At 40.6% G+C, this 115,343-nt stretch carries 93 protein-coding genes and 1 tRNA gene (1 of these 94 running past the window's edge); 43 read left to right on the top strand and 51 right to left on the bottom strand.

All coding sequences use genetic code 11. The features are described from left to right. From FLL46_RS00460 to FLL46_RS00425, 10 genes are all read right to left on the bottom strand, one after another. A protein-coding gene (locus FLL46_RS00460) for an AAA family ATPase (RefSeq protein WP_142891453.1) crosses the window boundary here: on the bottom strand, positions 1–2,277 show its 5' portion. 81 nt of this gene lie to the left of the window's left edge; only the first 2,277 of its 2,358 coding nucleotides appear in the window; the start codon lies at positions 2,275–2,277; the stop codon falls past the left edge of the window. Positions 2,278–2,495: 218 nt separating this feature from the next. After that, the gene (locus FLL46_RS26880; protein ID WP_168203976.1) at positions 2,496–2,651 is read right to left on the bottom strand and encodes a hypothetical protein; all 156 of its coding nucleotides are present in this window, start codon (positions 2,649–2,651) and stop codon (positions 2,496–2,498) included. Positions 2,652–2,775: 124 nt separating this feature from the next. After that, positions 2,776–3,081, bottom strand: coding sequence for a hypothetical protein (locus FLL46_RS00455; protein WP_142891452.1), 306 nt, complete (start codon positions 3,079–3,081; stop codon positions 2,776–2,778). Then, positions 3,068–3,619, bottom strand: a complete 552-nt coding sequence (locus FLL46_RS00450; protein WP_142891451.1) for a DUF6232 family protein — start codon at positions 3,617–3,619, stop codon at positions 3,068–3,070. The genes FLL46_RS00455 and FLL46_RS00450 overlap by 14 nt, the downstream gene beginning before the upstream one ends. A 68-nt stretch (positions 3,620–3,687) precedes the next feature. Further along, entirely contained in the window at positions 3,688–3,978 is a 291-nt protein-coding gene (locus tag FLL46_RS00445) for a hypothetical protein (RefSeq protein WP_142891450.1), read from the bottom strand. 104 nt (positions 3,979–4,082) lie between these two features. Then, entirely contained in the window at positions 4,083–4,304 is a 222-nt protein-coding gene (locus FLL46_RS00440) for a hypothetical protein (protein ID WP_142891449.1), read from the bottom strand. A gap of 38 nt (positions 4,305–4,342) precedes the next feature. After that, the gene (locus tag FLL46_RS26875; protein WP_168203975.1) at positions 4,343–4,510 is read right to left on the bottom strand and encodes a hypothetical protein; all 168 of its coding nucleotides are present in this window, start codon (positions 4,508–4,510) and stop codon (positions 4,343–4,345) included. A gap of 108 nt (positions 4,511–4,618) precedes the next feature. Next, complete coding sequence (locus tag FLL46_RS00435; RefSeq protein ID WP_142891448.1) at positions 4,619–6,736, bottom strand: winged helix-turn-helix domain-containing protein; 2,118 nt, start codon at positions 6,734–6,736, stop codon at positions 4,619–4,621. A 324-nt stretch (positions 6,737–7,060) separates the two neighbouring features. Continuing rightward, positions 7,061–8,176, bottom strand: a complete 1,116-nt coding sequence (locus FLL46_RS00430; RefSeq protein ID WP_142891447.1) for a hypothetical protein — start codon at positions 8,174–8,176, stop codon at positions 7,061–7,063. A 248-nt stretch (positions 8,177–8,424) separates the two neighbouring features. After that, positions 8,425–8,754 (bottom strand): gamma-glutamylcyclotransferase family protein, encoded by a 330-nt coding sequence (locus tag FLL46_RS00425; protein ID WP_142891446.1) that lies wholly within the window; start codon positions 8,752–8,754, stop codon positions 8,425–8,427. Positions 8,755–9,184: 430 nt separating this feature from the next. Here FLL46_RS00425 and FLL46_RS00420 point away from each other — a divergent pair, with 430 nt between their 5' ends. Next, on the top strand, positions 9,185–10,240 hold the full coding sequence (locus FLL46_RS00420; RefSeq protein WP_210418556.1) for a sensor domain-containing diguanylate cyclase: 1,056 nt from the start codon (positions 9,185–9,187) through the stop codon (positions 10,238–10,240). Between the two features lie 35 nt (positions 10,241–10,275). Here the strand turns inward: FLL46_RS00420 and FLL46_RS00415 are convergent, their stop codons facing one another. From FLL46_RS00415 to FLL46_RS00395, 5 genes are all read right to left on the bottom strand, one after another. Continuing rightward, entirely contained in the window at positions 10,276–11,583 is a 1,308-nt protein-coding gene (locus FLL46_RS00415) for a sensor histidine kinase (protein ID WP_142891445.1), read from the bottom strand. Between the two features lie 4 nt (positions 11,584–11,587). Continuing rightward, a complete protein-coding gene (locus FLL46_RS00410) occupies positions 11,588–12,313 on the bottom strand; it encodes a response regulator (protein WP_142891444.1) in 726 nt (241 codons plus the stop codon). A 15-nt stretch (positions 12,314–12,328) separates the two neighbouring features. Then, entirely contained in the window at positions 12,329–12,766 is a 438-nt protein-coding gene (locus FLL46_RS00405) for a DUF3019 domain-containing protein (RefSeq protein ID WP_168203974.1), read from the bottom strand. Positions 12,767–12,779: 13 nt separating this feature from the next. Further along, positions 12,780–13,640 (bottom strand): MipA/OmpV family protein, encoded by an 861-nt coding sequence (locus tag FLL46_RS00400; protein WP_142891442.1) that lies wholly within the window; start codon positions 13,638–13,640, stop codon positions 12,780–12,782. Between the two features lie 223 nt (positions 13,641–13,863). Beyond that, positions 13,864–14,733 (bottom strand): hypothetical protein, encoded by an 870-nt coding sequence (locus tag FLL46_RS00395; RefSeq protein WP_142891441.1) that lies wholly within the window; start codon positions 14,731–14,733, stop codon positions 13,864–13,866. Between the two features lie 143 nt (positions 14,734–14,876). On the opposite strand from FLL46_RS00395, the gene FLL46_RS00390 reads away from it, so the two are divergent. Next, a complete protein-coding gene (locus tag FLL46_RS00390; protein ID WP_142891440.1) occupies positions 14,877–15,842 on the top strand; it encodes a hypothetical protein in 966 nt (321 codons plus the stop codon). A gap of 206 nt (positions 15,843–16,048) precedes the next feature. After that, complete coding sequence (locus FLL46_RS00385; protein ID WP_142891439.1) at positions 16,049–16,501, top strand: immunity 22 family protein; 453 nt, start codon at positions 16,049–16,051, stop codon at positions 16,499–16,501. 188 nt (positions 16,502–16,689) lie between these two features. Here FLL46_RS00385 and FLL46_RS00380 read toward each other — a convergent pair whose 3' ends face one another. Beyond that, complete coding sequence (locus FLL46_RS00380; protein ID WP_142891438.1) at positions 16,690–18,258, bottom strand: cytochrome-c peroxidase; 1,569 nt, start codon at positions 18,256–18,258, stop codon at positions 16,690–16,692. A 314-nt stretch (positions 18,259–18,572) separates the two neighbouring features. After that, positions 18,573–19,493 carry a LysR family transcriptional regulator gene (locus tag FLL46_RS00375; RefSeq protein ID WP_142891437.1) on the bottom strand — a complete coding sequence of 307 codons (921 nt, stop codon included), beginning with the start codon at positions 19,491–19,493 and terminating at the stop codon, positions 18,573–18,575. 171 nt (positions 19,494–19,664) lie between these two features. On the opposite strand from FLL46_RS00375, the gene FLL46_RS00370 reads away from it, so the two are divergent. The 4 genes from FLL46_RS00370 to FLL46_RS00355 all read left to right on the top strand — a co-directional run bounded on the left by FLL46_RS00370 (position 19,665) and on the right by FLL46_RS00355 (position 22,686). Then, on the top strand, positions 19,665–20,057 hold the full coding sequence (locus FLL46_RS00370; protein ID WP_142891436.1) for a DoxX family protein: 393 nt from the start codon (positions 19,665–19,667) through the stop codon (positions 20,055–20,057). A 29-nt stretch (positions 20,058–20,086) separates the two neighbouring features. After that, complete coding sequence (locus FLL46_RS00365; protein ID WP_142891435.1) at positions 20,087–20,671, top strand: FMN-dependent NADH-azoreductase; 585 nt, start codon at positions 20,087–20,089, stop codon at positions 20,669–20,671. Positions 20,672–20,713: 42 nt separating this feature from the next. Beyond that, positions 20,714–21,586: a pirin family protein gene (locus FLL46_RS00360; protein ID WP_142891434.1), complete on the top strand. Its 873-nt coding sequence runs from the start codon at positions 20,714–20,716 to the stop codon at positions 21,584–21,586. A gap of 128 nt (positions 21,587–21,714) precedes the next feature. Then, entirely contained in the window at positions 21,715–22,686 is a 972-nt protein-coding gene (locus FLL46_RS00355; RefSeq protein WP_142891433.1) for a glutathione S-transferase family protein, read from the top strand. A gap of 109 nt (positions 22,687–22,795) precedes the next feature. Here the strand turns inward: FLL46_RS00355 and FLL46_RS00350 are convergent, their stop codons facing one another. Genes FLL46_RS00350 through FLL46_RS00340 form a run of 3 tightly spaced genes read right to left on the bottom strand, consistent with a single transcriptional unit; the run spans position 22,796 to position 27,195 of the window. Further along, positions 22,796–25,273: an ABC transporter permease gene (locus FLL46_RS00350; protein ID WP_281281925.1), complete on the bottom strand. Its 2,478-nt coding sequence runs from the start codon at positions 25,271–25,273 to the stop codon at positions 22,796–22,798. After that, positions 25,227–25,916 (bottom strand): ABC transporter ATP-binding protein, encoded by a 690-nt coding sequence (locus FLL46_RS00345; protein ID WP_142891431.1) that lies wholly within the window; start codon positions 25,914–25,916, stop codon positions 25,227–25,229. The genes FLL46_RS00350 and FLL46_RS00345 overlap by 47 nt, the downstream gene beginning before the upstream one ends. Before the next feature lie 28 nt (positions 25,917–25,944). Continuing rightward, positions 25,945–27,195 carry an efflux RND transporter periplasmic adaptor subunit gene (locus tag FLL46_RS00340; protein WP_142891430.1) on the bottom strand — a complete coding sequence of 417 codons (1,251 nt, stop codon included), beginning with the start codon at positions 27,193–27,195 and terminating at the stop codon, positions 25,945–25,947. Between the two features lie 516 nt (positions 27,196–27,711). On the opposite strand from FLL46_RS00340, the gene FLL46_RS00335 reads away from it, so the two are divergent. The 3 genes from FLL46_RS00335 to FLL46_RS00325 all read left to right on the top strand — a co-directional run bounded on the left by FLL46_RS00335 (position 27,712) and on the right by FLL46_RS00325 (position 32,257). Further along, positions 27,712–29,097, top strand: a complete 1,386-nt coding sequence (locus FLL46_RS00335) for a sigma-54-dependent transcriptional regulator (protein ID WP_142891429.1) — start codon at positions 27,712–27,714, stop codon at positions 29,095–29,097. Beyond that, a complete protein-coding gene (locus FLL46_RS00330) occupies positions 29,087–30,430 on the top strand; it encodes a sensor histidine kinase (RefSeq protein WP_142891428.1) in 1,344 nt (447 codons plus the stop codon). The genes FLL46_RS00335 and FLL46_RS00330 overlap by 11 nt, the downstream gene beginning before the upstream one ends. Positions 30,431–30,790: 360 nt before the next feature. Next, complete coding sequence (locus FLL46_RS00325; RefSeq protein WP_142891427.1) at positions 30,791–32,257, top strand: serine hydrolase; 1,467 nt, start codon at positions 30,791–30,793, stop codon at positions 32,255–32,257. 238 nt (positions 32,258–32,495) lie between these two features. Here the strand turns inward: FLL46_RS00325 and map are convergent, their stop codons facing one another. The 6 genes from map to FLL46_RS00295 form a co-directional block, all read right to left on the bottom strand. Next, positions 32,496–33,242, bottom strand: coding sequence for a type I methionyl aminopeptidase (gene map / locus FLL46_RS00320; protein ID WP_142891426.1), 747 nt, complete (start codon positions 33,240–33,242; stop codon positions 32,496–32,498). A 35-nt stretch (positions 33,243–33,277) separates the two neighbouring features. After that, positions 33,278–35,302 (bottom strand): alpha/beta hydrolase family protein, encoded by a 2,025-nt coding sequence (locus FLL46_RS00315; RefSeq protein ID WP_142891425.1) that lies wholly within the window; start codon positions 35,300–35,302, stop codon positions 33,278–33,280. Between the two features lie 460 nt (positions 35,303–35,762). Beyond that, a complete protein-coding gene (locus tag FLL46_RS00310; RefSeq protein WP_142891424.1) occupies positions 35,763–37,010 on the bottom strand; it encodes a HEAT repeat domain-containing protein in 1,248 nt (415 codons plus the stop codon). A 3-nt stretch (positions 37,011–37,013) separates the two neighbouring features. Then, positions 37,014–38,273, bottom strand: coding sequence for a HEAT repeat domain-containing protein (locus FLL46_RS00305; protein ID WP_142891423.1), 1,260 nt, complete (start codon positions 38,271–38,273; stop codon positions 37,014–37,016). A gap of 84 nt (positions 38,274–38,357) precedes the next feature. Then, positions 38,358–39,248: a hypothetical protein gene (locus FLL46_RS00300; RefSeq protein WP_142891422.1), complete on the bottom strand. Its 891-nt coding sequence runs from the start codon at positions 39,246–39,248 to the stop codon at positions 38,358–38,360. Further along, entirely contained in the window at positions 39,232–39,846 is a 615-nt protein-coding gene (locus FLL46_RS00295; RefSeq protein WP_142891421.1) for an RNA polymerase sigma factor, read from the bottom strand. The genes FLL46_RS00300 and FLL46_RS00295 overlap by 17 nt, the downstream gene beginning before the upstream one ends. Positions 39,847–40,042: 196 nt before the next feature. On the opposite strand from FLL46_RS00295, the gene FLL46_RS00290 reads away from it, so the two are divergent. From FLL46_RS00290 to FLL46_RS00255, 8 genes are all read left to right on the top strand, one after another. Next, positions 40,043–40,312 (top strand): MoaD/ThiS family protein, encoded by a 270-nt coding sequence (locus FLL46_RS00290; protein ID WP_142891420.1) that lies wholly within the window; start codon positions 40,043–40,045, stop codon positions 40,310–40,312. 65 nt (positions 40,313–40,377) lie between these two features. After that, positions 40,378–41,529, top strand: a complete 1,152-nt coding sequence (locus FLL46_RS00285; protein WP_142891419.1) for a WD40/YVTN/BNR-like repeat-containing protein — start codon at positions 40,378–40,380, stop codon at positions 41,527–41,529. 119 nt (positions 41,530–41,648) lie between these two features. Then, positions 41,649–42,284 (top strand): DNA oxidative demethylase AlkB, encoded by a 636-nt coding sequence (gene alkB, locus FLL46_RS00280; RefSeq protein ID WP_142891418.1) that lies wholly within the window; start codon positions 41,649–41,651, stop codon positions 42,282–42,284. Positions 42,285–42,583: 299 nt separating this feature from the next. Continuing rightward, positions 42,584–43,150 carry a hypothetical protein gene (locus FLL46_RS00275; protein ID WP_142891417.1) on the top strand — a complete coding sequence of 189 codons (567 nt, stop codon included), beginning with the start codon at positions 42,584–42,586 and terminating at the stop codon, positions 43,148–43,150. A gap of 2 nt (positions 43,151–43,152) precedes the next feature. Further along, a complete protein-coding gene (locus tag FLL46_RS00270) occupies positions 43,153–44,910 on the top strand; it encodes an OmpA family protein (protein WP_142891416.1) in 1,758 nt (585 codons plus the stop codon). Beyond that, positions 44,907–45,416: a Rab family GTPase gene (locus FLL46_RS00265; RefSeq protein ID WP_142891415.1), complete on the top strand. Its 510-nt coding sequence runs from the start codon at positions 44,907–44,909 to the stop codon at positions 45,414–45,416. Before FLL46_RS00270 ends, FLL46_RS00265 begins: the two co-directional genes overlap by 4 nt. A gap of 7 nt (positions 45,417–45,423) precedes the next feature. Then, entirely contained in the window at positions 45,424–47,643 is a 2,220-nt protein-coding gene (locus FLL46_RS00260; protein ID WP_142891414.1) for a GGDEF and EAL domain-containing protein, read from the top strand. A gap of 397 nt (positions 47,644–48,040) precedes the next feature. Beyond that, complete coding sequence (locus tag FLL46_RS00255) at positions 48,041–48,820, top strand: coiled-coil domain-containing protein (RefSeq protein ID WP_142891413.1); 780 nt, start codon at positions 48,041–48,043, stop codon at positions 48,818–48,820. Positions 48,821–48,882: 62 nt separating this feature from the next. Here the strand turns inward: FLL46_RS00255 and FLL46_RS00250 are convergent, their stop codons facing one another. After that, a complete protein-coding gene (locus FLL46_RS00250; RefSeq protein WP_142891412.1) occupies positions 48,883–49,416 on the bottom strand; it encodes a Crp/Fnr family transcriptional regulator in 534 nt (177 codons plus the stop codon). An 83-nt stretch (positions 49,417–49,499) separates the two neighbouring features. Here FLL46_RS00250 and FLL46_RS00245 point away from each other — a divergent pair, with 83 nt between their 5' ends. From FLL46_RS00245 to FLL46_RS00235, 3 genes are read left to right on the top strand one after another with little or no spacing between them, the layout of a single operon-like run. Then, a complete protein-coding gene (locus FLL46_RS00245) occupies positions 49,500–50,252 on the top strand; it encodes an SDR family oxidoreductase (RefSeq protein ID WP_210418555.1) in 753 nt (250 codons plus the stop codon). A 4-nt stretch (positions 50,253–50,256) separates the two neighbouring features. Further along, positions 50,257–50,697, top strand: a complete 441-nt coding sequence (locus tag FLL46_RS00240) for a DUF2141 domain-containing protein (protein ID WP_210418554.1) — start codon at positions 50,257–50,259, stop codon at positions 50,695–50,697. A gap of 15 nt (positions 50,698–50,712) precedes the next feature. Further along, positions 50,713–51,363: a TVP38/TMEM64 family protein gene (locus tag FLL46_RS00235; protein WP_142891411.1), complete on the top strand. Its 651-nt coding sequence runs from the start codon at positions 50,713–50,715 to the stop codon at positions 51,361–51,363. 198 nt (positions 51,364–51,561) lie between these two features. Here the strand turns inward: FLL46_RS00235 and FLL46_RS00230 are convergent, their stop codons facing one another. The 7 genes from FLL46_RS00230 to FLL46_RS00200 form a co-directional block, all read right to left on the bottom strand. Next, positions 51,562–51,774: a hypothetical protein gene (locus tag FLL46_RS00230; RefSeq protein ID WP_142891410.1), complete on the bottom strand. Its 213-nt coding sequence runs from the start codon at positions 51,772–51,774 to the stop codon at positions 51,562–51,564. A 434-nt stretch (positions 51,775–52,208) separates the two neighbouring features. Further along, complete coding sequence (locus FLL46_RS00225) at positions 52,209–56,534, bottom strand: hybrid sensor histidine kinase/response regulator transcription factor (protein ID WP_142891409.1); 4,326 nt, start codon at positions 56,532–56,534, stop codon at positions 52,209–52,211. A gap of 403 nt (positions 56,535–56,937) precedes the next feature. Further along, a complete protein-coding gene (locus FLL46_RS00220; RefSeq protein ID WP_168203972.1) occupies positions 56,938–57,864 on the bottom strand; it encodes a hypothetical protein in 927 nt (308 codons plus the stop codon). Positions 57,865–57,985: 121 nt separating this feature from the next. Then, entirely contained in the window at positions 57,986–58,438 is a 453-nt protein-coding gene (locus FLL46_RS00215) for a YybH family protein (RefSeq protein ID WP_142891407.1), read from the bottom strand. Next, positions 58,431–59,345: a bile acid:sodium symporter family protein gene (locus tag FLL46_RS00210; RefSeq protein WP_210418553.1), complete on the bottom strand. Its 915-nt coding sequence runs from the start codon at positions 59,343–59,345 to the stop codon at positions 58,431–58,433. Before FLL46_RS00210 ends, FLL46_RS00215 begins: the two co-directional genes overlap by 8 nt. Before the next feature lie 158 nt (positions 59,346–59,503). Beyond that, positions 59,504–60,652: a lipase family protein gene (locus FLL46_RS00205; RefSeq protein WP_142891405.1), complete on the bottom strand. Its 1,149-nt coding sequence runs from the start codon at positions 60,650–60,652 to the stop codon at positions 59,504–59,506. Between the two features lie 286 nt (positions 60,653–60,938). Next, positions 60,939–61,820: a S1 family peptidase gene (locus tag FLL46_RS00200; RefSeq protein WP_142891404.1), complete on the bottom strand. Its 882-nt coding sequence runs from the start codon at positions 61,818–61,820 to the stop codon at positions 60,939–60,941. 359 nt (positions 61,821–62,179) lie between these two features. On the opposite strand from FLL46_RS00200, the gene FLL46_RS00195 reads away from it, so the two are divergent. Then, positions 62,180–62,542, top strand: coding sequence for a DUF3192 domain-containing protein (locus FLL46_RS00195; protein WP_142891403.1), 363 nt, complete (start codon positions 62,180–62,182; stop codon positions 62,540–62,542). A 172-nt stretch (positions 62,543–62,714) separates the two neighbouring features. Further along, on the top strand, positions 62,715–63,032 hold the full coding sequence (locus FLL46_RS00190) for a hypothetical protein (protein ID WP_142891402.1): 318 nt from the start codon (positions 62,715–62,717) through the stop codon (positions 63,030–63,032). 131 nt (positions 63,033–63,163) lie between these two features. Here FLL46_RS00190 and FLL46_RS00185 read toward each other — a convergent pair whose 3' ends face one another. Further along, the gene (locus FLL46_RS00185; RefSeq protein ID WP_142891401.1) at positions 63,164–67,282 is read right to left on the bottom strand and encodes a two-component regulator propeller domain-containing protein; all 4,119 of its coding nucleotides are present in this window, start codon (positions 67,280–67,282) and stop codon (positions 63,164–63,166) included. Positions 67,283–67,779: 497 nt separating this feature from the next. On the opposite strand from FLL46_RS00185, the gene FLL46_RS00180 reads away from it, so the two are divergent. After that, complete coding sequence (locus FLL46_RS00180; RefSeq protein WP_142891400.1) at positions 67,780–75,645, top strand: polymorphic toxin-type HINT domain-containing protein; 7,866 nt, start codon at positions 67,780–67,782, stop codon at positions 75,643–75,645. A gap of 137 nt (positions 75,646–75,782) precedes the next feature. After that, positions 75,783–76,241 carry a hypothetical protein gene (locus tag FLL46_RS00175; protein ID WP_142891399.1) on the top strand — a complete coding sequence of 153 codons (459 nt, stop codon included), beginning with the start codon at positions 75,783–75,785 and terminating at the stop codon, positions 76,239–76,241. 33 nt (positions 76,242–76,274) lie between these two features. On the opposite strand, the gene FLL46_RS00170 is transcribed toward FLL46_RS00175, so the two are convergent. Continuing rightward, complete coding sequence (locus FLL46_RS00170) at positions 76,275–77,468, bottom strand: M12 family metallopeptidase (RefSeq protein ID WP_142891398.1); 1,194 nt, start codon at positions 77,466–77,468, stop codon at positions 76,275–76,277. 399 nt (positions 77,469–77,867) lie between these two features. Next, entirely contained in the window at positions 77,868–78,464 is a 597-nt protein-coding gene (locus FLL46_RS00165; RefSeq protein ID WP_142891397.1) for a TetR/AcrR family transcriptional regulator, read from the bottom strand. A 187-nt stretch (positions 78,465–78,651) separates the two neighbouring features. Here FLL46_RS00165 and coaD point away from each other — a divergent pair, with 187 nt between their 5' ends. From coaD to FLL46_RS00150, 3 genes are read left to right on the top strand one after another with little or no spacing between them, the layout of a single operon-like run. Further along, positions 78,652–79,845, top strand: coding sequence for a pantetheine-phosphate adenylyltransferase (gene coaD, locus FLL46_RS00160; RefSeq protein WP_142891396.1), 1,194 nt, complete (start codon positions 78,652–78,654; stop codon positions 79,843–79,845). Continuing rightward, the gene (locus FLL46_RS00155; RefSeq protein WP_142891395.1) at positions 79,842–80,504 is read left to right on the top strand and encodes an HD domain-containing protein; all 663 of its coding nucleotides are present in this window, start codon (positions 79,842–79,844) and stop codon (positions 80,502–80,504) included. Before coaD ends, FLL46_RS00155 begins: the two co-directional genes overlap by 4 nt. Before the next feature lie 60 nt (positions 80,505–80,564). Further along, entirely contained in the window at positions 80,565–81,017 is a 453-nt protein-coding gene (locus tag FLL46_RS00150; RefSeq protein ID WP_168203971.1) for a hypothetical protein, read from the top strand. Positions 81,018–81,056: 39 nt separating this feature from the next. Here FLL46_RS00150 and FLL46_RS00145 read toward each other — a convergent pair whose 3' ends face one another. The 4 genes from FLL46_RS00145 to FLL46_RS00130 form a co-directional block, all read right to left on the bottom strand. Further along, a complete protein-coding gene (locus tag FLL46_RS00145) occupies positions 81,057–81,434 on the bottom strand; it encodes an iron chaperone (RefSeq protein ID WP_142891393.1) in 378 nt (125 codons plus the stop codon). Positions 81,435–81,573: 139 nt separating this feature from the next. After that, positions 81,574–82,077 (bottom strand): GNAT family N-acetyltransferase, encoded by a 504-nt coding sequence (locus FLL46_RS00140; protein ID WP_142891392.1) that lies wholly within the window; start codon positions 82,075–82,077, stop codon positions 81,574–81,576. A gap of 123 nt (positions 82,078–82,200) precedes the next feature. Further along, positions 82,201–82,581, bottom strand: coding sequence for a hypothetical protein (locus FLL46_RS27260; RefSeq protein ID WP_210418552.1), 381 nt, complete (start codon positions 82,579–82,581; stop codon positions 82,201–82,203). Positions 82,582–82,696: 115 nt separating this feature from the next. Beyond that, positions 82,697–83,425 (bottom strand): SH3 domain-containing protein, encoded by a 729-nt coding sequence (locus tag FLL46_RS00130; RefSeq protein ID WP_142891391.1) that lies wholly within the window; start codon positions 83,423–83,425, stop codon positions 82,697–82,699. 213 nt (positions 83,426–83,638) lie between these two features. Here FLL46_RS00130 and FLL46_RS00125 point away from each other — a divergent pair, with 213 nt between their 5' ends. The 4 genes from FLL46_RS00125 to FLL46_RS00110 all read left to right on the top strand — a co-directional run bounded on the left by FLL46_RS00125 (position 83,639) and on the right by FLL46_RS00110 (position 87,505). Then, on the top strand, positions 83,639–84,604 hold the full coding sequence (locus tag FLL46_RS00125) for a redoxin domain-containing protein (protein WP_142891390.1): 966 nt from the start codon (positions 83,639–83,641) through the stop codon (positions 84,602–84,604). Between the two features lie 245 nt (positions 84,605–84,849). After that, positions 84,850–85,569 (top strand): TetR/AcrR family transcriptional regulator, encoded by a 720-nt coding sequence (locus tag FLL46_RS00120; RefSeq protein WP_142891389.1) that lies wholly within the window; start codon positions 84,850–84,852, stop codon positions 85,567–85,569. Positions 85,570–85,699: 130 nt separating this feature from the next. Then, the gene (locus FLL46_RS00115; protein WP_142891388.1) at positions 85,700–86,074 is read left to right on the top strand and encodes a DUF6463 family protein; all 375 of its coding nucleotides are present in this window, start codon (positions 85,700–85,702) and stop codon (positions 86,072–86,074) included. A 96-nt stretch (positions 86,075–86,170) separates the two neighbouring features. After that, a complete protein-coding gene (locus FLL46_RS00110) occupies positions 86,171–87,505 on the top strand; it encodes an ABC1 kinase family protein (protein WP_168203970.1) in 1,335 nt (444 codons plus the stop codon). An 82-nt stretch (positions 87,506–87,587) separates the two neighbouring features. Here FLL46_RS00110 and FLL46_RS00105 read toward each other — a convergent pair whose 3' ends face one another. Beyond that, positions 87,588–88,538: a diguanylate cyclase domain-containing protein gene (locus tag FLL46_RS00105; protein WP_142891386.1), complete on the bottom strand. Its 951-nt coding sequence runs from the start codon at positions 88,536–88,538 to the stop codon at positions 87,588–87,590. 660 nt (positions 88,539–89,198) lie between these two features. Between FLL46_RS00105 and FLL46_RS00100 the strand changes: the two genes are divergently transcribed. Further along, positions 89,199–91,232: a TonB-dependent receptor plug domain-containing protein gene (locus FLL46_RS00100; RefSeq protein WP_142891385.1), complete on the top strand. Its 2,034-nt coding sequence runs from the start codon at positions 89,199–89,201 to the stop codon at positions 91,230–91,232. A 232-nt stretch (positions 91,233–91,464) separates the two neighbouring features. On the opposite strand, the gene FLL46_RS00095 is transcribed toward FLL46_RS00100, so the two are convergent. Both FLL46_RS00095 and rtcR read right to left on the bottom strand, forming a co-directional pair. Further along, entirely contained in the window at positions 91,465–91,809 is a 345-nt protein-coding gene (locus FLL46_RS00095) for a hypothetical protein (RefSeq protein ID WP_142891384.1), read from the bottom strand. Positions 91,810–92,118: 309 nt separating this feature from the next. Then, positions 92,119–93,816, bottom strand: coding sequence for an RNA repair transcriptional activator RtcR (rtcR, locus tag FLL46_RS00090; protein WP_246119244.1), 1,698 nt, complete (start codon positions 93,814–93,816; stop codon positions 92,119–92,121). A gap of 234 nt (positions 93,817–94,050) precedes the next feature. Between rtcR and FLL46_RS00085 the strand changes: the two genes are divergently transcribed. The 8 genes from FLL46_RS00085 (at position 94,051) to FLL46_RS00050 (ending at position 103,714) form a co-directional block, all read left to right on the top strand. Further along, positions 94,051–95,268, top strand: coding sequence for an RtcB family protein (locus tag FLL46_RS00085; protein WP_168203969.1), 1,218 nt, complete (start codon positions 94,051–94,053; stop codon positions 95,266–95,268). A gap of 195 nt (positions 95,269–95,463) precedes the next feature. After that, positions 95,464–96,549 carry an RNA 3'-terminal phosphate cyclase gene (gene rtcA / locus FLL46_RS00080; RefSeq protein WP_142891382.1) on the top strand — a complete coding sequence of 362 codons (1,086 nt, stop codon included), beginning with the start codon at positions 95,464–95,466 and terminating at the stop codon, positions 96,547–96,549. Between the two features lie 164 nt (positions 96,550–96,713). Continuing rightward, a tRNA-Ile gene (locus tag FLL46_RS00075) sits at positions 96,714–96,790 on the top strand. 352 nt (positions 96,791–97,142) lie between these two features. Then, positions 97,143–98,288, top strand: a complete 1,146-nt coding sequence (locus FLL46_RS00070) for a slipin family protein (RefSeq protein ID WP_142891381.1) — start codon at positions 97,143–97,145, stop codon at positions 98,286–98,288. Between the two features lie 61 nt (positions 98,289–98,349). Continuing rightward, a complete protein-coding gene (locus FLL46_RS00065; protein ID WP_168203968.1) occupies positions 98,350–99,684 on the top strand; it encodes a HEAT repeat domain-containing protein in 1,335 nt (444 codons plus the stop codon). A 1,614-nt stretch (positions 99,685–101,298) separates the two neighbouring features. Then, a complete protein-coding gene (locus FLL46_RS00060) occupies positions 101,299–101,856 on the top strand; it encodes an HNH endonuclease (protein ID WP_142891379.1) in 558 nt (185 codons plus the stop codon). A 53-nt stretch (positions 101,857–101,909) separates the two neighbouring features. Continuing rightward, complete coding sequence (locus FLL46_RS00055; protein ID WP_142891378.1) at positions 101,910–102,908, top strand: MBL fold metallo-hydrolase; 999 nt, start codon at positions 101,910–101,912, stop codon at positions 102,906–102,908. 17 nt (positions 102,909–102,925) lie between these two features. Then, complete coding sequence (locus tag FLL46_RS00050; protein ID WP_142891377.1) at positions 102,926–103,714, top strand: nucleotidyltransferase domain-containing protein; 789 nt, start codon at positions 102,926–102,928, stop codon at positions 103,712–103,714. Positions 103,715–103,897: 183 nt separating this feature from the next. Here FLL46_RS00050 and FLL46_RS00045 read toward each other — a convergent pair whose 3' ends face one another. Further along, positions 103,898–104,779, bottom strand: coding sequence for a TetR/AcrR family transcriptional regulator (locus FLL46_RS00045; RefSeq protein ID WP_142891376.1), 882 nt, complete (start codon positions 104,777–104,779; stop codon positions 103,898–103,900). 193 nt (positions 104,780–104,972) lie between these two features. Between FLL46_RS00045 and FLL46_RS00040 the strand changes: the two genes are divergently transcribed. Beyond that, positions 104,973–106,733 (top strand): ABC transporter ATP-binding protein, encoded by a 1,761-nt coding sequence (locus tag FLL46_RS00040; RefSeq protein WP_142891375.1) that lies wholly within the window; start codon positions 104,973–104,975, stop codon positions 106,731–106,733. 314 nt (positions 106,734–107,047) lie between these two features. Here FLL46_RS00040 and FLL46_RS26870 read toward each other — a convergent pair whose 3' ends face one another. The 4 genes from FLL46_RS26870 to FLL46_RS00020 all read right to left on the bottom strand — a co-directional run bounded on the left by FLL46_RS26870 (position 107,048) and on the right by FLL46_RS00020 (position 112,579). Beyond that, the gene (locus tag FLL46_RS26870) at positions 107,048–107,971 is read right to left on the bottom strand and encodes a chemotaxis protein CheX (RefSeq protein WP_168203967.1); all 924 of its coding nucleotides are present in this window, start codon (positions 107,969–107,971) and stop codon (positions 107,048–107,050) included. Positions 107,972–108,243: 272 nt separating this feature from the next. After that, positions 108,244–110,568: a S8 family serine peptidase gene (locus tag FLL46_RS00030; RefSeq protein WP_142891374.1), complete on the bottom strand. Its 2,325-nt coding sequence runs from the start codon at positions 110,566–110,568 to the stop codon at positions 108,244–108,246. 493 nt (positions 110,569–111,061) lie between these two features. Beyond that, positions 111,062–111,946, bottom strand: coding sequence for an alpha/beta hydrolase (locus FLL46_RS00025; protein WP_142891373.1), 885 nt, complete (start codon positions 111,944–111,946; stop codon positions 111,062–111,064). Positions 111,947–112,003: 57 nt separating this feature from the next. After that, the gene (locus FLL46_RS00020) at positions 112,004–112,579 is read right to left on the bottom strand and encodes a YdeI/OmpD-associated family protein (RefSeq protein ID WP_142891372.1); all 576 of its coding nucleotides are present in this window, start codon (positions 112,577–112,579) and stop codon (positions 112,004–112,006) included. Between the two features lie 354 nt (positions 112,580–112,933). Here FLL46_RS00020 and FLL46_RS00015 point away from each other — a divergent pair, with 354 nt between their 5' ends. After that, on the top strand, positions 112,934–113,356 hold the full coding sequence (locus tag FLL46_RS00015; protein ID WP_142891371.1) for a hypothetical protein: 423 nt from the start codon (positions 112,934–112,936) through the stop codon (positions 113,354–113,356). A gap of 289 nt (positions 113,357–113,645) precedes the next feature. Here FLL46_RS00015 and FLL46_RS00010 read toward each other — a convergent pair whose 3' ends face one another. Both FLL46_RS00010 and FLL46_RS00005 read right to left on the bottom strand, forming a co-directional pair. Then, a complete protein-coding gene (locus FLL46_RS00010; protein ID WP_142891370.1) occupies positions 113,646–114,227 on the bottom strand; it encodes a hypothetical protein in 582 nt (193 codons plus the stop codon). After that, entirely contained in the window at positions 114,224–114,892 is a 669-nt protein-coding gene (locus FLL46_RS00005; RefSeq protein WP_142891369.1) for a hypothetical protein, read from the bottom strand. The genes FLL46_RS00010 and FLL46_RS00005 overlap by 4 nt, the downstream gene beginning before the upstream one ends. Positions 114,893–115,343 lie beyond the last annotated feature (451 nt).

Genomic DNA, 115,343 nt, shown 5'->3' with positions numbered 1-115,343 from the left:
TTCATGCATTGGAGTATTCAGTGAATCTCGCAAAGCATTTAGCTGCGCAGCAAGAGAATTTGAAATAATTCCGTTATTGCATAATGTATTGATACAAACAGATAGGTCTTCCTTGCTAACACCAAGTTCTGTGAGCTGCTTCTTATACCTACCTCGTATTTCCACCTCAAAGAATGGTCGTAATTCGGTAATGATGTTGTCGTTAACCTCTCGATCTACAAATGCCTTAATCCGATCAAAGGCTGCATCATGTTCGGTCGCTGTCATTGTATCGTTATCAACAGCACTAATATCAATACCATTCGCCGTACGCACGAGCCTTACAGACTTAGCTGCCTGCCGAAACTTCTTAACGGCCTTCGATGCCATTCCTTTGTAGTGAGTCGTTATGATAAGCTGCTTAACCTCACGCTGTAACTCGTCAAGCTTATTGAGAATCAGGGTAATTCTTTCATTATCAAAACTTGTGACCGGATCATCAAACACTAAAATTGCCTTAGACTTCTCTTCTGGCGATAGGGAAATAACCTTCGCCAAGAAAATACACAACGCCAAAGCCCTTCTATCTGATTCACTGAATACAAAGTTAACCTTATCCACAGGAATAGGTTGACCTTTAAACTTCACCCGTACCTCATAGACTACCTGCTTTCCACGATTATTCGCTACCTTATCAATCTCAAAATCATTACTGCCAAGCGCAGTAAACAATCTGTTCACCGAATCAAAATAATTTTCTAAATAAGCACTCTGGGATTGTTCAAGCTGTTCTTTTCTCTGATTGTAGGTCGCTTCGGCTGTCAATACTTGGAGACTTTTTTCTCTGTACTGATTGCATAGCGGCTCTAAATCAATACGTTTGATAAGTCCCATAGTCGCATTGTAACTCTGCGTTAACTGCGACATTTCATTACGTAGCTGCGAAGCTTCAATAGAAGCTTTAAATTGAGTTAATAACCCATTAATTTGTTCACATACCTGCCAGTAACTATAAATGGTTTGATTGTACACCTCCACTGTTCCTAGAAGAGCAGAAAAATCTATTACCTGTATAGGTTCATACGGCACGCTGTACTTCTGATTTAAAATTGGCAACCAAAAGTTCGTGGCCGCCTGTCTGTTACTTTCTAATGAATCGTAAGCTGATAACACCGCCTGAAATTGCTGGTCTAGTGATGTGATAAAATTGGGCAAAGCAGAATTGGCAGAAATTTCGGGTTCAATGTAAAGAGCTATCGAATCTTTATTAGCTTGATGTAGATGGCCTATATGTTCTTTCATATCAGTAAGTAAAAACGGCTGACGTAGTTGGTCAAGTACCTGTTTGACCCCGTTATTGAAGTTGTCAAACTCAGTATTGAATGCCTGCTGATAGGTGGCAATTAGCCCCTTTTCTCCCTCACCAAGCCCCTGCCCACAAAACGGGCAAGACTCACCTTTAACAAAGCCAAGCCCCTGCGCTGCCCAGCCTTTAAACGCTCCCGAATTATTTACATGGTGAGATATATGAGCTTCAAGAACAGAAAGCGCACCTTGATGCACGTTTTGAAGATTTGCCGCAAGTGTTGAGTTTATTCTATTGATCGCTGGATTGTAATCGACCTGCTGGGCAATAGAAACGAGAACTCGCCTTGCCCTTATAGCATCAGCATTTTGTATGGTAGTGGCAATCTGCTGCTCTCTCAGCTTTTGTTCTGAGGCTTGCATCTCCAGCTCTTGCTTTAACTGCGTAGGCATTGCCGAGTTTGCGTACTCTTGCGCATTGGCTATCCCGTGTGTCCCTATCTGTCGCTCTAGATTCGTTAGGTGACTGCGCTCTGCGCGTACTGATTCATTAAGATCAGCCAATTGCTTATATAGCGCAGTATTGGCCTCTCCCAGAATAAAGCCCGTTACATTCTCTGAGTTTTGTCGCTCTTGTTTTTGACCAGTGATAACATTTCGGTGAATAAAACTGTGGTCAAACACGTAAAGCTTAGAGCAATCGGGCGCCGCCACTTGCCAAGCTCTATTTTCAAAGCGCGCTACATGATTACCTGCGCTTGCCTCAAATTGTAACTCGACTTTAGGCGGTTTAGTTGCATCACCAGGGATCGATTTTCGATTTAAAATTAACTCAGGGTTATTGGATTCTAGAGAATGAAGAACATCACAAAGTGTACTTTTTCCATTTCGATTTTCCCCATAAACGACATTTACTTTTGCCAGCTCAAACGAACTACCACGAGTCTGACCAAAACTTCCTATTCCCTGTACTAGTTTTATTCTCTTTAGCATTTACCATTCCCAGTGGATTTCTTTTAACGACAGGGATTTAAACAAATAATTTAATTACTATGAGTTCCAAATTAAACTCAGCAGAAAATAATTTTATCAATGTCCGCTTTGGGTCGGAAACAGAAACTTCCCCATAGTCAACGATGACACTAAACATTCCCAAACTCGTTCTTTTTTAATTAAAAAAACTCCATACTGAGATAATTTACAATCACCACCTACCCAATCTTCAAATACTTAACCCCAGGCCCACTCCCACAAGTTTCACAAGGCGGCAAACGATCACCATCATTCTCCAAAGTAATCAAAATCCGAGCACAACTAGTACACTGATAAATACCTTTTCCGGGCTTTTGTCCAATATCATAAATCATACAAACCTCTCCCAAAAAATGGTCTAAGCAACAAATTCCATTCGTCTAATACCCATCTAAAAATCCTCAACTTCTTAAATGGAAAATGAAGCTTAAACCCAAAACACCGAATTTGATTATTCTTTCAAACCAGCAGTTGCGCTAGATTTGAAATAAAGGGCGACAAAACAGTTACATGATCAGATGCAATGCTCATAAAATTTTTATAGTGCGTTGCGAAAGTCGGTGTACCAACCGAACCTTTCATTTGTTCAATCGCCACCTCAAGTGATTTTCTAGTATTCTCGTCATCAATTTCTGCAAGCGCATTTTGTAAATCATCGAATATTTTCATATCACTATTTTGCACATTGACACTGACAGTACTATTACTTACCGAACCACCAACGATAACTGAGTTTTTAGAATCGCCGACTTTAATATCCGTCATTTTTTTTACTCTCCACCAAACTATCGACAACATCCCCACCGACAATGTTTGAACCGGTCACACTTTCAATATTGATAGATTTATTATCAAAATTCATAACAACTGCTTCAGAAGTTTCTTTCGTATCAGAGATCGCCTCAACAAGCGTACGAGCCATCTTTTTGACAAACCCCTTATCCCGTGCCGAAAAAAACATAATTCTCCCAGAAGCTCTTTCAACGCCGAGTGCATATTTTGAAATAGGTGTGCTCGGTTTGTGTTTTACATACCCAACAATCGCAGCAACAACGAGAATTAACCCTACAAGGAGAAAAATTCCTCCTTTTCCTGACAGCGAAAGAAAAACCAACAGACCACCGATAATGCCTAAGATTTTTACCCAACCTGGAACACTGTGTTGTATCACATAACTTTGATCAGCTACCCACACTGAACATATGTTGCTAATTTGAATTACCGAGTTTTGATATATCAACGCATTTTTATAAATAACTAGTTTGCCAACTTTCAGAACATCTTCTTTATCTTTATCAATCAAAACCTAACTCCCTTTACCCTTAAAATGTATAAACCCAAAAATGATGCTAATAAAAACAACAATATTGATTATTTTGAAGACTTAGTCCCCCGACGAAACTCCCCTATCATCTCCTTAGTCACATCCGAAGCAAAACAAAGCGGAGACGCCCCACCCGGTTTACTCCAAGCGCTCCTTTTTCCACAACGCCTTCCCGCTCTATCCCGATTGTAAGGACAAGGGCAATTACCCGAATAATTTCGGATCGATTGCTTAATTAAAATGTTCGTGACTTCCTTATCAGATAACGGCTCCTTTGCATCAACTTGAATGATTAAAACAACAACACCCAAAGCAGCAAGAACAAACCATTTCTTCATAACGGAGTTCCCATCAATATCCAATGCCGCTCGCTAAACAACCACCGGCTTTCACTTAATTACAATCTCACTTTCACCAAACTAACCCACCAAACCAGTCCAAACTAACGCGTATGACATTGCGGAGAGCAAAATTTACAACCATCAATCACATGGCCGGGAAACTTCTGCTTCGCCGCACTCACGGCCTCGATACAATTTTGAAATGAACCCAGCGGAATTCGAAACTCAATATTTGGCAAATGCTCACACTCATACAAACTATGTACTTCATGCTCACCACCATTTTGAGGTCGCTTATTCAATAAATAAGGTTTAGACGGCATATCCAATTTCCAAAAGAATGACTGAATGACTCAAAAACTTACCCTCCCTGAGTTTCATATGCCTCAATTTCACACTCAGGAAAAGGCTCGCACGAAGTGTTATAAACTTTTTTTAAGGGAGCCGCTTCTGTAGTCACCGAAGAAGGTTCTTCGATAAAAGCCGACATAAAAGCGATGAAAACTGTTAACAACTTAATATAACTCATGATCACACCCGCCTTATCGCATTTGCTAATGACAGATGTAAGCTATTGAAATTTATCTATTAAGTTTTGAAAAAGTGTTGAAGAAGTTATGAAAATTTGTTGATCACGCTAAATTTCTATCAATTCTATGTTGCCCCGAGAGCGAGTAGTCAAAATGACCGCCGTTTCACTACCCGATACCGTCAACCAACCAGAATAAGGTTTATCACTCACTTGTAATGAAACAGATTCTTGATGCGGCAATCGTTTTAGAAAAGAAGGACCATCTGCAGGCTTATCTACCCAGATGATTTGATGATTAGAAATAGCCCAGTGATTGGTTTGTGCAGTCTGATTACTCGTGCTAATTTCCAGCAGCTCCTGTGTTTGCTGATTTAACCGAATAAAACGATGACTCCCCTGAAACCAGGCAAAAAGCCAGAGACCATCGGGAGACTCCTTAACCAGGTTGGCATCAGGAAACCGAGAATAACGCGTTGTAATGCCTTCTGCGACATCCAACAGTTTCATCACCGACTCATGGGCATAAGTGTCCAGAATATATGCCGACTCACCATCGTGTTGCCAGGCAAAATTAGTAAAACGATGTTCAGATTCAGAACTCCAGACAATTTCATTCTCACGGATATTGTAAATAAACCATCGCCCTTCGAAAGTTCCGCCTAACTTTTCACCGTCTGCACTAAAATCCAGCGAGGTGAAGCGGCCATTACTCTGAATAGCGGTAATAACATTTTCTACCTCGTCACCCACTTTTAGCCAGAGCTGATAAAGACCACTGCGGTTTGATACCCAGGCCAATCGGTTTTTATTCGGCGAATAGACCACTAACGTATCTGAAAAAGAACTGTCTAATAACGTTTTCTCGTCTTGACTCTCAAAATCTCGATAGACAATATCATGGTCAACCAAACTACCACCTATTAATCCGATTCTCTCATTCGAACCATCGAGCGCAAAGGGCGCGTAGATTGGCCCCCGAGCTTGCTTAATGACGTTATTTTGTCTGCTATTCATATCCAGAGAAACCACCTGATTCAATTTGTTCTTATAGATCAACGAATCACCCGACCATGACCAGTTAACCGTAAACAAAGTGTTATTAACCTTCTCAAGCAAAATATCGTTTCGCTTTTCTAAATCAAAGATTCGAATTTCGGTGACATACTTCTGCGTGTTGCGCAAAAACGCTAACTTTGATCGATCCGGCGAAAGACTCATAAAATAATCGCCGTGGCCAGTTGTTGGCGGTGCAGTTATTTGCTCTGTTCGACCGGTTACCGTTGAAAAAACAAATAATGAATAGGGTGCATCAACAGCCGGTCCGTTTGAAAAAATATACTGATCAGCATGGTGACCTTCTACAATTCTCGCTCCTTCGGCGTTGGCGCTACAGGAATACAAAGTTCGAATCTTAGTCAATTGAATCGTCGCATTATCAAAATGCCCTTCCATTAATTCACACTTTCCCGAGCTCAAACGAGTAAACAAAATTCGTTGGCCATCTCTGGTCATCTGGCCGTGCTTATAACTGTAATCTGCGCCAGATAAGAGCTCTTCACTACGACCAGTCTGCATATTCTTAATCCGCAACGCCCAACCACGGGATTGGTATCGATGACTAAAGAGTAGCCACTGACCATCATGTGACAAGCTGGGAAAATACTCCTGCCCTTTAGAAGCAGTTAAGGGAGTTTGTGTGAGCAACGGATCAGCGGCTGAATTAACCTCAGATTCCTTACTCATTTGAAACCAGACTATTCCCACAATTACGACAAACAACACGGCCAAAACGCTATTCCACTGAAATTGCTGCGGCGATACTTCCGGCGAGTCCACGACAGACGTAGCCGAAACAGGTTCATCCAGGACAGGCGCATCATATTCAGAGACCTCTAACGTCAATCGATAGCCTACTTTTAACCGATTCTTAAAAATGCTTTTATCTTTATCGTCAAAAGCATCTCGCAACTGCTTAATATTTTGCGCAACCGTGCTGGTACCAACTGAAACATTGTCATAGACACGCTCAATCAGTATTTCATTGGAAAAATATTTATCAGGCTCTTCGAGAAAAACCAAGAGAGTTTTAAGAGCTTTTTCTTTAAGTTGGCACTTTTGCCCAGATTCTCTGTTGGTGACGTTCGCAGCATTGACATCGACGATAAAGTCGCCGACCTGGTAACGATTTGGATACTGCTGCGGTTTCGCTTGTGTGTCGTCCATACTCTGCTTTTAAGTTATTTTTATTGTTCGTTTGCGCTATTGCGCTTTTTGTTATTTGATTTGGAATCTATTCAGAGTATTCAACTCTCAAACCATACATCAACAATATTTCACGAAAAGGCAAAAAATAAAAGGATAATTTTAGTTTAAAGGTGTTTTAGCAAATAAAATGAATTGGCGAAAAGCAAAATCATCTCAAATAAAGATGCAGCGAAATTTGTTAGTATAAAAAGGCCGACACAGATTAGATGTCGGCCTTAATCTAGCGCGATCCTTTTAGCCGATTTAATCGGAAATAAGGTCGCTTCTAATGAATGTAATAACTTACTCGTAGTATTTCACACCATTGTAAAAAGGGTTGATCCAAGGCTCAATCGTCCCTTTCCAGGCAGAAAAGTAGAAAGTAAAGTCAGTATTGTGCCGGTAAAATTGCAGGCGTTGCGCGTAATATTCATTATTAGCATCATTACCATCGATCAATTCCATGACAGCACCAAGGCGAGTGTTTCCAGCAGGTACACCATTAATCGATTGAGTATTCAGTCTATCCGCGATAATTCTAAAACAATTAGAACAAGGCTTAGCATTCGCATAACCAGGCTGCATTAAAATTCGGTCAAAGATGGTTCCATTAATATTTTGCCACTTTAAAGTCTGACTTAACTTCTTATAAGGTGTTGTATCACCTCCACCGTGGTAGTTATCTCCTTCAACCGCGTAATGAGGTGCCCAGATAAGCTCTTTTCCAGGATGAATGTTGTTGAGTTTTGAACGAACGTCGCGGAAATACTTGAAATCCCCATCATAGCCTTCGTTGTTCACACAAAATCCCGAGGTATTGAGTTGTACACAACCGTCAAAGGTTTCTTCAACAATATAAAATCCTTTCACGCTATTATCCCAAAACGCACTATTACCACCAGTGACCGCGTCAACATTCGCTTTAAGGTCAACCATAAAGTCTCGAACCGGCGCGTCGCTGTAATATCGATAATAAGGGTTGGTCCAGTGGTTTCGATACCTCGGCATCGAAATATAAACTGACGAACTAGTACCTCGGCTTTCGTAAATAGACTGGACAGTCTTGCGAATATCTTTAATGTACAAAGAGTAATTATAGTAAGTGTTATTAGGCTGCCAAGGGTTATAGGCGTTGTACTTGTAATTGGCATACTCATACGAGTTAGCATGTCCACCAGTCGGCATGATAATAAAGCCGTTAGTGCTGTCGGAAAAACGATCAATATCAGTTTTAGACCATTTTACCCAATTGTATCCATCAACAGCGCCAGGATCGGCGGAAGCCACATTCGTTGGGCCAACATATAGAATTGCAGATTTGAGTGGATCGGAATATGCATTTAAGGAACTCAGCATTAAAGTGCCAAGCATGACCAGTTTTTTTAATATCAGCTTTTTAAACATCAGCTTTTCTAACATCAGTATTGCCTCTTCATTATTAGACAGTTGCTTGAACCGGTCACGATACATGACACAAAAAACAGGCAGTATTAATATCAGGACAAAAAGTGTGAATCATGGGACCTGATTAAAAGAAAATTTAAAAACGCCCAATAAAAATAAAGAAAAGTTAAGTGACTTCGAATCAGTTTTAGAAATCACCACCGCATTCAGTTTAATGCCGGCAGTTCAATAACAATAATATTAAAGAATGATTTGAGAAAAGATTATTGGTCTTTTAGCGCATAAACAAATGCCAAAGTTGTTCTCTTGTCAGCAAGTTCGACTTCCACTAAAACACGCTCGTATTCTTCTCCTTCAAACTCATCAAGTCTTTTCCAATGTTCGCTTAATTGTGTCGAACTGAAAACAAAACCAGAAATTTTGTCCCCGGTTTCATCTGGCACCATAGCGGGATAACCTTGCACAGCTCCCCAACCTTGCGGATAAAGTTTACCTCTGACAAATCCACTTTGCCAGGTGCCCACCAACTTTTGGAGGATATGTTCGTTGGGCTCGCCGGGCGCCAAAGTTCCATAAACAAAAAGTCGCTCCATTATTTTTTCTCCTTACCCAAGTCCCGCAATTATCCTCGCGAGCGAATGAGTGATTATGTAAAAACTGAGGCTAAAGTTCAAAAAACAATCAACCTGACATCCAATATAGTCAATTACCGACTAACTCAATCGTCAATATCTCACAAAAAGAACCGAATAAGTCTGTTTAATTTTCAGTGCAATTCAACGATGATGTGCACCTTGTTGGTCGATTAATAGATTGAATCAAAAACGATACTTCGTGAGCTGATGGCTAAGCCAAGGTCACTGCACCTGATCACACACTATCGTAAAGTTAAAAAAGTTTAGAACAAATTTTAAAAACTGAGATTTCGTATCATCAACTATCAGTCGTTAAGCTATAATTAGCCAGTAAAAGACAATCTCCCTTTGGCTTTTACAATTTTGACCGAACCGTCAGGAGCAATCGGTGAGCAAACCTCCTTATCATGATAATAAAAATGAGTCGAACAGCGCGAATAGCAATGTTCATGACATTCAAAAAAATGACCAAAACGATAATCACTTCAATCATTATAGCCCTGACAAGTGGTTACTCGACAACCCACATGATTTGATTTCACTTAAAAAATGGCAACGCACCGTTAATTTACTGGCAAAACTTTTTGATGCCCCGGCTGGTTTCCTGGTCCAATATACCCCCGACGGTTTTCAGGTCACCATTGCCAGTGAGCAGGAAGAAAATCCTTACTCTGCCGGTGCTATCATTGAACCAGATGCGAATATTTTTTGTCGGCGTATCGTCGAAACGGAACAATCGCTTTATGTTCGAAATGCACCGGTTGAACCTTGTTGGGACACTAATCCGGAAGTCCATAATGACGGTTTTGTTTCTTATTTGGGCGTTCCAGTGTTTTGGCCGAACTCTCAACCATTCGGTACATTTTGCGTCATGGACTATCGTGAAACTGACTATGACGAAACCTATTTTGAACTCATTAATCAACTCAAAGACATTTTAGAATCTGATCTTCATTTACTAGAAATGTACGAACAGGTCCAAAAGCTGGCGACGACCGATCCGCTCACTGAAATTAATAACAGACGCGGGTTCACAGCATTAACAAAGCAACGTATTCGACTGGCCAGACGAATGAAAACATCGTTAGGGTTATTCTATCTGGATATTGATCAGTTCAAAGTTATTAATGACGAACATGGCCATGTTACCGGCGACAAAGTTCTGAAAGTGGTGGCCGATGCGCTGAGAAATAGCATTCGAAACTCTGATGTAATTGGCCGTATTGGAGGCGACGAGTTTCTAGCGCTAGTGACCATTAGCAATGAAGGCGATGAAGAGAAAATTTTACAGCGCTTTACCCAATCATTGTCCCAACTTCAAGATACGGCGCGCCTGCCTGGCTTTACCGTCTCTGCTGGTTACGCTGCAGTTGATATCGAAATGAGCATAGAGGACATTATCGAAATTGCAGATAGAGCGATGCTCGCCAAGAAAAAAAGATAAATACCCAAAGTGTTTTTATCACTTACGTGTGCTGTTCAAGATGAAGAAAACCTGGGCAAAGTAATCGAAAATTTTGCACCTGATAGCTCAGGCGATTTATCAATTTGAATTGTTCCCTGGTGCCAGTCTAGTATGCGTTTAACAATCGCCAGCCCCATCCCATAACCTTTTTGGATTTTATGCTCTTTACCACGAACAAATGGCTTGAGAATATTCTCATAATGTTCAGGGCTGATACCATCACCGTTATCACTAATACAAACTTGCACATAGTCCGCTTCATCATAAAGCTGAATCAATACTCGCCCTCCCCCATAGTGAATAGCATTCTGGAGCAAGTTATTCACCATTATCATTAAATAAGCACTGTCGCCTTTGACCAGATATGCTTTTCCGGTTTTAACCATTTCAAGTTCCACCGAATCTGTAGTTTGACTTGCAATACATTTTTCAATGAGTTGTGATAACTCCACCTGATCTTTTTTAACTTCCAGCATTGCTTGATCAAGTCGGGCATAACTTAACAAGGTTTCAACAAGGGAAGTCATCTCATCAACATTGTCGCTAATTTTTTGTTCGAATCGGCGCCGCGTTTCTGGTTCCTCTTCTTCCTGTAGAGTATCAATACCAAATCGGATTTTTGCTAATGGCGTTCTCAGGTCGTGTGACACGGCATTACTCAACAACTTAACATCAGCAACCAAGTTTTCGATGCGTTGTGCCATATGGTTAAATTCAACTTCAATATCACGAATGTAAGAAATACGTCCCAGAGAAATTCGGTGATTGAGTTCACCGTCTCCGAATAATTTTGCACTTTTCCTTAACGCTAATAACTGTCGAACCAGCGGAAATGACCAGAGCAAAAATAACAAAATTAGCGCTGCATAAAATAAAATCGTAAAAACATAATTTTGTTTTATGACTGCTTGTTTTGCATCAAGTAGAGGAGATTTTAGTACCAACAATTCCTGACTGTTAGCAAGGTAAAAATGAAAGGCTAAATGACTTTTTGTTTCTAACAACAAAGGCTCGCCTGATTTGAGTTTATCCAATAACGCCTGAGGCATTGGAAAGTCTGTCAGACTTTCTAACGAGAGTGTGAATTGACTATTAGTCGGCCAGGACTCTAAAAACGCAGTTCGATCTTCAATTCGACTTAGCGTTGTCGCTAAACCAATGCCGATATTCTGCAACGAACTCACGACATCAGTGGATTTAACATCGGCAGTATTATCTGCACTCATTTCAATATATTGTTCATAAGCGCGGTCGAACAACCACCCCAATCCGAAGGTTGCGACAATCACTACAAGCAGTAAAGAAAAAGTTAAAGTGCGCATTGAATTACCAGGCATCCCTGGCAAAAAGATAACCTTTTCCCCAGATAGTTTTAATTCGGAAAGGTTCTGCGGAATCATCCCCCAGTTTTTTTCGCAAACGAGATATTCTTAAATCGATTGAGCGATCAAAACCATCATATTCGAAACCTCTGAGTTGGCTCACCAACTCTTTTCGAGTAACTACATTCCCCGAATTTTTCGCTAACAACCACAAAACTTCAAATTCATTGGACGATATTTTAATTTTAACGCCATTTAACGAAACCACCATTGCCTGCTTATCAATAATAAGATTGTTAAACTTAAGTTGTTCGTCAGATTCTGTTTTGTTCTGATTGCTTTGGTGAACACTTACCTGGTTTTGACGATCAATATGTTTACGAATTCGGGTAAGCAGTGCTCTTGCCCTGACAGGCTTGGTCAGATAATCGTCCGCCCCCATTTCCAGCCCGAGCACTTCATCAATCTCTTCATCCCTCGCGGTAACCATGATAATCGCGTTAGTATAATCCGGGCGAACGGTTTTACAGACATCAACACCATCTAAGCCGGGTAACATGCCATCTAACACGACCACATCAGGATTTTGCTGTTGAATAATAGTGACCGCTTCATCACCGCGATCAGTGACCGATACGCGATAGTTCTTAGCTGACAGATACTCACACATCCATTCGGCTAGATCGGTATCATCTTCAACAACTAAAATATGGTGCCTACTCTCATTCATTCGCCAATAACGCTCCTAAAACATCCGCCAGGTTGAATGCGAACGGGAATTTTTCTTATAAACCCAGGCCATTTCCAGTTCGCTAGTGGCTAGAATAACCTGACTGTCCGCTGCTTTGAGAAAAAACATGACATTTTCGTTGGCAACAATTTCTCGTTTAAACCAACCATTCTGTTTTTTTCGCCAACACTTTAGCGCCGGCTTTTGCTGCGATGAGTATAAACAATAATCACCCTGTTGACCGACTTTCCAGCTGAACTCAACATCAACGTAACATTCTTGTCCCTGATGTAGCGCGACACATTGACCAGGTTTTATTTCAAGTTCGGCGTTAGCGTGGTTTGATTCCGCTTGCAGGTTAAAACTGCAGACAACAAAGGTTGCAGCGACAATTTGCATCAAAAAATTATCAATGAGATTTCTAAATTTAGCTGATTTAGTTAAACATGCCATTCTCTTATCTCCCTCAAAAGACATAGCTGAATAACACGCCAACTTCCGATACATCTTCAGTACGCGTATCGTCAAATCTTATCGAGTTGGAAATAATCGGGCTGTCTAAAATACTATCGTCAACTTTTGTGTGTCTTAAATAACTTTCAAAAATCCAGTTTTTGGTTATGGGATAACTGACACCAAACTGAGCGTTTACATTAACGCCGGATCCCGCCTGATAAACAGGTACGCCCGGAATGGCTAACGCCTCGGACACGCCATAAAAGTAATCTAGAATTTCTTCGGAGCGATATTGAAAGCCTAATGAAGCATGGAAATTCCAGTTTTTATATTGCCACCCTCTGGCAAACCAAAGCGATGCATAGACACCATCATCATAGTCATCGCTAAAAGAATAAGGCGTGACAATCAATTGAACTGTATCCTGATCAAAATTTCCAGTCGCGCGAAACCCTGCTCTGACATCGCCTTCTTTTTTAAGCTTTATCGATTCTTCATTGATGGTGGCATTAAAGACAATATCTCCCTGGGACTTATGGGCGAGTAAATCAAAACTCCAATGATCTGTGTTGAAAAAGTTATAGCCATAATTTAACCCGGGGTTAAGCTCGTGCGACCCTCCCGGCAACTCAACAAATAGTCCGTTTTCCCATTGATATCGGCCATTGACAAAAACACTCAATCCACTTTCTCTCTTGTGAAAAGGTCCTTCTTCCAATCGGTATCCGAGGCTGAGTTTAAGAAAGCCTCCACTTTCATTTTCTGCTGACTTAGATGTTTCGCTTTTTTCGCTCGCCGGTAGCGAAGCAACGTGAAAAATCGACAACCCCAATATTATGCTCGTTATCATTTGATGCGTAATAGATTTCATAAGCTCTCTTGTTTATGTTTGAATTGATAGAGGCATAATAAGAAATTAGATAATAAAAAGACGTACCACAGACTATCAGACTGTATCAATCTGTATCCAGTTTTCCACCGAAAGAGAGAATAACTGAGGATCCGCTTAAGTTGAAATTTTTGTCAATAATTCAAACTACTTAGTTATTTTTAGCTATTCATTTTTAGTTAATCATTTTGTATCGTTCCATGATCTAATGTAAACGCTTTTTATTTTTCCGATAATTCTTCGATTTGCACGCGTCAGTACAAAAGCGTTTTTTCCGTCCCCGTTCCGAACGGCTCGGAATAAATGGTGCAGCACACTCGGCGCATCGTCGGTGAATACTGTTATTAGCGACCGATCGGGCAAAAAGCAGCCATATTGCGCCTAACAAATTATCACATCGAAAACCCAAATAGGAATCTCTATAAGACATGCCGTTAAACAACAGTGCGGGATAACAATGCTCTCTTAAGCGCTGGTTAATGATGCGAGTCAAAAGCACTCTGGCAGGTGTCACCACATCACCAGGCGTTAGTGTTGTGTAGAGATCAACATTCATTGACATGGAAGCAATCAGAATGGAGCTGACATTTGGGTTTCCATACGCCACCGATGAGCTATCAGGATTCCAATAGATTACTTTTCGGAGATACGCATCATCATTTCCTGAAATTGCCTGCCACAATTCAAGGAAAGGAATAAACGAACGGAGTTGTTGTCGCCAGTCATTAATAAATTCTGCGGTGATAATATTCGACGAAACTTCGACTACATCACTACATTGGCTCTTTGCTTCTATCGCAGACTCGCCATTTCCAAGCCAACCATATTGATTGGCAAATGCGAGAATTTCGTGACTTTCAGGTTGTAGCCCAAGATCGGCAAATTGATAGAAAAGGGCTTCATCTTCTACCAACGGTTGATAATTTCGACAATGCTCAACCCGCATCGGCCAACACAATGCCTCCGCCCCCTCGCTTTGAGTGTGAGAATTGTCCAGTTGAAACACCTTCAGCATTTTCAGCTGATAGCCTTCTTCCGGGATTTGCTGCACAAAACTTGTAGTTAGTTCATTCATCAGAGGCACCGTTGATCCAATTATAGACACCTTTAAATTATATTTTATGAGATTCGACACGATATATCTCATAATATAGTGTTGACCTTCAATAATCAATAGCTTATAACTAAAGTTAACATTAACGGTCGGAGTGTCCTCCTATGGGTAGTGTTCTTCAAAAATTGAAGCAATTGCAGACTTCTAGCCCACCCACCAAGCAGCAGCAAAGGATTGAAACGCTTAAAAAATATGGGGTGCAAAACCCTCATCTTCAGACCTCAAATGTGGGTCGAAGTACGATGTTGAGCCAGATAGAAAATTTTGATCGCTCTAACCTCAAACCGCTGGAATCAGAACAGCGATTTATCGTGTCTCCTCACAAAAGCATCAGCAATCTGATGAACAATACTCGCGGTATGAGTATGTTTGCGATGAGCCAGGGTCACAAGATGATTCGACCAGTGTTTAAAGATGAAGATCAAAGGTCATCATTTCATCAAGAGGCGATTAAGAGGTTAAGTACAATCACTAGTGGGACTACAGAACACAAAGTAATGAGCCAGCTTAAGGAATGGTCTCACCTGGATAACGCTATGTTGAACTTCGACAATGTCAACACTAAGCGTTCTCACCCTATCGTCTATACTCAAGGCCATGGTATGCCCGGCGTCACCTCAATCAGTTCAGATGATAAGCATGAGAAAAGAGTTAGCGGCAATGACATGGCCAAATTGCTGACGAAAATGAATTTACCTAAAGTCAGCCAGGTTAGAGCGAATTCATGTTTTAGCGGCACTGAACATTGGGTACCAAACAATCCAACTGTAAGACAACATCACCAGGAACAGACAGTTGACGTACATCACGCAGGGAATTGGAGCAATACTTTCGCGGGAAGCCTTCAGGAAGGACTCGACAAACGCTCAGGTAGCCATAATCGAGTTCGTGGCTATATGGGTCCAACTTCTCAAAACCCTTCCAATGTACAAAAGTTGGGTGTGGGCGGCATACTTCATCAAACTAAAAGTCGAGGAATGCGCACTAAATACGCAACTAAAAGCCAATATATTGCAAAGAACACACTAAACCTTCAGCGTAGTGATACAAAACGATATGGCAAGTTCTAGTTGGCAGTGTCGGTTAAAAATTCTCTCGGTTGGGACTTAACAACAAGTTCTGTTTCTACCCACTTTTTTCATCTCAGCCGATCTCTCATCGGCTTTTTCAATTCTAAGCAACATGCTCAATCACAAATGCGTGATGGAAGCCAACAACCGATTGCACTTATAATAAACTAAATAAGTAAAAGTATAAGGTTGAACAGGAAAAGCAGATGACTGCAAAAAAGTTAAAAACAGAGCAAGGCTTCGACTTTACCAAGAAGAACAAGGTCTCAGCCTGGGTCTCTCAACATCCATACCAAGACATACCAGACAGCTACTTCGAAGAAAGTTTCAGCAAAAATAATACTCGTGCGACCAACACCTGGTCTGATAATTTTAATATTCGTTATTTCAGGCCCGAGTATATGGAGACAAATGGCGCTCACACTGGCACTATCAATATAAAAAAAGCGGCTGGAGAATGTTCGTTCTCTGCCTCCTTTATCGAAGTGCTAATGAGTAAAGCCCGCAAGAAAAAACTGGAAGAAATCACCTGGATTATTTTGTTGTTCGAACATGAGTATAGCGCGAAACTTTCTGGTGTTGAGAAAGACGAGTATGTGACTTTTTTAGGCGCATTTGATTATGATGATGACGCGGATAGTCTTTACGAAATAGATTAATAAAACGTCTCCCCAAAAAGACTTTGTCTATTATCCCCCTCTCCCTCCGGGAGAGGGTTGGGGAGAGGGGAAATCCTGTTCTACTTAACGCGCTCTAACAAAAAAAAACTTCTACCTCTCCCTGGCCCTCTCCTTCAAAGGAGAGGGGAAAAGTAATCTTAATAGATAGCAAGCCGCCAACTCGATCACTATAACAAGTTTCCATTTTGATCAACGGCTTGAATCTGATTATCATCTAACGCTTCACTCTCTTCAGGGATCCAGGCAGATAAACATTCTCGATTGGTAACACAGGGATCGGTCAGCGCGTTTAAGAAAGCTTCAATCTGGTCTCTTTCATTGCGGTTAATATTGGTATTTAAAAACAACGAACTACCCGCCGCCCTCTCAGCTAATAATTTGTTCAAAGCTTCCTGACTATTGTTTTCAGAGTCAGGGAATAATCCCTGGCAATTGGGGATTGCTGCAAACTGCGGCATATCACACCATTCGCTATCATCAAAGAAATCATCGACCGAACCACCTGGATTATTGTAGTGCTGAATAACCTGAGCTAACGTGGCATAAGCACCTGAATGACCGTAGGGTGCAGTCACTGTAACGTTGAGTAAACTTGGCGTACGGAAGTGATAACGCTCATTTTGATTACCCGTTTCTCTTTCACGACCAAAGTCATCATTTTGAGCATCTCCTTTACCCGGACCGAACTGAGGAAAAGCAATTACATGATGTCGCTCGTCAGTAAACTTGTCACCATTATGACAATTGACACACCCAGCACCGCCTTGATTGGCTGGCGTAAAAAATAAAATCGCGCCCTGCTTTTGTTGATCGGTTAATGCCGTTAAATCACCTTCAACATAACTTTTCCAGGGGTTATTAACAAAAACCATAGAGCGCTCATATTCACCAAGCGCGTGAGCAATTCGGTCATAGGTAATTAAATCGTCTGCAATTTCTTCAGATTGAAACGCCTCCTGAAATGCAGCCAGCCACGAGTTAGTTGTTAACTCTCCAGATCCAATACCATAATCGCCAATTCTTGCAGCAAGATGATCGCGAATAGCCTGATTAGTGCTACCACCTTCAAAGTCTTCCGACTTCATTTCATCGACACTGGTCACCGGGAAACGAGCTTGTGCTGCAGGTAGCGTTGAACCCGCATCAGGATCAGCCACACCAAAATTCGAATCGGGGGTTCTTATTCCAGAAGCAGCGCCATTTTGGTTTACCTGTTTTCCAAGGCTTTCCACACGAGAATCCCAAAACATGCCACTATCCCACAAGCCGGCATTAAATACCGTCGGCGAATTTCTGGGAACAGTTGGTACGCCACCGTTAGTTCGTCCAACACCAATTAAGTCAGGATTAGCCGCATCAATTCCAACCGGTAAGCTAATATCATCTCCGCCACCTAACGCCGGGTGATGACAACTGACACATGCGGCGTCTTGATTACCGCCAAGACTTTTTGTAAAAAAAAGCCGTTTGCCAAGTTGTACAATGGGATCGTTAACGCTCGGTAAGTCACGATTAGTAGTTGGGTCACCGGTGAGATTATTAGCAGCGATAATACCCGTTAATTGCTGATCGAGCTCAGACATCTCAGCAGGCGGATTGACAACAACCGGATCGTCAATTTCTGCAACTTCTGTAGGTTCTTCTGTCGAACTACCCGAGCAAGCAGATAATATCAAGCTAACACCTAACACAAAAAAAACATTAGAACTTTTCGAAATTAAACTTTTAGCTTTCATACGCCACCTCATCTTAACGTCTCTGTGATTAGAGATTTATCGCTTTATGTTAAGAGGATAGCGGTAGAAGTATCGCGTTCACAACGCGGAAACGAAGGTTACACATTGTTTGCACAATTGCTGTCGTTTTGATGAAAATTATTGAGAAAACTCAATCAAAGCAAGTGCATTTCTATTAACTGGCTCACATTTTTTAATGATGCACTCAAAATATTTAAACTAAATAATGATCACTCAGTTTTATTTTTTCTAGCCTCCTGCCGACGTTAAAAGAATAACGATTGGGTGCCTGAAAATAGCAAGTTAGCAAATCACTAGTGGGCAACATCGGTAATACTCCAATAGGGTTTTTCTCCGAAATACTGTGCTAAAAAATCCACCAGACTTCTGACTCTTTGCGATAAGTGACGCGTTTGCGGGTAAACCGCGTAAGCACTAATTTCATTGTCAAAAATATAGTCACACAACAGCGGAATTAATTGCTTGTTTTTTACCGCTTTATAACAAATGAAATCTGGCGTCACAATCAATCCTCTGCCTTCAATCGCGTTCTGGCATAAAAAATCGCCATTATTCGCCGAGATAATTGATGGAACTTTGATAGCTATTTTTTCTTTATTACTATCGTAAAAATTCCAGGTATCACTGGTGTTTCGATAGTTTAATTTAACGTGCCCATCCAATAGATCTCGTGGGTGTTCAGGCTTTCCATAACGCTCCAGATAAGCAGGGCTCGCGCACAGGACTCCGTACACTTTGGTGATCTTTTTTGCAATTAAAGTTGAGTCTTCCAGTTTCGATATCCTTAAAGCTAAATCAAAACCTTCCTCAATCAAATCAACTTTTCGATCGTTAAAATCAACATCAAAGTAAATATCAGGATGGATATCGTTAAATTTACTCAGGGCCGGGCTTAAATGCGCTAATCCAAAGGAAAGCGGCGCGGCAATTTTAATCCGGCCTGCCAAAGCACAATGTTCGTTACGAATACCAGACTCTATTTCTGCAACATCGTCGATCACCCTTAAACACTGTTGATAATAACTTTTACCCGAATCGGTGAGTGTCTGGCTACGAGTGGTGCGAGTGAGCAAGGTAACGCCGAGTCGTTTCTCCAGCTCCGCCAGGCGTCGGCTAACCGCCGATTTGACAGTATCCATCTGATCGGCAGCCTTAGTAATACTGCCTGCCTCGACAATACGAACAAAAGTCTGCATATCTTCAAATTGATTCACCTGAACCTCCTGAGATGGGAAAACTATGAATAAAATCAGTGAGTTGAACTAGCGCCATTCGGCCGTCATTGTTCACAAAATAAGAACTATGATTTCGATTGTAGACTGTTTTTTAAATTATTGAGAACTATAGAATAGCCAATAACACAAGTCAATTCTTTGGAGAAAACCATGAAACACATTGAAAACTACGCCCCACTTATCGGCAGAATTCTAATCAGCACCATCTTTTTAATGGCGGGTGCCAGCAAGATTCCAGGTTATGAGGCTACTCAGGGTTACATGCAAGCCATGGGGGTTCCGGGCAGCTTACTTCCCGTTGTAATCGCCACAGAAATCTTGGGTGCGCTAGCCATCATTCTGGGTTACAAAACTCGAATTGCGGCGTTTTTACTGGCAGGTTTTTCGATTGTCTCGGCAATATTTTTTCACGCTAATTTTGCAGACCAGACACAATCGATCTTATTTATGAAAAATATCGCGATCACCGGCGGATTCTTATTCTTGATCGCTCAAGGTGCAGGATACGTTTCTATTGATAACGGAATGCCTGTTAAAGAATAGCGCTAAGCAACTGAAATGAGGACAAGATAATGAATACAAATATATTGCAAGTTAATTCAAGCGGCCGCTATGAAGGCTCAGTTACCAGACAACTCTCTGATGCCGTTGTAGCTCAACTAAAACGGAATGAGCCAAGCCTTGAAGTGACCAGTCGTGATTTAGCAACCGGACTACCTTTTGTTGATGAACAATGGATTGGTGCAAACTTTACTGCACCTGAAGAACGAAATCAGTTGCACAAAGAAACACTCAGCTTTTCCGACCAGTTGGTAAATGAGTTGATACAGGCAAAACATATCGTGATCGCTTCACCGATATACAACTTTAGTGTTCCTGCAGTTTTGAAAGCCTGGATCGACCTGGTTGCTCGTGCAAAATTAACTTTTAAGTACACCGAGTATGGACCCGTTGGTTTGCTGGAAAATAAAACCGCTTATCTGGTTGTTGCTTCAGGTGGCGTTCCTGTCGGCAGCGAAGTCGACTTTGCATCCCGCTATCTCAAGCAGGTTTTGGGATTTCTGGGGATTACCGATGTGAAAGTAATTGACGCATCTAAAATTAACATTGAATCAGACGACATAGCAATCATTACACAGCAACCAATCGAAGCTTAGTTTTTCGTCCGGTGATAGTAAACAACACAGGAGTCTAGCAAAATGACCCACGTGAAATTAGAGACAGACGTAAGAGAAATAAAACATATCGTAAACGGAGTGAAGGCTGCAGACGGCGACGGCGTTCAATTGACTCGAGTGATTGGCTCACCTTATTTGAATCAGCTCGATCCTTTTTTACTGTTTGATGCCTTTGGCTCTGATAAACCACAAGACTACATTGGCGGTTTTCCACCTCACCCTCATAGAGGATTTGAGACGGTGACCTATATGCTTGCCGGAAAAATGCGTCATGAAGATAGCGAAGGAAATGCAGGCGTTATTGAAGCCGGTGGTGTTCAATGGATGACGGCTGGAAAAGGTATTATTCACTCAGAAATGCCGGAGCAAGAGCGCGGTTTACTGGCCGGCTTTCAACTTTGGGTCAACCTGCCGGCGGCCCATAAAATGACTAGCCCCAAGTATCAGGAAAAAACGGCTGCCGAAATTCCAGCGGAAACACGCGATGACGGAACTTCATTAAAAGTGATAGCAGGGCAAACGAAGAACGGTACACAAGGAATCATTCACAATGACTTTGTTTCGCCAATTTATTGGGATGTTAATCAAACGGGTAGTGATTCTGCCGAATCAACTTTTACCGATCAAATCCCTAAAGGTTACAATGCATTTATTTATGTTATTGAAGGTAGCATCGCCATTGGTAGTGGCGGAAAATCGATTAACAAAGGCCAGTTAGCAGTTTTAGAAGATGGCGAAGAGCTGATTGTTACTAGCAAAACTTCGAGTCGTTACCTGGTCGTTGCAGGACGGCCCCTTAATGAACCAGTTGCAAGAGGCGGTCCATTTGTAATGAACACTCGGGAAGAGATCAATCAGGCATTCGCAGATTATCAAGCAGGCCGTTTGATTTAATTTTCTTTTCATGACCAGCGATACTCTGACTTAAGTATGCCTGTTAGGAGTATCGCGTAATCGACAACAATTAAATTGAATAGTTACCAGTTTAATAGCAACAAATTTAATACAAGAGAGGCCACAAAATGGGTTTATTAGTAGACGGAAAATGGCAAGATCAGTGGTATGACACCAAATCGAATGATGGAAAATTTGTCCGTAAAGAATCTTCGTTCCGAAATTATGTTACATCGGATGGTAGCGCAGGTCCAACCGGAGAAGCCGGTTTTAAGGCAGAGAAAGATCGCTATCACCTTTATGTATCGCTCGCCTGTCCATGGGCCCATCGTACTTTGATTTTTCGAAAATTAAAAAAGCTCGAAGAGATTATTCCTGTTTCAACGGTAGACTATTTGATGAAAGAAAATGGATGGGAATTTGACGCCCAAAATCCGAAGCTGGTAGATCAACTCAATGGTTTCAACTTCCTTCATCAAGTTTATACTAAAGCCGCGCCAGACTACACCGGTAGAGTGACTGTTCCAATTTTATGGGACAAGAAAAAGCAAACTATCGTCAACAATGAATCTTCAGAAATTATTCGCATGTTTAACAGCGCTTTCGATGAAGTCGGCGCCGCGGCAGGTGATTATTATCCGCAAGCGCTAAGAGCGGAAATCGACGAACTCAATAAGCGAATTTATTCAGAAATTAATAATGGCGTCTACAAGGCGGGTTTTGCGACAACTCAGTCTGCATATGAAGAAAACGTCATTCAATTATTTCAATCACTCGATTGGCTAGAACGACTTTTGTCAAACAAGCGTTACCTGACCGGCGATCAGATCACCGAAGCTGACTGGCGATTATTTACTACGCTAGTTCGTTTTGACCCAGTTTATGTCGGTCACTTTAAATGCAATATTCGAAGATTAGCAGACTCTCCGAATCTATTCGGTTATGTAAGAGACTTGTATCAACAACCCGGTGTTGCAGAAACGGTTAATATGGAACATATTAAAAAGCACTACTACATGAGCCACACAACCATTAACCCAACGGCAGTTGTTCCTGTTGGACCGGAGATTGATTATTTGGCGCCCCATGGTCGTGCTTAGAGCGAGTATTTTTTTGCACGTGCGATAGCTTATCAAACTGACAAATCCCCCTTAATCCCCCTTTATTAAGGGGGAGATATTAGGGCCTGTTGATCTTTATTATTGAACACTATTCATATCGCAACGCGTTAACCGGCCTTGCAACAGCAGCTTTAGTTGCCTGTCCTGCAACAGTAATCCAGGCAATAAACAACGCGACCAGAGTACCACCAAAAAAGACTAAAATAGACAGGTCAATTCGGTAGGCAAAATTTTGCAGCCAATCATCCATCAAATACCATGCTATCGGCCAGGCAAAAAGACTCGCGAGAATCACTAATTTGCTAAACTCTTTCGTTAACAACAAAACGATACTGCGACTACTCGCACCTAACACTTTTCGAACACCAATCTCCTTTGTTCGTTGTTCGGTGGTATAAGAAGCTAAACCAAACAGTCCTAAGCAAGCAATACAAATTGCCAGCAGAGAAAAGATACCATAGGCTAGTGATACGCGCTCTTCGTTGGCATACATCGAATCAAATCTTTCATCTAGGAAAAAATAGGAAATATCTTGGGTAGGAAATAACTTCTCCCAGCGCTCCTCAACCTGCAAAAGTAAATTCGGGATATCACTAGTTTCCAGCTTTAGTGTCATCATGTATTGCTGAGACTGATTAACAAAGTGGATGATAGGCTTGAGTTCCTCGCGTACAGATTCAAAATGATAATCTTTAACAACACCAATAACTGTGGCGTCAATTTTAGAACTACCATCCTGATTAGCATTAAATTCTAAGACTTTTCCAATCGCTTCTTGTGCTGTCCAGCCAAATCGTTTCGCCGCCGTTTGATTGAGTATGACATTGCCTTTTGTTACTGGGTTTTCATCGGTTTGATAAACCAGAGTGTCATTGGCAAATTCCTCGCTAAAATATCGGCCGGACTCTAACGCAATACCAAAGTTTTGGAAAAACTCATAGTCCACGCCGTTATACGGCATTATCAGCTGTTCTTGTCCCGGTGCCTTTACTGTCGTGTTATTAGTTAAACGCTGCCCGGGTAAACGCCGAACACTGGATATCCACTTAACACCGGGAATGCTCCCCATCTGTTGCTCCAGACTAGCGAAGTTTTCCTGTACAACACCCGAACCAGTACCGTTAATTACCAGTGTTTGATCTTTTTCATATCCCAAGTCAATATTCTTCGCATATTGCATCTGTTGATAGATAGTAATGGTAGAAATAATCAAAATGGCCGCAATGCTAAACTGAAAAACCACCAGACCTTGCCGGAATTTCGCCCCCGAACGTCCTCGGGTAACATCGCCTTTTAATACTTTGGCAGGAGAAAAAGCCGAAAGGTAAAACGCGGGGTAACTACCTGCCAGAAGCCCAACAAATAAAGCTAATCCAAGCAGACTGAAAAACAATGAAATATTTGAGAAATAATTGAAAACAAGATCGCGGCTAATAAACTCGCTAAAAATCGGCAAGGTTAGTTCTACCAGGGCAATTGCTATCACTAATGCAATACAACTTAATATAATTGATTCACTTAAAAACTGAATCGTAATTTGACGTCGCTGCACACCAATGGCTTTACGAACACCAACTTCTTTTGCTCTTTGTGCAGCTCTGGCTGTGGCCAAATTCATAAAATTAATACAGGCAATAATTAACACCAATATCGCGATGGCAGAGAAAATATAAACTTGATTAATATCACCAGTATCTTTGAGATCCCCCGCAATTCTCGAATGTAAGTGCAATTTTTCCAGCGGCATTAATTCGGCAAATAGCTGAATGTTAAATTTATTCAGAAGTGCGCCGAAATTTTTCTCAATAAGCTCAGGTAACTGTTCTTCTAATTTCTTAATCCCTTCGAACGATGAGAATTCGAGGTAGGTGTAAAAATTCATATTAAACTGATTAGTCAGAAAAGTTTCGACACCAAACAATTCAGGCGTTGCTTTGAGATTAGCAAATGAGTAATTTGGTAAATGCGTATTTTCCGGAAAGTCCTTTACAATCCCTGTCACTTTCATATCAAACGAGTGATAAAATGCGATCGACTTTCCCATTGGATCACTATCACCAAATAACCGTTTTGCAGATGACTCAGTTAAAACCACCGAGTGAACATCTTCAAATGCAGTAGCTGCATTGCCACGTAAAAATTCAAATTCGAATATGTCAAAAATTTCCTGATCAGCGAACATAATCCTTTCACTAACGGATAGCTCGTCAATCTTCATTTGGACTTGTCCCAGATTAATTCGTCCGACTCTGACAATTTCCGGATAAGCATCTTCTAGTAGTAACTTCCATCCTGCACCGGCTCTGGGCCAACGATCCATTCCTGCAGTCGAAGCTTGCGACATGTGAAGCCGGGCAACTTTATCAGACTTGTTATACTGAATGTCATAACTGAGTTCATAGCTAACAAATAGCGCCATTAAAATACAACAGGCAAGTCCAATAGCAAGCCCCATTATATTGATCGCCGAGTAAAGACGATGACTTATCAGAGAGCGTAGTACGATCTTAAAATAATTACTAAGCACGACGCACCTCACGTAAGTTTTCAATGACCACTTTTCCATCGAATAAATTAATCGTTCGATTGGCACAATCAGCGTGCTCTTGTGAGTGGGTAACCATAATAATGGTGGTTCCTTCACCATTGAGTTGAGTTAAAAGACTCATGACGTCAGCACCATTTTTTGAATCAAGGTTTCCAGTGGGTTCATCTGCAAGAATAAATGCGGGGTTTACCACCACCGCTCTGGCCACGGCGACTCTTTGCTGCTGACCGCCAGATAATTGTTGAGGATAGTGTCCACTGCGGTGTGCTATCTGAGTTTTTTCAAGTACTTCATTGACCTGTTTTTTGCGTTCGGATTTTGATATTCCTTGATAGATCAAAGGCAACTCAACATTCTCAAAAACGGTTAATTCATCAATTAAATTAAAACTCTGAAAAATAAATCCCAGGTTTCGTTTTCGTATTTCCGCCAACTCTCTTTCGCTGCCGTCAGAAATATCTTTGCCTTGAAACCAATACTCCCCTGAACTCGGGTTATCCAACATTCCAACAACATTGAGTAGCGTTGATTTACCGCAACCGGATGGTCCCATCACAGCCACAAACTCCCCTTCCTCGATTTCTATGTTGATCTGGTCAAGGGCAGTCGTCTCCACTTCATCAGTTCGAAATATTTTGCTGATATTCTTCAGTGCTAGCATTTTCTTCTCCCACACAATTTAAAATCGATTAATTAAAAATAAGCTGTTGTATATCTTCATAGTTACCATAACTTGACACCACCACACGCTCGCCTGGCTGCAAACCATCGACAATTTCGACGTAATCAGGGTTACTACGCCCGGAACGAATACTTCTTTTCACCGCGCGGGTGCCCGCTTGATTAACAACAAAAATCCAATTACCACCGGTATCTTGAATAAACCCACCTTTATCAATCACTAAGGCATTTTCACCATCAGCTAATTCAAGTTTCATTTGAATGGTCTGTCCCCGCCGAATGTTGCCTGGTGTTTTATCTTCAAACTTCAATTCGATCTCAAACTGGCCGCTGCTCACCTGAGAATAAATTTTACTCACCGTTAATTGAAAGTTCTCACCATTCGCCTTAGCCCGAGCCACTTGATTTTTTTGCAGGCGAGCAATGTAGAATTCGTCAACCAATGCTGATACTTTGAAACTATCAAGCTTATCAACCTGTCCAAGCCGCTGCCCTCTGGCTTTCGATTCACCAAGCTCCACATTAAGCGCGGTTAGTTTGCCGCTAACCGGCGCTTTAACATTAAGGTTTTCCAGGTTTTTACGGGCAACCTTTAGATTTTTTTGTAGCTGCGCGACGCTATTTTCCAACTGTTCCAATTGAACTTTACGAACCAGTTTATCCGTCGCCTGCCGTTCAATAACCAATGCTTTGCGCTGTTCAAAATATCGAACTTCATCTTTGGTGGCGAGATAGTCATCTTCGGAAATTAACTTGCGCGCGAACAGCCGCTTTTTTTGCTTGAGAGAGCGTTTCAACTTAGTTAACTGATAGTCGATCTCAACTATTTCGCTTTTTAGATTTAAAGTCGCCTGGTCGATAGCCAGCCGAGTATTACGCAAGTTATTCAGTTGCTCAGAAACTTGGGCTTCTCGAGAAATCACATCTAACTGTAAGTTGGTATTTGAAAGTCGCAGTATAATGTCGCCGGCCTTCACTTCAGCTCCCTCTTCAATCAAAACTTCTTCAACTCGACCGCCTTCAATCGCATCCAGATAGACAGACCGGCTTGGCTTCACCTGTCCGCGAACAGGAATGTAGTCCTCCAGTACCGCGTGCTTTACTTCTGAAATTCTCAGTCTCTGCTTTTCCACTTTCAAAAAGTTACCGGAAAAATCAGTCCCCGCAATCGCCCACCAAGCACCAATAATGAAAACAATTGCCCCGATAACGACAAGTAAATTAAACCGATATTTCTTAGCTTCAATTTTTCGATCCATACGGCGGTCCTAACACTCCCATAATTGACTATTGAATTCCTCACCGGTCAAAGTGAAGAAAAAAACCTTCTTTGTTTTTATTAAACCAACAACCGTGCCAAATTTTTATTTTGATATAAATCAAGAAGTTAGATTTATCTATAAGACTAACTGAGCAGCTTAAGAGTACGCAGACGTGCACAGATGTACGCCTACGTACACCTGAGCAGTGCATTTGCGAATTTTAAGGCGACGAAACAACCAATTTAGCTAACAATTGCGTAGAAATGTGTTGGCACGCATTCTGCGTTAACAATCATTGAAGAGCGAATGCGAGAGTATTCGGATGTTTGAAGCATCGATTAAACGTCTAAAATTCAGTAGGTTATTAAAAGATGGTGAGTCTTCGTTTATTTCGCTAAACTAACGGAAGTGTACGTTTTCGTACACTCGCTTGTAGTATTGGTTGTAACGCTGACAATGTCTATAAGCGCAGGCTGTGTCTATTAGCACTGATATGTCTACACAGGAAAATAAATGGCCCAATCAAATTCAAAACAGTCCGCAAAGTTATTAATTGTCGATGACGATACCGATTTGCTCACTGCTGCTCGAATTTTACTCAAGAAGCATTTTTCAACGGTTGTCACAGAAACCGATCCTGAGCAACTCCCCGTGCTTTTAGCTCGCGATACTTTCGATGTGATTTTGTTGGATATGAATTTTACGTTGGACGCAGCTAGCGGGCACGAAGGCTTATTGTGGTTGGACAAAGTCAAAAAGCTCAGCCCAAAAACTATTGTCATTATGATGACAGCCTATGGCGATACTGAACTGGCAATCGCAGCAATGAAAAAAGGCGCAACTGACTTTGTATTGAAGCCATGGCAAAATGATAAATTACTGGCCACTTTAACTGCCGCCGCTCAGCTCTCCATTTCCAACCAGGAAGTCTCCAAACTTCGTTCTCGGCAAAAGATCATCACGCAGCAACAAGATAAACAATTTCAAGATTTTCTGGGACAATCAAGTGCAATGGAAAAAGTTTTTTCATCCATTGAAAAGGCCGCAGTAACCGACGCCAATGTACTAATCCTGGGCGAAAGCGGTACTGGGAAAGAATTGGTTGCACGTGCCCTTCATCGCCAATCGAATAGAGCAGGACAAAGTTTTATCAATGTGGATATGGGGACCATCAGCGACAACCTGTTTGAGAGCGAATTGTTCGGTCATAAAAAAGGCGCTTTTACCGACGCTCGCCAGGACCGAATGGGGCGTTTTGAAGCGGCTGACAAAGGTTCGTTATTTCTTGATGAAATAGGTAACTTACCAACCCCGCTTCAAGGAAAACTTCTCACAGCAATTCAACAGAAATCGATCACCCCCGTGGGTTCGAATCAGCCAGTTCAGGTCGACATCCGATTAATTTGCGCCACGAATGCGAATTTACTTGAGCAAGTTGAGCAACAATTATTTCGTCAGGATCTGCTTTACCGAATCAATACCGTTGAAATCAACTTGCCACCGTTACGGCAGAGAGAAGACGACATATTTCTGCTTGCAGAGCATTACTTAAACCATTATCAGCGAAAGTACAAAAAGACGAATTTATCATTAGATAAAGAAACTCGTTACTTATTTAAGCAATATCAATGGCCTGGTAATGTGAGAGAATTACAACACGCCATCGAGAGAGCCGTGATAATGAGCGAATCCACTCATTTAAGGCCTGAAGATTTTCCTATTTGTCATTCCACCGCAAAAAACAAAACTAATTTCGACACTTTTAACCTAGAACAAATCGAAATTTCAACGATAAAAGCCTCGCTCGAACATTACCAGGGTAATGTGAGTCATGCGGCGAAAGCCTTAGGATTAACACGTACATCTTTATATCGAAGAATGGAAAAGTATGCGCTTTAAGTCTCTACAAACCAGACTGGCAGTACGCCTCGTTTTACTATTGTTTAGTTTTAGTTTACTCGCAGGTTTTATTGTCAACAGCGACTATTTTGCGGTGATGGCACTTTTGTTTGCACTAGTTACTATTCAATCAATTGAACTTTGGCGTACCATTACTTTTAGCAATCGGCTACTCGCCCGTTTTTTCTCGACGATAAAATATGAGGACTATAGCCAACGCTTTAAACATGACGAACTCGGCAAAAGTTATCAAGAACTCACAGACTCAATGAATTTTGTCGTGGCCAAGCTACAACATTCAAAACAACAACTAGAACGACAAAGTTTATATTTAAAAACCATTTTACATCACATTGAAACAGCGATTATTGTTTACGACGGAACCGGTGAAATAAGTTTGATAAATAGAGCGGCTAATCGCTTATTACAAACAAATACACTTAGTAATATTCGCCAACTGGAAACTAATTTCGGCGCGTTATCGAGTCTGTTAATACAAAATAAGTCAGGACAACGCCATCTCTGCTCTTGTAACATTAATAATCTCCCGCACCAACTCTTAGTCGATATGGTTGAAGCAAAAGTCGAAGATGATTCAGTTTTTATCGCTGCAATTCAAGATATCCAATCCGAGCTGGAAGAAAAAGAGTTAAAAGCCTGGCAAGATATTACTCGAGTGTTAACTCATGAGATATCGAATTCCATCACGCCAATTACGTCCCTTGCCAACTCTTGTAGTCAACTGTTATTAGATTCTAACGACAGAACAGGCGTCAAAACTGTTGAAGATATTGATGACTTACAAGAAGCGATTTCAACGATAGAACGCAGGGGCGAAAACCTGGTAAAGTTTATTGCCAACTATCGTAAGTTAACTAAAGTCCCCCAGCTTAATGCAAAACGCGCCTCAGTTACTCAATTACTAGTACATACCGTCAACCTTTTCAAAAAGGAATGTGAACAACATTCCATTTCGATAGAGATGAAATTCGGTGATTCAGAAATATTCGCAGTCATCGATCCCGTTCTTGTTGAACAGGTCTTAGTGAATCTGATAAAAAATTCAATTGCTGCAGTTAAAGATTCACCATCTTCAAAAATAGTCATCGATGCGAAAATCAACAAAAGCCGGTTAAAAATTAGCGTTGAGGATAATGGAAGAGGAATGCTACCAGAGGCACAAGAGAGAATTTTCGTACCTTTTTATAGCACCAAAAAAAGTGGTTCTGGTATTGGTTTAAGTTTATCCAGGTTAATTATGCAACTGCACAATGGTACGATTGGCGTGAAGTCTGAGTTAGGGAAAGGGAGTTGTTTTACTTTGCTTTTCTAACATTATAGATATTAGTTGAGATAGCCTGATTTCAATTTTAAACATTTTAATTAGACCTGGCATGATCGGGCACTTAATACTCTTATCTCCCCAAAACAGAAATTGAACAACGGATAATTCCAAGTCAAAAAACGTCCAAAAACGGACATTAAAGTCAGTTATTCTGCTGCTTTTGATTCCTGCCCCCTTTAATTCAGACTATTAGCAGAAATCTTAAACATTTTGAGCTGAGCGGCGTTCGCGAACATATAGGACACTGTGCGAACACTCTTCAATTATATAAAAAAACCAACAATTCAAATAGTTAGCTACTGGCATGACATTTGCTCTCACTCTTTGAAACTAATTTGAGGAATACCAATGAAGCAAACAAGAAGTCAAACAAAGTTAACTTATTTACTCGCCTTTTTCTTATTGATTAGCTCAAGCTCGAGCATAGCAAGTAGTGACAATAAAAGCGCAAACTCAAAAGCGTCAGATGAGTTATTAATTGAAAAGACAAACGAGATTATTAAGCAGTATACCGACCCAGGCTGGTTTTCCGGAAACGTGGTGATATTTAAAGATGACAAGGTTATTTATGATAAGAGCTTTGGTTTTGCTGATATAGAGAAGAAGATAAGAAACACTTCTTCAACAAAAATTAGAATCGGTTCCATCAACAAACATTTTACTGCCGCTTTAGTGATGCAGAAAGTTCAAGCTGGAAAAATATCACTAGATGATAAGTTAGAAAAATTCGAATTGGGTTTTCCAAAACACATTGCCGAAAAAATTACTGTTCGTCATTTATTGAAGCATACATCAGGTTTTGGTGACATATTTAATAATGAATATTTTCAAACATACCGCTCATTAAAGAATATAAACGATAAGCTACCATTATTATTAGACAAGCCTCTAATTTCTGAGCCTGGCACACAATACAACTACTCAAACTATGGCTATATTGTCTTAGGCGCAATTTTGGAAAAACTTGAAAGAAAAAGCTTTCAATCAATTATTAATGAAAATATTTTAGAGGTTATTAAAGCTGATAATACTGACTATGCTTTGACTGAAAATGTCAAAGGTAAAGCTAAGAGTTACCACTTCACACCACTTGGCGAAAAGATAGATAGAACAGGCAGGCTGGAAAATTTAACCCCCGATGGCGGAATGTATTCAACGCCTTATGACATTGCACTTTTTTATTCAAAACTTTTTTATAGCGACGAATTACTCAACGACAAGTCAAAAGCAATCATTGGAAATGGTTATAAAGAATCAACCAGAACATGGATTGAAATCTTAAATAGCGACAAGGCACATTGGAATTCCTATGGCGGAGGACCTGGAGTCAGTGCCGCCGTAGAAATATTAATAAAAGATAAGTTGATAGTGATCGCATTAGCCAATACCGATGGCCTTGTAGCAGAGCATATTAGCCAAAGAGTGGTTGAGGTTTATCAAGGCAAACAATATAAAAAGATCAGATTACCTATAGCCTTATTTACAAAAAGACTGCTAGAGGAAAAAGGTGATACTTACTTTGTCAACAATGCTAAACGGGAACTTGCTCAAGCAGGATATGAGAATTATGGAGCAAGACCGTTAAACAAGATGGGGTTTGCACTAATCAAAAGTGAACAAATTAGCCAGGCAATTAGTGTCTTTAAAGCAAACACCAAAATTTTCCCGAAAGAGCCGAACACTTTCGACAGTTTGGCCTATGCATATGAAAAAAACGGAGACAAAACCCAAGCTTTATTGAATTATAAGAAAGCACTTTCATTGGACTCAGGTTTTAAATCTGCTAAGGAAGCTATTTTACGATTAAGCCAATAAACGCTTAAGTTAGCCGATGTGCTACAAATAGCTGGTACAAAAACTATTTGTAGCACCTAAGATTTTGCACCATAAATTGTGAATCTCTAGACTTTGACTAAGATGTTTATTTGTTTAACAATACGTTAGGCAAGGTCTCGAAAAATGTAACTGGTTTTAGGTCGCACAATGGCCAAATGATATTACCCCAATAAAATAGAACAACTCACTCTGTCTTATGGCTAAAGTAGAAGAATAGCTAAACCAAAGTCAACAAAACCGGCTTCCCTTTGGTAATCACCATCGTATGCTCAAATTGCGCAGAAAGATTTCCTTTACAACCTTTTAAAGTCCAACCATCATCGGCTTCGGTAACGTACCGACTTTTCGTCGACAAAAAAGGCTCAATAGTAATGACCAAGCCTTCATGCAGCATTCTTTTATCAGTTGGATCAAAGAACCCAGGGATCTCTGTTGGCTCTTCATGCAATCCACGGCCAACACCATGACTACAAAGATTTTTAATAATCTTAAATCCTTTTTGTTTGGCGGTCTTTTGAATCGCTTTTCCAATTCCATTAAGTGGTCGACCTGCACTGGCATTAAGACACGCCTGGTTTAGCGCAAGCTTAGTAGAATAAATTAATTTATCCTTCAGACGAGAACTCGGTGGCACGACAAAAGATCCACCAGTATCCGCAAAGTAACCGCCCTTTTCAGCTGAAACGTCAATGTTGACAATATCACCAGGCTGAATCGCTCGTTCGCCAGGAATACCGTGTGCAGCTTCTTCGTTAATACTGATGCAAGTATATCCAGGAAATCCATAAGTGATTTTTGGCGCGGAGTTGGCCTCATATTTTTCTAGCAGCAACTTACCTATCTGATCAAGCTCAGCAGTGGTCATGCCGGGCTCGGTCATTTGTTGCATTTTTTTCAAAACCATCGCCACAATATTGCCAATATGTTGAAGCGACGCAAAATCTTTATCAGCTTCAATTGTCATATTTGCAGTTCCTCAAGTTTCGTCTCTTCCGCGGGTTATTTACTTGCACTTTGTCTGGCCGATGAGTCCCCGATATTTTTATCCAAAAATGCCAATATCTTTTTAAATATTCGAACTCGATTTTTAACATCGTAATAACCATGACCTTCATTTCTTAACTCAAGCCACTCATATTTCTTTCCAATCTTATCGAGTGCATTTTTTAGCGAAGCTGCCTGCTCAATCGGCACCCGCTTATCTTGCAATCCATGGATTAGCAACAAATCAGCCTTAATTTTTCCAACATTATAAACAGGTGAACGGCGCTTTAGTTCATCCATATCTGAACCGAGTGTTTTATTCAGATAAGCGAGACCACTTTTATTACCAGGAATATCACCCTCGGTATACATCATTGGTAAATCGTAAACACCGACAGAACCTACGGCACATTGAAAAAGGTCCGGTTCCTTCACTGTTCCCATTACCGCAGCATAGCCACCATAACTATGACCGAAAATACAGATTTTTTCTAAATCAACAATGCCTTGTTTAATTAATGCAAGCGTCGCATCAGTGATGTCATCCTGCATACTCGTGCCCCAGTTTTTATGCCCCATTTCCTCAAATTTTTGGCCATAACCCGTGCTACCTCTAAAATTGAGTTGCAACACTGCATAGCCTCTATTGGCAAGCAACTGAACTTCCCAATCAAACCCCCAAAAATCTCGACTGTGCGGTCCGCCGTGAGGCAAAACAACTAGCGGCAGCTTTTGCTTCTTTGCAACCTGAGGTTTCGTTAAAAAGCCCTGAATGACTAAACCGTCTCGCATTTCAAACTTCATCGGTTCAGTCGTTGCCATCAGCGCGGGATCGATCCAGTCACGAGTTCCCAAAACATGGTCGGCGCCCATGCTTTTAGTATCGAATAAAAAATAATCTCCAGGACTATTATCGGCGTATGCAAGAACAATAAGAGCGCTACCATCATCAGTCGCACTGGTAATCACAATATCATTGCCTGCAAACGCTTTTTTCAGCATCTTATGTAGCTTTGATTTTTTGTCTTTTTTATCAATATAGTGATATTCCGGCACATCAAGATCAGTGCCGACGGCTACCACTCTCCTTCCAGCAAAATCCATCACATATTGAGAAACATCAGCGGCTTCGCTATGAAATAACTTTTCGAACTGCTTGGTTTCAAGATGAAATAAGTACAAGCCGCGCGTACCGCCTTTGACATTAGCGGAGAAATAAACGCTTTTATTATCTTCGGAAAAACTGACTGGTGTCGCATTTGTCCCTTCAAAATTCTTGAGAGAAAAGTTTTTCCAGCTATCCGAACCGGGCTCTCTGTAGGAAACCACTTGATGGTTATCATCATCGACACTGATTGAAAAACGGACCTCACCATTGTTATCGGTGATACCTTCCGCTCCGGGCTTGGCTAAACTGATGACCTTACGTTTCTTCCCTGAATATACGTTCAGTCTGTAAACCGTTGGGATAACGCGAGAATCATGGGCGTAATAAAGTCCCATTTCGCGCCATGGAAAAAAACTGATAAGAATATGCTTTTCGTCTTCTTTTAACATATCAATAATTTCATGACTGCCATATTCGGCTTTGTCCTGATTCAGGCGGCTACCCGGTTTTACGTCTTCTGATCGATAGCCGAATATTATCTTATGTTGGCTACCGTCTATATTGACGCCAAATAACTCACCGTTGAGACGTATCGCTTTATCCCAGGAATAGCTTTCGGTCACCGCATAAATCAACCTTGAATCACTAACCCAGTCAAAATAGCCAACACCTCTGCCACTTCCTTTAACACCAAAAGCACTGAGTGGCTTTCTGGTGTTGCGATCTAAGATAGCTAAAACATCTTTCCCATTTTTATTTAAAATCACTGCCAGATGCTTTCCATCAGGTGATATTTTCACGTCTCGAGATTTCGAAGGTTCTGCGAAATATTCAATTGGCAGTTCAGATGCACTGATGAGTGAGCTACTGCAGAACAGAATTAATAAGCAAAAAAAAGCGGCAAACATTGGGAATTTATTAAAGGTATTCATCCTGACGGTATTCTCCTCTGGCAGTTCAAGTGTAAAATATTCTTAGTTATTTATGTCCGTTTGATCTGGGATTAGCCATATTGCTAATTTGACGGTAGCATTCTAAACAAAAACAGGGAAAATTGCGCGAATAAATTGACGGGATTTAAATTCTGAGTAAAAAACGTAAAAATAGAAAAGACTGTTTCAACAAAATCGCTTGGTGTTAACAACTTAAGCTGTAAAAGGTGAGGCTCGATCTAACGGTAAGGGCAGCTTTCTTTCCAAAAAGAGAAACGACTTATAAGTCGATACATCATCTATACTCAAAAACCTTTAACCTCTCCCTAGCCCTCTCCTTCTAGGAGAGGGGATTTATCTACTGCTTCAGATAATATGCAGTCGCCTCAATGATTGAAAGAATTCATTAAGACTAGGGCCTCGATGTCTCAGTTTAAGTATAAATCGATACACCTCAAAATTAATCAACAGACGCAGTAAGGATCTCTTCTATCAAAGCGAGTGCTTCTGGATCATCTGATTGTCCCAGCCAGAATAAAGCCTTTTTCTTTATCGATTTATTGTTGGCTGTTTTAATGACTTCTATCAATCCTGAAATCGCTTCTTTACCAGACAATTGAGATATTGCGAATACGGCTTTTTCTTTAATTGATCGAGAGCTATCTCCACGAATAATCTCCAACAAAACCGATTTAGCTTCTCTTTTATGATTTTGCGATAGCCAAAATATCGCCTCTTTTCTTACCCGTGGATTAGCATCGCCTTTAGCCAACTGAACAAGCTGCTCCCAGCTAGCATCAGTGTCAATTTGTGATAATGCAAACACTGCCTTTTTCTTTACGTGATTACTGGCATCGGAAGAAAATATATCACGAATGACTTCTAGCGCCTCAGACTTAAAAGATTGTGATAACCAGAAGATAGCTTCGCCCTGTATTTTTTTATTACTATTATTTTTAGCATACTCAACTAACCTATCGACAGCCCTTTCATCACTGTTTAAACTGAGTGCAAAAATAGCCTTGGAGCGAGATTTTACACTTCGCTCATCATCTTCTAATATTTTAACGAGCGACTCATAACCAGCAGTATTTCTTGCCTCACCCAACCAGAAAATTGCATTATGACTCAATTTTCTTTTGTCACTTCGGGAGAATTGATCTAACTGCCTGTGTGCAATATCACCTTTATGCAAAGCAATACCAGCGACAACTTTATCAACAAAGCGACGCTTGACCTTTTTGTTTGTGTCGTCAACGTAACTTGATAGAAAGCGAACACTTTGTTTTGCGTCAACGCCATCTAGTTGGTATACCACTTTTCCACCAGCATCCACTGCACACTCGCTACCGGCATAAAATAACTCAGTCGGCTTATTATTTTTCCATCGAAAATAAATATTGAGCACCTTGGAGTCTTCGTAGTGATCGTGCGTGCTACCCCAACTGTTGGCACGGCGCTCTAAACTACAGCCCCGTTGTTCGTCACCTCGATAACAACATGGCATACCATTATTGGGCTCCATTTCCACCTGGTAAGTAAACCAGGTATCTCCTTTTATGTCCTGTGCCTCAATTGTCTTTTCAATACTTTTTTCGGCATTCACTTTTCTTATCTCGCCATTACTCAAATGCGTGGCCAATGCAATCACCGAGAAAGAAACTGAGACAACAGCTAATGTCATAATTGTTTTTATGAGTAATTTCATGATTTAATCCTCGTTGTCTAAAATCTTGGTAAAATAATCAATCGCATCATCGGAATCCATTACTGATAGTTTTTTTAGCGCTCGGCGCTTCAAATCTGGATCTTTTTCGACTTTTATCACATTGATAAGTCCTTTGGCATTTGACTGGATAAACAATGCCTTAATGATACCTTTCTTTACCGCTGCACTATCGCGCTGGGTATAAAGATTGGAAAGTATGTCTCCAGTCTCTTTGGCGTTAAAGTGTCCTAATTTTTCTACTGAATAGGTCAGTAATTCATCGTCCTTTTCAGTTTTTACAATTGATACTAAAGATTGATAACCTCTGCCAACTGATAAACTCTTAATAATTTGTTTTCGATAATCAGCAAATGCTTTGTCCTTGTACATATCCATTAAAACATCAGACTTTGACATGACGCCAATGAGCTTAATCGCCCTTCTCTTTAGCTTGGCATCTTGCTCTGTTCTTGCGATATCAACGAGTTCGTCACTACTCCCCGCCACCATAAAGCTTTGAAGTATTTTTCGCTTAACCTGATCACTTTCCACTTTAGGGTAAATATTTTGCAATAACGACAAAGCTCTTTTCGATCCGGAAATACCTAACGTCTCAACCGCATACTTCTGCAAAGTTTCATTGCTGTTGTCGGCCGCCAGCTCAGCGACAATATCAAAAGACTCTTGTCTGTTAGTTTGACTGAGCACAAATAATGCTCGCTTCTTGATCTTGTTAGAACTATTACCTTTAAGGATTTTTTTAAGAATTTGAGGTGCCTTTTCTGAAGATGAGTTCATCAGCGAATCAATGGCATAAAGCTTTAACTCGTCATTATCAACTTCTGCAACTTCTCCACTTTTTTCCTGGATTTCAATTTTTAAAGCACCGGCATCATCTTTCCATCGACTTTTGGGGTGTTCATTAGTTAATCGCTTTATTGTTTTTAATGCCTGTCGATTCTGATTGTTTTTAAACTGAGCATAGGCAAGCCAATAAAGAGCGGCATCTTGCTTTTTGTTTTCTTCTTTAGCTAAAGAAGAAAAAGTTTTTTGTGCCTCTTGCCATTCTTTATTATCAAGTTGCTGTTGACCTTTGGTATATAGTCTATCAGCGCTTGCTGCCAATACACTGCAGCTAAATAACGCCGTCGCTAAAAACAACGATAGCTTCTTCGTTACACTAACTTCATTATTGTGACTATATTTCTTCAAGCAGTTTACTTTCATCTTGTTTCCCACACTTCTAAAATCATTTTGTTTCATTCAATATTCTCCTCTTCTTTCCATTACTTTGACGAGGAACTTTTACGTCAGGTTTGGTTTAATGTTTATATTAATTAAAGCCACTCAAATAATTTCTTTATTCAGTTTTTTGTTGGTAACTCTTAGCTTAAATAGCAGGTCAGCGTTATCAACCCGGTCGCGAATATTTTGCCAATCGCTCGATGTTGCGCTTTTTTCAATATGATTAAGTTCCAGTAAAATTGATTCCATTTGCTGCAATACGCTGGCAAGCTGATTGTCTCCAGATTTTTCTGCAATTCGGCGATAGAGTCGATTTAACGCGACCAATTCTTCAATCACTTGTTGACGCTCTTCAATTTGTTCTGGCAAATCACCGTTACCATTACTCACCAGGGTGAATAAACGATCACTCATTTCTAAATGAGCGCTGACATTCGTAAGCATCACTCTGCGACTGGCCTGTTGATCAAATGCTATTTTTTTCGACGTTTGCTCCGCTTGCGTATTTTCGCTGTTTTGCGCGACTTGTTCTGAAATATCAGGCCCGGACACAGACATACGCCCCAGATAAAATACGCTAACCACCAACAGCAATGTGGCCATGACAGCACCGGCGGAGTTAGTCCAGCCTGTGGAAGAAACCCATTTAATCTGTTTTAACCAGGAAGCAAAGCCGCTCATCAATGTAGATTGGTGATCAGCTTTGTGATTAGCCTCGCTATTATCCCTTTCAGACTGTTTAGTTTGATTTTCAGCGCGCTTTTTTTGCTGGTCAGCAATATCATAGATGGACTCCATAATATTATGATTAAGGTCTGAATCAGGCTCGGTGACTTCAAGGTTCACTGAATTGTCTAAAAAGTCACATAACTCCGCATATTCCCGCTGTAATTGAACTGACTCAGTCAGTGCATTTCCCAAACTTTGCTGTTGTTCCTGCTCTAATTCTCCGTAATAAAACAGGATTAAATCTTCTTTATTCCACTGTTTCATAATCACCTACCTTGGGTTGCAAAATCTCCCTTAACCGCGCAACCGCTCTAAAGATACGGTTTTTAACCGTGTTAGGATTAACATCAAGGATCTGACTGATTTCTTCGATACTGCGTTCTTCATGGTGACGAAGCACAAATGCAATACGCACGTCATCACTTAACTGCATCAATGCACGCTGAGTTGTATGGCTCACATTAGCCAGCCAGGCAACATTTTCTGGTGTATTCCTGTCAGACGCTTCTAGTTGGTCTAAGTCAGGACTTTCATGCTGGCTGTGTCGCGCGTGTTTTCGCTGCAAATCAATTGCCGTGTTAACTGCGACCGAATAAAGCCAGGTACTAAATTTAGATTGCTCGTTGAAGCTGCCGATTTTGTGATAAATCTTGATGAAAACTTCTTGAACACAGTCTTCGGCATGCTCTTTATGGTTCAAAATTCGAAAGGCAGCCGAATAGATCCTGTGGCTGTAATACTCCACAAGCTCCTGAAAAGCCTGCAAATCTCCCGATTTTGCCTGTTTTATGATTTGTTCTTCATTTAGCATATACAGAGTATGACGGAGGAAACTTTGTTGGGTTTGCTTTTTTTTAAGCATTTTATATTAATTCAGCTACACCATTAGGTATTCTTGATCCCGATTGAATAAATACGCTTGGAGTTGCCACAGGAAACCGAGATAATCTAAACTCTAACTGACTTATTCATCTTAAGAGTAAAATCGGTATACAAGATCCTATGCATTGTCGATGCGGGATTAGGATACTGGTTTTGGATAAAGGTAAAAGCCAGCGATGCCCAAAGTCATTTTCACCGATAACCTGAAACGCCATATTGACTGCCCACCACAATTAGTCAATGGTGCTACTGTAAGAGAAACACTGGATCAAGTGTTTGAGCAGTTTCCACAACTCGGCTGCTATATTCTTGACGATCAAAGAAGGCTGAGAAAACACATTTTAGTGTCAGTTGATAATGTTTTCGTAGAAGATCGTGTCAATTTAACCGATTTAGTGAAACCAGATTCTGAAGTCTATGTTCTTCAAGCATTGTCCGGTGGATGATGAGCGAGGCTCACTGTGGATATTGTCTCGTTGAATAATCAAAATTAATTAACAGGAGAGGCCAAATGAATAACCCATCATCAACAGCATCTAATGACACCCTTGCATTAATTGCCACTCGCAAAGGGCTATTCAGATTGGATAACAATAAACAGATACATTTGGTCGACTTTATTGGTGTTCCAGTTTCAATGGTACTAAGTTCTGCGACTCACTCCCATTGGTACGCAGCCCTGGATCACGGTCATTTTGGCGTAAAACTACACCGCTCTGACAATTTTGGGGAAAGCTGGCAAGAAGTTTCAGCCCCCAGCTATCCTCAAACAGAGACCGAGGACACTGAATCTTCTGATGAAGCAACCGGTGAGACAGCTAAAGGAGAGACTGCCAAAGGAGATAGTCTGGAACTGATCTGGTCCCTCGCTTATGCAAATTCAGACAACCCCAAAGCGCTATGGGCCGGAACTATCCCTGGTGGATTATTTCTATCTGAAGACGGTGGGGAAAGCTGGCAATTTAATGAGTCATTGTGGCAATACAAGCAAGAACAAGGGTGGTTTGGTGGTGGCTTTGATCAAGCGGGAATTCACTCTATCTGCGTTCACCCCACCGATCCACAACAAGTCAAAATAGCCGTTTCTTGCGCAGGCGTTTGGGAAACTCAGGATTCTGGAAAATCCTGGGCCACTAAATCAAAGGGTATGCGAGCCGCCTATATGCCACCGGAACAACAGTTTGAGCCCAGTATTCAAGACCCACATCTGGTGGTTCAATGTCAAAGTTCACCGGAATTTTTATGGACGCAACACCACAACGGCATTTTTCGCTCAACTGACAACGCAGAAAACTGGCAGGAAATTACTGAAGTAAAGCCATCGGTATTTGGCTTTACTGTCGCCGTTCATCCCGACGATGGAAATACAGCCTGGTTTGTTCCTGCAGTGAAGGATGAGTGTCGTGTTCCCGTCGATAATCAACTGGTAGTTACTCGTACCCGAGACGGCGGAGAAACTTTTGAAGCTTTAACCAACGGTTTGCCGCAGGTTAATGCTTATGATTTAGTGTTTCGCCATGGACTCGACATCGATACAACGGGCAACCAATTGCTAATGGGTTCAACCACGGGAAATCTATGGCTGTCCGACGATCAAGGCGATAACTGGCAATGTCTGTCGAGTAATTTACCGCCGATTTATGCGGTCCAATTTATTAAATAACCTGAGTTTGGGACAAATGACAAACTTGAGGGCCAATAAATTATGACTTTGAATCACTAGTGGGAAACCACATAGTTACAAACAGTTCATCAAACTGGAAAGGAAAAAACTAAAACAAAATGAGTGATTTATTTTCACAATTGCGATCACCGCAAGAAGAAATTTATCCCGAAGTATTTGTGTTGGCGGATTTCGCAGACACCGGATCTTTACGTGAGGCAGTTTCGTCAGTGATCAGGAAAGCACCTTTCCGCAAAATGATGACTCCGATTGGTCATTACACAGGTATCCCGTTAACGAATTGCGGGAAATTTGGATGGGTTTCTGACATTCATGGTTATCGTTATCTAAGTAAAGATCCCCAAACCAACGGACCTTGGCCAGCCATGCCCGAAATTTTCTCAACGCTCGCATCAAGTGCAGCGGAACAAGTTGGATATCCAGGTTTTAAACCAGACGCCTGTCTTATTAATTGTTACGAGCTGGGAACAAAATTAAATGCACACCAGGACAAAAATGAAAAAGATTTCTCCTGGCCCATCGTTTCAGTTTCAATCGGGCTGCCCGCCGTCTTTCAAATATTTGGTAAAAAGCGCGAAGGAAAACCTTTTAATTATCAACTGCACGATGGCGATGTGATGGTGTGGGGCGGTAAATCCCGACTCATATATCACGGCGTTAAGACGATTAAACCAGATAACCAAAATCCATCCCTTCAGCAGAGAATTAACCTGACATTTCGCAAAGCTGGTTAGCTCAGTTTATTCACCAATACACCGACAAATTCAACAAACTATTTCCAAATTAAAATGATCGAGCCAGAGACAAGGATCCTACCTCTTAAATGCATTATTTCTTAAATTAATACACCCAGAGTCAGTTACGCTAACTACTGGATTTATATGAATAAATGGACTACATTAATCAATGGAGCGTATCGACAGCGAAGGTATCTCAATAACAACCTGACAAATCACAATCGTTATTGATTTAGACCATAAGCTTTTGATTAGGGCTTTTAGAGCCACCAAAGCAAAAAAGGACTGGGATAAGGATGAGTAAGCAAGCAACAAAAGCGGCCGCAACAAAAACGACGGCCGGGTCAAGCAAAAGAAAAAAAACACAAAATGGTCCAGAAGAAAAATTATTGGCCATTCGAGATCTTCTTTTTGGTGAACAAGTCGCTCAACTTGAATCTTCCATCAATGACCAACACAAACAACTTAGCCGCAGATTAGATAATCTTGAATCGTTAGTTAAGAAAAAAACCGAACAAATTAACAAAAAGATACAAGCCACAGCCGATCAAATTAATGATCTGATGGAAAACAATCGCCTTGAACATGTTAGTCAGGAAAGTATTCTTGAAGAAAAACTCAGCGCCCTAACGAAATCTCTTAATGAGTTTCAACAACTAACCGAAAATGGATTCGGCGATGCACAGAGCGAACTAAACAGCGCTTCAAAAGCGATTTACCGCTCGATAGATAAAGAAGTGAAAAAACTGTCAGATAAAATTGATAAAAAATCTAAAGAGCTCAGTAATAATAAAGCTGATCGCAAAACCTTAGCAACAATGCTCGAAAGTATGGCCGTGAATCTCAATCAAAGCCAGGTCTAACCATGGTTGAAAGACAATCTGCGGCAAAGAAAATCGACAATGGTCGCGAGGATACCGATGAATACCAACGTCTTCGCACTTTGCTGCTTGGAGACGAATATGAACAGGTTATTCGTCATCGAATTACCCAGGGCGATATTCAACGGGTAGCCAATGTTCTGAGCGAAGCTTTCCACGAACGAAATTCAAAAGACCAGTCACTCGCATCGGAGATGTCCCCGGTAATAGAATCTGCAATCGATACTTCCATCAAGAACAACCCTTCGCGTATTACCAATGTTATATTCCCCATTATAGGTCCAGCGGTTCGCAAAGCCGTCGCGAGTGCACTGGCAGATATGATGCACTCTTTAAATCATTTACTACAGCAAAGTCTCACTGCCCAAGCGTTAATCTGGCGAATAAAAGCCTGGCGTTTGGGTGTTCCCTACGCGCAGTATGCGATTTTGCAAACCATTCAGTATCGCGTTGAACAAATATTTTTGATTCATAGAGAAACTAGTCTGCTACTTCAGTCCTGTAGCGCAGAGGGAGTCAGCTATCAAGATCCTGACCTTGTGTCTTCAATGCTGACAGCAATAACAGATTTTGCTTCGGATTCTTTTAATCAGGAGTCAGATTCACTCAATGTTATTCAATTCGGCGAGCTCACTTTACTCATTGAATCTGGGCCCTTTGCAATTTTAGCTTTCGCAGTGCGAGGTGCTATAACTAGCGAAGTGAAGCAGCGCATTATTGAACTCATCGAAAACATCCATACAAGATATGCTTCCCAGCTGGAGCATTTTGATGGTGATATAACGCCTTTTGAAGAATGTCACTCGACATTGACCGGCGCTCTGATGCAAAAGAAGAAAGTTAAAGCGCCGCAAAAACCCTGGCTAGCTATTAGCCTGGTATCAGCGGCAACCCTGGTCGCATTATTTTTTGGTTACCAGCACTGGCAGCAAGTAAGAACGGTTGAACAGTTTATTTCAGAAGTTGAGCAAGAGCCGGGCTATCAGCTACTCGGCTATCGAATTTCAGATAACCAGTTAGTTGTTAACACCTTACGATCGCCTTCGGCAATTTCAGTTGAGGATATGAAAGCCAGAATGACTGCACCAGAAATAAAGGTCAAGATCATCGAAAAAGTTGCTGCAATTGAAAACCCTAATTATTTTCTTCCGACTCTGACGCAAAAATATGGACTCGATCTAAAATTTGAATTCATTGACAATAATCGGATATTAAGTGTGACAGGAAAAACAACGCCTGAAAATCTACAACAGCTAAAACAAGACCCTATGGCCACCGCGCTCTTCGATCAAATTACCACGGACAATCTAGTCATTCTTGAGCCTGAGCCTGAACAACTCGCCTATCAAAGGCAATTCCGAGCACTAGTCAACGATATTAACAATCAGTTTTTTTACTTTGAATCCGCAACAACACAACTCAAAGAATCGAGTCGAAAACACCTTGAGCAAACAATCGTTGATTTGAAGTCACTCGTTAACCTTCAACAAAAATCTCAACTAAGTGTTTTACAAATTACCGTCTCAGGCTATGCTGATGGAAAAGGAACAAACGAAGCAAATCAAATTTTGAGCGAACAACGAGCAAACTTAATTAAATCAATACTTCAAGCCAACGGTATTGAAAATGAGCTAATTATTAGCTGGGGCTTAGGGGTAAAGGATCTTGAAAAAGTTCCTTTAGAACGTCAACGAAGAGTCGGCATACAGGTTCTCTATCAAGAATATGGAGCAAACCAATGATCTCTAAAAAGATTTGTATGGTCGGCGCATTTGCAGTTGGCAAAACCAGTTTGGTCAGACAGTTTGTTGAAAGCATTTTTGATGAAAAGTACCACACGACCATTGGGGTCAAAATAGACAAGCGCCAAGTCAGTGTTAAGGACAAGATGGTTCAATTAATGCTTTGGGATATTGAAGGCGTCGATGTTTTTACAGAATTTAAACCTTCTTACCTGAGGGGAGCAAGCGGTGTAATCATCGTCGCCGATAGCACCCGTCCAAAAACAATAGAAGTAGCAAAACAAATTAAACACGAAGTTGAGCTGACACTATCAAACGCGCAGTTTTTACTTCTGATTAATAAAAGTGATCTGGCTGCCAAATGGCAACCAACGGAAAATGATTTAATACATTTAGATATTGATTCAAACAACATTTTCAATACTAGCGCCAAAACGGGAAGCAACGTGGAAAAGGCTTTTCGGCGGATAGCGGAACTTGTACTTGATACGCAGGTTAACGGATGATCGAATTATGGCAGAGCAAGTTAATAAGGATAGTTCTAGCAGTAAAAAATCTAACGAAGGTAACCCTGACTCCGGTGAATTAGCGAGTAACATCCTGAATCAGTTGGATATTGCCGCGTTTTGCTGGACCGATCAGGGCTTCTTCAATAGTATTGGTACGCCCCCCGATTGGTTCATTGAGCTTTACCAGAAGAAAACCCGTGCGATTAAACCCGAATATCACGAGTTTTATCTCGGAGTGAGTTTCCCTTTTATCGAAAACTTCCTGTTTGATGCAGAGCAAATATGGGCAGAACATGCCAACAAAAACTTGCGCTCTGGGTTATGGACGGAAACCGTCAACGATTTTAGCGAACTCTACCTTGAAGCCGTCGCCATGAACGCCAATAAAGTGCCCATTTTATTGTTGATGAACGAAACCACCAATTTCGAAATTCGACACAAAGTTTTTCAAAACGCTAGAAATCTTGCCTTAAAGAATGAGCAATTAGAAAACTCCATCCAACAACACCAACGGGAACTTCAGAAACAACTGGAAAAAATTTATAACCCAAGCTCTTCGTCCAATGAGCTCAGCTCAGAACTTGAAGAAGAAACCACGGCGATAATGATCTGCAAACAGGATGGTGACGTCGAACTATATAATAAAGCCTTAATTGATATCTATTCTTTGTCAGCCAAAGAAGAATTAAAACGTCAATCGTTACTTGATCAATGGATTAAGGAAGCCGAAAAGCAATATCCGGAAATACATCGCGTCATTAAAAGCGGCAACCAGTGGGAAGGTGAATTTGAAACGGTTGATGTCAATACCGAGAAGAAGTGGGTTCGCCTGATGATCGCTCCACTAGTTAATGAAGACAACCAAATAGCAAGGTACATCTGTATTGCCAATGATATCAGCAGCATCAAGCTTTCAGTATCTGAAATAGAGAAGCTCACTCAAATAGACCCGACAACACATCTCCCCAATCGCCAAAGTTTCTGGAAAAAACTGGCTGAAGAAATTGATAACTGTCGGCAAAGCGGTGAAAGCCTGGCACTCATGTATCTTGACCTTGACCACTTTAAACAGGTTAATGATGACCTTGGTCCCAAGCAAGCCGACTTTCTGCTAAATACAGTGGCCACACGTTTAAAAAGATGCCTCAAGAAATGCGACTATGTGGCTCATTTAGGCGGCGATGAATTCGCAGTAGTCATCTGTAATTTTTCAGATCAGCAAGCACTGGCCAATATTGCGCAAAGAATAAAAGACAACTTATATCGCGATGTATCTTTCAGTGATTTCACGCTGAATGTTAGCGCCAGTATCGGTATCGCCGTTTATCCACAACACGGAATCAAACCCAGATTGTTGGTCAAAAGCGCTGACTATGCGATGTATCACGCAAAAGAGATGGGAAGAAATCAATTTCAATTCTCCAGCCCTTACAGTAAACGTCGCATAAAACAGAAACTCTACATTGAGCAAGGTTTGAAAAGTGCTTTGGCCAACAATGAGTTTAAGCTACTGTATCAACCGCAAATTAGCGTAGGCAAATCAACCGAACATCGAATTGAAGCGCTAATCCGTTGGATGCACCCCACTCAGGGTTTGGTAACGCCGGCAGACTTTATCTCGATTGCCGAAGAGTCAGGGATCATCATAGATATCGGCAAGTGGGTACTCAAATCAGCCTGCGAACAAATCAGCATTCTCAGAAATGCCGGGATATACACAAAAATATCAATTAATGTTTCACCCAAACAGTTTAAATACTCAGATCTAACCGAAGATGTGCGCTCGACCTTACAAGAGTTCAAAATCGATCCATCACAATTAGAAATTGAAGTAACCGAAAGTATTTTTGTAGAAGAAATGGATGACGTTATCAAACAACTCGAAGCGTTAAGGGCGTTGGGTGTTTCAATATCACTAGATGACTTTGGCACAGGTTACTCGTCTCTGAGCTATTTAAAACGACTGCCATTAAACATATTAAAAATAGATCGAAGCTTCATCAGCGAACTTCCAAACAACAAGCACAGCCAGACCATTGTTGAATCAATTATACGGATGGCCCATCAACTCTCTATCCAGGTGATCGCCGAAGGCGTCGAAAATCAGGCACAGTTAGATTATTTGAAAAAGCTAGACTGCGATTTCGTGCAAGGATACCTGTTCTCAATCCCGCTAGAAACCCGGGAGTTATTTACACTATATCAGTCATTATCTGTGCAATAACTCTATAAAGCATTGATGTGATGAGAGACTCAATCAAATTAACTCCAATTACTTGAATATGCCTGTTTCAGAGCTTGGTCAGAAAGCTTGAGTAAGCCATTAAAATAACACCGAGTTCCTAATTTCAGAAGAATCCTGATCAAACTTGAAAATAGAGAAATTGCCATGTCTAAGGCCCTTCAGGTGAATAAATTGGTATTCGGAGTCTGCTGGACGTTAGTCATTGGTGGCTATAAAAACCAACTTTATATAACCCAAAACCCCCATCAATCTTTAAGAAGGATAAAAGAATGAAAAAATCCCTTGAAAAACGCCGTAATTTGCCTTATTTACTAGATTTTTATCACTATTCTTTAGTATTATACGGCGCGGAAAAATGACCCCACAGGAGAATCAATTGGAACAACCCGATTTGGAACTACAGCTAAAAGTGTGGAAAGAGCTGGCAATCAGTAAACAGGTACTGATGCAAACAGCGACTAAAGCACTCAATCTTAAAGAAGATTGTAGCACTGAAGAGCTAGAAAAAGCTCTTACAAAAACGATTAACCAGGCTAACGTCGCCGAAACCGAGCTCAGCGAATTTCGTACAAAAGCCGACGCAGAGATTGAAGCATTAAAAGCGAAGCTGGCACAGAGTGAACAAGCTAATGCAGAATTGATCGCCGAAAGAGACCAAGCTCTAAACGGCAAGCAGGCAGCCGAAGACAAAACCGCTGCTGGAAAAGTTGCGAATGCAGAAGAACTGAAAAAGCTGAAATCGCAACTGACAGATAAGCAAAAAGAAATTAAGCAAATTACCAAGATTCTCGCTGATACGCCTGAAAACGTGGTAAAGAAAATGAAAGCGCTCAAAAAAGAGAAGATGGACGAAGCGAATGACCGTAAGCGCGCTGAAGAAAACAGCAGGTCTTTACGTAAAGATAAGCAGAAATTTGAGCAAGATTTAAAAGAGACTCAAGCAGTCTTAGAAAAAGCTTCAGAAGAAATTGGCAAGTATCGTGAATTGCATCAATTAGCTAACGAGCAGTACAACCAGCTAGCAGAAAAGGTTGAAGATAAAGACTCAATAGCAGCTATTCCAGCAATTAATGAAGAAGTATTAGAAGCCATTGAATCTGCAGCATCGCAAGAAAAAGATAAAAAGAAAGACAAAAAAGCAAAGAAAGATAAATAAATCAATTTGCTAATTCTAAAAAAGGCCAGTAAGAACTTTCTTACTGGCCTTTTTTAATTGCATCAATTCATATTGAGTAAACGCTTTTTAATTCGGCTAAGCGCAACAGGAGTAATCCCCAGATAACGAGCAATATCATTTTGAGTGACGGCCTCAATTAGCTGTGGTGAAGTTTCGCAGAGCTGGCGGTAACGCTCTTCGGCAGGCAGAGATAACAACTCATATTCACGCCGTTCCTTTTTCATTGATAAACTCAATAAAATCTCTATCACCTTTCGTGCCATGTCATGTGATCGACGAGTAGCTTCTTCAATACAGTCGAAGGGTATTTCGATCAGTTGTGACTCCTGTAAAGCAACAAGGCTGAACGAACACTGCTCTTTTGTGTAGGCCGCTGTCAGACTCGTAATTGTATTTCCAGAAAGGATAAAAGACTTAACACTTTCTCTTCCATCTTCGAGAACATAATAGGCTTTTAGCAAGCCGGACCGTAAAAAGTAGAAATTATCATTGCTTTCTCCCTGCATAAAGACATGTTCGTGCTTTTTGAAAATTACCTGTTTTCCATTTTCTTGAATAAAGCTATCAAAATTCATTTTTATCTCTATTTTTAACCGAGGTTAACGCAACACAAAAAACCACGTTTTACAATTCATAAAAAATACAATGAGAACTAAACATGCTTTTTACTCGTTTTATGGAACTTAAAAATAAAACCATTGTGATTACTGGCGGCACTTCCGGTATTGGCTACCAGATGGTACGTTTATTAAGTCCACATAATACTATTATAGTTGTGGCTCGTTCTGAAAAAAACTTGAAAAAGCTTCTAGAAAAATTTCCCGGAATTAAAACTTTTCCAGCAGATCTTTCAAAGCCAGAAGTGTATGAAACGCTTGCAGCTCAGATTATGAAGGAGCATCCAAAAATTGATGCGCTTATTAATAATGCGGCTATCCAACATACTCCAACTTTTTTAGACAATGATTTTGCCTATGAATCCATTGTCAGTGAGATTAACCTCAATTTTACATCCGTTTGTTCACTAACTTATTTGCTATTACCAGCTTTAAAAAATGGTAACACAGAATCGGTTATCGCCAACATCAATTCAGGTTTAGCGCTGGCACCTAAAATAAGTTCTGCTGTTTACTGCGCCACCAAAGGCGCAATGAATACATTTTCTCAAAGTTTGAGCTATCAGCTTGAACATACCAACATCCGTGTAATGCAGATGTTTTTACCATTGGTTGATACCCCAATGACCACAGGGCGCGGCAAGGGCAAAATTTCCGCACAACAAGCTGCCACAGATATCCTTTTGGAAATCGAAAAAGGAGTAAAGGTGGGAAATATTGGCAAAGTAAAATTACTACGTATTTTGCTGGTAGCAGTCCCCTGGCTTGCGCGCAAAATCATGAAAGGAGTTTAATAATATGAAACCTAGAATTCGTAAAACAATTTATGGAGGGTTAATGACTGCTATGCTTTCAAGTCCGATATTAGCGAAAGATTTGACTATACGTGTCAGCGATATTGATGTCACACGCCCAGGTAATATTATGGTCATGTTATATTCAAAAGATGGTTATCCAAAGAATCACGCAAAGGCAGTCTCCACGCAAAATAAACCTGCGGAAAACAAAACGCTTGAATTTATCTTTAACGTTGATATTAGTGAATTTGCGATCAAGGTTTTGCATGATGAAAATATGGACGGCAAGGTTTCAAAAAATTGGACGGGATTTATCCCTGCTGAAGGTCTTGGTTTTTCTAATGGCGCGAAATTAAATTTTGGACCACCGTCTTTTAAAAAATCAAAACTTGAGCTTTCAGAGGCAGAAGATGTGATTAACATCTCTGTTATTTATCCATAAAAAGGGAGTCTAGTGATGAAGGCTCTTTTGAAAGTTATGTTTACATTAGCACTTTTTTTTGCGCTCACTTTCGTTATTCTCAAAGCAACAGGACTTATTACAGTTGAAAAAATAAAATTCTGGTTAGAGGAGGCAAAAAACACCGATCCTCTTTATGTCGCAGCCATCATAGTCGCATTGCTGTTCGCTGATTTGTTTGTGGCAGTACCTACACTTACCGTAATAATACTGGGAGGATATTTTCTCGGTCCTGCAGCTGGTGCTATCTCTGCGATTATTGGACTCTTTTTTGCGGGAATATGCGGCTTTGGTTTAAGCGCTAAGTTTGGCGAAAAGCTGGTTAGCTTCCTTATCAAGGATCGAGATAAACGGGACAAAGCCATGGAAACTTTTCAGAACCACGGCCCTGTTGTTATTTTACTTTCCCGAGCAGTCCCAATATTACCTGAAGTCAGTGCTTGTATGGCCGGCATGACCCGCATGCCATTTATTAAATTTCTGTTGCTTTGGCTGCTCAGTACAATACCTTATGCCACTATTGCGTCATATGCTGGCTCAATTAGCACCTTCGAAAATCCCTCCCCCGCTCTATTTACCGCTATTGGTTTAACGATTTTTCTCTGGAGTGTTTGGTTTGGATTTCATCGATTTGTAAATGGTAAATAATTTCTCAACAGTTCCAAAGTCTTACAGAGCTTAATTCGAAAAGCCTATGAAAATCAGAGTGTTGTTTATTTACTCTCACTCGAGCAGCCTGAAAATCAGCTTACGTAGTTGAATCAGGCTTTGCTCGAAAGGTATTTAAAAGATGTGGAGTGCGAAAGCACTCGTTTTGTAGCTTGTTGAATGTTTAATACTAACGACTTAGTGCGCTCTTTCCTGCCCAACTCGTTTATTGTCATTTAAGATAAAATTAAGTTGTGCATTTTCTTCTTCAGTCAACCCAAAGATCTTACAAGGCATTTCTGTGGATTCCGCCAGAATTTCTTCTTCCTGAGACTCAACGGACTCTTGTACACGACACGAACATTGTCTCAATAACCTGCTACTCTTGAATGGTCTTACAAATAATTTCATTTTGGCTTCCCTTATTACCGCATATCATGCTTCAAAATAAAAATAAGAATCTCTACCTCTAAAGTGAGTGTTCACAATCTTTGCCTTTAATCTATCTCAAAGTGAACTTTTTGATATTTCACCGGATTGGCTCAATAAAAATTCGCTGATCACAGGCTTGGAGCTAGAAAGTATAAACTTCCATAAATTTTGCCTTGTTGGAAATAAATCTGATTGTTTCCAACAATAATGTCACTGAAATCCAAGTATTTCGCAGTGGCTGTCAGTCAGTTTCAACCAAACCAACAACCAAGAAATAACAAAGTGAGATAATTAATTTGAAATAAAATTAAAATTTACAAATCTGAGCCACCAGAATTGTCAAAGAATAACTGGAAAAGCGTAAACAGGATTATGGAATGAATAAATCAATACAGGGAATTTCTTCCCAGTTTCTACCCAACTACATTGGTATCTGAACTGTCGATTTCAGTGGTGACAGTATTTTTTCGATACTCTTTATAGTATTGAGATGGCGACTGACCATACTCGCTTTTGAAACATCGAATAAAATACTCTTGTGAAGAAAAGCCTATGTTCTGAAAAACAACGCCGGACTTTAAACCTTGCTCGATTAACAAACGCCCTTTTTCCAGCCTGAGCCGACGTAATACTAATGCTGGTGTATGACTAAGGAAAGAATCAAGTTTACGACGCACTCGTCTTTGTTCCATATAAACTCGACTCGCCAGGTCTGCCACAGGGTTGGTGAATTTGGGATCTTTATAATCACTTTGAATAAGCTCGCCAAACTCATTCATCAGCTTAATGTCTTTTTGTTCAAAAAATGGGAACTCAGATTGACTAATGGCCTTATTTTCAATGAGATATTGCTCAACCTTCGCTTTCGCGAATGATTGAATATCAAGCGCTTCATTCACCGCCTTTTCAATATCATACTCATTAAACGGCTTGTTAAAGTAATGTATCGCACCGGCCGCAATAGCCTTATCCTGAGCCTGTTGATCACCGGCCGCAGTGACCAAAATAACCGGGATATGACTTATTCTGGGGTCTGCTTTGAGCTCTTTTAGCATTTTTTGCCCGCTCATCTTGGGCATCATCACATCGCTAATAATTAAATCCGGCAAAAGCTCCCTGGCCAAGGACAACCCATCCTGACCATTGTATGCCTGAAAGCAAGAATAACTCTTAGAAAAAGACTCAAGGATGAACGCGCTCATGTCTCTATCATCTTCTACAATCAACAGTTTAGGTTGTCCGTCATTGGCTTTATTTTTTTCCAGTTTGCCGTTTTTAAGATCGTGAAAAGACCAGTTCATCTTATCCAGACTTTCTGTTAGCTTGGTAATAGTGGATACCTGGTTTTTGGTATTTGCACTCATTGCGCCTTTAATACCATCTAAAGCAACATACTCTGCTTCAGGCTTTGGCAGCAAAACGACAAACTTAGACCCTTCATTAACCTTGCTGGAAACGGCTATTCCACCATCATTTCTTTGTACTATTTCTTTGACTAAAGCAAGGCCCACTCCTGTTCCTTGCTGATCTAATGCGGCATCAAGACGAACCCCTCGTTCAAAAATCAATTGTTGGCTTTTCTCGGGTATCCCTATGCCGCTATCAGAAACTTCTAACAGAACCTTATTGCCCAGATGCCTTACCTTTACCGATACCTCACCATCGGCCGGCGTATACTTAATCGCATTTTCTAACAGATTAATTAAAACTCTCTCGAAGGCTTCGGGCTCAGCCAATATTTCTAGTCCATGTTCAATATTAACTGAGAGCTTAAGCTTTTTACTGATAAATACTCTTTCAAAATCCTCTACCAATTCTTGCGCAATGGTCGTCACGTCACACACCACTTTGCCCGAGAGATCAGCATCTAGTGAAAGTGAAAATGAAACCAGCGAATCGACATCTTTTTGTAGCCTGAGTGCATTTCGTTTAACCCGATGCAACTCAGCCCTTGAAACGACCTTCTGTTCAAGTAATCTGTCGATGGGACCAAGAATCAAGTTAAGTGGCGTTTTAAGAGAGTGAGAAATATTTTGTGAGAACTGTAAATTAAGTTGGTGCAGTTGATGAATGTAGTCACTTTTCTGCTTGATTTCGTCCGTTCTACTTTTAATTTGAATTTCAAGTGCTGCAGCGCGCTTGTTGGGAAGAATGGTAAGACGATAAAAAACAAAAGTCAGTAAAAGTATACCGAGCACCATGTAAGCCAACTTCATTTCTTCATAAAACCACCAGGGCGGAAGAATTTTAATATCCAGGCTGATCCCTTGCTCATTCCAAATACCACTCTTATTCGCCGCTTTTACCCTTAACGTATAATCCCCAGCGGGAATATTGGTATACACGGCATTGCGATTTTTATAATTAGTATAAATCCAGTCCTGATCCCAGCCTTCAAGTTTGTAAGCATATTGATTTCTGCCAGGACTGATAAAGTGAAGCGCAGCAAACTCTACCGAAAATAATTTTTCTTCATGGGTCAAAGTAATTTGTTGGGTCGCATGAATCGCTTTGGTTAAAATTACTCGTTGACCTTCACTATCGTGATTAGCGTTATCACGACCGTTCCCTGCACTTACGCCTTCGGCAGCCTCAATGACTTCCTGATTGATGACAGGTACACTTTGGTTAAATATTCTAAAATCAGTAAAAGCTAAACTTGGCGCCCGTTCATTTGAGATAACCTGTTGAGGAAAAAACCGGTTAAATCCATTACTCCCCCCAAAAAACATCTCGCCCGATCGACTCTTAAAATAAGCCCCCTGGAAAAACTCGTTACCTTGTAAACCATCTTCTTCAGTGAAGTTTTTAAACGAAACTAATTCGGGATTAAATCGGGAAATCCCACGGTTAGTGCTTATCCACAAATTTCCCTCTTCATCCTCCAGAATTCCACTGATAACATTACTGGGAAGTCCATCGGTCTCCCGGTACTGAGTGAACTTCTTTTCTTTTTCATCGAACAGATTGAGCCCACCACCATGAGTACCAACCCAGATCCGACTCTTCTTATCCTGATGAATAACTATCACACGATTAGCACTCAAACTACCCGGCGTATTTTTATCATATCGGTAGCTTTCGGATTTTTTCAATCGAGGATCGAAACGAATGAGACCGCCATCCTGAGTTCCAAACCAGAAATTTCCTCGTCTATCCTGTAAAATATCGAACACACTATTGCTGGCTAAAGCAGGTGCACCTTCAAAATTTCGTTTAAACCCTTGTTGTCTATCAAGAATTTTATTGACGCCGGAAGTGGTCCCAACCCATAAATCTCCTTGCAAATCTTTGTACAACACCATTACGCCGTCGTCGCTCAAACTATTCGGGTTGTTCTTGTCATTCCGGTAATGCTCAAACCGGTCGGCCTGCCGATCATAACGACTTAATCCGTGACGATAATTTCCAAACCAGAGATCACCGTTACTATCTTCGGAGATAGTGCTTATACTGTTGGCGCCAACAGAATCCTGTGGTTCAACATCACTAAAATAATGATGGAATATGCCTTGTTCGGGGTCATAACGATTCAAACCATCAAAAGTACCTACCCAGACAGTTCCATTTTGATCCTCGTAAATTGAGCGAACAAAATTACTACTCAAACTGTTCGACTCATTGATATTCTTTCGAAAGTGATTAAACTTTTCTCCACTAGGTACTATCCGGTTTAATCCCGCCTCAGTACCAACCCAGATTACTCCCTGCCTGTCTTGATAGATGGCGCGCACAATATTGTTGTTTAAACTTTTTTGATCGCTCTCATCGTATTGATAACGAAAGACTTCTCTAGTCTGATGGGAGAGATAAGTCATGCCGCCTCCCAGCGTGCCGTAGAGAATGTTTTTATGATTATCAATAAACAGTGACTTAATAAAATAGTTGGGGACATCACGCGTGAGTTCGTTACTAAACTCGCCTGATTTTGGGTTAAACTGATGGAGTCCTGTACTCGTGGTGCCAACCCAAATAATGCCCTCTTCGTCTCTGACTAATTTGGTTATGGCATCTTCGGTTGGACGAGGGTAATAGGTGAATTTCCCAGATTCTGGGTCAAGACGGCTTAATCCTGACTCAGATGTTCCTATCCATAAAAACCCCTGTGGATCTTCAATTATGTCGTATACGATATCGCTTGCAAGACTTTCAGGGTTACGTGGCTGGTGTCGATAACTCTTTATTTCATCAGTGACGGGATTTAGCCAGTTAATGCCACCACCCTCAGTGCCAATCCAGAGCATCCCAAATTTATCTTCATGGATGGAGGTGACTTTATCATGGCTTAAACTATTCGGATTATTTTTGTCATGGAGATAGACCTTAAACTGTTCAGTTTCCGGAGAAAAACGATTCAACCCAAGATTTGTCGCAATCCATAACATCCCTTGTTTATCTTCAACAATATCATAAATAACAGCACCAGAAAGTCCGTCAGCTTTATCGGGGTTGTGTCTGAATTGTTTGAAACTATAACCATCATAACGATTAAGCCCATCCGCGGTTCCTACCCACAGAAAGCCTGTTTTGTCCTGAATAATACTGATGATTCGGTTATCGCTTAAACCGTCGTCCGACGACAAACGGTTAAACTTTAAGCTGACTTTACCTGAATGATGTGCCTTAGTGTGAAGTGAATAGGCATCAAAGGAAAAAGAGCATACCAATAACAAACAAAATGTCAGTTTTGTCTGCACTAACTTATACCAGAACATCTCCTTTTTTTTCCACCAACTCACTGCTAGTACCCTGAATATATTTATAATAATTAATATAATATTTTTATTGACGCTTTAAATGAGAACAATCATCACACCGGTTTTAATTCTCAACATCTTCACAGACCGGTTAAAGAGTGCTGTAAGCCTCCAGTAAAACAGCGCGCCCAATAATCGCAAATGATAATAATTTACGACTCAATCCTCACAGAATATTCTTGCGAATAAGGATGGTCAAATAAAAAATCATTTTTCATCTCAATAGCGTAATAGCTAGAACAAAAAAAACTAAAGACCGAGTGCTGGAATAAGTTACCGCGATAAATAAGCGCAATGGTAATATCGATAAATATATTTTAGTTACCCGTTTGATATGGCGAACTTATAATTTATTCTCCCATATAAACCTAATAAAATTATGAAATCAGTTAAGAATATCATCAAAAGTTAATTCATCAAGGTCACCAGATTCAATAACTTTTTTTAATTGCGATTTTCTTTCTAATATTTTCAAAAATTTTTCTTCTGGAAATTGACGTTTAACGACTTCAACGTAGTCTACCTTAGCATTGCACTCTTCGCCCAAATGTAACTTCAGGGCGCAGTCAGTCACCTCAATCATTCGCCATGATTCTTTGGACTCATCTGAGCAGTCATAACCATAATCACATGCTAATAATGCCCAGACACTTTTCGCTGCGTCGTTCTTACTCAAACTTGATAGCATAGACATGGCGTCATGGTGCCTGCTATCAATGGCATTTTTTAGTATTAACAGCGTCTCGTGATCTCTTGTCACATCTCTGGACAACGCTAAATCGACCAGTTGAGAAAGCGCGAAACCACTTTGGGCAGACAACTTAAGCCAATCTTTATAGTGACCAAAAGTGACAATATTTTGGGAGTTAAATCCTGCGCATCGCGTGTAAAGCCACTCTCTGATTTCAAAAGCCTCTCCACTATCATAGGCGCTAAGATGTTGTTCACCTGAAGACAAATCACAGGTAATAATCACTTTTGCAAGATAATATTGCGCTTCTGGATCACCATTTTCCGACTTTTCTAATAACTCCAATCCTAAGGAATATAGGTCATCAGAATTTTGAAATATTTGCTCTAACTCACTCAAAGGTGGAATTGATTGAGTCGATTGCACAGTTTGCTCAACCGAACTCATCAGGTCTTTATTATTTTTTGCAGGCGCAGACAGCTCAATTCTACTCGATTTAGTTTCTTTTAATTTAGCGCCATTCAATTTATTTTTATCATTGCTCACTTGTGCGAATGAATTTTCATTGAATGACTCTGTATTAGATTGAAGCTCATTTTCAATCCATAAAGTTGCGCTCAAACCGATGGCAGCTCCAGCCAAAATAAAATATTTGAAATATTTCCTGTTCATAGCGCTACAAGTTTTATCGAGAAGATAATACTGATTGTAAAAAAAGCGACCAGCCTGTCAATATTCAGCTCTATTGATTAGCACCAGACTCTATCTTGGTATTTTGATCATGAACCAGAAACCATCCACCTGCTTCCTTTTTAAATACCAGAAATAGGAAATGCTCTAAGTGATAAGGTTTGCCGCCACGATCTTTTTCATTGTAGTCTACTTTAAGCAGCACAGTTCCCATCTCTTTGGTTTCCTCGGTTTTGATCACTTCGGGAGAAAAAGTCCAACCATCCTCGGCAAACCATTCCTTTAACATCTTACGATAAGCAACCGGATCGTCAAAATACTTACCATTAGGTAAAATAAAAGGCAGCTGACCGTCTTTAATAATGGTGGACTCAAAAGCTTTAAAGTCTTTGCTTTTAATCGCATCAATATGCTTGTTGTAGGTACACTTAAAATCACAAGCACTGGCTACGCCAGAAAATAGCGCAGTGACAGCTATCAAGATTGATAATTTCTTTCTATTCATTTTGTTTTCCTTGTGTCGTGTTTCGGCTCCAAATTGACGCAAATATCGAACCGCTAATATTATGCCAAACGGAAAAGATCGCGCTGGGTATCGCTGCAGCCGGAGAAAAGTGAGCCTGCGCCAACACTGCCCCGAGCCCCGAGTTTTGCATCCCAACCTCCAGCGCAATTGCTCGGCATTCCTCAGAACCTTGTCGAAGTAATAACGAAATAAAATAGCCTGATAACAATCCAAGTAAATTATGCAAGATCACTGCAACGAGGATTAGTACCGACATAGTGAGGATATTATCGACATTTGCCGCCACCACAAAAGCAATGATTGCAACAATTGCCAGCACTGAAATCGACGGCGACCACTTTTCCCCCTGGCTAGCCAGCTGTGGAAAAAATCGTTTAAACAACAATCCTAACAAAACTGGTACTAAAACAATTTTGACTATTGATAAAAACAAGCTTCCCGCGTCAATCGGTAACCATTGTTGCGCATAAAACAAAACCAAAAATGGTGTTACCAACGGAGCAAGAACTGTAGAAACTGCGGTCATGGCGATTGAAAGCGCGACATTTCCTCGCGCAAGATATACCATCACATTAGAAGCGGTGCCGCCAGGGCAAGCGCCGACTAAAACGACTCCAGCAGCAATTTCAGGCGGCAACTCTAACAATAACGCCAATCCAAATCCAAGCGCAGGCATCACGCCAAACTGAAGTAAAACTCCCACAACGATAGGAACCGGTTGCAACAATGCCGACTTAAAATCTTCAAACTTCAGTGTCATTCCCATGCCAAACATGATGACACCCAGCAACAACGCAACTAACGGCTTAATCCCTAAAAAAAGACCTGGTTGCCAGTATGCAATAACCGATATCAAAATCACCCAGACGGCAAAAAACCGCGTCAAAATAGTTGTTATTTTTAAAATTATTCTACCCTCAAAATAATCAAGGCAATCGCAATTTACCCCGCTAACAATTCCACTCCACTAATTCCTAATCCACAATTCCTAATTCCTAATTCCTAATTATTAATTCCTAACTAATAAAATAACATCATAAAAAATCACTCCTCATTCCCAACCCTGGTTTCGCCCCACTTTTTCAAAGCGTTGGTGTAGCGCGAAATTTTATGGTCGCTGACAAAGCGCTTTTCGAGTGAAAAATTAAACCAGGGCTCATCCATCCAAAGCATGACACGCTGGTAAATACTGAAGCTGTAACGTAACTTAGGCTCATTACCCACGTAGATGATTCGGCTGGGATAACCAATCTGGTTCATCCGTGCCATATCCTTCAAAAGCTTTGCGACTTCTTTTTGTTTTTCACCGCCGATAATACTGGTAAGCCGAGTAAAATAATGCCACAAAAAACCTAACGCATGGACCATCGCCGGATTAGGCAATAAAGGTACTGGATCGCGCGCGTTAACAATTCGATAAATAGGTGTCTTAATACCATCCTGAAACTTGGGAGGGCTAACAGCGGGCGCACCAAAAGTATAAGTGCTACCAGAAGAATCTCCAGCATAAAACTTAGTTGCTAAATTGGCTAACGCACCACCCAAACTATGGCCACTGATGTGTAATCGACAGTCTTCAACTTCTTTTAATAGCTCGGTGACAACAGGATCAGCATCCATAAATTGTTGCCAGAAACCAGAATGCACTTCGGCTTTAATTCCACTGTCTTTGTATTCTACTTCGATTAATTTCGCAGAGATATCCGCCTTAACATCACCGAAACTTTCTGTTCCCCGGTAAATCAGGTAGGCTTCGCTGCCTTTTTTTGCGACAAAACCTTGCGTATCATTTTCATTAAAAACCCCCACCAGTTCGAACCCATGGCTAGTGAGTATTTTCTTAAATGAAGATTCGGCGGCATCTTTGCCAATTCTCTGACTACCTAATAGCAGGTCGGCAGCTTGTTTAATTTTTTTAAATAGCGCATCGTTATCAACAATTGACTCAGCGATATCAAGAAATTTTTCGATTTGGTGGCCACCCTCAAATGGAAAGTAAGCAAGCCTCGAAAACTCTGCCATTAGCCAGGCCTGGCGATCACTAAACGCCGCCCGATTTACCGGTGGTTTCATTAAACTTTTTGACTTGAAATATTTCTCGCTAATTTCCTTTTCTTCAACCGCCGGCTCAGTACTCGTTTGCTCTACTGGATTTTCTGTCGCTTCTTCAGTTGGTTTGTCTTTGTCGGTCATGGGTGACTCCCTGTTGTCTTTTAAACGATCTTATTAAACAGCATAAAGCGGTTTTAATAAACGGCATAATGTGTATGGTTAGATTGTTGTCCAGCTCACTCCTGTCATACAAAGGTTACCTCAAATAATACAATTGTTGAATTTTATTTATTCGAAAAAGGTGAAGTTCAAGAAATAAGAAAGGCTTCTATCTCAATGGCGAGAATAAAAGCCCAATCAAATATTGGTGTATGAGATTTTTTTTTACAAAGTAATGACTGACAACATCATTTTGTCGATTTACGCGTCAGTTTAACTCCATCGTTTTTTTAATCCAGGGATAGAGTTTTGAAATTCTGATATAAGATTCTTTCCAACCGTACCGGTTTGGATTTCCAGATATTAACGGTGAACTATCTTCATACCCGCCGCCGGAACTCACTCCAACTAAGGCTCTTCCAGACTGAGTCGAAACCAAAGCAGGCCCACCACTATCGCCGGGACCATTGACCCCTTCAAGCCTTAAGGCATTTGGTGAAGAAGGCGGTTCAAAGTCGAAATGTAATACATTTTCATCGACACTGGTGATCAGGTTTTCCGCTTGCCTGAATTTGCCGTCATTAACTGGCTCTTCAACTGAAATTCCTTTTTCACCCGTGGCATAATCTCCCCAACCGAGCAATAAGATTCTCTTGCCAATCTCGTCAGTTTGTTTATATAGAGGAACAGGCTTAACATTGTCCACAGGCGATTCTAATTTCAGCAATGCGATATCGTAGCCCCAATCTTTGACGTTTTCTCGATATTCCATAATATTGCCTTGCTTGTCTCGAATCGCCTCAAACGAACCGAATTGTGAAGGGATAAAAACAGCGGTTACCTTATTATCATGACCATTTATGGTGACTTTGTGCGACGTGTTTTCGCCAATTAAAACCGTACAATGAGCAGCAGTGACAGCCCATTCTTTATCAATTAGTGTTGCAACGCATTCTTTAACTTCACCGTCGACAAACAGCGGAAAAATAGCCGGGTACTCTGATTCATTAACCAGGTAACTCTCAGGTTTTACATCGTGCCTGATAACCATTGTTTTTGCTGAAAAACTAATCGTCGCAGCAATGAAAGAAAATAATACGCTCGCCACTCGGCAGCTGTTTTTTAATTTGAGCTTGGTGATATGGTGCATAGAGATTACCTTATTAAATCAATTAACGAAAAATAACTTAACGGCAATTGTTGTGCCAATACTAAAACTCCCACCTCTCTCATCGGCCAATAGCATCGCACCAATATTTCCAGTTCTTAATTAAGGAAACTCCCCTGATATCAGGAATTTCATCGAATTTAAATTGAGTTGTTTGGATTGCGAAATCTAATTCGCCTGAGCTTTGGATGAGGAAATCCATTGCAAACCAATACATATTTTGAAATATATTTTTAATTGTCGTTCGCTTGGTGTTATGGTTCAATACAACACCATATGACAAGCAATTCGCGCCATCACTGGTTTGGATCGCGGACACACTCCATTTAATGAGGAATGCTATGAAAAATCTACTCAACCTTTCCCTGGCAATATTACTAACGAGCTCACTCAGTGGATGTATTATCGTTGATCGAGATTACGATAGAGACAGTGAAAACTGGCGCTCCCAACAGAAAGAAAACCGGGAAATAATCAGCGACCTGGCTTTGCAAACAGAGCGTTCAAAGGTATTGGCCAAACTGGGCGCACCTCACTTTTCTGAAGCCTTTACCAAAGAAGGTGTTGAGTATCGAGTGTTGTACTATCGTACTCAGCATCGCCACTCAGATGGTGATACGACCAAAGATGAAACAACCCCACTTGTATTCAAAGACAATAAGTTAATCGGCTGGGGACAGGAAATTTTAGCCTCTGTTCTGTAACTTTCACCAGACCAGGCAAAGCTTTAGATTTTATAGCGCCAACGGCATTTGACTATTTCGGACAAATCGATGATTCCAGCGGCCAACTTCCACCAGTTTAGTGGCGTTAGGCCTTTTGGTATGAGAATCTGTGATTTCAAAAAGCAGAGATATTAATTTGGAGAAGTGTTTTATGAAAAAAATTTTTTGTACAGCGACATCTTTAGTACTAGCGGTATCCGGCGTGCTTTTTTCTGAACCAGTTAACAGCTTACCTGAAGGCGATCAAATGGAATTAACCTGCACCCACATTAGCTACAAAGACGGCGCCGTGTTTGAAATCATTGATTATTACCAAACAGTTGACCACTACGTTGATGAAAGTGATTGTCCTGACGCTGAAACCCATGCCGGGGTTCAAGTATCTCACTCTAAGACAGATACACCTCACTGTATTGTCACAACCCACATAGTCAATATTCCCGGCGAGCCAGAAGGAGCGCCAGATTAAACCATTAAAAAATTTTGACCACCTTTAGTAAACCAACCGAAGTTCCAATTCAGTAGAACTTCGGTTAGTTAAAACGTTTAAGTTCATTTGCCATTGTTAATCCATTCTCGCAATCAACAACTGCTACTCAACTATACCTTTCCTGTTTCTTTGTACTGCTTGGGCGACATGCCATATTGCGCTTTGAAACAACGAGAAAAATGCGCATTAGATACAAAACCGCAGCGATCAGAAACAACCGCAATCTGATTTCCATCAACGAGTAATTTGGTCGCTTTTCTCAGGCGAAACTCTCGAACATAATCACTCGGATTAAAGTTAATCAAGGCTTTCAGTTTTCGTTGAAGTTGACGCTCGCTCACCGCCATTGATTTCGCCATTTGCGCTCTATCGAACCCAGGGTCAGCAAAATTCTTTTCTAACAATTGATCCAGTTTATCGATAAACTTCTGGTCAATTTTCGACAACTGCAAATCTTGCTTGTTATTACCCTGGGCCACCTGATGGCCAAGCTTATTTTTGCGAATATCCCGCAAAATCAGAATGTTTCTTACTCGCAATTCCAGTTCTCGGCTATTAAAAGGTTTGGTCAAAAACTCGTCGACTTGCTCTTGCCATCCTTTCAATCGGCTTTCTTCATCTCCTTTAGCCGTTAACAAAACGATTGGAATATGGGAGGTACGTTCGTCGGAACGAATCACCCGACAAACCTGAAACCCGTCAAGCCCGGGCATCATCAAATCACAGACGATTAGATCTGGAACTTCTGTGAGAGCCTTCGCCACCCCTTCTTGCCCATCACTTGCGAATAAACAGTGATAACGACTTAAAGATTGAGAAATAAATAAACGCATATCGGGATTGTCATCGACGATTAAAACTGATTCTGATTTGTCTTTTGCATCGGTCTCTTTTAGGTCAACTGGTAATTGTTGAGAATTGACTTCTTCATTGATTGAACTGACTAATTGATTAACCGTTGTGCTAACTGGTCGAACACTTGAGTTAGAAACTGAATTTAAATCCAGCGGCCAACGCACCGAAAATGTAGTGCCGCGACCAACCTGACTATTGACTTTGATTTCAGCCCGCTGAAATTCAAGCACCTGCTTCACGACTGATAAGCCGAGCCCTGTTCCCGGCGTGTTTTGATTACGTTTTAACCGGGTAAAACGATCGAATATAAATTGCAGCTCATCTTCGCTAATACCTGGCCCGGAATCAATCACATCAATTGAAACTGTATCGGCGTTTAAGCTTGTGCGGATCTTCACCTGTCCACCACGCGGTGTATATTTAAGCGCGTTTGAGATCAAATTTCCGATAACAGTCTCAATAGAATCTGGAGTCGCCTTGACAATAGTGTCTCGAACACTTTCCTTATCATTGTTCTCACCACTCTCTAACCATAGCTGAATACTTTTCTCATCGGCAACAGACTGAAAAGACTCTACCAGAAAATTTAGAATAGGCTCCAACGGCTGCGGCAAAAACTTTTCTTCGGAATGCTTACTTAACTTCGCCAGTATTAACAACTGATCAACCATGCCAACCAACCGATTAGCATTTCGTTTAACAATCGATAATTGCTGTTTCGCTTCACCATCAGGTAACTGTTTTATTAAAGCTTGGACGGGACCCAATATTAATGTTAATGGTGTTCTAAATTCGTGGGACACATTCGCAAATAATTCGTTTTTTCGGGCGAGCAATCCTTCAATAACCTGGTTTTTTTCTTTAATTTCAGAGGTACGCTGTTTGACTTCCAGGCTTAGTAAATTTGCACGGCGTTTTGCCGCTGCAGTGCGCACGTGAATCAGGGCATAAATACTTAGTATTAACATAAGAAAATACAATGAAAAGGCCCACCAACTGAACCATGGCGCAGACTGTATTGAGATTGTCAGTTCTTTGGTTTGTTCACTCCAAATACCGTCCTTATTGGCAGATTTAACTTTAAACACATAATCACCAGCGAAGAGATTCGTGTAGGTCGCAAGCCTAACAGAAGTATAGTTCCATTCCTGATCATAACCTTCCATTTTATAAGCATAGGTATTGCGTTGCGGATCAGCATAATGAAGTGCGGAAAACTCGAAACTAATATCCGAGTCTCTATGAGAAAGAAATAAATTATCCGTCAGAGAAATCGGCGCAGCGAGAGAAAAATCAGCGAGGTCAGACTTGACCTTTACCGGTTTATTAAACCGATAAAATTGTGTAATCACGGTTTGAGGCGAAACGGCATTCAGGCTGACTTTTGAAGGAAAAAACGCGTTGAATCCTCTTCGCCCACCGAAAAATAATTCGCCATCTGCGGCACGAAAGGACGAACCGCGAATAAAAGAATTACTTTGTAAACCATCTCTAGTATCAAAGCGGTGTGAAACTTGCTCATGCGTATTAAATTTAACTAACCCTTTATCACTGCTGATCCAGAGTTCTCCCGGCTTCCCAGGTAATATCGCCCCAAATCGATTATTGACAGGCAGCTTAACATCCGCGAAATTTTTTATTGTGTTGGCACGAGTATCAAAAGCAAATAAGCCTTTGTAGTTCAACCCCAACCAGAGAATATTTTTGTGGTCAAGGAACATGGCGCCAACCTCTGCTGACAAAACCGGGTTCACTTTTGTGACAAAGTTGAATTCGCCGGAATTCCGATCAAATTTCGCCAATCCTTTTTTAGTAGCGACCCACACAATCCCCTCTTGGCCAAACAAAACCGAAAGCGCACCTGTTTGGTTCAGAACAGTATCTGAGCCGGTAACCTGCGTTAATTCTCCACTTTTTTTATCTCGAATAAATAAGCCAGATTCTCCCGCCAGCCATAACTTACCATCAGCATCTTCAGTAATTGAATATGTTGGTTCATTATTATTTTTTATTTTGAATCTTTCAAAAGTTTCAGCTTGACGGTTAAATCGGTGATAAGCGGTTCTGCTGCCAACCCAAAGAACTTCATCATTGTCAAAGTGAAGAGAGAGCACAATATTGTCAGCTAACGATTGGTGATTGGTTTTATTGTGTTGATAAACTTTGCATTCTCCATTGCGTCGATTGTAGTAAACCAGCCCACTTTCTGATGCAATCCAGAGGTTATTTTCTTTATCCTGCCGAACCGCGTAGATTGAGGGGCTAGGCAAACAACTCACGCTATCGGCATTATCATTGTGCAATCCGAAGTTAAGACTACCAATATCCAGCCGGCTCACCCCGGCACTGAAAGTCCCCGCCCAGAGTGTGCCACTGTTATCAACCAACAATGAAATAGCGAAATTATCACCAAATGAATGAGTGTTGTGCTTATCGTAGCGATAATTGGTTACTATATTTTCACTATCGATGCGGTAAAGTCCTTGTTCAAAAGTCCCAACCCACACGTTGCCAAATTTATCTGATGATATCGACAAGATCATCGGCGTTTTTATCGAATCGAATGTCTGCAAACGACTTCGCTGAGGATCGTAAAAATATAATCCTTGCCCGGCCGTTCCAAACCAGATTTTCCCATCTGTTGCCTCGTGAATGACCCGAACAACCGAGTGACCTTCCATTAAGGTAAAAGGCGTCACTTGATCCTTATTATGATCGTAAACAATAACTCCTTCATTGGTGCTAATCCACAAAGTGCCAGACCGAGACTGCTCTAACGCATGAATGGGTAAACCTTTGAAATGACTTTCTGGCTGCGCAGGTTGCACCGCATTTTTATTCAGATAACTTGCTTTTAGTTCAATCCGATTGAACTTTTGTTTTACTGGATCAAATCGATCGAGCCCGTTATCGGTGCCAACCCATAGACCGCCATCTCGACTGTACTCAAGTGCAGTAATTTTATTGGATCGAATGCTTTCCTGATCATCGGCTCTATACGTAAAGCGAGTGAATGTTTCTGTCAGTGGATCATAACGGTTTAACCCGCCTTCATGGGTACCAATCCAAAGCTGGTTATCTTGGCCTGCTTTTAGTGAACGAAGTGAAAAATCAGATAAAGTTGAACTATCATCCGGGTCAGACTGAAAAACTCTCATCTTGTGGCCGTCATATCTGGCTAGCCCATTTTCGGTAGCTATCCAGATAAACCCTTGCTCATCTTGTTCAAGAGCCCACACTGTTCTGCCAGGAAGGCCCTGTTCAAGCCACAGAGTTTCAAACCTGCCGTTTGATAGAGCTAACTCTGGCCATACCAATAGCGATAAAGCAGCAACGACAATTGGGATAATATTTTTTTCCAGAATGTCCTTCAAAATATGTGTCTTTCAAAATGTGTGTCTTTCAAAATGAATACTGTAAATCGCATTAAATTGAAATTATTGAGCAGGTTTTTGTGAATAAGCCAGAGCCTGTTGATCTTTAGAAAATCAGCCCCTGACTCAACAGATACTAATGGAATTCATCATATATGTGTATAGATAAAATATTGAAACGACCACAGGCTAGCGAAATAAAGCTTTTCAATAAAAAAAATCATCAAACTCATTAATTAACATCATTCATTTTGTCCCACCTGGATAAGGTTTAGTCCTATCAAGTCAATTAACCGACGTCTTCAGGCAAGTATCTGTCCTTTGTCGACTCACTCAATCGATTGATCATCACGCAAACTAACAGGGTAACTGCGCGCATTGACTGATGTGCTGAATTGTCATGATTAAGTTCTCTCAAAAAAAGTTGAGCGAATCTATGACAGACAACCGATTGACATGATTTATGGCTGCCAATCATTTGACCTGAGGTAAAGAAAATGAGAACAAAATCTTCTCGCTCCAACATTCTATTCTTTTCTTTATGCACCGTTTTGGTTTTATTTGCGAGTATTAATGTTTTTGCAAAAAATCACCAAACCAGCGATCTTTATTTTTTTTACATTAACGGAAAAATAGGCGAAGGCGGAGAGCAACGCGCTTCATCGTTAGGCACACCGATTCCACTCCACCCAACTTCAGACACTACCGATACGACACCTCGTTTTTCATGGTCCAATGTCACCGGCGCTGAAAATTATCGACTGGAAGTCAAACAAGGCAGCACGCTGGTTTACGATCCAGAACCAGTGACGTCGTCTACTTTTCACACTGGCGCTGCTCTCACTGTCGATCAATGTTATACCTGGCGTGTGCGGGCGGAAAGTAGTCAATCTTCTCCCGGCGCCTGGTCGAACAGTCAGTCTTTTTGCGTTGTTCCACCCATTGCTCAGCCAACGGGAATGGAGCCAGAAGGCAGCACTACCGATACCACCCCTTTATTTGATTGGGATCCAGTGGACAACGCTACCTACTACAATCTGCAGATCACCAGAAATGGTACGCAGATTGAGTACATTCAACATCTTTCCGCCTCTCAATATCAATTGTCCGCAAGCCAGGCATTAACTGCAGGTCAATGTTATGAATGGCGCGTCAGGGCTCACCTTAACGCTAGCGAACATGGACTTTGGGCCGAAAAGCAATTTTGCATAACCAGCGCAACACCACTGCCAACACCGATAACCCTCAACCCATCGGGCAATACAACGGATACAACACCTCGCTTTTCATGGAGTGCTTCTTCCGGTGCAGAAAGTTATCGATTGGAAGTTAAACAAGGTAGTACTTTGGTTTACAACCCAGCCCCGGTCACTTCGTCAACTTTTCACATTGGCGCAGCGCTGAATGTCGACCAGTGTTATTCCTGGCGTGTTAGAGCAGAAAGCTCTCAAGCACCTTCGAGCAACTGGTCTACCGAGAAATCCTTTTGCATTATTCCGCCAATCGGCCAACCAAACGGATTAACACCTCAAGGCAGCATTACTGACACCACACCGCTGTTTAACTGGAATCCGGTTGATAACGCAACCTACTACAATCTGCAAATCTCCAGAAATGGCACTCAGGTTGAATACTTTCAGCATCTGACCAACACCCAATTACAGTTATCCTCAAACCAGGCGCTCACTGCTGGCCAATGTTATGAATGGCGCGTTAGAGCTCATCTTAATGCGAGCGAACATGGCCTTTGGGCAGAAAAACAGATTTGCATTACCAGCTCAACCCCATTGCCAACCCCGGTCACTCTCAATCCATCGGGTGATACAACCGATACCACACCGCGTTTTTCATGGAGCAACTCTTCCGGCGCGGAAAGTTATCGATTAGAAGTTAAGCAAGGCAACACACTAGTTTATAACCCGATGCCGATCACTAGCGCGACTTTTCACATTGGCGCGACGCTCACCGTCGACCAATGTTATAACTGGCGTGTGCGCGCAGAAAGTTCTCAGGCGCCATCGAGTAACTGGTCTGCGACAAAATCATTCTGCATTATTCCGCCAATCGGCCAGCCAAACGGGTTAACGCCAGAGGGTAATATCACCGACACCACACCATTACTTAACTGGAACTCGGTAGACAATGCCACTTACTACAATTTACAAATCAGGCAAAATGGCACCCAGATAGCTTACATTCAACATCTCGCCGCTTCCCAATACCAACTGGCGGCCAATCAAGCTTTGACCGCAGGACAGTGTTATGAATGGAGTGTACGTGCTCACCTTAATGCTAGTGAGCATGGCCTCTGGGCAGAAAAACAAATCTGTGTGACAAGCTCGACACAACTTTCAACACCAATTCTGGTTTCTCCAACAGGTAACACCGCAGATACAACGCCAAGATTTTCCTGGTCAAACTCCTCAGGCGCTGAAACCTACGAGATCGAAGTAACCAACGATTCAACATCATCGGTCGTTTTTCAGAACACAGTGACTCAAACTCACGTAACAAGCAGTACATTACCCAGAGATGAGTGTTATCACTGGAGAGTCAGAGCACACAGCTCTCTCGCCCCTTCCAGTTCGTGGTCAACACCAGAACAATTCTGTGTAGTTGACCCTATCAGTGCGCCGACAGGCTTGACTCCGCAGGGCACAATCAATGACACAACTCCGAATTTCTCCTGGGATGCGTTGGCCAATGCTGAATATTATAATCTTGAAATTTTGAGCGGTAATCAACTGCTGCATAAAATTCAAAATATCACCACTAACAACTACACATTACCCGCCCAAAAAGCACTGAGCGATGGTGAATGTTATGTGTGGCAAGTCAGAGGCTATCTCAATTATGCAGAACATGGCCTATGGACGCAGCAGTCAATTTGTGTGGATGAAAGTGCGGCAGTTTTATCGGTTCCGCTTAATCTCTCACCGGGTGGAAATATCACTGATACGACGCCGACTTTTTCCTGGAATCCAGTTAGCGGCGCGGAAAATTATCGGCTACACGTCACGCAAAATTCAACACTGATTTATGATCCAGAACCACTGCCAACGACTAATACTTATACTGGTTCTGAGTTAACGGCATCTGGTTGCTATGACTGGAAGGTCCGCGCGGAAGCTTCGGGTATGGTGCCGAGTGATTGGTCGGAAATTAGGACTTTCTGTTATGAAGATAGTCAGTCGAGTAATAAGACTGGAGAAATATCTCCTTTTACCAGCAGCTCAAACTCCCTAGGTATTACAGCCAACGCGCCATACACGTCGATCAATGAGTTTACCGGTAAAATACAGTTGGATGGGCCCTCCGTAGGTGAAGGCCTCTTGCAAGTAGCGCCACACTATATTGCTCCAAACAGAAACTATGTAGAAGATGGATCAGCAAGTGCAGATATCGACATTGACGGTCAGCTGGGCGTAGGTTGGTATCTTGGCTACGGTTACATAAGCATCGAAGCAGCCTATCTCACATCTGAAAACGATACGATTCATAAACTAACTAGTGAAAGAGTTTTTTATATTGACTCCACCGGTAACGAGCGTCCATTTTACACAGACAGTCATTTCACTGATGATGTTTTACTCAATCAATTTCCGGGACCAGTTTGTGCTCCAGGCCAAACACACAGTTGCGTACAACACAATAGAATCAGGGCTTTTCATTATATTGATGACCGGTTAAATAGAATCACCAGAGATGATGCTGATTTTGGAGAAGGAAAGTACTACCTGTTATTTACCAACGGTTCAAAGATCACTTTTGAGCCTTCCGGCAGATACAATGTTACTAACCGCGCCAGATACTACCCAACAATAATCGAACAGAGTAACGGACGTAAACTGTACATTAATTATCGTTACCCCTTGTCCTCTAATAATAAACCTGCGATCTCGACGGTGAACGACTCATGGTCTCGCCAGCTCATATTTAACTATGACTATGCCGGCGCGTACTCAAACTACGTTAGTAGTCTGTCGATGAAAAAAGGAACTGAAACAAAAACACTAGTGAATTTCAGTTACCAACAAGTCGCTAATAACCAAGGAAAGCTCAATGTTCACTTAAGAAAAATTTCGACACCGTCAGGACGAAGTCGTATTTTCGATGTTGAATTACAAGGCAATGATTTATACCCCTTTGTCACTAAATTAATCGTCGAAAATGGTGGGCAGGTCGATTTCGATTATTCTCAAGTAACCTTAAAAGAAAGACTGCCTTATGAGCGAGAGACTTGTGCTCTTTTACCTCCAGCAGTTTGTCAGGCAGGCTATTTACAAACCAAAACTCAGACTCGTATCCAAAAGGTCTCGCATAGCGACGGTTTCTATGAATTTCAATATTACCAGCACGATAATGGTTCAGATGATCACCAGTTTGATGTGACTGTAACTGGCCCAGAAGGTTATCAGCGCGAAACCCAATATAGAAGTCCGGACTTATCTGATCCGGGTGATGATAATCTCACTATCGGCAAACCATTGGTTAAAACAGAGACCTATGACGGTGAATCAAGAACCGAAGAATGGGAGTATGGTCACTTATTCGGACACGGACAGGTTACAACTGAGGGTGAAGAAAATTTCAAGCGCTCCAGGCTAGTCACTCGTTACAGTACATCAGAGGATGGAGTCTGGATTGATACCACTTTTAACTATAAACCTTACGCCGGTTATTTCGCCAATCAGCTCGAAAATACAGCTCGGTTTGTAAGGGGGCAAGAATCGCAAGGTATATTACGCAAGTTCCAATATATTAATCGAGTAACAACGAATTTTGAATGGAACGAACAAACAAAAGATGACGAATATGTTCTTGAGCTGATGCAATTAGCAGAAGAACAATACCCGGTTGGTGTCAGTTTAAGAAAATCTGCATTCACTTACTACACTGACAAACCTTTATTAAAATGCAATAAACAACTCCGATCTTCAGCGGTATCCATCAATACTGGATACACCTATTTTACCGCTGGTGAGAACAAAGGTATGATACAAACAATTGCAACTGGTGATAGTAGCTGCATCGCTCCCGCCTCTTCTCCTTATGCAGTTTCATACAATGATTATGTCAACGGGCATGCATCAACTATCGATTATCCACTCGGACCGAACGAAACTAAAACGCTCGACTTAATGAGCAATGTTACCAGCCACTCTCGTAACGGGGTCACAACGAGCTATCTATACGACGAAGATAATCGACTTACAACTACATCGAATCCTGCACGAGAAGATTATCTCACACTCTACAACCCACAGATGGTCACTACCGGATTTGTGATCGAATCGAAATGGGAAAACCAACCTGACAAAACTGTTGTCCAAGACAAATGGGGACGAGACATCCTGGTTCATCAATCTATAGATGAAGGAGTCGACATGCGAACTAAAACCCAATATTCTGCACTGGGGCTAGTTGAAAGTGTTTCTATATCCGACTGTCCTGGAGCTTTAAAATTTTGCGCTCGAAGAACAATGACCTACGATGTTTATGGACGAATTAAAACAACCAATGTTCTGAACGCAGATTCTTCCATACTGCGCCAAATGGAATACGATTATGTCCGTTTAAGTAACGGCCATATGAAAACGATAAACAAACAAAGAGAGGGCTCAACCGGCGCCTGGGTTGTGAAAACAAAGATTGTTGATTTGCTTGGTAGAGTCGTTTTTGCAGCAACAGAAAACGATAGTACTTCATTTAGTTATACGCGCGATAGTGAGACCGGTGGGATAAAGCGGACTATAAATCCAAGTGGTGGACAACCACGCACAATTACTTATGACTGGCTTGGTTCAACCATTCGCGAAACACACCCAGAAATCGAAGGTAATATTACTTACGAATATGACGAACGAAACCTGTTGAAAAAGGTTTCAGGCTCCGGCTATAAGTACCACTACCAATATGACCAGTTAGGCCGATTAATCCAGAAAAACTGCGAAAGAAATAACAGCATACAGACCTGTGAAAAATATGAATTCGATTCGTCCAATCGTTTAATTCTTGCGGAAGTCTTTAACACTTCAGAAACTGGCAGCGACTGGCTCAAACAACACAATGAATTGTTTGACCCAATGAATAAACCTGTCAAAGTGAAACTGGAAATTGATATTGACGGCAATGGTACCTCTCCAACCAGAAGTTTTACAACGACTTATGGTTACAATTCATTGGGACAAATTAATACCATTACCTACCCCAATAGTAGCAATAAAGTCGACTACCAATACTCCTTTAATGGCGCTCAAAAATCCGTCAAATGGACGAGCAATAAGATAACTAAGAATGTCGTAGATATTTCTTTTAATCCTCTCGGTCTGATAAGCACTCTCACTTATTCCGATCAAACAAACACTCAAGGTGGAAACGCTGTTTGGTCATACGACGCTATCGGACGAATGTTGAGTTCCAGTTTGAATTTACAGCAACTCTCTAACGACATAGAGTTCAAGCGTGCATCGCCAGAATATTCAATTGCTAATGTCACCTATAATAACCACGGTAGCATTAATTCTTACACAAGAGAGGATAAGCTCTATACTCAACCAACCGACTTTTCCTTTGGTTATAGTACAACCAATGAGCTAACTTCTTTGACTGTTGGACAACATAGTATCAACTACAACTATGATACTTATGGCAACCTGACATCTCGCGGCGAGCTGAATACCGGGCTACTAACGATTCCGAAACTAACCACTCAATATTCTTCAGGTAATCCTTATCAAAATGACAGTTGGACGTATAACGATGAGGGACAAGTAACCCGTGACGGGATGTATGAGTATAGTTTTAATAGATTAGGGCGGACTCATTCAATTCGCGCGATGAGTAAAAGCGGCAATGAGCAACGCTACCTATATGATTCTATAGGCCACCGAGTCGCTACCATCAAAGAAGATGAGGTTATTTATTCTGTTAGAGACTTGGATGGTACTGTATTAAGTGAGTTCAAATATCAATTGGCTAACGGTATCGAAACACAACTCCAACAAAACCGTAAAGACTTTCTTTACCAAAATAGCCGCATTCTTCTGACCTCGGACGCGGACAAAGGAAATGAAACTTATTACCTTGATAGGTTAGGGAGTCCTGCTGTTACGTGGTCTGATAGTGAGGTTAAACACCATGAGTATAGTCCTTATGGAATGTCAATGCTCTCAGCACCATCCCATATAGGTCCCGGTGGATACACTGGGCATGAAGCCGATTCAACCGGGCTGACTTACATGAAAGCACGGTATCAGGATCCAAATTTTGCTCGCTTTCTGGTCCCCGATCCAGCTAGAGACTTTAATCCCTACAATCCGGGTAGCTACAACCTCTATCAATACACGAGAAATAATCCGGTCAATGCCACTGATCCAACAGGTCTTAATCCCTGGTTACTTCTTAAAGTTTATGACGCCGCAGACGCAGTCGCTACATTTGTTGATACCGCGCACACAGCTTACATACGACAAAAAGTATATGGTGACGGTGGTGAATGGCTGATGAAAGAAGGACTTGCTAAAGCCGGAGAAAAAGCCACAGAAAAACTGCTCTTCGGTAGTGCCAGTAACGCGGTTGGCCTTCTGAAAAAAGGGCGAAAACAATTTAAAAAACGAAATAAAAACCGAAGAAAAGTTGGCGACTGTAGCTTTACTCAAGACACCGAAGTGCTCTCGATTGAAGGGAGGAAAGCGTTCAGCAAGTTAAAAATTGGTGATCTTGTTTATTCTCGTGATGAATCAGACAATGGCACTGCGGGATGGCGAAAAATTTTAGGTATCTATTCTAAGGAACATGAACAAGTAATCCACTTAACACTCGAAAATAAAATTGGGATGCAAGAACAGATTACAACAACAGAAGAGCATCCATTTTATGTCGAAAATAAGGGATGGGTTACTGCCGATAAACTCATTGTCGGCCACTTACTCTCCAGTGTTAATAATACAGTTTTAAAAGTCGTTGATATTCAGTGGGAAAATCAACCTCAATTTATGTGGAACATTGATGTTGAAGATCTCGATACTTACTATGTGGGCGAGTTAAATACCTGGGTCCACAATTGTGAGAAAGATTATCCAAACCTGGGAGCAACAAATATTGAAATCGATGATAACGGTATGGCGTATGTTGATATTGAAACAATGTATGCAGCAGAGGTCGGTGATTTTAAAGAATTAACAGAAGATTTACTCGATCAAGGCGCTCGTAAAGCGACTATTAGAACAGGTGATGTCGTTAACGAGGAGCTGCGCGACAGGTTGGATCGGGCGTTGTCGAGCGGCAAAAAATTCCTAGGCGGAACAGTAGAGCCAGACGATGAAACAGGAGGGTATATCATAACCACAATACTTGACTAACTAAAGCCATAGATAACAGGCACACTGTCTTTTACAGTATGCCTGTTATCTATATACCGCTAAGACATCTGATTAGGTCAAAAATATCGTAATTGCGGTTGCAAAAGCCTATAAACATTGTTTAATACGAGACAAGAATGAATAGTAATTTCTTTAACAATATTGTCAATGAAGAGCGTTTCGTTTTAGGAGAGTACACAGCTAAATCTGAACCGGGAACAAATGAGCATTTTATCGTTCTTGTTACTCAAAACAAGTGTATTTTCGAACTTTCTACCACTGGAAAAAAAGCAGCTGAGTTAGTCGCAATTGTTAAATCAAAGATAGAAAAAAATATTCAGTTTCAGTTACTTAATGTTAGCTATTTTGATAGCAGAGTCATTTATCCTGATTGTCTTCAAGGAAAGTCTCTTTATGAATTAAAAGCAAACCATGGCTGTTCACAAAACACACTTCATCGCGCCATCAATTTTTCCCTGGAAAACTTAAGGTGTGACGTTTCCAAACCCATTCTTGACTATCTTAAAAACGAGCAGAAAGCGGTTGAAGTAACTAGGCAATATTTATCAGAAAACAGTAACAGGCTAACAATCTAACCTGTTACCGATCTTTCAATTAATGATTATTTATTATCGATTAAGCGTAAAAGTATAACTACCACTACCGCTATATGAATAAACTTTAAAATAATAATAACCCGACGAAGCATTATAATTAATTGATTCGTTAGATGTGGGCGATTCTGATTTTGCAACCTCTACCCAAGAGCCATTCCAGCGATACAATTTGAGATCAAAGTCCGCGTTACTCGGACCACTCAATGTAGCCCGGAGCGTCCCTCCGCCATATTGAAACCAGTTTCCGTTTGGCTGTACGTCGGAGTCATTAGTACCGGATAAACTGCCGGTATAGGTTTCACCGCCTCCACCATTACCGCCATAAATCGCAGCCGCTGCTGCAATGTCACCACCTGAAAGTACCGAGCCGTTCCCCATATAATTGGTGTCAACACCACTTTGCTTCGGCCAGATAGTGATTGCGTTATTGATCCCGAAAGCAGTCGTTCGGTAATGCATAATCGAGTAATAATCGTATTGGCCATGAGTGCGCCCATCACTACTACTCATTTTTTGAAAATTATATTCCATGCCACTTTGAATGTTGTTCCAATAAATGGTGACATAGTTATCACGATCTGATCGGGTCTGCTCGTGGAAAAAACCAACTGCATGACCTATTTCGTGAACTGCTGCACCATTACCACAACCTTCAGCGAGCGTCACAACTTGACGCCCTCCCTGACGGCCTACCCAGGAACTACATCCGCCACCGCCTTGAATAACGATGTAATCCCGCTGATTACTCCGTGGCACTAAGTTGATATTTGTTTTCGAATTCCAGTGATTAATTGCGTACTGCATAGCACTTCTACCGCGGCTGCCAAGGCTGGAAGCAAAAACGTAAGGCACAACACCGTTAGTCCATTTATAACCCGATGATGGATAGCGAATTGCAGCCCTGGTACCAAATCGATCACTTTCCGTCGGAGCTTCCTTTCCAGTAACGACACGTAGTCCATATTGCCGTAGTTCATCGGTCTTACCTAAAATCATGTCGCCAGAATACGCCAGCCCATTAACATCAACAGCTTTGATAACTTCTCCTGTATCAGTCACGATATCGATCACTTCTCGACCAACGCTGGAATATCCCCAAATATCATCATTTTGGGAAAGTGTCTTTTTCGAAAGTGTATCGGCGAATGTTAACTGCACAGCGACTAAACAAAAACCACATAGAACATATTTGATTTTTTTTAACATGCGAAGCCTCCTTAGAGTTTTATTGATGCAATAGATTTTTCGTTGTTGTATTGCTATTGTCCTATTGCACTTGTCGTTATTATCTCTTTAAGAGTTGAAAACGAAGAGATTTCTTCTCGAAAAGAGATCTCTAGCGTGAAATAACAAATATTTCCCCACAATTAAAAATTGGATTTAATCCCGATAATTAACGATGTTTTTCGGTAACCGATTGATTAAAATCCGAAAGACATTTTAAATAAATAATTTAGCTGGGAGATATTGATGCAAAGCAATAAAATGAAGCTGATAAATAAATTATTTAATGATTTAAGGAGCAAAACAGTTTGGTAAAACTCGGCAACTTCGTTTTTTAATTTTTTGTTATCAAAACTGATTGCTTAAAGATTGATGTTCTTATCAAAGTAGTTGGCGCTCTCTGGTTAAAATTGACATGAGCTCTACGGCGGCCCAATTTTTGGGCATAACTTCTCCGGCGGAAATTGACAATGTGAACGCCCCCTCCATAAATGCCATTACAAAAGCCACTTTACTCTCAAGCTTTTTGCCGGTTATTTTTTTTTCAAAATAATCTAACAAGAATTCCTTCAATATTTTTTTCTGTGTTTTCATCGCTTCAAGATAAACTGTTTTTACTTCTGGCTGCCGAACTGCTTCAGCGCTGATCATAACCCACGCCTCCACAGCTTTTTCACTGGAACCGTCACCCTTGGCCAGCCTTGCATTAATAAAAGCTTTCAGTCGTTCTTCGGCAGACTCGCTTTTCTCTGACAAGAACTCAAAGCGACCTTGCATAATCATCGATAGCTGCGTGACCGACTCCAATAAAATATCCTGCTTGGTTTTAAAGTGATAATGGATCAGCCCTGGCGTTAAACCTGCCTGTTTAGCAATCGCCTGAATCGATGCTCCACCATAGCCCTTTTCTGCCATAACCTGCATTAACGCTTGTACTATCTCTGCTCTTCTTTCTGCTTTGTTTGATGGTCGTCCCATGATTCTCTATATCTCTATACCTTTATAACTATCTTAAATCATCTCTTCAATCATACCCGATGAACTCTTCACCACTATCATACACTTTAATTGGTCGGATGACCAAATTATTGACCAAACAGTCAAGTCGAGTTAATCTAACTTTAAATTGGTTGAGCAACCAATTTAATAAAAGGAGAGTTCTAATATGAACGTAAAACAGCATAAACTAGACATTTCCCTCACCCCATCAAAAGCCGTCTATGCATTTTCCGCAGATCCGATTACCAAGGGGCATATCAATGTTGTTGAGAGAATCAGTAATACATTTCAACAAATCGTCGTTGGAATTGGGCGTAACCCGCTGAAGACATATCTGTTTTCTCTGGAGGAAAGATTAAATCTTGCGAAGCAGGCACTGGCTCACCTTAACAATGTCACCGTCGTTTCATTCCAGGGAATGGTCGCCGATTTCGCTTGTGAACAAGGAGCGAGCATTATCGTCAAGGGCGTTCGCAACCCAACAGATTTTGACTATGAACAGACACACCACCTGGTTGGGCTCAGCCAACAGGTTGGAATTGACACCCACATACTATTTGCCGACCCGGCACTCGCTCACGTAAGTTCTAGCGCCGTCAAGGCCATTCAGGTCGAACATGGCACCTTAACCCAATATGTACCGCTAGTCGTAAAATCAGCTTTGGAGCGCAAAATATCCGGTCAGGTCATCATTGGAGTAACAGGTGAAATCGCCTCCGGCAAATCAACGCTCTGTGATCAGCTGCGAAAAGTCGCCGACAAAAAGAAGATACCACTTCATCATATTGATCTGGATAAATTGGGCCATAATTTGCTGCAAGAAGATACTAGCCCAATGCATGTTCAGCTCACTCAATCGCTTATCAGTCGATTCGGTCATCAAATTTGTGTCAACGGAAAAGTAGACCGCAAACTTCTCGCAAAAGTTGTATTTAACGATAGTAAAGCGCTGAAAGATCTCAACTCGCTTTTGCTTGAGCCCATCACTATTCTATTAAGAAAGTCGCTTTACCGAAAAAAAGGAATCATTTTACTCAACGGTGCTTTACTGGTTGAAGCGGGGTTACTGCCCGTTTGTAATAATCAAGTAATTCTCAATAATGTTAGTCGCGAGCAACAGACGCTGCGGATGCTATCAAGAGGCTATACTCGAGAGGAAAGCGAAAGTCGACGGATTTCACAGTGGTGTTTTACGGCCAAGAAAAAAGCAATTAACAACGCGATTGATGCAGACCATTTCGGTCGCTTATGGATTAGAAATACCTCAAACAAGCCTGATGTCGAAAGCGCTGAAAGGCTACTTGAACAAATTATTGATGAAACTGACTCCGCTTCTGTCATTGAGGAGTTAAGAGTATGATCAGGGAACAACTAAAGATCCGCTGGAAACAATTCATAGAGCCTTATAACTTATCATCTGGAATCGCCGAAAAGATTTTTGCTGAAATCATCACAGCTTATACCGAACCTCATCGCCATTATCACAACTTATCCCATATCGCTCATGTTTTCAGGGAGCTGGATAGTTTCGCCCATATTTCTTCCGAGACCAAAATTTCCGCGGAAACCACATGGGCAGTATGGTTTCACGATTTTATTTATCAGCCCGGAGACCAGAACAATGAAGAAAAGAGCGCTGAGTGGGCAAGGTACTTTATGAAAAAAGCGGGAGCAAACCAAACTGAAATCACGCGAGTTGAGTCGATGATACTATCGACTCAAAGCCATGATAGCCGGACAGTTGACAGCGAAACCCAGAGGTTTCTCGATGCAGATATGGCAATACTCGGCGCCGACCGTCAGCGATACTTTCAGTACGTTGATGCCGTTCGAAAAGAACACAGCAAGATTCCTAATTTTCTTTTTAATCGAGGAAGAAGGCGCTTTTTAGAAAATACGCTAGAACAACAACCAATATTCTCAAGCGATTTTTTTAACAAAAAATATGAAAATATTGCGCTCAGAAATATTCAATCTGAAATAGACTATTTAAACGCACCTAATCAAAAATTTCTCTAAATTCAGCTTCAGTTAATGTTGGTTCAACTAGAATATTCGCCAACTTTTTTTACAGGTGAAATGAGAATTGCAACAATGAAGAATATTTTCTTCGGGTTAATGTTTGGTTTGGCATTATCGGGATGTGCTAACAAGGGAGTCAACCTTGCCGATGCAGAGCAACTGGTTGAGGTAATTTATGCCAAAGTGCTTAAAACCAAGCCCATCACCTTCGACTCAAAAGCAGGTCAGGCTGCAGTTATGGGTGGTATAGAAGGCGCTATTGAAAACTCAGATGGAGACTCTGAAGACCTTATCAGCGGAGCCATCACCGGCGCAATCGTTTCCAGTGTTTTTGTTTCAATTGAAGAAGGCTCCAGTCGCGGACTGCTTGTGAGTATGCGAACAGCTGACAATACGGATTACAATTTAGCCACTAAAAACACTAAAATTAAAGTTGATGAATGTTTGCAAATCATCAGAGGTGCCGACGTTTCTTTGATCAAAGTTGAAGACAGCTTTTGTCAAAATTAGTTTAAGCTGAAAAGTTATTTCACTAACTCCAAGGGATTATTAACAACCTATGTCTTCGCCCTTTTTCCATAAACTAATTAATTTCTTTAAAAACTGCGCAATGTTGGTTGTATCAATCGGAGTTGATTTTTTAAAGCGGATACAACCCTTTCCAACATCAATCCCCTTAAGCAGCAGCCCTTCGGGATCAATTTTCCTGGCATCTCCAACATAAAGACTCACATAATTTTTCTGCGCATTAAGATGAAAAATAACCCCTCTTTCGTCCTGGTAACTGAGCATTTTATAATGAATACCTTCAACTAAGTCGGGTGCAGTCTTTTTAATCAAAGCTCTCAGCACTCCAAGCTTTTCACGCCGCCAATCATCTTCCAGGTTGTCTAAATACTCCGCCGGCGTTTTTACATCATATTGCATTTTTCAGTTTCCCTTATTCATACCAAAATAGTTCAACCCCAAATACACCAAACCCAAATACACCAAACCCAAATACATTAAATCCAAATACATCAAACCAGAAACCAAACGTACCCGTTAGCAAATTGCGGAGAATGCTTTATTGGCGAATCCAGGCCATAGGAATATCAGCCTCTAAATCACCATCAATAGTTTTAATCCGACCACTCAGTTTTCCCTCAATAGAAAATCCAAGTGATTGGTAAAAACTGATGGCTTTTTTATTTGATTCTCGCGCTATCAATTCAACTCGTAATATTGAGGGAAAATCATTAATCACTCTCAGCATAAATGTTTCAAATAATAATCGGCCTGCACCCTGGCCCTGGGCATCACTATCAATAACAACACTCAAATCAGATAGTATATGGGAAAAGCAAAATATACCTGGGCTGTAGGCATGTATTTCACCAATAATTTTTTCCGAATCATCAACGCAAACATAACTGACGCCATTTAATAGTGACTTTGATAAAAAGTCTCTCACATAAACTAGCGTCACTTCATTAGTTAATCGGGCAATTCCACCCGGCTGTTTCGCGACTTCCCGATAAAGCTGGTAAACCCCTTCGATATCATCCTTTGTAGTTTTTCTAATTTGCACTAATTAATTGACTCTTATAAATACCAAACTATTAAAATTAGCAATCACCATAAAGTGTCTTACTAAAAACGCCTCTTACTAAAAATTTTCTTCGTAACAGTTTCGGGACCACATTTTTTCAAACTAATCAAAAACATATGGGCAACCCGCATACTCATTAAATGCGTCATCCCAGCGTCTAACATCGTTAGCCCTGCGCCAGCGAGAATGAAAAAATTCCATTAAACATGGCCCCTGATCCAATTGAATAATCATCGTATCATGTTCTTTTACTTTTTCGTATGGCGGATAATCAACGCGTTTTCCCCAGGTTAAACCGCCCTGACTTGACGCGTATGATTCCCAGAATGCATCCAGGCTTAGCCACTTTTGTTGATTGTTATCCCAGGCGCGCAATTCACCACTGTCAGTTTTGTGAACTTGTCCGTTTTCTGCTGGATCAGCGAAACTATTAAAGCTCACCATCAAACAACTCAATACAACAACACCTAATAATTTCATCATTTTCTTTTCCTCAAAAATTGCTTCTGTTTAAATGACGAAACGAAATTGATTTTGTTACTAACGGACATGCGCGTCAAGTTTCCTGTACCTTAACCGCCGATGACATATAAGTCGTCTATTTTCTGGACAACAGTTTTTTATCCCATAAGTCGGGATATCGCACGTTGAAACTATCATCAATGTGAACAGGATCTTCGTTACGAAAGTCTCCGCCCCACCGCATCTCCTGATCATCTCTAACCAGATTAATAAATTGTTTTATTTCCTTTGGTAGTCGATTAAACTGAGACTTTTTCAGCTTTCTGGAATTAAAAAAGCCAGAAGCCGACTGAAGGTTCATATCAATGGCGTGCCCTATCAGGTGGTTTGATCGTGACGCAGGTTTAACGATATTGCCGCTCACAGTTTTGCCCGGCTCCCGTGCGGAAGAGGTTACATAAATTGAAACTTCACATGCAGTAGCGTATTGATTCAGCCGGTCAAGACACGGCCAAAAGTCAGTATCAGCGTAGAGTGTTTTTCCAATGAAACGAGTGTTTTGATAACGCTGAATATCGCATTTCTCTTCCGGTTGTTCGGGTTGGCTATCGCTACTAGAAACTTCTGCTTCAATGGGATCTTGATCGATAAAGTCGGCACTGACATAACCCACATCACCGCGCTTAGTTCTGACTTTTAACCAGGTTTGTTCCTCTAAAATATCAACTTCTGCTCCTTTTCTTAGAACCTTGATTACGCTTCCCGGTTTAACCGCCTTACGTAAGTTAAGACCACCGCTCGGTGTTACATAGGCCATATCCTTATCCTCTTTATTAACAATAACCGAAGTGTTATTAAGTTCCAAAGACTAATCTCTATGCGAGTAAAGATCAATTTTTAGTCACTCTTTAACCCTGTTCAAACAAGATAATATATAATTCGTTCATTAAATTAATAAAAAATCTTTACCTATCATAAACACGCTATACAATGGCTGTCGCAAGACTTCGCTCATCGATAAACTAAAGCCTCAGCCTGCTTGTTATCAGGCAGCTGTTCATGCAAGAAAGGACTTAGGATGAAAATCTCAAATAAAGATAACCGCAAATCAAGTCGCTTTGTTAAAAAGCTCATCACCTTGAAAGCATTGTTACTTTTAACTTTCTATTTACCAGTACACGGAAGTAATCTACCGGAACAACTTTTGAAAATGCCAATAAAACTCACCAGTGGTGAAACTGTTTCTTTGGCACAATATCAAGGAAAAAAACCAGTCTACCTAAAGTTTTGGGCGACCTGGTGCCAACCTTGCCGACAGGAAATGCCGCATTTTGAACACATTCAACAAAAATATGGTGACAATGTCGAAGTCATCGGCATCAATCTTGGCATCAACGATGACATTAATGCTATCCGCTCAACCCAAAAAGAGTTTTCACTGACAATGCCAATGGCGTTAGATACAAATGGTGATTTAGCGCAGGCTTTTCGACTGCTCGGAACGCCTTATCATTTGCTATTTGATAAACAAATTAATCTCCTTTACGTTAGTAATGCGGCCGATGAAGTGCTCGATAACAAACTCGCGTTAGTTTCAAAGCAAAAACCGATTAATTTGCTAGAAGCAGGAACAATTTCAGAAACCGCAAGAGATATTTCGATTGATCTTAATGATGGAAAAGTACATGCACTTTTCTTTACCGCGACATGGTGTGATTGGTATTTAAAAGACTCTCGTCCAAATATTTCCCAAAACTGTGTTGTTGCCCAGACGATGATTAACCAGTTAGCAAAACAGGTGCCTGAAATCAGTTGGCATGGAATCTTGTCCCGGCTTTGGACTGGAAGCAAAGATAAATTAGCCTATCAAAAAAAGTACGAGGTGCAATACCCTCTCTCGGTAGACCACAGTAACCGCCTGTTTCACCAATTTACCGTTAAAGATTTGCCAACATTGATAGTGGTCAAAAACGGAAAAGTCCTGTTGAAAACGTCTAACTTCAGTCGCGAAAATAATATCGGAAAGCAACTCCAGACACTGTAAAGCGCGACAAATAACAGCCTTTTCGCCTACCTCCTTCGTTACAAATCTCTCGGGCTAAATCTTTTAGCCCGTAACTATTTGATTACCAAGTACTTTTTAACTAGCCCAAAACTTTTTTTTCGGCAACTCCTTGCTCTCGAAAAGTGCCTGAAGAAAAATACGGTTAATTACTGCTTGGCAACCCAATAAATACGATCTATCATATAAACAAACAAAACCACATTTTATTGTATAGAGAGTTCACTATGGCTAAAATATCCAGGCAAAAACAGGATGAAGTTCGCCGTTCAATCATCTTGACTGCTGTTGAACTTTTTGGCGAAAAAGGTTTTGAATCAACGACCATGAAACAAATCGCCAGAAAGGTGGGTATTGGCGACGCAACCATTTATAAGTATTTCTCCAGCAAAGATAAATTGATATTCGGCTATTTCGGACTTAAGGCTGAAGATACAATTCAGGAATTTCTTAAAGAAGAAGATCTCGACGACTACGACTTGCAAGAAAAACTTCAGCTGCTTATCGACATTTATCTCGGTAACCTGCTACCCGATAGAGAGTTCGTCAATGATAGTCTGAAGATGATTATGCAATCACCGAGCATTCTATTTAAAGACGTTACTCCCATTCGCGAAGAGTTCTCAGGCGTAATTCATGACCTGTTAATCGAAGCCGAGAACTCTGGAGAAATAGCCAAGTCAGCCTTTACCGGTGTGACTGCAAAACTAGCCAACGAGTTTATGCTTGCAGTACTGCTTTACTGGATAAAAGACGACTCTGATGAATTCGCCAATACAACACAGCTAGTCGATATGTCATTGTCTCTTGGTGTGGAAATTCTAAAAAGCGGCATCATTGGTAAAGTAACCGATCTGGCCAGTTTTTTTATCAAAGCACATTTATTCCGTTTTATGGGAAGTGGTTTTCTCAATAAATTAGTCACATCAAAATCATTTTCTAGATAAGAATTTATTTAAATATCGACTAGATAAAAAATTTGCTCACTGTTTTAAAAAATCAGTATTAAAAAAGCCACTCATTCAAAACCAGGACATTTGGTTTGAGTGACGCAAAACCTCTGTAGGAGAAGACAATATGAAACACTGGAAAAGCACCTGGATTATTGGAGTAGCCATACTCCACACAATATATGCAATTGTTGTATTTGGTGAAGAATACATCTTGCTTTTTGAAAACGGGCTATTTAACAGTGTAAGTTCTCCTCGCTCAGCATTGGCAGTCTGGTTCTTTCTATTCGGCCAATTGCTGTTTGTTGTCGCATTACTTGTTCAAGCTATTGAACGATCAGATAGTAAGGAGAAAACGAAATTAACTGGCATCAATCTGCTACTCATGACAATAATCGGCGTCACCATCATGCCAGCATCTGGTTTCTGGTTAATGTTGCCACCCGCTATTGCTATGCTCTTAAGTAAAAGTGAATCACCGGAAAACAGCACAGCAACCTAGATACAAATGTGCAGTCATGACTGAGTTCAGTCCCCCTGAGAAACCAGTTATCAAATAGAGATTAACTGACACAAATAGATTAAAATGGATCATCTTATGCCAGAATCTTATTCTTTACCCACTTCAAAACTGAAACGCAGTGCGATTACCAGCATAACGGCGGCGAAGGTTGGATTAAAACACGTTGGCCACAAAACTCGTTCTTACTGGCTCAGTGAAAACGAGAGAGAACTCTCTCAAGCTGAGCACGAGGAGAAGCTTGGCAAACTCATTTTTTCAGCGTTAAGTCAACTTCGGGGAACAGCTTTAAAGGTCTCTCAACTCTTAAGCATGGAAGCCGATATTTTGCCGGCCTCAATAAGAGAACAACTTAAAAACGCGTGTTACCAGGTGCCGCCGATTAATCGCGCTTTAGTGAGAAAGCAGGTTGTCCAAGAATTAGGAAGCCCTCCGGCAGAGTTGTTTAAAGGTTTTAATCCACAAGCGTTTGCTGCAGCGAGTATAGGACAGGTACACCGTGCGGTGACCACCAATAATCAACTGGTTGCTGTAAAAATACAATACCCTGGGATCGGAGCAACCATTGAGAGCGACTTAAAACTGGTTGAGCATCTGTTCAAAACGCTTTCAAAAGTCAGCAATTTAATGCCGCAAAAACAGGTACGAAACCTCATTCTGAAAGAGATGCAAGACCGCCTGAAAGATGAAATTGACTATGAAATAGAAGCCGATAACTTAAGCTGGTTTAAACAAAATACGAATCTCGCCAATATTGTCATTCCCGACGTGTTACACGAATACTCTGCCAAACGCGTAATAACTTTTGAAATGCTCGACGGACTTCATCTGGATGATTGGCTTGCAACTAATCCCGACCAACAACAAAGAAACCATTTTGGGCAATTGCTATTCGATTTCTTTTGGTACTCAGTTTTCCAACTAAAAAGAATTAACGCAGATCCTCATCCAGGTAATTTTCTATTCCAATCAAATGGTAATCTAGGAGTTATCGATTTTGGCTGTGTGCGCTCACTCGATGAAGAATTTATCGAGAGCTTTTCTGCGATGATTCCTGCCGTCGTCGATACCTTTTATCACGACCAAAAAAGCGATGCACTTTTTGAAATATATAGAAAGCTAAAATTTATCGGTGACAATGTTACATTAGAACAGTTCGAGCAGGAGATACGCCCATTACTGGTGCCCTTTGCGCTATGGTTTGGAGAAGCTTACCAACAAGAAACCTTTGACTTTAAAAATAAAAGTCCCTGCCCAGGTAGGCCAAATAGTGAAAATAATGTCGCAATAAAATATTTGAATGGAATGTATAGTGAACAACTTTGCTTCGATCGAGCCCACCTGGGGTTGATGAACCTCTTAACTCAACTTGGGGCGGAAATTAAAACCGACTGGCAAAAGTTTAGAAATTAAAATCGTCTCTTCCTTCGGTTTTAATTTTTTTAGAAAAAACTAAATCCTCCCAACCCTTCTTTGCGAAGGGAGGGAGTACTACTCAAGACTTTTCGATGCTGATATTTTCAATATTCTCAGCTTTCAGAATTTCAACTTTATTGCCGCCTTTTCGCTTGACCCATTGGAGTGACTCATAAGCGAGTTCTACGATAAGTTCAAGCGAACTACTTCTAACCCTGTAACTGGTGCTGCCACCAATAGATACACTCACAACGCCAAAAGCTTTTGAGGGTTTATGCTCAATAGTCAACGATTCAACCGTTTGTCGAATTCGCTCAGCGACATGCTCCGAGCCTTCATCACCGGTATCAGGCAACATAACAATAAAATGGTCATCCTGAAAACGCCCCACTAAATCACCAGGGCGTTGTACCGATGAATGAATGGCGTTAGCAACCTGTTTTAAACACAGTTCGCCGGCTTGCTCGCCGTAATATTCAACATAAGATTGATAATAATCAACATCGACAATTAAAAAACTGGCCGGTAACTGTTGGCGAGATAAAATCGACCAATGTAAAGTGGACAACTCTTGAAAATAACTTTGACTGTAAACATGGGTAAGCGGATCATATTGATTGGGTCGTTTAGCATCTTCTTTCAAAGCTTTCAGTTGTCGCTGCATTAAAATAAACCTTTCCATCACTTGAATTTTCATGTGAAGAATATCTTTCTGTACAGGTTTAACCAGATAATCATCAGCACCAGCCTTAAAGCCCAATACAAAATCTTCGGTTTGCTCTCGGCCAGTAATAAAAATAATAGGGATCCAGTATTCCCCCAAAGATTCACGAATAATCGGAACCGTTTCGTAACCATTAAGCCCAGGCATATCAACATCACAAATGACAAGATCGGCACCTTGCTCTTCAACTAACTGGATAGCAATTTCGCCAGACTCAGCCGCAATAACGCTATGCCCCGCCTCTTCAATAAACCGAGTCAATTGAAATCTCAGTGTTGGACTATCTTCAACTAATAACACATTCATCTTAATAACAATCCTATGTTGTTCTCTATCAACCAAACAGGAACAAATACTCGAAATTCTCAGCCTCTCCGAAAAGAGTTTGGTTAACAGCTGGTCTAGCTTTTCCTTATTTGTTTATTTTGTTTTTATCTTCAGATATAAGGGCCAAAAATCTAAATATTACGTACTTGGAAAACTTATATGGCCCAATTTACCACATCGCTAACTTAATCGTAGAACAGGTATATTTTTGGCACAAAAATCTCCATTAGAGATATTAATGCAAATGCAATACTGTGAACAAATAACCAAAAGTTGTTTATAAATCCTTGGCAACCAGTTTAATGACGATTGAAACCTTTACCATAACCTCTAGCCAAGTTCTCTAGTATATCGATTAAAAGGAAATCATTAAAACAAACCATCCTTAATAACATACCCCCTGTCGGCTAAACATACACTAGCCGAGTTACCGAGTGCATCCTTTATATAATATTTTTTACTTGTAAAAAATATTATATAAAGGTAATAATTAAGCGTAAGTGCTTTTTCGCATAATAAACGAATACTTAATAAGATCGCCCAATCAACATTAGGTAGCCAAACTCACTTTTTTCAGGCAAAGCTCAAAAAACTATACTACAATCAGATAGTTACTGTCACCTCTAAACCTAATAAACGATGCGGATAAAACTTATAAAAAGCATATTCACCACAATATCCGTCACGCTACTCGTTTTAATTAACTTCACCTGCTTAGCAGCTGAAGAAAAAGCGACTTTGGTAAAACTCAGTCTTAAGGAACTCCTCACCTTAAAAATTGCATCTCGTCAAAATGAAACTATTTATTCAGCTCCTTCTAGCGTTACATTGATTACCGACGAACAACTCACTCGCATGGGTCTGACTAACTTGCAGGCTATTTTAAATTTCGTTCCTGGGTATCAGAGTAGCCGTGATATTGAGCAGGGAACGGCGAACAGGATTACCGCAAGAGGTCGAAGTACAGCCCTCTCAGAATCGGTTTTGGTGTTACTAGACGGTCAAAAACTCAACGACCTATACTCCGGTGGCGTTTCGATACTAAACAGATTGCTTACGTTGGGCCACGTCGAAAAAATAGAAATCATCAGAGGTCCGGGATCAGCACTATATGGCAGCAGCGCTTTTCTTGGCGCCATTAACATTGTAACCACAACTCAGAAAAATCAGCTTAAATTTCGGCAGGGTTCCTTTGGTGAACAAAGTGCCAGCCTACTTTTTAGCCATTCTTTTGCCTCTACTGTCGATGATCGACAGAATTCGAGCACAAACACATTAGATTTATTTATCGAGTCATTTGACCAATCCGGCGAAAAATATCAACTAGCTGACTTTCTTGGTACCGAGACAACTACCACAGATCCAATAGATGGCCATGACCTTTATCTAAAGTATCGTCTCAACCAATGGTCAATTAATGCTCGTCACATGCAGCGAAATCTAAGTCAATTTATGACTTTCGGCGCGTTGGGTAATGACTCAAATCAGGAAGAAACCGCACAAAGTTCGATCTCTTTAGAATACAGTCAAATAATATCTGATGAATTTAAACATACAGTCAAAGTGTCACACTCCAACGACAAATGGAATACAAGGGCACTCTTACTTCTCGATAATACTGAATTAGCACCAGGCGTATTTCTCGAAGAAAATTTTGTCGGTGGCCCCTATCTAAAATCACAAAATACTAAAATTAACTGGGATAGCAGTTATCAATTTGCACAAAATAATTTGTTATCCATTGGGCTATCTTCAGAAACCGCTAAAATATCAGATGTTGCCAATGTAACCACTCATAATCCAATAACACTCGATTATTTTGGTGGTTTTGTTGCCAGTCGAGACCAACTTAATTTTAACGACCGTAACAAAAGAGATATTTTTAGTTTTTATATTCAAGAGCGATATCAGTTTAACCCCAATTGGCAATTAACCGCCGGAGTTCGATACGACGATTACAGCGACTTTGGGCAATCAACAAATCCTCGCGTCGCAATTGTTTGGAGCCCAACAGATCAAAACAGCCTTAAGTTTTTATACGGCACCGCTTTTCGCGCACCAAACTTTCTCGAACTATACGATAAGAATAACCCAGTTGATTTTGGCAATGTCAACCTGAAGGCAGAGAAAGTGAATACGACTGAGGTTGGCTGGGTTGTCAGTAACAACCAATGGAACTTAGAAGTCACCGCATTTCACAATCATTTTGAAAACCTGATAGTTTTAGGTGCTCCGATAGTAGCTCCAGATAACCCTCTGCTCGCGCCAAGTTTTTCAAACTCGTCAAGCACTCACACAACGGGTATTGAAACAGAGTATCAAATGCAACTGATGGATGAGTTTCAACTGAAACTCATTTGGAATTGGTTTTCTGACGACTCCAACATTAATATTTCAAAAAATACCGGCGCATTCATATTGAATTACAAATGGCCTGATATCAACTTTAACCTAAATAGTTTTTATCGAGGAAAAAATAATAGTATAGAAGGACAAGATAGCTACTTCGTTACCAACGCTAACTTACGTTATTCTTTGACTCCCAAAACGACAATTACCTTTTCATCAAACAACCTGTTTAATGAACAATATCGTACGCTTTCCTCGGTTTATTCCGAAGGGGTTGCCAATAGGGGGCGCTCTATTCAGCTAGGGGTTGAAATTTCTTTTTGACAGTCTCGTCGCTGTCCTGTATTTAACTTTAGTCTAGAAATGATACGAGAAAGTTGGAATATACCGTATCATCTAAAAGTTTAAAGCTCCCTGCCAATAGGAAGTTTTGATTCGAAAAAACCAGTTCAAAGCGTAGATTACATCTGAACCAACCAAATCATCACCAATACTCAAATGGCAAGGATATTTCTGACGGTTTTATAAATAATATTTAGGTGACTGCCAGCAACACTTAATCTACAATCTGAACGAAATATGGAGTTGTAGTTGTCACCCAACTGCCAAGAGATGCACAATCTTGCGGACCACCTGGTATCTGTGAATAAGATTGTGACATCTGCTTTCCAGAAGCTTTCGCAGTAAGGAACATCGAATACCAAGCTTTACATATTTCCGGATGAACCCCATTCATTTCTTCATGAAGTTTACACAAATAATGTACCCCATAGCCTGCGTTTACTTGTAAAATACCTGAGGTCGGGCCTATAGCCAATACACTCACTTTACCCTTACATGAAAAGTTAGCAGCATCCGTTATCATCGGAAACATTAATATTAACAACAATAATTTTTTCATTTATCTTTCCTTAGTTTATTCATCAGGGTTCTTAAAACCACATATCAAACTTTAAGTTCAGGTTGTTAGGGCAAAATAATACTTATTCTAATAACCTAAATTTTGGCACGAAATACTATCCATATGCTATAGATAAGTCAATCAACTCCTAAACCAAAATTAACAAATCAAAATCCACGTTACTGATTTCTAATCATAAAAAATACTAATACGTCTGTTTCGTCATACCCTACTATTCTTAAATTCAAGGTTGTTAACTACTGAAAAAAGTTATACTGGGCCACTTTTCAAAGGCCTGATATTTACAATCTACTCCTTAAGATCCTCAAATACTAACTCAAATTTCGCCAACACCTGTTTTAACCGATGAGAATCATTGGTGGATTTTTTATTGAGCCTCGACACGCCAAAAAGCTTTCTTCCTGCATCAGCCATTGATTTAGATTCTTTACAAATTTCATTGACTCCAGCAAGTAAATACTTATCGAACAAATCAATCGATTCCGACCGTTCTTCGCCAAGCAAATTGCGCACGATAACCACAGGGTCAAACTTATTAGTTTGGCCTTCGCTCCAGTTTAATTTTAATCGCACAATTTCTTCCTCCACCAGCTTTTCAGAAATTCTCCCACCACTCGATAGGGTCGCCATGCGAATCACACTTGAATTTAAATCTCTGAAATTAGCTCGCCAGGAAGCTTCAGCAGAAACTGCAAACTTTAGATACTTTTCCCTCGCGGCCTTATTAAAACTTACCATATGTCCTGCTTTTCGCGCGAACTTTTCAAGTTCATAGTCAAGATTCGGCTCAAGATCTTCGATGCGATCTTTTAAAGAAGGTAGTTGGTAATTCCACAAGTTTATTCTCGCAAGTAAATCTTCTCTAAACTTTCCTTCAGCGACCATTTTGTTTAAATTCAAATTAGTACCTGCGACCAATTGAAAATCACTCGCGATTTCTTTATCTGACCCAAGTGGTAAATAGCACTTTTCTTCAATCGCTCTTAATAGCATCGCTTGCTCATCAATACCCAGCTCGCCAATTTCATCCAGAAACAATAATCCTTCGTTAGCTTCCAACAAAAGACCATTGCGTCCGTCTACCGCGCCGGTAAACGCTCCCTTCTTATGGCCAAATAGTGTTGACATCGCCTTGTCACCTTGCAAGGTTGCGCAGTTAACGATCACCAGCCCACCGGATATTTGTCCGCGGTGTTTCTTGAGTTGATAAATACGCTTTACTAATTGAGTTTTACCAGCTCCCGTAGGCCCGGTAATTAACATAGGTTCCTCTGATAAAATCGAAACCTGCTCTAACTGGGCGATCATCTGGTTAAATTTGGTGTTCCTCGTCTCGATACCATCCTTTAGATAATCAATTCCTTTAACTCGTTCTCGATTAAATCGAGACGCAATTTGGTCATACTTTGATAAATCAAGATCGATTGTTTGGTAACTTCCAACAGTTGGATTGTCTTTTCCTCCAGGAGAGGTTTGTAATAACTTTCCTGGCAGATAGTGAGTTTCCGTGAGCAAATATAAGCAGATCTGCGCTACGTGCGTACCGGTAGTTATGTGAATTAAGTACTCTTCTTCATCAGGGTAAAACTGATACTGCTGGCTAAAATCGAACAATTGACCATAAACTGACTCAAAATCCCAGGGATCTCTGAAGTCAACTTCATAAAAATGCACTTCTGTTTCCGGCGACACCAACGCAATGTCTTCTTTGACTTGCTCAGCTAGCCGCCTGAAATTTGACTCATGTAAAAGTACCAGGGTGTCTATTATCAAATCATCTTGCTGACACAATGCAATTGTTGGACGCCATTTATCCCAGCGTTTCGCGCTCCGCCCTCGTCTATCAAGATTGGTTCCTAATATACTAATTGCACATGTTTTGTTTTTTTTCACTTTTGCAATTCCTTCATCAATCATTTCGCCAGTCCAATACCACAAGTACGCGTTCCGGTAAGAATGTAATCCATAGAAATATTTAGTTTGCACAGTTTATCTTTTATTCGAGCGATGACAAGATATCTTTTAAGATATTTATTTATTATTTTTGATAGATAAACAATAAGTCTAGATCTATCGATAATTAGAGCGAAAAAGTAACAATCTTTTATTTCCTTTTAAAAACAATAAATTACAAGTTATTTTATAAAATATTCAAAAACTGGCACACGATTAGCATTAGATTAAAATAATAATATTGGAATTAGCATGGAAAACAACACGATGAAATACGAAGTAATGCAATCTTCAGGCGCTCCTATCAAATCATGGACCAAAGGTGTTCCATTTGAAGAAGAAGCCAGGCAGCAGTTAAAAAATATTGCAGGCCTCCCTTTCATCCATAAGTGGGTTGCGGCCATGCCGGATGTTCACTTAGGAAAAGGCGCAACAATTGGAAGCGTTGTACCAACGGTTGGCGCGGTCATTCCCGCCGCAGTTGGAGTTGATATCGGTTGCGGAATGATGGCGGTAAAAACCAGTTTGAGTGCCTCTCAATTGCCAGACAACCTTGCGCCGATGCGCTCATCTATCGAAGCCGCGGTTCCTCACGGACGGTCGGCGAGAGCCCGAGGTCGGAGAGATAAAGGAGCCTGGGGAAATATTCCCGCAGATGTCGCAGATGCCTGGTTAGGATTATCACAAGTGTTTGATGTTTTATGTGATAAACACGCCGTACTTAAAAATACCAACAATATTGGTCATCTCGGAACACTAGGAACAGGAAATCACTTTATCGAAGTGTGTTTAGATGAACATGGGCAAGTCTGGTTTATGTTGCATAGCGGATCACGAGGTGTCGGTAACCGTATTGGAACTTACTTTATCGAAAAAGCGAAAAAAGATATGCAGCGTTGGCATATCAACTTACCCGATAGAGACCTGGCTTATCTAGCAGAAGGAAGTGATAACTTTAACGACTACGTGGAAGCAGTCGAATGGGCACAAGGATTTGCCCGACTTAATCGGGAAGTGATGATGAATCGCGTTATCGGAGCGGTGAAATCGGTAATGAATAAAGATTTTGACGCTAGTGTTGAAGCGGTTAACTGTCACCACAACTACATTTCGCGAGAGCATCACTTTGGAAAAAATGTGCTGGTTACTCGGAAAGGAGCAGTGCGCGCCAGGGAGGGTGAAATGGGGATCATTCCCGGAAGTATGGGAGCGAGATCATTTATTGTTAGAGGTTTAGGAAACCCGGATAGTTTTTGTAGCTGTAGTCATGGCGCTGGACGAGTGATGTCTCGTACCAAAGCCAAAAAGCTGGTTTCTATGGAAGAACATCTACGCGCAACAGAAGGGGTTGAATGTAGAAAAGACAGGGACGTTATTGATGAAACACCATCAGCTTACAAGGACATTGATAAAGTCATGGAAGCACAAAGTGACCTGGTAGAAGTGGTTTATACATTAAAACAAGTGCTTTGTGTTAAAGGCTAATATTATCAATATAAATGCTTCTAACAAATCCTTTTGTTCGGAACACGCGAAGAGAAATGGAAAACTCTCTCGTGTTAACCCCTCTTCCGCAAGGAGCAAATAATGGAGAGGGGTTCTTAGTATTTGACTAGCTTTGTATGACTTAATATCACATGAATTTTACTAGTTAAAAAATGAATAAACGTAAGAAAGAAAATGAAAAGAAAAGTATTAGTTATTGATGGCTCACAGGGTGAAGGCGGTGGACAGATTTTACGGTCATCACTTTCTCTCGCTATGTGTTTAGGCCAGCCAGTTAAGATTAAAAATATTCGCGCGGGTCGAAAAAAGTCGGGATTGTTGCGTCAACACTTAACTTGTGTAAGAGCCGCAAAAGAAGTTTGCGACGCCGAAGTTAGTGGAGACGAGTTGTGTTCTGACTATATAGAATTTACCCCGGGAAAAATAAAACATGGTGACTATCGCTTTGCCGTCGGCACAGCCGGAAGCACCAGCCTGGTATTTCAAACAATTCTGCCGGCTCTGCTGTTAGGAAAAGGGATGTCGAATATTGAGCTCGAAGGCGGTACGCATAACCAGCAAGCTCCGAGTTTTGAATTTTTAACTGCTTGCTTTTTGAAAACACTAGAAATACTCGGCGTCAAGGCAAATACCGAGTTACAGCGTTACGGTTTTTATCCTAACGGCGGCGGGCAATGGACAGCACAAGTACACCCGAGAATTAGTGGCCAACGATTAAAATTATTGGAGAGAGGTGAACCAGTGGCAAGGAGCGCCACAACTTTTACCGCAAAAATTCCGCAGCATGTTAGTCAAAGAGAGTTAAAACAAGTGGTTAGAAAGCTTAAATGGAAAGAGCAGGACTTAAGAGAAATATTGGTCGATTCTTTCAGCCCCGGGAATATCATTTCTCTTAAGTTGGAGTTTACAAATTGCGTTGAAATATTTGAAGCCGTTGCACAACGAAATATTCGCGCTGAAACGATTGCGGGAACAGCAATCAATGCACTAAAGCGTTATCGAAATTCGAGTGCTGTAGTAGGAGAGTATTTAGCGGATCAACTACTTTTACCTATGGCTTTGTTTTCTGGAGGTAGTTTTATTACTCACGAAATGAGTCAACATGTTGCAACCAATATAGCCGTCATCAATCAGTTTATCGATTCAGCTATTCAGACATCGGAAATCGAAAGTGACACTTATAAAATAGAAGTTCAAGGCCTGAACTTGAATTCAGACGGAATTAAAACTGAAGTTCAAAAATCAGACTTAATTGTCTGAACAAAGCGGCCAAACAGAATGTGATGGCGCGAGAGTTTGATTTTCGCGCAATCCAAAAGTGTTTAGTAATGCAATAAATTTAGCGGTTCTGATTCTCATATCAGTCCGGCGCAGTGGGAATACCTTTCTGTGTACCAAGTTTATTACACAATCTAAACTCCCAATACTTTGTAGCTCATTCGGGTAGAGCAACTGGCATATAACCAGTGGGTAGTCGGTTCGATTCCGACCTTAGTAGCCAAGTCGACTGAAAATCGACTCCATTCCAAATGGAACTTACTTAATGCCGAAAGGCAACGAGCAATAGCTCATAAACTGAGGACTTCCGGAGAACAAATATTAGCACATGGGACGTTTCCCTACTTCTGATTGAGTTCTCCCGCTATTAATGACCATTCGCTATGGGTTGGATTAACGCGAAAACTTGATCGACGATAATTTTTTCATTAACACTCTGCAAAGTTTTGCTGGCAGAAGTTGAAAAATGATTCCTCTCATCTTGGCTTCCCGTTAATTCCAAATAGTGCTTGCCATTCTCTAGCAGGAAGTCCAACAAAAAAGCATCGGAAAAGTGAAAAATAAGGAGAAGTTAGATGCTAGGATTTACAACAATAAACGTCGCCGATAACGAGCGAGTATTGCTATTTCGAAACAATCGACTAGAGCGGCTTTTACAACCCGGCGAATATCACTTATTCAACTTATCTGCGAACATCGAAATTATTCGATACGATATAACGAAACCGGAGTTAAACAATCATCTCGGTCGCTTTTTGATTAAAAATTATTACGACCTGCTGGGTAACGAAGTTATTAGTTATGATACTAAAGAGAATGAAGTTGGATTAGTTTACTTCGACGGAAAATTATCAAATGTTATCCCACCAAATACATTCAAAATGTTCTGGGATGTTGCCGTCAAAGTTGAGGTCAAGATAATCGATATTAGCGAAGACTTTCATGTCGATAAGCGCTTGCTACCCGTGTTGGTAAGAAATAAAGGAACCTCAATTTACGTGGCCGGTTCTAATTCGATTTACTATGCTGAGATTGCGGACAACCATGTTGGGCTTTTGAAAGTCAACGGAAAACTGGAAAAGATCCTAAAACCAGGTAACTATGGTTTCTGGCGCTTCAACCAAAATATTGAAGTCGGAATTTTGGACTGTAGATTACAGAATATGGATATCAACGGGCAAGAAATACTAACCAAGGACAGGGTTAGTCTCAGGATCAATCTTTCAGCAAGTTACCGCGTGATCGACACTGAAAAGGTTGCTGTTTTACTAAAAAGCCATACTGATTTCTTATATCGAGAATTTCAGCTAGCACTCAGAGAAGTTGTTGGAACAAGAACTCTCGACGCTATTTTGGAAGACAAAGATATTGTTAATCAGATTGTCGAAAAGCGGATCAAGTCAAAAGCTTACGCTTATGGCTTGAGTATTCATGATGTCGGTGTAAAGGATATTATTTTACCTGGCGAGATGAAAAGTATCCTGAACCAGGTTGTCGAAGCACAAAAAGCAGCCGAGGCAAATCTGATTAGGCGAAAAGAAGAAACTCAGGCTACCCGTTCACTTCATAACACTGCGAAAGTCATGGAGGGTAACTCTACCTTGATGCGACTTAAAGAGTTAGAAGTACTGGAAAGAGTCACCGGAAAAATCAATCAACTAACGGTTTACGGAGGGCTCGATAGCGTAATGAATGATCTGATTAAGATTACCGAGAAATAAATCATTAAGGGGATTTTTTCCCTTAATGATTGCCAGAAACGTTTACCATAAGAGCATTATCATGACACTATTTGAAGGAACAAAACTGAATTTTGATTTAAATCATCTAATCGAACTGAGTCAACACCGCAGCGGATATACCAGGGAGTTAGCAGTAAAGCGCCTCGAAAACTTAAACGATCCAAAAGCAATCCCTGCACTAATAGAAAGAATGAATGACTGGGTGTTGCAAGTTCGTCAAGCCGCCAAGAAAGCATTTCTTAACTTACTAGTTCCTGAATGCACAGCTGAGTTAGTTTCCGCTTTACCACAAATTTACCACTTAAAGAGCTGCAAAAGACTAAAGTCGACACCAATAATTAAGGCAGTTGAAACCTTCTTCTCAAAAAAGGCCGATAGAAAACTACTTGAATCCGGAATTTTACACAAGCGATGTAACATCGCAATTTTATGTACAAAAATAATCATTACCTACAAAATATTCCCAGCCTCCCAAATTGTCCATTTATGTCAGCAAAGCAAGCACAATATCGTGAGGCTAAAAGCAGCGGAATTACTTCAAAGAATTTCCTCGCCTCTAAATGTAAGATTGATAAGCGCCGCACTCAATGACAAATTTACACCGGTTCGAAAAAAAGCAATTCAACTTATTCTAGACAAGGGCGACACCGAATATGCGGTTAGCGTCGCCAAAAACTCTCTCACCGATCATTCTTCTACTGTGCGAATGTTAGCTGTTAATTACCTCAAAAAAACAAGCTTTAATGTCGAAGGCTACTATCTTAGTTCAATCGATAACGCGACAGTGCCCAAGTTAAAATGCGCATTATGGGCCATTGGATTTCTGTCTTTAAAATCTTACAACAACAAAATCGCCCTTTACCTCGATAGCGAATTTCCCAGCATTCGAAAGCAACCCCTTCGATCATTGTATCAATTGGATGAAGAAAACATAAAACAGATATTAATCGAACGCCTCAAAGATAACTCATTAGGCGTCAGGCAAGCCGCCGTTAGACTTTTGGCCCAGATATCTTATCTACTCGATTACAAAGATTTTCAAGGGGGATTCAAACAGGTATCAAATAAAGGATCATACAGCAGTTTGCTACGAGTTGGCAGAAATATGAATAAGTGGGACAGAATTACACTATTGCTAGCCCTGGCATCAAATATAAAGCAATCCCAAAAAACAGAATCAACTTATCTGGAAAAAGAAATCAGTATTTGGTATAAAAACTTCAACCGTTCTGGCGTGCAACCAACAAGCCAGCAACTTGCATCGATCAAAGATAATCTGGTGGAAGCCAAGGTATATTTGTTTCACCACGAAATAAACAGTATATATAGCGTGTTGATTCATACATTTAAAACATATCACATTAAACATAATTAGAAATCCTACAGCTAATTTCAGATAAATGTTTGAGCTGTTAAGCGTAACAGATATTGAATTTTAAGTTCAAAAGTATATAATGATTGAATCCTTAAAACTAAACATAAGCCCGAAAATAAAATGCCGTTCAAAAATCCATACCCACAACTAAACCTAACGAAGCGTTTTTCGTTTTGTTTAGTGACAAGTATGGAAATCGAGCTTTTTAATTTTGAAATATGCGACGATATTCGTTCTTCGATAGAAACTAGTTACAGCTTGTTGTAGTCTCACACTTCCCCTGATTCGGAAGTGTGAACTTTCGGATTAAGTAACAAACTCAATCAAATTCTATAAACCGTGGCTTTGATTAGCCGCCTTTTTATCAACCAGACAATTAGCGATTAGTAAATTGCAACAGAGTAAATCAGAGCAACCTAATACTCTGGAAACAGCTAAACTCTAAATGTGTTTTTGCAATCATAATATTGACTAACCGACCTGGTCGACTATCAATAAAAATACTTGAAAAGGAGAAAATTCAGTGACAAAAGAGTTAAGAACAATATTTTGATACTTTGTCTTTTTTTAAAATACAAAAATTTTTCTATTCATTAAAACTGAAGGATTACCAGTACCACCAGAAAACATAACCCATTGTTTTTATTGAGTTTTAATTCATTAATTCTGGTATTTACTGTTGACTCCATACTTACTAAAGTGCTTAAATACGCACTATAAACATTTACTAATTCGCTGACGAATTTACCAATTCAACGAGGATATAAAAGTCAAAATGAAATTACTAACGCTAACAGACGCAATTTATTTAAGCCATATGGGTAGGTCTAACCGCCTACAATATGGGTTAGATAATGACTGTTTAAGTAGCGACCGTTTAACGACTGGTGATTTCGAAAAAAGCAGTTTGTGGAATTGCGACTTATATATAGTTAACTTTGGGAGTGATACTCGTTAGCAGCCTCGATATTTCGAGGCAAATTAAAATGTCTCGAACCAGCTTTGTTTTTTTAAAACCCGGCCGAGACAATTTCTTCGCCGGGTTTTTTAATGCCTTTTGGGCAGAGTTCTTTAACAATTTGGTTTTCAATTTTTACTTTCGGTGAAATGTAATGTTTGCAAGTACTTGAACATTACGATCAGGGGGTTAATCCCCTTTTACCGGCTAAACATTCCAACATTACGAGCCGGGGCGTGATGAGACATTTATGACGGTGCAAGTCCGTACTCGGAGATAAAACGGAAATTCCTTTGCATAACTATTTGTAAAGGCATTTCGTCGTTTTAAAGTTTCATCTCAGCAATTGAGATATCAAGGGAAAGCAGAACAGGGACGTTAATTTCGACAACCATATTAGAAATTAACAACAGTGCTCAAAAATCATTAGAAGATAGCATTTAAATTCAAATCGCTAGTTCGAATTGATGCTAAAACCGATGAATAACTATCCTTAGGCCAATAATTCCAACGATAGATATTTCACATAAAACGTCAAAATTTGTTGCGAAGGTCATATTAAATTAAATAATTTGAACTAAACTAAGAGTATACTAAGAATGAAAACCAGATTGTTATTCAGCTTTTTTCGTTGGTTTATAACTGGGAGATAAGTGATGCAAGCACAAATCTTGCGATTAAATAAAGCAGGACAAGCGACAGATTGGATCGATTTGGAAACTGCAGCTTGTCTATACACTAAAGATCAAGTACTTTGGACCTATGGCGAATCATCAGTAAGGCTTCATGGTGGTTACTCACGGCTAACAGGTAAACAATCAGTATTGGATGTAGCTTCGGTGATTGCAACCGAGGGTCAAATCCATTCAAAAGATCAGCGTACGCCTCACTTATGTAATTCGTCCCTATTCAGACGAGACGGTCATTTATGTCTGTATTGTGGTAATGCCTTTAAAAATGCATTTTTAACTCGTGACCATGTTATTCCAAAAGGTCAAGGCGGAAAAGATACTTGGGAAAACTGTGTCGCAGCGTGCAAGTCATGTAATAATCATAAAGGTTGTCGAACTCCAGAAGAAGCAGGTATGAAGTTATTAGCGATACCTTTCCGACCAAACAAGTCGGAATATCTGGCGCTCGCTAATCGAAGAATATTAACCGATCAAATGGACTTTTTGACCAAAGGTTTTTCGAAAAATATGCGGCGGCTTTAAACAAGTCGCCACTCAATTTATAAAGGTTTGAGACCTAATCAAGAATTTATCTCGTGGAAATAGTATTTTTGGGAACTTCCTCTGGAGTACCAACTAAAACAAGAAATGTCAGTGGTATCGGTTTTCGTCAACAAAATAGCAAAAGCTGGTTATTAATTGATTGCGGTGAAGGCACACAACACCGAATTCTTCACACAAACTTATCGTTAACAAACTTGAGCGCGATATTAATTACCCATGTTCATGGTGATCACTGTTATGGTCTCCCGGGAATTCTCGCTAGTGCCTCAATGTCTGGTCGTAATGAACCACTCACGATCATTGCTCCTAAGCCAATTCAGCACTTTATTAACGCAGTGATAGAAACATCCGAATTAAACTTAAACTATCAATTAAATTTCATTGATGTGGAAAAGTTAACCGATAGCACTTCTGTTGGAAACATTGAAATTCGCGCTGTTTTACTGTCTCACCGTGTGCCGTCATTTGCCTATGCGCTGACAGAGAGGCCGACAAAAAATCGATTAGATCAAGAAAAGCTAATTAAAGATGGTATTTTGCGCGGCCCAATGTGGGGAAAATTGCAAAGTGGCCAATCCATTACGCTTGAAAATGGAAAAGTTATTCTTCCTGATAACTATTTACTGCCAGACAAAAACAACCGAACAGTGATCATCTGTGGCGATAATGACGATCCACATCGACTGGCAACATTAAAAAGCGATACAACATTTGAGGCGAATGTTGAGTTAGTTGTTCACGAAGCGACCTACACCCAGGAAGTTGCAGAGAAAGTAGGAGCAGGTCCACAGCATAGCTGCGCCAAAAGAATTTCTGAATATGCTGAAAGCACCGGTCTCAAGAATTTGATACTGACTCATTTCAGTCCACGTTATCAAGACTTGCCATCGCCCAGTCCCTCAATCGTGGACATTGAAGAAGAGGCAAGACGCTATTATTCTGGAAATTTATTTCTGGCCAATGACCTTGATATATTTCGACTTGATAAGAATGGCAATCTAATTCATACCAAATACAATACTGGAAAGTAGTACTTAAGGAAAAAACAATGATTTCGAAAGAGATAGAAGAAAAAATTCAACATCGACTAAACGAAGCAGAAAAAGAACATGGCGTAAGAGTTCTTTACGCAGTAGAGTCTGGTAGCCGTGCCTGGGGATTTGCATCTCCCAATAGTGATTATGATGTGCGCTTTATCTACGCCCATCCAAAAGACTGGTACGTGGCGGTAAACCTGGAAGAAAAGCGAGATGTTATTGAATATCCAATTGTCGATGAAATTGATATCAGCGGATGGGATGTCAGAAAAGCGCTCAGACTATTTAAAAAATCAAACCCATCCTTTGTTGAATGGTTGCAGTCTCCCATCGTTTACCGCGACGACAATTTATTCGCCAAGTCAGCTCGCTCAATTCTTGATTCGGATTATTCTTATGCAAAAGGAATTTATCACTACCGGAGTATGGCTAAGACTAATTATCGTGGTTACTTAAGAAAGGAAATGGTACCGCTAAAAAAATACTTTTATGTTCTTAGACCACTACTATCGATTTTGTGGTTAGAAAAAAAGCAAACGCCTGCGCCAATTGAATTTCACCGCTTGAGAGAAATGGTCAAAAACAATCAAGCGCTCGACGAGGCAATTACCGACTTGCTGCAACAAAAAAAGAAGGCTTTGGAAAAAGAAATTGCACCGGCAATTCCCGCAATTAATAAATTCATTGTCAATGAACTAGATAGGCTGGAAGGTTTTGGTGAGCCAACAGAAAATAAAATTGAAGGATATGATTCTTTAAATCAACTGTTTCATCAGGTGCTTTCTGAGTCTCGTTGTTAAAACGCAGGCTCGAATTCAATCTCGAAATGGGAAAGGTTAGAATCTGTTTGCACTGTCGCGCTGTATTTTAAAATGATTATGGTATCTACCTCTCCCTGACCCTCTCCTTCAAAGGAGAGGGGGAAAAAACGACTGCTCCCAAATTGCAGCCCCTCTTTAGATGTACTCAAAGAGAAACTGTGGTTATCGCACTTCCAGCAAATCAGCGAGTTTTTCCCGATCAGCTTTTAACTCTGAATAATCATTAAAATTTGACATCAGCGCTTTCACCAGTGTTTTATTAATTTGAGTCGCTTCTAATGCGTCTTTTAACAACTCAAGCGTTTCTTGCAAAGTCTGCTTTCGCTCATCGGAGAGTACCAGAGATTCACATAGGTCAGCGAGTTTAGTAAATTGTTGATTGATGGCTTCGTGTTTTTCATTTTCTTTCTGTGCTAAAAATTCTTCTCGCACTAACTTTGTTTTTTCATTAAATATTGGAACCGGTTTTTTGCTTAAAATGCCATCGACCAAAAAGTCTGTTACATTGCAGATAAAATCAGCCAGCCGTTCACTATCGAGCTCAAGATTATCTAATACAATACTGGCATCGAACTCCTGCATGATTCCGTTTGTTGAAATAACCAGATCCCCTAACCACATCGATAAGGAGTCTCCGTAGATCGCTAATAGTGATTCTTCCTGAACTTTTTGTAACCGATATCGATATTCCCTGGCATAATTGTAAAAAGCTTCATTTAGCTCTATGCCAGACTCATTAAGCATCATTTGGTTAAATTGCAGGTTCTCCATCACCTCATTGTAAAAAGTAATAATTTGTCGGCGATATTTTTCCCTGGCTGAAAGTGATGGATCCTGATTAATTGACGAAACTTTACGCCAAACCTCATCTTCAATCATGCGAAAGATCGCTAACAAGATCTCCTCTTTAGAGTTGAAATACAGATAGACCGCACCTTTTGAGATCCCTGATTCGGAAGCTATCGACTGGATACTGGTCGACTTGTACCCTTGTTCTAAAAACAGCTTTCGTGCACTGGTTAAAATTCGCGTTTTCTTATCCACTGACGCTCCGTAATACCTTCAGTTTGACTCACTATATTCAATTAAATCAGCTAGTTAAATCGAGATCGCTCATTAATACAGGTATTTTAGCAAATATTTGGTTACAAAGACATTAGACGACAAGTCAAATTAAATTGACCACTCGGTCATTTTTAATTAGACTTATTTTAAAATTTAACAGGGGTGATTGAATATGAAAAAATATCGACGCTTATTTAAGATTATTGCCTACGCGAATCCAGGGAAAGGACTGTTGTTTCTTATCGCTCTCTTGTCAATTATGGGCGCATTGAGCTCAGTTCTCTTTCCAATACTGACCCAGCGTCTGATTGATTCCTTTAGTGATGCGCAAACATTTCCGACCGAATGGTTATTAATCCTAATCGGCGTTCTGACCGCTGGGTCAGTTGCCTCTGGATTTAACTTCTACATGATCGGAAAAGTTGCAAATCGCATGTTGGTAAATTTACGCTCAAAGGTCTTGGCGAAATCAATTTACCTGCCTATTCGTTATTATGACAAGAACCCCTCAGCTGAGCCTGCGAGCCGAATAGTTAACGATACCGAAGTAATTAACAGCGTACTCACCGATCACTTTGAACCCTTTATTTCAGGTATGCTCACGCTAGTTTCAAGCCTGATCATATTATGGGTCTTAGACTGGCAGCTGACCGCAGTACTTTTTGTCACTTTGATTATCGCTTTTGTTATTACCGTTCCAATCGCAGCTAAACTCTCAGTTCTGTCAAAGTCTATTCAAGAGAAAGAAGCGCATTTTCTAAGCTTTATTACCGAGCGTCTGTCTCAAATTCGACTGATTAAAGCCTGCACTGCCGAAAGCAGCTCATTAACAGATAGTAAGCAATCACTACAGCAACTTTACGATCTGGGTCAAAAGGAAGTCAAAATAGCTGCAATCATGGCTCCAATTGCGGGAATGACCATCGTTGCGACCCTGATCATTATTCTGGCTTTCGGCGCAGCTCGTGTCAGTCAAGGTGTGATTACCATGGGAACTCTGATGGCCTTTATTTTATATTTGTTCAATATCGTTTTCCCGTTAATCCAGTTTACCTACTTTTTTGCCGCATTTAATAAAGCGGCAGGCGCCGCAGAACGCGTTGACGAATTGCTCGACGAAACAGAGGAAAGCTCTGACGGAACACAGGAATTATCACTGGCAGGACAGTCCATTCATTTCCAAAACATCAAGTTCGAATATGAGAAAGGAAGACCTGTTTTTAGCGATATCGATATTCAGATCCCTGCGAACAAGGTTGTCGCATTTGTCGGCGAGTCCGGTGCGGGTAAGTCGACGTTATTTTCACTGTTGCTGAGATACTATGCTCCCAGTAAAGGTCGCATTCTTGTGGGCAATGAATTAATCAACAATCTTTCTCTGCACAAGTGGCGACAGCAAATTGGCTATGTTGCTCAAGACGCCCCGTTGTTGTCAGGTAGTATCAGAAATAACTTGCTATTAGGCACAGAAAAGCCCTTAAGTGATGAAGAGATTTTCGATGCTTTAAAGCTGGCGCAACTTGAAGAATTTGTCGCTCAACTACCCAAAGGGTTAGACACTGAAGTTGGTGAAAGAGGCGTTAAGTTATCGGGCGGTCAAAAGCAGCGAGTGGCTATCGCCCGGGCAATGTTGCAAGATAATCCTATTTTGCTGTGCGATGAAGCAACTTCTAATCTCGATTCCGCGACGGAATATAAGATTCAAGTCGCAATGAATCAGCTAAAAAACAATAGAACAACGCTTGTCGCTGCTCATCGTCTCTCTACCGTGTTAGAAGCCGATAAAATTATTGTTTTGAAAGAGCAAAAAGTCATCGGAGAAGGTACTCATCAGGAACTAATGGTGAAAGAGCCCTACTATCGTGAACTCGTCGAGCAACAACTTAAGCCATTTGAAGGAGAGGATACCTTATCTGAAAAAATAAGCGCCTAGCTTTTGTAGCACGATTAATTGAAATATCAAAAACTTTTGCAACGGGGCCAGCTCAATTGGCTTTCACCAAGACGGCTGGCCCTGCCCTTATTACTTCTCGTTTCAGTAAATAAAGAAGACAAAAACTACCCAGGCGATACAGCGTGTTCTCTTCTAGCAAGTAAGCATTATCAATAGGCACACGCACAGCCCATAATCTTAAAAGATAAAAGGCATATTAGGTTTTAATTTGCCGTTTTTAGGCTTGTGTATAATCGAGTTATCGGCCAATTTTTTGTCTATAAATAAACGAAAGGAAAGATGCAGTAGTTACTCTACAGTGTTTTGTCAGTGGGCTCGTTAACTTTTAAAATTGAATTAATCACACTGGTCAATCCCTTAATTGATATAGGTTTTTCAATATAGGCATCAGCATTGTGTTTGCCAAAAAGCACTTCAAACTCATGTTCGAAAAGAACGCTAATATAGATGACAGGAATATCGCTAAAGACTTCGACAGCATTAAAAATTGAATGTAGGCGCTCCCCCTTACTAACCTGAAGCATTGGTTCCAATAACACCAAATCAAAGTCATCTCGCTTTTTGGCGATGTTTTTAACGCTAGTCAGATCTTTTGCTACAGATACTCTATAGTTATTTTTCTCGAGTAATCGTTGTAAAGTAATGGCAGACGCAAAGTCACTTTCGATCACTAAGATATGAGCACTCCGCCCTGTGTTTACATCTTTATGTTCTTTGTCGAGGCTGCTTCTTTCTTTGGTAGAATTATCTTCAAAACAAATTTCCGCATAGAACTCGCGAGAGTCAATTTCAAAGGGTATCGTCACCACAGTCCCTTTTATATTGTGAACGATTTGATGGTCAGGGCCACAAACTACAACAGGCGTTGCCATATCAAAATCGAAGCCTTCTTCAGACATGATTTTTTTTGCGCCGCCGGCAACCATATTGGTTAACTCTCCAACACAGTCGGCAACTTCATCGTTGACTTCCAGGAACTCTTCTTGAAGCATGTTTGATATTATTTTTAGTATTGCTTCTTTGCTAAATGAGAGCGCAAGCGATCCTTTCGCGTTAGGACTAACCATGCCGATACTCGCTGAAACAACACCGTGCGCAACATTATTCTTTTTATAAAATGATTTCCCTCTATTCGCTTCAATTGAAGCCATAGTGGCAATAATGTTTGATATGGATTGTACAATTGAAGCAATATAACTAGTATTCGCGGATGGCAATTTTTTACCTCATTTAATCATTTAAATACTTCAAGCTGGCAGCCGAAGTAATATTATTAGTATTGTCTAAATTAAATCAAGGTCCCTCTAGCCCATTTCTGCAGGCACTTATTTGTATCAAAGATGCTTAATCTGCAGCCCTCCCACAACTATAGAACATTATTCGAAAGTAATCTTAAGTTAATTAACTAACGATAAAATGCAACCTGGTTGTTACTTAACGCCTAGCTTACTTACAAAGTAACAACCGAATGCCTGTCTAATTTCCGGAGTTAGTCAATAATCACTGCGTAATCTTCAACTTCTCCCCAGAACATTTCGCCTCCGCCTGAAGGACTCCAGGAATCACACTGGTTCGCGAAACCAAATGTCCCAGTGGTTACTCTCATGCCAAGCTTATGGCCTTTCTTAATTCCCGTGGTAGGTATGGTTATACTACCACTATGTGTGCCTACTCCAGATTTCTCGAAGACCATTTCATCATCAGTGAAAAAACCGTCCAGATTGAAGTCCATCCAGATCCGAGTATTACCTCCCCAGAAACCACTATCTAGTGAAATAGTAACATTGTAGCTGTCTCCACTGTTGACATTAATTGTTTTATCCAGAAAATCAGAATATTCACTTTTTCCTGAAGAATTTGAGAAACTACCAAACTGAACTTTTGAAATTGCCACAAAGGAAGGGCTAAATGAGGATGATTTGCAGTACTTTAGTGGCACAACCACTGGTTTTGTTAAAGTAGCTGAGGCCCCCTCATCATCGGTTGCAGTTAAAGACACATTGAAAGTCCCAGTGTATGGATATTTGTATGAAGGAAATTGTTCTGAAGACGTTTGTCCATCACCAAAGGACCACAGCCAACCAGTCACTTCACCATCCAAATCTTTGCTCAAATCAGTATAATTGACAACAAAGCCTTCTTCGTTTGAGTGCACATAATCAACCACAGGCGCGAGATTAGGCCCAGCCCATACAGCTTGAGTTGATGATGTTTCTGCACAAGCATCACCTTTAACGGTCAGTGTGACATCATACCACCCGCTGCTGTTGTAAGAATGAACTGGTGCTTGCTCTGTCGATGTTTGTCCGTCGCCAAAGTCCCATTGCCAACTAACAATTTCACACCGATTAGTTTTGCTGTTATCAGTAAACTGTCGCGTTAACTCCCCCTGTTTCGCCCAGGAGAATTTAGCCACTGCAAAAGGTGATGACTCCACCGCTTTTAATGCATTCAACCGACCACCAGAGAGTGTTCTTCCAGATAACGATGAAATGGAATCAACATTATTTAAAATACGGTTTTTTCTCTCGACAGGCGTATCGTTCGGAAATAAAGAAGCTAACAGGCTAACAACGCCTGCCACATGAGGCGTTGCCATAGAGGTGCCACTTAAATCCATATAAGTGTTATTTGGGCCAGTACTATGCGTATCTACTCCAGGAGCCCCTAAATCCACCGTGGTAGCCCCCCAACTGGAAAAGTTAGCTAATTGGTCGTTGCGGTCGGTTGCGGCAACGGAGATTACATAGTCTGAGTCATAAGTCGCGGGATAGTATGGATCACTGTCATTATCCGCTTTTTCATTACCTGCCGCCGCTAAGAATAAAATACCCGCTTCGCCGGCGGTTTCTATCGCATCAAGCAATGTTTGTGCAAAAGCGCCTCCGCCCCAGGAGTTGTTAGAAGCAACGATATTCTGACCGCTCTGCTTTTGTGCGATCATATAATCCAGGCATTTTATTGCATCGGAAGTCGAGCCGCTTCCGTTTTCATTGAGAAACTTACACGCCATAATTTTTGCATTCCAATTGACGCCAACAACCCCCAAGCCATTATTACCCCTCGCGCTGATTGTTCCAGCGCAATGGGTCCCATGATAGTGATCGTCCCAGGGGTCGCTATCATTATTAGCCGTATCGATTCCATAGATATCATCTACATAACCATTTTGATCGTCATCGATACCATTGCCTTCTATCTCACCAGGATTCTTCCACATATTGCGAGCTAGGTCCGGATGGTTATAATCAACACCGCTATCAATCACCATCACAATGACGTCATCTGAACCACTAAAAAGCTCCCATGTTTCAGGTGCATCAATATCGGCGTCCTCGGTTCCGTTATCTTGACCCGTGTTATGCAACCCCCAAAGTTTTGAATATTTTGGATCGTTCGGTGTTTCTGCAGCCCATACAATTGAATCATAATCAGCCTGGAGAATTCGATTGTCGCTTTGTAAAGTTGACATCATTGACTGCATACTTGCGGCTTGTAGTTGAACAGGCAAGCTGTACTTTGGCCTCACTTCCAAAACACCTACCCATCGATTACTTAATTTTGAAATGTGCGAGTAGCTATCGATTATTTTGAGATCATTTTCTTGTACAATTTGTTTTATTGCAGCAACATTTTTTGCGCTAATAATAATGCGATTTTTTCGGACTTCCTGACCTGATAGTAACATCGTATTGTGACTAGCTTTTGTTATGCCTGTGTTTGATTTTTTTTGAACATCAACGACAGCTGAGACAGAACTTACTCCAACTAATTGTGTAAAAGCTAAGGCTAGTAAGTGCTTTGGATTTACCATAAAGTTACCCTCTTAATTTGTTCTATAAGTTGTAGGCTGGTAAAAAATGCGTAACCAACAAACCACTTGGTTTGGTTGTAAAATAATTTCGTAAAGAAATTTATGAGTTAAAAAAAACGACTTGAGAACCATCCAAAGAAGAGTTCATTGATTCAACCAAGTCGAAGCTCAACAAAAGTAACACTCACGTGCTTTCACATAGAATCTATTCATAAAAATGCGGGAGTTATCACAGTTTTATTTTTTTGTAATAAGTACAACGAAATAAAATTAATTTTTAAATTATTTTTCCTTACAGAAACTTTCTGACTACTCTTTTTGTTTCAGCTGAGGCACTAAAATCCGGCAGTTTGAGACTAACGCTGAAAAACTTGCATTCAATCTTCTTGGGCCATTATTTCATGCACTAATTATCGGGGAGTTTTTACACTGATATGTTTGTTGATTGTTTTTTACGACAGGTATACAGACTAGAAGAGTACAAAATCATGTACTAGGATTCGGTTGGTTTATTTCCATTAACTTGTTCATTGTTCAGTGCGCTTTGTAAAAACGCTAACAATACAGTAGCGTATTCCTCAGGGGAAAAAGCATAGAAATCCACATGTGCAGCACCTTCTACTTCCCAAAACGCTTTAGGTTCAGGAGCCGCAGTGAACAATAGTTTTGATTCTGATAACGTTGTATGTTTATCTTCAGTACCAGCGATGATGAGAAGAGAAGATGTAACGTTTTTGATTGAATCAATTGGGCTTAGCGACTTTAGCTCAATCCCATGTTTTAATGGCAATTGATGATAGAGCAAAGGTGCTAAAAATTTTGCCACAAAACCCAATCTTATCTTAACTCTATTTTCCACTGCAGTTTCTATATCAGAATACACAGCTTCTAAAACGATAGCATCTACTGATAGCGGTTTCTTTCCAAGAAGACTTGCTGCGCCTCCTAAAGAAACACCTAATGAAGCAATTTTCTTGCAGCTTTTAGTTTCTCTTAAAAATGACACGGCTTTTCTGGCCGATTCTGATTCAAGATACCCAAAACTGATAAACTCTCCTGGCGTTTCACCGTGAGCTTGCAGATCTATTAACAAAACTGAATAACCATTGTCTTTTAACAATAAAGCTCTATCGATCATTGAAGTTCGGCTAGATCTAATGCCATGCATCAATAAAACGCATTTGTAGTTATTATCAGACTCACTAAACCAGCCAGAAACGCCTTGAATGTTTACTTCTGAAGCTTCCAATGACGCTGGCGGTTTTCCAACCTTCAACGGATTTGGAAGAGTTAGATAATGTCCTATGGTAAGAGTTGTTAAAGCTAAACCAACTATCGTAGCTGCAATAATCAAAAAGAACTTTTTAGAAATCAACATGCGTATTTTAAATCTGGCTCTGCTTAGCGTGTTTGGTAGTTTTATCTATTTGATAGATTAAGCCGGCTTTTCTTCGCGTTCAAGCATGTCTATGAACTTTTCGAATCGCCTCTGTCTGGTCTCAGGTTTCTTCGCGCTTGTCAATCTGTATGCTATGACATAACGGCTCGCTTTAGTGAGCGTTGCAAAAAATTGTTTCGCCTTCGGCTTACTCTCTAACGCTGCCAGGAAATCCGCAGGCACATTCATTTCTCTCACTGCGTAGGCATCCTCCCACCTACCATCTGCTTTGGCGGCGCGAACGTGAACGAGTCCAGGCTCCATCATTCGGCCCTCGTTTATCAAGCGCTCAACATGGTCTGTATTTCTTTTCGACCAGTTGCTTCGTGCTTTTCTTGGAGTGATCCGCTGGAGATAAGCTTGATCATCGAGTGACTTCTTTATCCCATCGATCCATCCCCAGCACAAAACCTCAATCACCACCTGGTCCCAATTCACGCTCGGAATGCCAGTATTTTTCTTGAATATCTTCACCCACAGTTCATTTTCGGTGGCGTGATTCGCTTTGAGCCACCGACCGAGATCTTTCGGCGTTTTAAAGGTCATGATTTTCGTTGGGTCTGGCTCAGGCATGAAACTAGGTTTTCTTCGGTTTGACAATGGGACTAACGGCCCCGAAGAACCGCATATCTCGATTATTTGGTTTGACACATTCTGCCATATTGATCGTAAAAAACAAAGTAACCAGACCTTTAATGTCTTGTAAGAAATAATTGATAAGTTGAGTTTCTATTTATTTCTTTTATTTATCTCTCTTTTTAATATTTAAAATCTCTATCTCACTTCCAGTGCAAGATTTACAGAAAAAAAGTCACTCAATTGTAGCTCCCAAAAACACATTGTCATTGCACTCCTACAAAACTTTACCTTCAACTCCTATTCTACATTTGATTTTACTATCAACCTAAAACTAACTAAGGAAATATCATGAGTTCAAGAATAAGCAATATTAAAATAATGCGTAATGGTAACAATCTAATCGCGGGACTAGCTTTTATGTCTGTAAGCCTTTTTTCAAATAATGCCCTCGCTGCGTGGGACTATATAACAGTGTGTGATAAAGAATGGGTTGTTACTCAAGAACCTATGACTAGCTGCGCCTACGGCGGTTCACTGTATTCAGATCGTGGAAACTTACGCAACTTTTACACATCAGGAAGTATGAGTGGACATGGCAATTGCGTGGAAAGTCATTATGTTTCTGACAACCAGACTATTATGGGCGAGACTCATTACTGGTCGGGTTTCATTCCGCTGGCTTCTCAGAATCATTATTATGATGAGTCAGGGAAGTGGGTAGATATTCCTTCAACGTGCAGAGTTAAAAAAATATGGGTGAACAATCATTAAAGTGATCTCATTATCAATGTGAAGTTAATTAAAAATTAGCTTCACTAAAACTTTATATGCGATATATCGTTCGAAAATAGTTGCGACTCTTTTCGTGATACTTAGCGATGCTCAAATTCGATAAACTATTTTTACCACTCGTAACAAAATATCATATATCTTTCCAATTAGAATTTATTCATGATTTTGACAGGTAAAAAACACGATAGGTTAAAAAATCCGAAGTAACAGGTGGCCAAAATATTTAGCCACCTGGGTTATTTCAATCTAACACTCCAACTATTTCAATCTAACATTCCAAAAGCTCTTCGCAAGTAGGTATTGTTTTCCCACCACCAAAAGGAGGGAAAATATCTGGAAAGGATTTATTTGGATAATACGGCCAGGACAAGGTGTATGGCTGATCACGATATAAGAAAAACTCCTTTTGAAGTCTTTGGCCACCAGTTCCCTTAAGCGAACCATATCGAGTATATTGTGGTGAACTTTTCCAACCTTTTCCGATATTGGGGTTAGGGCCAATATAATGAGAAAATGTCCGGTAGGAAACAGTGAGATCTCCCTCACCTGTTCCATGGTAAGAAAATGTCCAGCTCACATGATGAGGCTTTAATATAATGGGAATGTACATGCTCTGATCTTTTGTCACCCCATTGTCATTTTCATAAATATGGTTGGTCATTATCCACATTTTGTTGGTATACAAATAATCAGTCGGGTAATAGTAAAGGCTCAAATCGTGAGTCATTTTCATTTCAGGGTAGAGCACCGATTGGCGAAAGCTACCAGTCACACTAACACCGGCACTACAATCAAAACTGACAGTTAAAAATGTCACTAACACCCAGAATGCTTTTAAAAGATTTTTCATTTTTCTAACTCCGCAGTAATTGACGAATGTCCACCAGACTCTTCAATACTCTGAAATAATTCGACAACATCGTGTTCTAACAGTTGTCGACAGCGCGGCGTAATTGTCGCCAGAAAGACGTCCGGTTCATTGGTGGCAAATGCCACCTGATCGATAGTCTGGTGTTGAGAAAAATCTGGCACTTTACTTTCTACCAATGAATTGATAGACCGGCGACTTTCCTCAGATAAGCGACCATTGAGTTCTTTGTAGGCAGCCAATCGCATGCGAGTATCTGTTTCATTAATACGACTTAATCTTTTTGCAATGCTGACTGCATCAAATCGGTCGGTCGCAGGGCTGATAACAGCTCGACAAATTTTTCTTAATTTAAGCGCGCCATATTGCGTGGCCTTCAAATTTGCATTTTGAACACCGCTAGCAATCTGGGTAACATCGCTTCTTGTAGCGTGTTGAGACAGATGGTGTTCAGGAACATATAGAATATTCTTATAGGATGCTTCAAGTTTTCTGACCTTAATAACATCGGCAGTTTCATATTTCATATATTGACTGAACGGATTTTCAGACAACTCATTTGTGTAATCAGCTTCTATCGCTCCAGCGCTTAGCGATAGAACGGACAAAGCAAATATCAGCGGTACTTTTGTAAAGCTAAGTTTCATAGTTTCCCTCATAATATTTTGTATGCGAAAGATAAAAAATAGAGTTAACACTATCGTACAACCAAACCTTTCAATCCGGTGATCAAGCTTGTCGGCAAAAGAAGCCTGAAAAAATTTTAAGTCACACTAAGGTCTGGTTTGTTCTACGAAAGCTACTTTACAGTACCGAATTGGCAGATAATGGCGGTAATAAAATTAGGACTGAAAATGTTAATTGTGGGACTGGCGATATTAAGCAACAACTGGTATGCCGTTTAGTTATGATTGGAATCAGTCATTAACAGACTTCTTCTGCTATCGATGTGGAAGGGCTACTAATTATTGTGGATAGACTGATGGAATGGACACCTTCACCTATATCGGCGTCGCAATGCGCCATACTTGTGTGTTGGTAACAATTACAAGTAGAGGAGAAGATGTCCATGAACGATATTAAACTAATGGCCGTTGA

Origin of the sequence: Aliikangiella coralliicola (assembly GCF_007004725.1) — a bacterium.
Classification (GTDB): domain Bacteria; phylum Pseudomonadota; class Gammaproteobacteria; order Enterobacterales; family Kangiellaceae; genus Aliikangiella; species Aliikangiella coralliicola.
The sequence above is the reverse complement of the archived record's forward strand: the minus strand, read 5'-3'. Positions and strand labels throughout refer to the sequence as shown.

Coding starts and splice junctions, on each gene's coding strand:
- FLL46_RS26880 (WP_168203976.1), bottom strand. CDS start 2,651: ATGATTTATGATATTGGACAAAAGCCCGGAAAAGGTATTTATCAGTGT.
- FLL46_RS00455 (WP_142891452.1), bottom strand. CDS start 3,081: ATGACGGATATTAAAGTCGGCGATTCTAAAAACTCAGTTATCGTTGGT.
- FLL46_RS00445 (WP_142891450.1), bottom strand. CDS start 3,978: ATGAAGAAATGGTTTGTTCTTGCTGCTTTGGGTGTTGTTGTTTTAATC.
- FLL46_RS00440 (WP_142891449.1), bottom strand. CDS start 4,304: ATGCCGTCTAAACCTTATTTATTGAATAAGCGACCTCAAAATGGTGGT.
- FLL46_RS26875 (WP_168203975.1), bottom strand. CDS start 4,510: ATGAGTTATATTAAGTTGTTAACAGTTTTCATCGCTTTTATGTCGGCT.
- FLL46_RS00435 (WP_142891448.1), bottom strand. CDS start 6,736: ATGGACGACACACAAGCGAAACCGCAGCAGTATCCAAATCGTTACCAG.
- FLL46_RS00430 (WP_142891447.1), bottom strand. CDS start 8,176: ATGTTAGAAAAGCTGATGTTTAAAAAGCTGATATTAAAAAAACTGGTC.
- FLL46_RS00425 (WP_142891446.1), bottom strand. CDS start 8,754: ATGGAGCGACTTTTTGTTTATGGAACTTTGGCGCCCGGCGAGCCCAAC.
- FLL46_RS00415 (WP_142891445.1), bottom strand. CDS start 11,583: ATGCGCACTTTAACTTTTTCTTTACTGCTTGTAGTGATTGTCGCAACC.
- FLL46_RS00410 (WP_142891444.1), bottom strand. CDS start 12,313: ATGAATGAGAGTAGGCACCATATTTTAGTTGTTGAAGATGATACCGAT.
- FLL46_RS00405 (WP_168203974.1), bottom strand. CDS start 12,766: ATGGCATGTTTAACTAAATCAGCTAAATTTAGAAATCTCATTGATAAT.
- FLL46_RS00400 (WP_142891442.1), bottom strand. CDS start 13,640: ATGAAATCTATTACGCATCAAATGATAACGAGCATAATATTGGGGTTG.
- FLL46_RS00395 (WP_142891441.1), bottom strand. CDS start 14,733: ATGAATGAACTAACTACAAGTTTTGTGCAGCAAATCCCGGAAGAAGGC.
- FLL46_RS00390 (WP_142891440.1), top strand. CDS start 14,877: ATGGGTAGTGTTCTTCAAAAATTGAAGCAATTGCAGACTTCTAGCCCA.
- FLL46_RS00385 (WP_142891439.1), top strand. CDS start 16,049: ATGACTGCAAAAAAGTTAAAAACAGAGCAAGGCTTCGACTTTACCAAG.
- FLL46_RS00380 (WP_142891438.1), bottom strand. CDS start 18,258: ATGAAAGCTAAAAGTTTAATTTCGAAAAGTTCTAATGTTTTTTTTGTG.
- FLL46_RS00370 (WP_142891436.1), top strand. CDS start 19,665: ATGAAACACATTGAAAACTACGCCCCACTTATCGGCAGAATTCTAATC.
- FLL46_RS00365 (WP_142891435.1), top strand. CDS start 20,087: ATGAATACAAATATATTGCAAGTTAATTCAAGCGGCCGCTATGAAGGC.
- FLL46_RS00360 (WP_142891434.1), top strand. CDS start 20,714: ATGACCCACGTGAAATTAGAGACAGACGTAAGAGAAATAAAACATATC.
- FLL46_RS00355 (WP_142891433.1), top strand. CDS start 21,715: ATGGGTTTATTAGTAGACGGAAAATGGCAAGATCAGTGGTATGACACC.
- FLL46_RS00350 (WP_281281925.1), bottom strand. CDS start 25,273: ATGGAAAAGTGGTCATTGAAAACTTACGTGAGGTGCGTCGTGCTTAGT.
- FLL46_RS00345 (WP_142891431.1), bottom strand. CDS start 25,916: ATGCTAGCACTGAAGAATATCAGCAAAATATTTCGAACTGATGAAGTG.
- FLL46_RS00340 (WP_142891430.1), bottom strand. CDS start 27,195: ATGGATCGAAAAATTGAAGCTAAGAAATATCGGTTTAATTTACTTGTC.
- FLL46_RS00335 (WP_142891429.1), top strand. CDS start 27,712: ATGGCCCAATCAAATTCAAAACAGTCCGCAAAGTTATTAATTGTCGAT.
- FLL46_RS00330 (WP_142891428.1), top strand. CDS start 29,087: ATGCGCTTTAAGTCTCTACAAACCAGACTGGCAGTACGCCTCGTTTTA.
- FLL46_RS00325 (WP_142891427.1), top strand. CDS start 30,791: ATGAAGCAAACAAGAAGTCAAACAAAGTTAACTTATTTACTCGCCTTT.
- map (WP_142891426.1), bottom strand. CDS start 33,242: ATGACAATTGAAGCTGATAAAGATTTTGCGTCGCTTCAACATATTGGC.
- FLL46_RS00315 (WP_142891425.1), bottom strand. CDS start 35,302: ATGAATACCTTTAATAAATTCCCAATGTTTGCCGCTTTTTTTTGCTTA.
- FLL46_RS00310 (WP_142891424.1), bottom strand. CDS start 37,010: ATGAAATTACTCATAAAAACAATTATGACATTAGCTGTTGTCTCAGTT.
- FLL46_RS00305 (WP_142891423.1), bottom strand. CDS start 38,273: ATGAAACAAAATGATTTTAGAAGTGTGGGAAACAAGATGAAAGTAAAC.
- FLL46_RS00300 (WP_142891422.1), bottom strand. CDS start 39,248: ATGAAACAGTGGAATAAAGAAGATTTAATCCTGTTTTATTACGGAGAA.
- FLL46_RS00295 (WP_142891421.1), bottom strand. CDS start 39,846: ATGCTTAAAAAAAAGCAAACCCAACAAAGTTTCCTCCGTCATACTCTG.
- FLL46_RS00290 (WP_142891420.1), top strand. CDS start 40,043: ATGCCCAAAGTCATTTTCACCGATAACCTGAAACGCCATATTGACTGC.
- FLL46_RS00285 (WP_142891419.1), top strand. CDS start 40,378: ATGAATAACCCATCATCAACAGCATCTAATGACACCCTTGCATTAATT.
- alkB (WP_142891418.1), top strand. CDS start 41,649: ATGAGTGATTTATTTTCACAATTGCGATCACCGCAAGAAGAAATTTAT.
- FLL46_RS00275 (WP_142891417.1), top strand. CDS start 42,584: ATGAGTAAGCAAGCAACAAAAGCGGCCGCAACAAAAACGACGGCCGGG.
- FLL46_RS00270 (WP_142891416.1), top strand. CDS start 43,153: ATGGTTGAAAGACAATCTGCGGCAAAGAAAATCGACAATGGTCGCGAG.
- FLL46_RS00265 (WP_142891415.1), top strand. CDS start 44,907: ATGATCTCTAAAAAGATTTGTATGGTCGGCGCATTTGCAGTTGGCAAA.
- FLL46_RS00260 (WP_142891414.1), top strand. CDS start 45,424: ATGGCAGAGCAAGTTAATAAGGATAGTTCTAGCAGTAAAAAATCTAAC.
- FLL46_RS00250 (WP_142891412.1), bottom strand. CDS start 49,416: ATGAATTTTGATAGCTTTATTCAAGAAAATGGAAAACAGGTAATTTTC.
- FLL46_RS00245 (WP_210418555.1), top strand. CDS start 49,500: ATGCTTTTTACTCGTTTTATGGAACTTAAAAATAAAACCATTGTGATT.
- FLL46_RS00240 (WP_210418554.1), top strand. CDS start 50,257: ATGAAACCTAGAATTCGTAAAACAATTTATGGAGGGTTAATGACTGCT.
- FLL46_RS00235 (WP_142891411.1), top strand. CDS start 50,713: ATGAAGGCTCTTTTGAAAGTTATGTTTACATTAGCACTTTTTTTTGCG.
- FLL46_RS00230 (WP_142891410.1), bottom strand. CDS start 51,774: ATGAAATTATTTGTAAGACCATTCAAGAGTAGCAGGTTATTGAGACAA.
- FLL46_RS00215 (WP_142891407.1), bottom strand. CDS start 58,438: ATGAATAGAAAGAAATTATCAATCTTGATAGCTGTCACTGCGCTATTT.
- FLL46_RS00205 (WP_142891405.1), bottom strand. CDS start 60,652: ATGACCGACAAAGACAAACCAACTGAAGAAGCGACAGAAAATCCAGTA.
- FLL46_RS00200 (WP_142891404.1), bottom strand. CDS start 61,820: ATGCACCATATCACCAAGCTCAAATTAAAAAACAGCTGCCGAGTGGCG.
- FLL46_RS00195 (WP_142891403.1), top strand. CDS start 62,180: ATGAAAAATCTACTCAACCTTTCCCTGGCAATATTACTAACGAGCTCA.
- FLL46_RS00190 (WP_142891402.1), top strand. CDS start 62,715: ATGAAAAAAATTTTTTGTACAGCGACATCTTTAGTACTAGCGGTATCC.
- FLL46_RS00180 (WP_142891400.1), top strand. CDS start 67,780: ATGAGAACAAAATCTTCTCGCTCCAACATTCTATTCTTTTCTTTATGC.
- FLL46_RS00175 (WP_142891399.1), top strand. CDS start 75,783: ATGAATAGTAATTTCTTTAACAATATTGTCAATGAAGAGCGTTTCGTT.
- FLL46_RS00170 (WP_142891398.1), bottom strand. CDS start 77,468: ATGTTAAAAAAAATCAAATATGTTCTATGTGGTTTTTGTTTAGTCGCT.
- FLL46_RS00165 (WP_142891397.1), bottom strand. CDS start 78,464: ATGGGACGACCATCAAACAAAGCAGAAAGAAGAGCAGAGATAGTACAA.
- coaD (WP_142891396.1), top strand. CDS start 78,652: ATGAACGTAAAACAGCATAAACTAGACATTTCCCTCACCCCATCAAAA.
- FLL46_RS00155 (WP_142891395.1), top strand. CDS start 79,842: ATGATCAGGGAACAACTAAAGATCCGCTGGAAACAATTCATAGAGCCT.
- FLL46_RS00150 (WP_168203971.1), top strand. CDS start 80,565: ATGAGAATTGCAACAATGAAGAATATTTTCTTCGGGTTAATGTTTGGT.
- FLL46_RS00145 (WP_142891393.1), bottom strand. CDS start 81,434: ATGCAATATGATGTAAAAACGCCGGCGGAGTATTTAGACAACCTGGAA.
- FLL46_RS27260 (WP_210418552.1), bottom strand. CDS start 82,581: ATGATGAAATTATTAGGTGTTGTTGTATTGAGTTGTTTGATGGTGAGC.
- FLL46_RS00125 (WP_142891390.1), top strand. CDS start 83,639: ATGAAAATCTCAAATAAAGATAACCGCAAATCAAGTCGCTTTGTTAAA.
- FLL46_RS00120 (WP_142891389.1), top strand. CDS start 84,850: ATGGCTAAAATATCCAGGCAAAAACAGGATGAAGTTCGCCGTTCAATC.
- FLL46_RS00115 (WP_142891388.1), top strand. CDS start 85,700: ATGAAACACTGGAAAAGCACCTGGATTATTGGAGTAGCCATACTCCAC.
- FLL46_RS00110 (WP_168203970.1), top strand. CDS start 86,171: ATGCCAGAATCTTATTCTTTACCCACTTCAAAACTGAAACGCAGTGCG.
- FLL46_RS00105 (WP_142891386.1), bottom strand. CDS start 88,538: ATGAATGTGTTATTAGTTGAAGATAGTCCAACACTGAGATTTCAATTG.
- FLL46_RS00100 (WP_142891385.1), top strand. CDS start 89,199: ATGCGGATAAAACTTATAAAAAGCATATTCACCACAATATCCGTCACG.
- FLL46_RS00095 (WP_142891384.1), bottom strand. CDS start 91,809: ATGAAAAAATTATTGTTGTTAATATTAATGTTTCCGATGATAACGGAT.
- FLL46_RS00085 (WP_168203969.1), top strand. CDS start 94,051: ATGAAATACGAAGTAATGCAATCTTCAGGCGCTCCTATCAAATCATGG.
- rtcA (WP_142891382.1), top strand. CDS start 95,464: ATGAAAAGAAAAGTATTAGTTATTGATGGCTCACAGGGTGAAGGCGGT.
- FLL46_RS00070 (WP_142891381.1), top strand. CDS start 97,143: ATGCTAGGATTTACAACAATAAACGTCGCCGATAACGAGCGAGTATTG.
- FLL46_RS00065 (WP_168203968.1), top strand. CDS start 98,350: ATGACACTATTTGAAGGAACAAAACTGAATTTTGATTTAAATCATCTA.
- FLL46_RS00060 (WP_142891379.1), top strand. CDS start 101,299: ATGCAAGCACAAATCTTGCGATTAAATAAAGCAGGACAAGCGACAGAT.
- FLL46_RS00050 (WP_142891377.1), top strand. CDS start 102,926: ATGATTTCGAAAGAGATAGAAGAAAAAATTCAACATCGACTAAACGAA.
- FLL46_RS00040 (WP_142891375.1), top strand. CDS start 104,973: ATGAAAAAATATCGACGCTTATTTAAGATTATTGCCTACGCGAATCCA.
- FLL46_RS00030 (WP_142891374.1), bottom strand. CDS start 110,568: ATGGTAAATCCAAAGCACTTACTAGCCTTAGCTTTTACACAATTAGTT.
- FLL46_RS00025 (WP_142891373.1), bottom strand. CDS start 111,946: ATGTTGATTTCTAAAAAGTTCTTTTTGATTATTGCAGCTACGATAGTT.
- FLL46_RS00020 (WP_142891372.1), bottom strand. CDS start 112,579: ATGCCTGAGCCAGACCCAACGAAAATCATGACCTTTAAAACGCCGAAA.
- FLL46_RS00015 (WP_142891371.1), top strand. CDS start 112,934: ATGAGTTCAAGAATAAGCAATATTAAAATAATGCGTAATGGTAACAAT.
- FLL46_RS00010 (WP_142891370.1), bottom strand. CDS start 114,227: ATGAAAAATCTTTTAAAAGCATTCTGGGTGTTAGTGACATTTTTAACT.
- FLL46_RS00005 (WP_142891369.1), bottom strand. CDS start 114,892: ATGAAACTTAGCTTTACAAAAGTACCGCTGATATTTGCTTTGTCCGTT.